Consider the following 113,131-nt stretch of genomic DNA (forward strand, 5'->3'; position numbering starts at 1 on the left):
CCGAAGTCCTTCGCGTCCCAGCCGCCCCGCTCGGCCTCCTGGACCAGTGCCGCGAGGTACGAGGCCGTCGTGTTGAGGTGGGTCACCTGCGGCCGCTTGCCCGGGACGTGCAGCGGGACCGCCAACCGGTCCAGCGCGGCGCGGGGGGCCACGAGACCTACATGGAAGAAGGCCGCCCCGGTCATGGTCGCCGCCCGCTCGATGAGGATCTGGGCGATGGACCGCGAGGTGATGCAATTGGCCCAGACATGCTCGGAGCGGAGTCCACCGGCGAGCATCAGCGCCAAGGCCGACATGCCCGACATCAGGTCGATCTCGTAGCGGGAGAACCAGACCATGGTCGGCACACCGGTCGTGCCCGTGGTCTGGGCGAGTACGGCCGGGCGGGCCCCGTCCGCGACGAACGCGGACGGCAGGTCACGCAGCGCGGCCTTCGTCGTCGGCTCGATCGACGCCAGGGACTCCAGGGTGATGGATCCCGGGTCGATACCGTGCTGCTCGAACCACCGCCGGTAGTAGGGGGTGTCGCGGGCGGTCAACCGTAACGTCCGACGGAGCCGGCGCGTGGCGAGGTCCCGCTGCATCTCAGGGTCGGGCGCGGTCAGCATCTCGCCCGCGCCTTCACCGGGGGAGCCGAACTCCTCCAAGGTCGCGCGGAGGTCTTCGACCAGCGCGGTCACGTCCTTCACCCGGAACCGGCGGCCCGCCAGCATCGACCAGGCGTACCCCATCTGCCGGGCGGCTGTCCCGAACATCCTGTCCCATCCTTTGCGCGGTGGTCATGGAACACGACGGTCCCTGGGAGCCGGCACGCTCCCAGGAGCCGTCAGGTGGGACCGAGCCTCAGCCGTTGAGGCTGAACACGGCAGTGGAGAGGGCGCTGACGACGTAGCGCGCGTAGAACCTGACCGTCTTGACCATGACTTCTCCCTTCGTTCCTGCCCCGGGTAGGGGCCAGGAACGACTGTCGTCGCGGGGCCTACACGATCGCTACACGGCCGCTATCAGCGCAGGTCAGCGCTCTCCATCGCGCGCTGGACCGCGTCGAGGAGGGTGGCGGCTCTGCGGTCAGGTGTTCCTTCCTGAATGTGGTTCATGACGTAGCCGAACGCGAGGCCGCTCGCCGGGTCGGCGAAGCCGAGCGATCCGCCCATACCGGGAAACCCGAAGGCGGTCGGGGTGTACCAGAAGGCGTCGGGTGTCGGCAGGCCGAAACCGGTGCCGATCCGGACGGGTACCCGAAGAATGCGATCGACACCACTGACCTGCTCCGCGGTCGCCGCCGCCAAGGTCTCGGGGGAGAGGATGCGCCGCCCGTCGACCTCGCCGATCAGCGCGGCGTAGAAGCGGGCCAGCGCGCGGGCCGTGCAGATGCCGTTGGTCGCGGGCATCTCGGCGGACTGCTCGTCGGGGTCGTTGTGGTCCAGCGTGGGCGTGATGATGGTCAACAGAGACCGCACGGTCAACGACGTCGGATCGGTATAGGCCGCCATCACCTCGCGCATGGGTTCGGGAAGGGCGTCCAGGTCGATCCGGGCCAGCGCGTCCAGGTCGATCGGGGCGGCGATGATCCGGCTGACCCGATGCCGCTCGGTTTTCGGCAGCCCGATCCACAGGTCCAGGCCGAGCGGTCCGGCGATCTCCTCAGCGAGGAACGTGCCGAGGCTGCGGCCGCTCACCCGGCGGACGACCTCGCCGACCAGCCAGCCGTAGGTGTGGCCGTGGTAGCCATGGTCGGTGCCCGGCTCCCAGGATGGGCGCTGGGCCGCCAGCGCGGTCACCATCGGGTCCCAGGCGATGGCTTCCGCCGGGGTGATCGGGTGGTCGATCGTGGGCAGTCCGGCCTGGTGGGTGAGCAGCCAGCGGACGGGGACGCGGTCTTTGCCGTTCGCCGCGAACTCCGGCCAGTAGTCGGCGACGGGTGCGTCGAGGTCCAGCTCGCCGCGCTGGGCCAGCAGGTGCGCGCAGGCTGCGGTGATGCCCTTGGTGGTGGAATAGACGACCTGCAGGGTGTCGCGCTCCCAAGGGCGGCCGGTCTCGGGATCGGCGATTCCGCCCCACAGGTCGACGACCTTACGGCCGTGCAGGTAGACGGCCACCGCGGCGCCCACCTCCTGGCCGCCGGCCAGATTGGCGGCGAATGCCGTACGCACTCCTTCGAATCCTGGTGCGGTGCTGCCGCCGATTTCGGGCATGGGTCATCGCCTTCCGGTCTTGTGGTGTCGCCGGGAAGTGCTAGCCGCGCCACTTCTCGATGAGCCAGGCGCAGACTTCCGGCTCGGTCATCTCGGGAAACTCTTCGGTGAACGCGAGGAGGGCGCGCAGCGCCTCGCCCCGCTCCAGGCCGCGCGCCGCCGCGTGCCTGAGGTACTCCTGACGTGCGGCGGAAGGACGACCCCCGCCCGCGCCGCGGCCGGGCAGGCCGTTGCGCCACTGCGTTATTTCCGCCAGCCGATCAGCCCGCCAGCCGGGAACCCCGTCGATCTCGACGTCGGGCTCGGGAAACGGATGGGTCGAATCGCTCGGATAGCGGGAGCGCCATTTGTGCACCGCGTGCCGGCTCACCCCCAGCGCTTCGGCGATGCCGATACCGCCGAGGTAGTGCTCGGTCATGATGCACCAACTTCTCTGTCCGGCCTCCTTCGTGGATCTCATGACTACCACGCCTGAGGTGCTGTCCCGGGCGCGGGTGAAACCTTGTCTCTGCCAGAGACGACGATAGGCCAGTGCGGGGAACATCGTCAACGGCGGAGACGAAGTTTCCGCTGGCGCGGAAATTCGGGATGGAAGTCTTCGGCCGCATATGAGTGAGGCACCGCGCGTACCCTGGAAGGGAAGGTGAGGGACCGTGATGACCACACAACACCGGGACGCCGCGCTTTCCCCCTCAGAGCAGGCGACCATACGACAACTGCTCGACGCCGACCGTCAAAGGACCGAAACCCGCATCGCCGTGCTGGGCCATGACCGGGACGAGATGATCCAGTCGGCGGCGCAGTCGGCCTCCGACGACGAGCACGACCCTGAGGGGACTTCCACCGCCTTCGAGCGGGCCCACATCGAGGCCCTGCTCGACCAGGCCCAGACGCACCTCGTCGACCTGGACCTGGCCGTCGAGCGGCTGCACGACGGCACGTACGGGATCTGCGCGAAATGCGGGCAGCGCATCGCCATCGAGCGCCTGATGATCCTGCCGGCCGCCAAGATGTGCGTCGGCTGCGCCGCCCACCACCGCCACTGACCGGCGCCTGGTGGCTCAGGTCTTGCGTCTCCAGAGTTTGCCCGTCGCCAGGTCGAAGTAGTAGACGCGTTCGCTGAGGTCGCTGCGGACCAAGAAGGGGCCCTCTTTCGACCACCCGAGGGCGGTGCCAAGGTAGTCGCCGCCGGGGAACCTGAGAGGGACGCTGGACAGACGCTTGCCGGTCTCTGGGGCGAAGGTGTCGACCCGCGCCCCCTGGTCGGCGATGACCACGAAGCGGCTGCCGTCCGCCCGGAGGTAGTAGCTGTCCTGGGGTTTCAGGGGAAGGCTCATCCTCGTCCGTCCCAGGTGATCGAGAACGAGCACCTGGGATTGCGTCGTCACCACGATCCCGTTCTCGTTGAGGTCGTGGACCTGCCGGGCGCCGGGGAGTGACACCGTGGTCCAGGTCTTGCTGTCGGTGACCTGGGCGCCGTCCTTGGCCAGGGCGATGTACCTGCTCTGGCCGGCCCACGTCGCCGTGGGCACCGCCGTGTCCGGGAGAGCGGCGGTGAGGTAGTGAACGCCCTTGGCGTCCTGATAGACCATGCGTCGATCTTTTCTGTCCAGGTAGACGACGGCCTTCTTGTCGGAACTGCGCACGAACGGTGCCACCTGGGGCGCGCCGCCTTTCCTGATGATGTACGGCGCGGCCTGCGGGAATGGCTGCTTGTTCACCAGCCACGTGCGGCAGGGGTCGTCCATTTGGTCGGTCCACGGACAGGTGGGTCTCTTGTATTCGCTCACCGTCATGAACTCGGCCCGATAATCTGGGAACGACAAGGGTGGCGTGTATTCGGGCAGTTCACGCTGTAGCGGGTGACCAGGAGTGAGTAGCGTGGCCGAAAGCACGATCGCCGTTCCCGCCAGATAGAGGCTCCGCGTCGACCATTCGCGGATGGTCCGGTCCGTCTCGTCCGGTGCTTCGGGCCGGGCGCTCAGTTTTCCAGCGGCACGGGGTACGGCCGCCGCCACGATAATCACGATGACGGCATGGGTCAGCCGCGCCGGAGTGATGTCCTGGCTCGCCAGCAGATAGCCGCCCGCCACCACGGCGCCACCCAGGCCGAGCAGCCATGCCGTCCGATAGATGTTCGCGTCGTCCTGGGCAGGGAGCGTTGGGGCGGCCGGGAGTCGTACCTCGCGAAAGACGGAAACAGCGCACCAGCCCAGCACCAGATAGAGCGGGTCATTGGTGAAACAGGCCAAGGGAACGGCCGGGACGAGAGCGATCAGCCGCCATCGGCGCAGGCCGGCGAAATGGTCGATGACCTGGCGGGCATTGGCTGTTGTGACGGAAAGGCCCGTCAGCGTGGCGAACCTGGTGAGCCGCTCCGATGTGACCGGAATGGCCGCCATCAGCACGGTGACCATGGCGACTACCCAGGAGATCATCGGAGGTACCGTCACGAAGTGCCACCATATATGGTGCTATATCGTGAGTTCGGATGATATATGGCGGCAATTTGGCATCGCTACGTGGCGTGCTCAGCGTTCGCGATTATCGGCTATGGCGTCCGGCGGCCTGACGCTGGTGATTGTCGCGGCGGCCCTGTGGGGATCAGGGTCGATAACCCCGGCCCTTCACTGGAGCCTCCAGGATTTCTTCCTCCACGCGGAGGTGGACCAGAATGGCGTCCTGTCGACCACCATGTACATCGAAGTGGAAAACGAGGGGCTGGCCTCGTTCGTTCTCACCGGTATCTCGGCGGAAATTCCTGGCCTCCGCCTGTTACCTGCTGACCAGGCGAAAGAGGAGACCTCTGTGGTCACCGTGGAGAGCGGTGACATGCCAACCATGAAAAGGCGCATCGTCATCACCGACTGCGCGGCGGTGCCCTACGAGCCCCAGCCGATCCGCTTCACCTATCGAACCTGGCTGGGTCCGGGGTCAGTGGAGGTGACAGGCGACTCATGGGGGCTGCCAGGATCCACAGGGCGTGTTCCGGTCGCCTGGCAGAAGGCTATGGCGGGCAAGGTCTGCAATGAGGCGGTGAGTCCAGATTGGCCCTGACAGGCAACTCGTCCGTGAATTACGGCCAGCCGGGCTGGTCGGGCGGCATGCCGCCTGCCGCAAAGATCGCCACCGGTTTCGTCTTCGTGTTCGGTGCCCTCCGTTTCAACGGGTTCGACCTGCTGTTCGACCCCGTCGGATGGGTATTGTGCGCGTCCGGGCTGTTGCAGCTACAGCGATCCGTCAACGACCCCTTCAGCCGGGCCAGGTCCTTGGCTGCCGCCATGGCCTGCGTCTCGTTCATCGCCCTGATCGCGTCCGGTGAGCCCTCGAGTCGTAGCCAGGCGGATTCCCCCATCCCGATCACGCAACTGATCGAAATCGCCAACACGCTCGGTGCCCTGCTCGCGGTCTGGCTGATCGCCGAGGCCATCATCAGACGGATCCTTCCCTGCGGGGACACCTCCGGGGCCGCCCTCCTCGACGTGCTGCGCTGGGCCGTGGCCGTTCTGGGAGTGCTTGGCACGCTGGCCGGGTACGGCTACGCCGACCTGGGCCCGATCACGGCCATCGCCTGGTTCGCGACCGTCGTGGCCCTGGTCGTCGTGCTCTACCGCTCGGCGCATTCGCCGTACCTCTCCCCGACATGGGAGGGCCCTGTCCGTGAGAGCGCGGGGACCGCCGATGAGGGACGGCCCCCGGGCGCTGACTAGCGCGACGGGACCTCAGGCCGCCGCGCCCGTTTCCGACCTGGCCGCGCGCACTCCGCGCAACGCCTCGGCCCAGGCGGTCACCTGGTCGAGCATGCCGCAGACCGAGGCGTCGAGACCCTCGCCGGGGACGAAAGCGCCGGTCGAGAATGTGGGGTGCGTGGGGATGGCGGGTTGCGCGCGGACCGTGGCCACCTGGAGCTCGGCGAGCACGAGCCTGAGGGCCTCGGCGGCTCGGACCCCGGCGGCCCATCCGCCGTAACTGACGATGCCGGCGGCCTTGTCGTTCCACTCCCGGTACACGTAGTCCAGCGCGTTCTTGAGCGCGCCGGGGAAGGAGTGGTTGTACTCCGGGACAAGGAACACGAAGCCATCGAAACCGCTGATCAGTGCGGACCATTCGCGGGTGTGCGCGTGCTCGTACTGCTGGAAGTTCGGATTGCCGCCCTCATCGAGGTTGCCGAGGTTGTGGTGCGCGAGATCGATCAGCTCGTAGTCGGCGCCACCGTGAGCGCGCGCCGTGTCGAGCACCCAGGAGGCGATCTGCTCGCCTCGGCGTCCGGGTCGGGTGCTGCCGAGGATGATGCCAATGCGGAGTGCCATGACGCCCTTTCGAGAGAGTTGACGCGTCAACTCTAGGACCGGCCGAGTTGACGCGTCAACTCTGCTGGTCGGTATGATTCCGCCATGGCGGAGACCCGTACGCTGGAACCCGAGGAGTGGGAGCTCTGGCACACCTGGATGCTCGCGCAACGCCTGCTTGCCCGGGAGTTCGAGCGTGGTCTGCAGCGCGACTGTGGCATCTCGAAGGCCGAGTTCAGCGTGCTGGTGACGCTGTGGAAGGCGCCCGGCCGCGAGATGCGCGTCGGCGAGCTCTCCGAGTCGCTCGCCTGGGAGAAGAGCCGGGTTTCGCACCAGCTGACCCGCATGGAGAACCGCGGCCTCGTGGAGCCGACCCAGAGCGGGGCCGGCGGCCGCCGCACCGGGATCGGGCTGACCGCCAAGGGCCGTGAGCTCGCGGAGAGCGCCATCCTCGGGCATGCCGGCAACATCCGCCGCTACTTCCTCGACTCGCTCACGCCCGAGCAGGCCGCGGTCATGCGGGCCTGGAGCGAGGAGGTAGTCGACCGCATCGAGCCGCGCCGCCGCGAGGCCACCAGCGACCACGTCTTCTAGAGCAGGCCGGACGCTGCCCCTCGGAGGGGGTTTCTCCGAGGGTCCCAGCCACCACAGACCGGCCTCTTCCCCGCCCCCGTAGGGGGTATCCATCCAGGGGTCCCCAGCCACTACGGGCCGTCATCCTCCGCTCCTCCGGAGGGGTAACCCTCCAAGGCCGCCCCCAGCCGCCACGGACCGGTTTCTTCCGCTCCTCCGGAGGAGGTTTCCCTCCAAGGCCCCCAGCCATCACGGACCGGTTTCTTCCTCACCCCCGGAGGGGGTTTCCCTCCAAGGGACCCTAGCCGCCACGGACCGTCACAGGGATCGAGACGGTCCGTGGGACGAAGCGCCTGGAGTCACCGCCCTAGCGGGTAGTGCAGACGGTTCCGTTGAGGGTGAAAACGCCCGGCAGGACATTCGGCCCGCTGTAGTTGCCGACGAAGCCGATCGTGGTCGATCCCCCGGTCGGTAGCGAGCCGTTTCCGGGTTCGTTGACGGCCTTGACGTCCGGCCCGTTCTGCGTCCAGGTGGCGTTCCAGCCGCTGCCCAGGCTCTGCCATGTCCTGGGCCAGGTGAAAGCCAGGGTCCAGCCGTTCATCGGCGCGCCGTTGTTGGTGACGTCGATGGCGCCGACATAGCCGCTGGCCCAGTCGGTCTGGACGGCCAGCCGTACTGTGCAGGAGCTCGAAGCGGGTGTGCCGGTGGTGAAGGTCAGCGGCGGGGAGGCCCACGAGACGCCGCCGCCAGTGTCGCGGGCGATCACGTTGAGCGTGTAGCGGGTGCCCGGCGTGAGGTTGCTCACCGTGAGCGAGGTGCCGGTGCTCTCGCCGAGTTGCTCGCTGATGGCTCCGTTCTGGCGGTGAAGCTCGTACTTGGCGATCGGGCGGGCGCCGGGGGAGGCGGCGGGCCAGGAGATCGTGGCGGTCCGGTCCGTTACGTCGGCGGCGGTCGGCTGTCCCGGCGTGCCTGGGCGGCCGGCCTGGGGCGTGGCGGGGTGCAGGACGACGGTGGTCATCGAGAGTGGCGGCAGCGTCTGGCTGGTCGCGCTGCCCGAGGTCAAACCGGTGATGCTCGTGGCGCCGTTGGTGTGGGTCAATACGGTCGGCGCCCCCGACGCCGGGCTGAAGCCGGAGTAGCCGATGGTGACGGGGTAGGACGTGTCGGACGACGTATTGATCAACAGGACGGCCAGGTCGCCGTCGGGGCGGCGGGCGGCGTGCGCGGTGACCTTCGCCTGGCCGGTCGCGGCCCGGATGAACTGGTCGCCTGGGCGGGCGAACTTGCTCATCATTTGCAGGGCGTAGTAGGGCGCGAAGGGAGTGTTCAGCTGCGGCTCGCAGACGCTTCCGTCGGAGGTGCACGTACCGCTCGACAACAGGCCGAAGTCACCGTAATCGGTCTGTCCTTCGACCTGAGTGATGTTGCCGATGCCGTTGTGGACGTTCCACCAGTCGACCGTGAACACCCCGTTCGCCAGGAGCGTCGCGTAGTCGTCGGCGGCGGCCAGCGCGCCGGGCTGGGTGGTGACGCCGCCGCTGCTGGACCCCGTGTTGAACTCGGTCATCGCCATGCCGATCCGCTCAGAACCGGGCCCGGCGTACTTCGCGATCTGCTGGCGGGTGAGCTGGATCATGTCGGGGACGTGGGCGGCCTTGTCGAGGGCGCCGGGGTACCAGTGCAGGATCACGAAGTCGATCTTTGGTCCGGCGATCGAGAGGACGGTCTTGTTCCAGGTGCCGTCGTCGCCGTCGGCGACTATGGCGTCGGGCCAGTTGGCGGCCGTGGTCAGCACCGCGCCGATCTTGATGGTGGGGTCGACCGCCTTCATGGCGTCCGCGTACGTCACGACATGGCGGGCGTACTCGGCCGGGCTCTTGTCGGCATGATCGTCTGCCTCCCAGGCGGAGCCGTAGTGCCCGTTGCCGTAGTTCTCGTTGCCGATCTCCCAGTATTTGACGCCGTAGCCCTTGGTGATATTGGCCTGACGTACCCAGGCCGCGGCCTCGTCGGCGGTGCCGGTGCCGTAGTTGGCGGTCACCATCGCCTGCGCCCCGGTGCGGCGCACGCCACTCATGAAGGTGTCGAAGTCGGTGTTGGGCGCCACATAGCCGCCAGGAGCGGTGTGAGTGGCCCAGTGGTAGATGTCCGAATAGGAGCCGCCGGGATAGCGCAGCAGCTTCACCCCGGCATCCTTGAGCAGGTCGGCGGTCGCGTTGGTGCCCAGGTTGGTGTCCCAGATGGCATGGTTGGTGCCGATGCCGGTCTCCGGGACGGTGGCAAGCGCGGCGCGGGCGTTGACGGTCACCGCGACAGGGGTGACCTCGTCGGCGTGCGCGGCGGGGACGTTCAGGGCGGTCAGCGTCAGCAGGACGGCGGACGCGGCTCGTAATGCGAATCTCGGCATCGGTGCACCTCGCCATGGGTAGCGGCATTCACTCGACGCCCCCTCCTGCCAGGCGGCAACATGATCATGAGGGGTGGCGTCATGCCCGTCAACCAACGGTGAAACTTTCACGCCGACGGGCTGACGACCCGCGGATCCGCCCCACACCATCGTCCGGCCTCCGCATGCTGACCGCCCCGACCCAGGGGCGGCGAGGTCAGGAGGACGGCTTGCGGTCGGTCCAGCCGGCTTCCAGTACGGCCTGCGAGCTCCACACGGTGCCGGGTTCGAAGGCGCTCTGGACACCCTCGGGCTTCACCAAGACGCTCTCGTTCGCCAGGCCCCGCCCGGTCGCCTGGTTGAAGATCAGCCGAGTCTCCACGACGCCGGAGTACTTGGTGTGCTCCTTGACCGCCACGGCGGTGCCCTGGCGGCCCTCCGCGTCCGTGACGTTCTCGATGACGTCGACGGTGTCCAGGTCGGCGAGCATCCGGAAGGCGGCCCCGCGTACCTGGGGCGTGACCGGCATGTCGATGATCAACCCCACGCTCACGTTGAAGAGCCAGGGGTCGGCCGGCATCGGGTCGCTGTTGGACCCGGGGCTGTGCCCCTCGTACGAGCTGAGCAGCCACGCCTTGAGCTTGGCCGGGTCGGTGGGCAGGCCGCGCAGGTCCTTCATGGTGACGTTCCGGCCGAGCCAGAACACCTCCCCGTCGACCAGCGGGCTATGGCCGGTGTACGCCTTCCGGGGAAAGGTCTTGAGGGTCATCGGGAGTGGCTTGCCCGGCACCTTGACCGGGATCTTGGCCGGGGAACCGGCCTGCTTCCACGCCTCCTCGTCCGCGGCGGTGGCCGGTCGCGCGCCGAGCGGCTTGATGCTGCCCCACTGGTCCCCACGGGTGGCGTTGGGCGTCCAACCCTCCTCCCGCTGCCGGTCCATGACCCGATAGTCGGCGCCCTCGACCGCGAACAGGGTCCGCTGCACGGACACGGTGTGCCAGTAGGCGCCGGTCCCGGCGGGCTGGCGGGCCGCCTTCGCGGCGGCGGTCAGCAGGATCTCCCGAGCCGACAGCTTCACCTTGGGCGTGGGCGAGGTGATCGTCGCCGGGGTCTCCGGCACCGTCGTGCCGCCGGTGCCGGAGACCATGACGGCCACGGCGGTCGCGGCGGCGGCGCCGACGAGGCTGAGACTCCACACCGGTCGTACGATCCTGCGCTTACGCCGCACCGGACGGGGCCGGGACATGGCGTACGAGAGCTCCGCGGCCCTGGTGCTTTCGTCGACCGGTGTGTCGCCGAGGTGAGCGGGCCGGGCGGCCCGTAGTTCGTCGATGGGGTTCATGACCACTCCTCGCTGAGGTTCCGCACCCGGGGCCGGGACTGTCCCGCTGGTTCCATCGCCTGCTTGAGCCGCTTGCGCGCACGGTGCAGCCGTACGCGGAAGGCGGCGGACGAGCAGCCGATGACCCGGGCAGCGTCCTTGGGGGACAGGCCCTGCCAGGCGATCAGGAGGAGGACCTCCCGGTCGTCCTCCGGCAGTTCGGCCAGCGCCCGCAGTACGCCGAGCCGCTCGGTCACCTGGTCGGCCACGTCGCCCTCGGTCCAGGCCCGCAGCTCCGCGTTCAGCGCCTCCCGCCGGGTCTCCGCGCGGATGTTGTCGCGCAGGACGTTGCGCGCGACTCCGAGCAGCCAGGGCAGGGCCGGCTCCGGTACGTCGTCCAGCCGCCGCCAGGCGACCGCGAACGTCTCGCTCACCACCTCGTCCGCCGCCTGCCGGCCCGCGCGACTGACCACGTACGCCCACACGCGTTGTCGGCATTCGTCGTACATGCTGGTGAACCGGTGCGAATCATCCGTCACCGCCTCGGCCCCTTAATCCCGGACATGGTTCTTCTGACACCAGGAAGTGGTCTGAGCATCTTCGTTGTTACGTCAATCCCGAAATATCCTGATGACCTGCCGCTCAGCCAAAGAGGCAATTCTGGATGGACCCGGACTGATCACTCACAGATGGCCTAGGCTCAGCCGCCATGGGCGATGAAGCGGGGATGAAGTACGACCGCGTCGGCACGATCGCCGATGGCGTGCTCAAGGCGGTCGACGACGTGGCGGAGGGAAGCAAGAAGCTGGGCGAGGCGCTCTCGCCGGTCACCTACGTCCCGGTTCCTTCCGTGCCGGGGTTCAACGCCTTCGGCAACACCTCCAAGGCCGTCAGCTGTGGCTCCGACTACGCCGACACCCTGACCGCCGCCGCCGACGCCTCCGAGTTGCTCGGCGCCCTGCTCGACAGGGACGAGAAGCGCCTGCGCAAGGTGATCCAGATCTTCAGGACCACGGATCACGAAGAGGCCGACCGTATCTGCGCCAACTCGGCCAAGTCGCTGGACGTCTACAGCGCCCACGTCCACAGCCACGGTCTGCACGGGAACGACGAGACCGTACGCGCCATGCAGATCGACAAGCTGCACGACTCGATCGACGGCCCCTCCGTGATCGGAGCCGACCTCAACGCGATCACCGAGGACGGCCAGACCGATTGGAAGATGGCGGGGCCGCAGTCCATCGCGAGCTTTGCTCAGGAGGGCTACACCGTCTATTCGGGCGCGAGCACCCCCGACGGCGCCATCGCCGGCACGTCGCCGACGGGCACGCGCATCGACCACGTGATCGGCTCACCGAGCGTCGAGTTCGGCGGCCGGCCGCAGCTGGTCGACGGGGGCAGCTCCGACCACGACGGGCAGAAGGTGGACCTGATCATCCCCGACTGGTGACGCGACCTTGTCCCCGACCCGACCGGTGACACGACCCGACCGGTGACACGACCCGACCCAACCCGCGACGTGGCGTGACGCTACCGGGGCTTGAATCTGATCTCCGTCTTGGCCGCCGACCGCCCCTCGCCGTCCTCGATCTCGACGTTGCCCATGCCGGGCGCGTTCCCCGGCAGTGTGATCTTGCTGCCGGGGGCGTCGAGCTTGATGTTCTCGCCGCCGCCCACGCTCTCGATGGAGTCGCCCTGCCGTACGAGGACCGCGTTGCCGAACGGCTGGTGCCAGTTGTCGCCCAGGATCGGGATGGAGTCGCTCGCCTGGTACTTCCTGCTCGCCTCCTCGAACCGGACCTCCCACTTGACGCCGGTCTCCCGCTCGAGGCTGTGCTTGAGGTCGACGGCGCTGTTCGCCTTGAAGCCCGCGTCGATGTCCTTCTTGAAGACCTCCTGGAGGGTCACGACGTCGGCGCCCGAGCCGGCGATCAGCTTGGCCATGCCGGGGATGTCTCCGGGGTCCGTGCCGTTCTTGTCGCGCCAGGCGTTGCCCGCGCCCTGGCCCACGTTGAGGTTGAGCATGGTCAGCGTGCGCGGCTTCCACTGCTTGGCGTGCGCCTCGAACTGCTCCTTGTAGTAGGCGAGTTCCTGACGCTTGGCGTCGAGCAGGTCGTCGAGCCGTGTGCGCATCTCGGTGGCGGTGCTGATCGCCGTACTGACCAGGGTGGCCTGGTCGGCGTTCTTCGGGCGGAAGGTCAGGCCGTTCAGATCCTCGGTCACGGGTACGTGCTTGAGCTTGTCCCACTCGTCGTCGAGCAGGCTCTGGTACGTCTGGAGGACGGAGGCCATGCTGTCGAGCACGTCGCCGACGTTCCCGGCCTGGGCGCTGAACAGCTCCATGTCGCTGGTCAGCCTCTTGCGGTACTTGTTGAAGGCGTCGGCGGAGTCGCCGACCCATTCGTCCTTGTTGAAGACGGCCTGTGCCGCGTCATGGACCTTGCCCTCCGCCGAGGACGCCTTGGTCCCCAGCGCCCGCCAGGAGTCGGCGATCGTCTCCAAGGTGGACGGCGACGCTTCCAGTCGCCACAGGTGAGAGCTCCGCACCGAAGCCGTCGAGCTCCCCTGACCGTCGGGTTCCTGTCCCATGGACGACCTTTCCTCAAACGTACGAGCAGCCCACCCCTACACAACCTCGACAATTCGCGCAACTCAGGGTGCGGTCTCCAGTGACCGCCCCCGTGCGCGGCCGGCGGTCACGTGAGCCGCGCCCGCCAGCCGTACGGTCACCGCCAGGCCGCCTTCCTGACGGCCCACGGCCGTCACCGTGCCGCCGTGCGCGTCGACGATGGCCCGGACGATCGACAGTCCCAGCCCCGCGCCGCGCGCCGACCGCACCCGATCACCCTGCAACCGGCGGAACGGCTCGAACAGGTCGTCCACCTCGTACGGCGAGACCTGCGGCCCGGTGTTCTCCACCACCACGACCGCCTCGTCACCCTCCTGCCGCAGCCGCAACCACACCTCACCCCCGCGCACGTTGTACTTGATCGCGTTCTCCAGCAGGTTGAACACACAACGCTCCAGGAACAGCGGATCGCCCACGGCCACGGCCTGCCGCACATCCTGATGCACGGTGATGTGCCGCTTCGTGGCGGCGAGCTCAACCTGCTCCAGCACGGTTCGTACGATCCGCGGCAGCTCCACGGGCTTGCGAACGGCGAGCTCCTGCTCCGACTGGGCCAGCAGCAGCAACCCCTCGATCAACCGCTCATAACGGGCATTGGTCCCCAGCAACGCACGAGCCAGCGCCTTCAGATCGGGTGAGGCCGCCGGCTCCTCCAGCGACACCTCCAAAATCGTGCGATTGATCGCCAACGGCGTACGCAACTCATGCGAAGCATTACCGATAAAACGCCGCTGCGCCTCGAACACCCGATACAACCGATCCAACATCGCATCGAACGTATCGGCCAACCGCTTGACCTCATCCTGCGGACCCCGCAACCCGATCCGCTCATGCAACGTACTCTCCGACAACCGCCGCGCCGTCTCCGTCACCCGATCCAACGGCCGCAACGCCCGATCAGCCACCAAATAGCCGAGCACGAACGCGATCACCCCGATCACGATCATGATCACCACCGAGGACCGCAGCATGTCACTCAGCACGGTGGCCGCGCCCTGCTCCACATCGACCCGTACCTGCCGGACGGGCGAGCCGGCGTCGGGCGGCACCTCCTCCGTACCGGCGATCAGCGGGCCGCCGAACTTCGTGACGAACTGCGTGTTCATCGCCCGAGCCGTCAGCAGGTACGTGACCCAGAGCAGCATCGACCCGGCGACGAAGAACAGCCCGCCGTACAGCAGGGCCAGCCGCACGCGCAGCCCGAGCCGGTCCCACGGCCAAAGCCGCGTCACAGCCGGTAGCCTTTGCCGGGGACGTTCTGGACCGCGAGCGGCGCGCCCAGTTTCCTGCGCAGCGACGTGATCGTGACGCGCAGCACGCCGGTGCCCGTGTCGGCGTGCTCGTCCCAGACGCGCCGGCGCAGCTCGGCGGAGGTGACGAGGTCGCCGCCGGCCAGCAGCAGCTGCTCCAGGACGTCGAACTCCTTGCGGTTCAGCGCGACCGCCCGCTCGTCCCTGGTCACGGTACGGCGGCCGGGATCGAGCCGGATCCCGGCCCGTTCCAGCGGCGTCGGCGCGGCCCGGGACGACCGGCGGGCCAGTGTCCGGATCCTGGCCACCAGCTCGGCGAACGCGAACGGCTTGACCAGGTAGTCGTCGGCCCCCAGAGACAGCCCGTCGACCCGGTCGCGGACCTGCCCCGCGGCGGTGAGCATGAGGATCCGGCTGGAGTTCGCCAGCTCGCCGCAGACGTCGTCGCCGTGCACCTCGGGCAGGTCGCGGTCGAGGACGACGACGTCGTAGTCGACGTACGAGGCCAGGTTCAGCGCCTCCTGCCCGTCGTAGGCCACGTCGACGGCGATCGCGTGCAGCCGCAGGCCGCGCGCGACCGCGTCGGCCAGTTCTTCCTCGTCCTCCACGACAAGCACTCGCATGGGGTCGAGCGTGGCGGGTCGGGTGTTAGCCGCGAATAAGCGCCTTTGTCCGGCACACCGGCCGCCCCGACGCGCGCCTCCGAGCGCTTCGTCACATGTTGATCATGTGTCCCGAGAGACCGTGGATCGCTTCCTTGACCGCCTCGCCGAGCGTCGGGTGGGCGTGGACGTTACGCGCGACCTCGTGCACGGTGAGGTCCCACTGCTGGGCCAGCGTCAGCTCGGGCAGCAGCTCCGTCACCTCCGGGCCGATCAGGTGCGCGCCGAGCAGCTCGCCGTACTTCTCATCACTGATGATCTTGACGAAGCCGTTCGCGTCGCCCAGGCCGTGTGCCTTGCCGTTCGCGGTGAACGGGAACTTGACCACCTTCACCTCATAGCCCAGGTCACGGGCCTGCGCCTCGGTGTAGCCGAAGCTGGCCACCTGCGGCTGGCAGTAGGTGGCGCGCGGGATCATCACGTAGTCGAGCTCCATGGTCTCCGCCTCGCCGATCGTCTCGGCGGCGATGATGCCCATGGACTCGGCGGCGTGCGCCAGCATCAGCTTGGCGGTCACGTCGCCGATGGCGAAGATGTGCGGCACGTTCGTCCGGCACCGGCCGTCGATCGCGATCGCGCCCCTGTCGGTGAGGGCCACGCCGGTCTTCTCCAGGCCGTAGCCGTCGACGCGCGGCGCGAAGCCGATGGCCTGCAGCACCTTGTCGGCCTCCAGCACCTGCTGCTGCCCGTCGCGGGTGACGGTCACCTTGACCGTGGCGCCGGTGTCCTCGATGCCGTCGACGCGGGTGGAGGTGAGCACCTCGATGCCGAGCCGCTTGTAACGCTTGGCCAGCTCGGCCGAGACCTCCGCGTCCTCCAGCGGGACCATCCGGTCGAGGAACTCCACGATCGTCACCTTGACGCCGTAGTTGTGCAGGACGTACGCGAACTCCACGCCGATCGCGCCGGCGCCCGCGATGATGATGCTGCCGGGGAGCTGATCGGTCATGATCTGCTCCTCGTACGTCACCACCCGCTCCGACAGCGACGTGCCCGGGATCAGCCTGGTGCTGGCCCCGGTGGCGATGATGCAGTTGGCGAAGGTGATCGTCTCGCCGTTCACCTGGATCGTGTTGGCGTCGAGGAAGGTGCCGCGGCCGTCGTACTCCGTGATGGCGTTCTTCTTCATCAGGTAGTGGACGCCCTTGACCCGGCCGTCGGCCACCTTGCGGCTGCGCTGGAAGGCGGCGCCGTAGTCGAAGGTGACCTCGCCGCTGATGCCGAAGGTCTTGGCCTCGTTGTGGAAAATGTGCGCGAGCTCGGCGTTGCGCAGCAGTGCCTTGGACGGGATGCAGCCCACGTTCAGGCAGACGCCACCCCAGTACTTCTCCTCGATGACCGCTGCGCGCAGCCCGAGCTGGGCGGCGCGGACCGCGGCCGTGTACCCTCCGGGACCCGCGCCGAGAACGACGACGTCATAGTGAGTGCTCATGAGTCGGACCATACCGCCCGCCCAACTCCACTCCTGAACCTCGCCCCTCTGTCAAGGCCCTGGCCGAGCCGCTCGGCCGAACCTAGACCTCCACCTTGTACGGCAGGGCCAGCTCGTCCGCCGGAACCCCGCGAATGCCCCAGTTGACCTTGGGCATCTCGATGATGGTGATTTCCACGTCCTCAGCGTCGAGCTGAGATCTTTCATAGATCGTCCGGATCAGCGCCCGCTTGGCTTCGTCGCTGCGGCCGGTGAAGCAGACCACCTCGATGATCAGGTAGTTCGGGCCGCGCTGCGGGCACACGAAGTCCTCGGCGTCCAACAGCAGGAACCGGTGGAACCGCTTGTCCTCCGGCAGGCCCCACGCGCTCACCACGCAGGAGTGCAGGAGGTCCGAGAGCTCCCGCTGCCGCCCGGCCCACGCGTCACGACGCCCGTAGATCTTGAGCTGTGCCATGCCAGTCAATATAGGGAGTCACCGCGATTGGTACCCTGACCCCTGATGTATCGCCTCGTGTTCACGCAGGTCTTGCGACGTTTCGACGCCGAGGCCGTGCACCATCTGACTGTCAGGGCCCTCGCGCTGCTCTCGGCGCTACCCCTGCTCAAGCGGCTGCTCCACCGAGCTCTCGCGCCGCACGACCCGGTTCTGCGCGTCAGCGCGTTCGGCGTGCACTTCCCCGGACCGCTCGGCCTGGCCGCCGGGTTCGACAAGGACGCCGCCTGCGCCGAGGGCGTCGCCGCCCTGGGCTTCAGCCATGTCGAGGTCGGCACCATCACCGCGCACGCCCAGCCCGGCAACCCCCGGCCCCGGCTGTTCAGGCTGGTGCCGGGACGGGCCGTCATCAACCGGATGGGGTTCAACAACGCCGGGGCGGCCGCCGCGGCGCGCCGCCTGCGCCGCACCCGTGGGGTCCCGGTCGTGGTCGGGGTCAACATCGGCAAGACCAAGGTGGTGCCCGAGTCCGAGGCCGTCGCCGACTACGTGGCCAGCGCCAAGGAGCTGGCGGCGCTGGCCGACTACCTCGTGGTCAACGTGAGCTCGCCCAACACGCCTGGGCTGCGCGACCTGCAGGCCGTGTCGCTGCTGCGCCCGCTGCTCGCCTCGGTGAAGCTGGTCGCGGACGGCACGCCGCGCCGCACACCGTTGCTGGTGAAGATCGCGCCCGACCTCGCGGACGAGGACGTCGACGCCGTCGCCGACCTGGCGCTGGAGCTGGGACTCGACGGGATCATCGCGACCAACACCACGATCCGGCACAGCGGCGAGACCGGCGGGCTGTCGGGCCGCCCGCTCAAGGCCCGCTCCCTGGAGGTGCTGCGCCGGTTGCGGGCCCGCGTCGGCGACCGGCTCACGCTGGTCTCGGTGGGCGGCGTGGAGGACGTCGACGACGTGTGGGAACGCCTGCTCGCCGGGGCCACCCTGGTCCAGGGCTACACCGGGTGGATCTACGGCGGGCCGTTCTGGGCCGCGCGCATCCACCGGCAGCTGGCCCGCCGCGTCCGCCGCCACGGCCTCACCTCGATCTCCGAAGCCATCGGCCGTACGGCCTGAGGCGCGCGACGCGAGAACGTACGGTGTTAAGCGCGTGACCTGGAAAATGCGATCCCGGAAACGGGACCGCGTGCGTTTCCCGGCGTTGCTAGGGTTCCCGGATGCTCGATGATCTGCCTGACATACCCTCGCGTCTTTGCCGGGACTACCTCGCACTGGCCGATCGCCACGCGCCCGGTCTGGTCGAGGGGCTGTACCTGCAGGGGTCGATCGCGCTGGACGACTACCGGCCGCGGGTGAGCGACGTCGACTTCGTCGCCGTGACCAGCCGGTCGCCCGATCCAGCGGTCCTTCGTACGATCCACGCCGAGCTGAAGCCCAGCGGGGCCAAGCCGCACTTCGACGGCCTCTACGTGACCTGGGACGACCTGCGCAAGGACCCGGCACAGGCCCCCGACGGCCCGTCGGTGCGCGAATGGCGGCTGACCGAGTCGGGACGGGCCGAGCGACACCTGGTCACCTGGCACGTACTCGCCCAGGGTGGGGTCGCGGTGCGAGGACCGGCGGCGGCCCAGCTCGGCATCCACACCGACTGGGACACCCTCGCCCGGAAGACCAGGGAGAACCTGGCGACGTACTGGACCAGGTGGGTCCAGCGCAGTGCCCGGCGGATCTCCTGGCCGGGCGTGGCCGCGCTGAGCGACTACCAGACCACGTGGGGAGTGCTCGGCATCGCCCGCCTGCGCCAGACGCTCGCGGTGGGTGAGGTGACGTCGAAGTCGGCCGCCGGCGAATACGCGCTGGAGGCCTTCCACGAGCGCTGGCACCGGATCGTGCGCGAGGCGCTGCGGATCAGGCAGGGCGGCCCCGCGCTCTATCGCAATCCGTTCCGTCGCCGGGCCGACCTGCTGGCCTTCATGACCATGATCCTGGAGATGTGACCCCGGCCCTCACACGCTGGGCCTGGTCGACTCCGCGTCGTGGGTCATCGAGTCCAGCCGCGTCATGACGTCGGCCACGCGTACGGCGGCGGGCCGGTGCGGCCTGCGCCGCTGCCACGGCTTGGGCCCGTCCAGCGGCCGGTACTCCACCCCGATCGCGTCGAGCCGGCCGAGATGTTCGGTCAGACGGGCCGGGAAGTCGCTCCCCGCCGAGCCGGACCACGCCACCTCCGCCAGGGCGCACGCCCGCGGCCACGCCCGGTAGTCGAGCGTACGGGCGTCAGGGATGCGCTCGCTCCAGAGCTGGGCCTGCGCCCCGACCACCCGCGACCGCTCCTCCTCGGACCAGTCGTCCGGGGCGGGGGAGAAGGCCGCGACGTCGGCGACCGTGATCGCGTCGCCGATCGCCACGGGCTCGTCGGCCGACGCGGACTCCGCGTAGTCGAAGTACAGCGGGAACACCGGCGTCGCGATCACCTCGTGGCCCGCCGCGGCGGCCCGGCGGCCCACGCTCATCCCGCGCCACGGCATCACCAGCGTGTCGTGCCGCAACTCGCCGCTGACGAACGCCTCGTCCCACACGACCGCCCGCGCGCCGCGATCGGCGAGCGCGTCGGCGAGCCGGCGCAGGAACCACGCCTGCAACTCGCCCATGGACGACAGGCCCAGTGAGTCGCGGTAGGCGGTGATCTCGGGGGAGGCGGCCCAGTGGTCGAGGACCACCTCGTCGCCGCCGATGTGCACGTATGGGGTCTCGCCGATGGCGCCGATCAACTCGTCGAAGATCGTGGTCAGGAACTCCACCGTGGGCGGCATGGGGGACAGGATGGCCGGAGTGATGCCCCACCGCTCCAGCACCTGGTAGTCCTCATCGGAGGAGCCGAACTCCGGATAGGCGGCCAGGATCGCCTGGGCGTGTCCCGGCACGTCGATCTCCGGTACGACGGTGACGGCGCGGGCCCGCGCGTAGGCGGCGATCTCCGCCAGGTCGTCGAGCGAGTAGTGGCCGCCGTGCGGGATCTCGTCGTAGGTCTCGGGCTCGCGGTAGTGGTTGGTCGCGGTACGCGAGCGGTGCGACGACACCTCGTGCAGCCTCGGATAGGCCCTGCTCTCCACCCGCCAGCCCTGGTCGTCGACCAGGTGCAGGTGGAGCCGGTTGAGCTTGTGCGTCGCCATCAGGTCGACCAGGCGCAGCACCTCCCGCTTGGGGAAGAAGTGCCTGGCCACGTCGAGGTGCAACCCACGCCACGAGAAGCGGGGAGCGTCCTCGATCCGTACCCCGGGAACGATCCACGCCGCCTTGGCCGACAACGCCGAGCGGTAGGACGCGTGCGGCAGCAACTGGTGCAGCGACTGTCCCGCGTAGAAGGCGCCCGCCCGGTCACCCGCCGTGATCTCCACTCCGCGCGACCCCACGACCAGCCGGTACGCCTCCGGCCCGAGCGCGGGGTCGTGCCGCAGGTCGACGGCTCCCGCGTCGCCCGGCCGCAGGTCGAGCACCGGGAGCGCCAGTCGTACGGCCTCGACCAGGTCATCGGGCCCCGAGACGGCCGCACCCGGGGTCAGCTCGTAGGAGGCGGAGAGATCACTCAGCAGATTGGGGCGAGGAATCATGCTTTGAGATAGTGCTGCAATCCGTCGGCGAGCGCCACCGCGATCCGCTGCCTGAACGCGGGATCCTTGAACTTGGCCGCGTCACCCGCGTTGCGCATGTTGCCGCACTCGATGAAGATCTTCGGCACGGTCGACAGGTTGAGGCCGCCGAGGTCGTTGCGGTAGTCGAGGGCCTTGCGGCCGATGTAGTTGGAGTAGGGCAGGCCGGTGCCCTTCGTGAACGCGTCACGCACCGCGATGCCCAGCCTGCTCGAGTCGGCCACGACGGGGTCGACCGGGCCGTTGATCTTCTTCGGCATGATGACGTGGAAGCCGTGGTCGGTGGCCGGGGCGCCGTCGCCGTGCACGGAGATCGCGGCGTCGGCCTTGGCCTTGTTGCCGATGGCGGCCCGCTGGGTGATGCACGGCCCGACGCTGTTGTTGTCGGTCCTGGTCAGCTTCACCTTGGCGCCGCGGGCCTCCAAGATCTTGACCATGCGGTTGGAGACGTCCCAGCTGAAGGCGGCTTCGGTGTAGTGGCTATTCGTCTCGGTGCCGGTCGTGTCACACGGCTTCCATTTGGTCAGCACGTTGACCTTACGGTTGATGGCCGTGGGATTGCGGTAGTTGCCGCCGTTGTGCCCAGGGTCGATGACGATGGTCTTGCCCTCCAGCGGGCCGGCCACCGCCTGAGGCTTGGCATGGGCCTGAGACCTCGCCTGGGTCGGCGCCGACGCCGGGGCCGAGGCTGGGGTCGTCGCCGCTGCTCGGGCGGCCTGACCTGCCGCGGCGCCACCGCTGTCGGTGCCGCCGCACGCGGTGGCGATCAGGCCGCAGGCGGCGAGGAGTGACGCTGGAAGAGCACGCATACGCTCCAACTTACGTCAAGCGGCGTCCTCACCTGACGCTTATGTCAAGAGCGGCTCCTGTGGGGAGCGCGGCTCCTCACCTACGTCAAGAGCGGCTCCTGCGGGGAGCACGGCTGCTCACCAGACGTGTTCGCCCACCTCCTGCCGCTCCAGCAGCGCGGCGAGCTCCCGGGCGTCCTCGGCGTCGAGGCCGAGGACGACACGGGGGCGGCCCCACGGGTGGTCGAGGGAATGGGCGACGTAGCTGGCCACGGACTCCGCACCGACGTCGATACCCCTGCCCCTGTCCCGGCCCGCGCGCCACTGCGCCCAGGCACGTTCGAGCTCGGTCGCCGCGCGCTGGGCGCAGGACACCAGTTCCGGATCACGCATGGCTGTCCCCCCGGATCAGATCGTGTCGCATGACCCTGACGAGTAAACCGCCGTGCGGCGCCGCCGCCGCACGGGTTGACCCAGCTTTGGCTCTCTCTAAACGGGACCCGTGCTCCGCCGGACGATGAGTTCGGGGGTCACCTGGCGCAGGCGGGCTACTTTCGCGGGGTCTCCGATCCGGTCGCTGAGCAGTGCCGCCGCGGACCGGCCCATGGTACGGCGCGGCTGGTCGACGGAGGTGAGAGAGATGTGGTGCGAGGCGGCCAGGTGGGTGTTGTCGTAACCGACCACCGACAGGTCGTCCGGCACCTTCAGGCCCAGTTCCGCGGCGGCCGAGAGGACGCCGAGCGCAACTACGTCATTGGCGGCGAAGATCGCCGTGGGCCTGGGTTCGCGGCTGAGCAGGGCGAGGGCGGCGTGCCGGCCGCTCTCCTCGGTCGACTCCGCGGCCTCGACCATGATGTAGGGCGCCAGCGAGTGCCTGCGCATCGCCACGAGGTAGCCCTCGCAGCGTGAGGAGCGCGGACCCTCGATGTGCGCGATCCGTTTGTGGCCGTGATCGACCAGGTGGTCGATGGCCAGCCGGGCGCCGAGCTGGTCGTCGTCGACCACGATGTCGACGCCGTCGAGCTCGATGTCACGTTCCCCTACGACGACCGTCGGCGTGTAGGAGGTCGCCTCGATCAGCGTCTCGCTGGTCGGCGCGATGCCGAGTAACACCAGCCCGTCGACCCTGAGCTCCAGGAAGGCCTCCACGGCCTCGTCCTCGAAGGCGGGGTCCCATTGGCTGTTGCCGATCAGCATGCGCAGTCCGTCGCCGTGCAGGCTCTCCTGCAGTCCGTCGAGGAACTCGGCGTAGAACGGGTTGTGCAGGTCGGCGACGAGCGCGCCGACGAGGTGGGTACGGCCTTCCACGAGGCTCCGCGCGACCGCGTTGGGCCGGTAGCCGAGCTCGCGGGCCGCCTGCAGCACGGCTTGCCGCCGGTGCTCGCTCACGTGCGGGGATCCGCGTAGTACGAGCGAGACCAGCGATTTCGAGACGCCGGCTCGCTCGGCGACGTTGCGGATGGTCGGTCGTGGCCGAGGTACCGCGTCTACCTCCCGGAGGTCGGTAATAGTTGAAGAGTTGACGGGTGGTCCTGACATGTGTCTCCCCCGCGATGCGAAGTTGGGCACCTGTCTGACCAAACGATCGAGTTCGCCGCAGGGTACGGCCTCATGTTAGGGAAGGCTGATATTGACCACTTGGCTACATGTCCGCTATTAGGCACGGCGTCGGATACTGTGCTGTTGTGACACCCGGGAAGTCAGCCGAAGCGGCCCGACCGGCTCGGCGCAGGCTCAGCGTGGATCGCCGTCGCGAGGAGCTGATGGCCGCGGCCCTCGAACTCTTCAGCACACGCGACGCGGAAGACGTCTCGATCGATGACGTGGCCTCGGCCGCCGGCGCTTCGCGGGCATTGGTCTACCACTACTTCGGCGGCAAGCAGGAGCTCTACGTGGCGGCGCTGAAGAGCGCGGCCGACCAGCTGGAGTCGCGGCTGCGCCCGCAGGGCGGCGGCAGACCTCTCGATGAGCTGGCCTCGGGGCTCGGGCGCTACTTCGACTTCGTCGAGGAGCACGCGGCCGGCTTCGCGGCGCTGCTCCGCGGCGGCCCCGCCAACCGGGCGGGGGAGGTCGGGGAGATCGTCGACGGTGTGCGGCAGCGTCTCTTCCGGCTCATCCAGCGGCAGATGCGGGTGGAGCGGCCGAGCCCGGTGCTGCGCACGACGCTGAGATCGTGGATCGCGTCGGTGGAGACCGCCGGCCTCGACTGGCTGGAACACCGCGACATCGAGCGTCCGACGCTGGAGAAGATGCTCGTGGACCACATGGTCTCACTACTCGGAGTAGCCGCCGGCTATGACCCGGAGGTCAACCGGCTGCTGGATCTGCTGACCAAGGAACAACTGGCCTAGGTCCCCTTCGGGAAGGATGGCGCCGGGCGGGCGGCGCCAGCTCCCCATTTACGACATGACGTCGTCACCTGGGTGGACCGGGCTGTCCAGCACGGCCCACCATTCAACCCCCCTGAGGTTCGTGACGACCTCGGCACTACTCCGAGCGCTGCTGCGGAATCCCCGCCAGCAGTGCGCGAACCTCGGTCTCCCGGTAACGCCGGTGACCGCCGAGGGTACGAATCGACGTCAACTTGCCTGCCTTCGCCCACCGGGTAACGGTCTTGGGGTCGACCCTGAACATGGTCGCGACCTCAGCGGGCGTGAGCAGCGGCTCGGCCTCGGGTGTACGAGCTGACATTTGTGCGGCCTCTCCTCCGTGTGGACCGGCTCAGCGATCCTGTGACTCCCTTTGCGCGTGTCACGGATGTCCCCCTATAGCCCAGAGCGTGCGGCTTTTCTGAGCCATATGCGGCATCACCCGAAGTGACCATACCGCCACGCAGAGCGATTTGCGAGCCCTTCTTTGACCCAACTGCCCGCTCACATGGCGATGTCACGCTCGGTGATTCTAGCGACACGTTTCGTGGTATCGCAGTGAAAACGGCAAACTACTCAGTTCGCAGAAGAGAGCAGCCGCGAGTCATGACCTACTTATGCAGGTCAGACGGTTGTATTGGGGTTCAGTTGGCAGATTCCAGAAGTTGCATTGACTTCCAGCGCAGGATCACCCTCTGATACATGGCGTAGGCAAGCTCTTCTTGACCCGTGTCCAGCCCCGTGAGGGCCGCTGAGAGCTCCGCGACGGACTGATCCGCTTGCAGCGCGTCATCATTCATGAGGCGCACGAGGCCGCCGTAGTCGAGCTCGACCAGCGAGTGCGGGTGGAACTCCTCCAGCCACCTGGCCACGTCCTCCACGTCCAGGTTGGCCGCCACGTCGCCCAGGTGCCTGCGCAGCACCTGCAGCGCCCGCGCGGAGCGCCTCCTGGCCTGGGCCATGGAAGTGACGTAGATGAGGTTGCGGCCCGTCGTGGTGGTCACGTCCTGTCCGGGCGTCGCGGAGCCGAGCACCAGCCAGCGCTCGTTGCCGTCGAAGGGCACGAACCACGCCGGTGGCACGTGCCACGCCGTCGTGCGGATGTGGGTGCGGAGCGCGGCGGAGTCACCGGTGCGCTTGTACCGGTCGAAGTCGTCGGCGGTCTGCTCGGCGATCGCCTTGGGCACGAACCGGTCCATGAGCTTCGCAGGAGTGCTGCCACGCAGCCTTGAGAAGGCCAGCCACGAGCGAAGCCGGGTCTGCCACGGACACACATAGAGACGGTCCTCAACGCGCCGCAGATAGGCGTTGGGGCTCTCCTGCGCGGGTGCCGGGTGGGGCGGCATGCCGAGCAGGCGCCTGACGGCCTCGGCGTGCTCGGCGTTGAGCGCGGTGGCCCGGCGGGGTCGATCACGCGATTCGGCGTACTCGGCCCAGACCTTGCGCTCGGACTCGGCGAACGCGGTCAGCGGCTCGTAGACCCGGAGGTAAGCGGCATAGGGCAGCACGGAGGCATCGTGTCATGAAGACAACCGGCTCGCATCGTCGCGCTACTACGCTGATAGACGAGATCCGTCGCAACGGGGCGGCGGACACGGGACAGGGAGTCACTACCGTGACCGATGTCTTCGGTTCGTCCCACAAGGACGTCCATGAGCAGGTCGTGTTCTGCGCCGACGAGCAGAGCGGCCTGCGGGCCATCATCGCCATCCACAACACCGCACTCGGACCGGCCCTGGGAGGCACCAGGTTCTATCCGTACGCGGGCGAGCAGGCGGCTCTGGCCGACGTGCTCAACCTGGCCAAGGGCATGGCCTACAAGAACGCGCTGGCCGGTCTCGACCATGGTGGCGGCAAGGCCGTCATCATCGGCGACCCGCGCCGGGACAAGAGCGAGGCGCTGCTGCGCGCGTACGGCCGCTTCGTCGAGTCGCTCGGCGGGCGTTACATCACCGCCTGTGACGTGGGCACCTACAGCGAGGACATGGACGTCATCGCCCGGGAGTCACGCTACGTGATCGGCCGCACGCTGGCGCACGGCGGCGCGGGCGACTCCTCGATCCTCACCGCCTTCGGCGTCTACCAGGGCATGCGCGCCTCGGCCGAGCGCGTCTACGGCTCGCCGTCACTGCGCGGCAGGCGGGTCGGCGTCGAGGGCGTCGGCAAGGTCGGCCATCGGCTGGTCGATCTGCTGCGCGAGGACGGCGCCGACGTCGTCCTGTGTGACGTCGATCCCAAGGCGGTCGAACGCGTACGACAGCGCCACCCCGAGGTCGACGTCGTGGGTGACGCGGTGACGCTCATCGCGGCCGACATCGACGTGTTCGCGCCCTGCGCGCTGGGCGGGGCCCTCGACGACCACTCGGTGGCCAGCCTCCGCGCCAAGATCGTATGCGGGGCGGCCAACAACCAGCTCGCCCATCCGGGCGTGGAGAAGCAACTCGCGGAGCGCGGCATCCTCTACGCGCCCGACTACGTGGTCAACTCGGGCGGCGTGATCCAGGTCGCCGACGAGCTCGAAGGCTTCAACATGGAGCGTGCCAGAGCCAAGGCGACCCAGATCTACGACACGACTCTGAAGATCTTCGCGATCGCGGCCGACGAGGGCGTCCCTCCGGCGGTCGCAGCAGATAGGCTGGCCGAGCGCAGAATGTCGGAAGTCGGGCGTATTAGGGGCATTTGGCTGGGCCGCTGACGCCCCGCGCCCATACGACGTACCGAGCTGGGCACAAAACAGGTACGGTAATAGGCGAACGATAGGCTGACGCCCAAAGTCAGGCGGCGTCAGTGTGTGGTGCGTTAGCGACGAGGGGTCGGGGACGACCCCACACGAGGGGGTCGAGCCAATGGGGCGCGGCCGAGCAAAGGCCAAGCAGGTCAAGGTTGCTCGCCAGCTGAAGTACAACAGCGGTGGCACGGATCTTGATCGTCTTCGCGATGAACTCGGGGTCGGAGACTCCAGCGACAATGACGACGCCGCCGACGACCTCAGCGATGAGCTGGCGGATCGCTATGCAGATTACGCCGACGACTACGGCAAGAACGACGACGACCGGTAACTGTTGTTCCGGTTGAGTACGCCGCCCCACGGCAACCATCCGTGGGGCGCTTTCTTGCCGCCTGGCGTTTCTACTTCTTAGGGTTACGGCTGGCCGCCACCCCCTTTTGATCCTTTGGGGTTACGGCAAGCACAGCTGGCCCCACCCGCCGTACAGGGCTGAGGGCCTCCAGGAATACGGCCGCTGAGCCCGCACAGGGCTGGGCGCCGTTACAAGACGGTGCGACCGTCTGGGTGCTGACGGCTGGCAGGTGTCGTCAGTGACTCCTGCCAGCCGCTGCGTCTACGTGACGCTGCCAGCCCGTGCCTCTACGTGGTCTCCCACCCTGTGTGTCAGCGGTAGGTGGCTTGGCCGGTGCCTGCTGTGATTTCGCCCATGATCCAGGCCGGTTGGTTGCGTTCGGTCAGTAGGCGGATGGACTCGTCCGCTGCCTCCTGGGCGACGATGGCGGCCATGCCGACGCCCAGGTTGAAGGTCTTGTCCATGTCCTGCTGTGCGATGCCGCCGTAGCCCGCCAGGACCGAGAAGATCGGTGGCGGGGTCCACGAGGAGCGGTCGAGGACCGCGTCGAGGTGGCCGGGCAGTGAGCGGGACAGGTTGCTCTCGATGCCGCCGCCGGTGATGTGGGCGTAGGCGTGGACGTCGACCCTCCGGGCCAGCTCCAGGCAGTCGAGCGAGTAGATCCTGGTGGGCTCCAGCAGCTCGGCGCCCAGCGGCCTGGCCAGCTCGGGCAGGTCGGCGTCGAGCGACAGCGACGACTCGCGCAGCACGTGGCGTACCAGCGAATAGCCGTTGGAGTGCACCCCCGACGACGCCAGGCCGAGGACCACGTCGCCGGCCCGGACGCGGTCGGCGCCGAGCATCGCCGACGCCTCCACGACGCCGGTGCCCGCGCCCGCCAGGTCGTATTCGTCGGGGCCCATGGCTCCCGGGTGCTCGGCGGTCTCGCCGCCGAGCAGGGCCGCCCCGGCCAGCCGGCAGCCCTCGGCGACGCCGCCCACGATCTCGGCGATGCGCTCGGGCACCACCTTGCCGCAGGCGATGTAGTCGGTCATGAACAGCGGCTCCGCGCCGCACACCACCAGGTCGTCGAGGACCATGGCGACGAGGTCGACGCCGATCGTGTCGTGCTTGCCGTACTGCTGGGCGAGCATGACCTTGGTGCCCACGCCGTCGGTCGAGGTGGCCAGCAGCGGGCGCTGGTAGCGCAGCAGAGCCGAGGCGTCGAACAGGCCGGCGAACCCGCTGGCGTCGTCTACCACCTCGGGCCTGCGTGAGCGGGCCACCTTGGCCTTCATCAGGGAGACGGCGCGCTCGCCCGCCTCGATGTCGACCCCGGCGGCCTCGTACGTCGTCACGCCTTGCTCTCCAACACGAACTTGCCCACGTTGTCCTGGTCGATGGGGATGGGATAGGAGCCGTCGAAGCAGGCCCGGCACAGCCGCTCGGCGGGGATCGTGGTGGCCTTGGTCAGGCCCTCCAGCGAGATGTAGCCCAGCGAGTCGGCGCCGAGCGAGGCCCGGATCTCCTCGACGCTGAGCGAGCCGGCGATGAGCTCGGCCCTGGTGGCGAAGTCGATGCCGTAGAAGCACGGCCAGGCCACGGGCGGCGAGGAGATGCGTACGTGCACCTCACGAGCGCCGGCCTCGCGCAGCATCCTGACGATCGCGCGCTGGGTGTTGCCGCGCACGATCGAGTCGTCGACGACGACCAGCCGCTTGCCCTCGACGACCTCGCGCAGCGGGTTGAGCTTGAGCCTGATGCCGAGCTGCCGGATGGTCTGCGAGGGCTCGATGAAGGTGCGGCCGACGTAGGAGTTCTTCACCAGGCCCTGGCCGTAGGGGATGCCGCTCTCCTGGGCGTAGCCGACGGCGGCGGGTGTGCCGGACTCGGGCGTCGGGATGACCAGGTCGGCCTCGACGGGGTGCTCGCGAGCCAGCGCGCGGCCGACCTCGACCCGGGTGACCTGGATGCCGCGCCCGGCGATGGTGGTGTCGGGGCGGGCCAGGTAGACGTACTCGAACAGGCAGCCCTTCGGCTCGGCCAGCGCGAACCGGCGCGACCTGACGCCGCGCTCGTCGATGGTGAGCATCTCGCCGGGCTCGATCTCACGGGTGAAGGTGGCGCCCACGATGTCGAGCGCGGCCGTCTCGGAGGCCACCACCCAGCCCCGCTCCAGGCGGCCCAGGACCAGCGGGCGGATGCCCTGCGGGTCGCGGGCCGCGTAGAGCGTCTTCTCGTCCATGAACACCAGTGAGTAGGCGCCCTTGACCTGCGGCAGCAGCTCGGCCGCCGCGTCCTCGATGGACCGGTCGTCCTGGGCGAGCAGCGTGGTGAGCACTTCGGTGTCGGTGGTCGCCCTGGTCGCCCCGGGGGCCAGCCGCTGGGCCAGCTCCGGGGTGTTGATCAGGTTGCCGTTGTGGGCGAGCGCGAGGCCGCCCTCGTCGGTGGAGCTCAGCGTGGGCTGCGCGTTCTCCCACACACTGGAGCCGGTCGTGGAGTAGCGGCAGTGGCCGATGGCCAGGTGCCCCCTGAGGGTGCCGAGCACCGACTCGTCGAAGACCTGGGAGACCAGGCCCATGTCCTTGTAGACGAGGATGCGGCTGCCCTCGCTGACCGCGATGCCCGCGGACTCCTGTCCGCGGTGCTGCAACGCGTACAGCCCGTAGTAGGTGAGTTTGGAGACTTCCTCGCCTGGCGCCCAGACACCGAAGACGCCGCAGGCGTCTTTAGGAGCATGGTCTTGGGGGTCCAGGTCATGGCCGAGCCGGCCGTCGCCTTTCAGCACGTGCTTCAGTCTAGGTCGGCCGCTCCCCTGCTCGCACCCGGGGGCCAGATCAGAGGGCGTGCGCCGAGCGGCCGGCGTTGGATCCGTCGCGGATGATCTCTCCGGTGAGGTTGCGGTTCGCCGCGGAGCCGAGGAAGACGATCAGCGCCGCCAGGTCGTCCGCCGTCGAGAGCCGCCGGGTGGGCGTGCGGGCGGCGAGCGCGTCCGCGACCTCCTGCGGGACGGGCCGCTCGCGCTCGGTGAGGGTGAATCCGGCGGCGGCGACGTTCACCAGGATGCCGTCCTTGCCGGCCTCCCAGGCCAGTGCGCGGGCCATGCCGTGCAGGGCCATCTTGGCCGTGCCGTACGCGCCGGGCCCCGGCAGTCCCTCCTCCGCCGCGCCCGACGAGACGAACACGATCCGCCCGAAACCGTTCCGCCGCATATTGGGTAGTACGGCCCCCGCGAGGATCGCGTTGCCGACCACGTTGGCGTGCAGGGCGGCCGTCCATTCCGCCGCGGGTACGTCCTCGAAGGCCACGCTGTTGGGCATGATCGTGCCCCAGCGCACGGCGTTGGCGACCAGGGCGTCCACGGGGCCCGCCTCCCACACGGCGGTGGTGATGCTCGCGTGGTCCTCCAGATCGAGGTGGACGGCCGTGGCCTTGCCCCCGGCCTGCTCCACCCGCTTGACCACCTCGGCCGCCCGTTCCTCGCCCGAGTGATAGGTGATGGTGACGCGGGCTCCCGTGGCTCCGTAGGCGACGGCCGTGGCCGCGCCGATGCCGGACGAACCGCCGGTGACGAGCACGTGCATGATGGACTCCTTAGTAGTTAGCCGACTAATTAGCCAGCTAACTCCAAGGTGAGGCCTGCCCGCAAGCCGGTTTCGCTGGGAGTGAAAGGGTCGTTAGGGCATGGCACGCAGCAGGCGGCCGAACATGTCCCGCTCGTCCGGGTCGAACGCGCTCAGCAGCTCTTCGTCCATCCTGGTCCAGATCTGTTCCACGGGCTCGCGGACGGCCTTGCCCGCGTCGGTCAGCCAGACCCGGCTCGTCCGTGGCCGGTCGGGGTCGGGCGAGCGGTGCAGGAAGCCGGCCCGCTCCAGGCGCTGGACGGTCTTGGTCACAGTCGGCGGCTCGACGCCCAGCCGCCGGATGAGCTCGCTCTGGGTGAGGCCGTCTTCCCGCCACAGCTGGTTGAGCAGCAGCTCCTGGCCGCTGTGCAGGCCGAGCGGGACCAGGGCCGCGGCCATCTGGTTGCGCTTCGTCTTCATGACCATGATCAACGCGTAGGTCAGGGTCTCTTCCAGCATGTCCTCATCTTGCCCGTCGCCTGCCATTTTGGCGCATGGTGACCCAAGGATGAGCGGGCTCTTACCGTGTCGCGCGGTTTTGGCGATGTCAGCCGCGAAAAGGTGAAGTATCCGGCATACAGACCCGTCGGGAGACGCAGACGTGACCACACCTGGGGATCCGAACCAGCCTCGCCCGAACGACGGCGACCAGCCTCCGGAGGAGGAGCCGCGGCCCCGCCGCGAGCCGGGCAAGCCGTTCCACCCCGACCTGCCCACCGCGCCCGAGACCCCTGGTCCGGCCGAGGTGGAGGAGGGTGGCGAGGCGGAGGAGACCCAGGTGTTTCCGACGCCGGGCGCGCGGCCGTCCTACCCGGGGTGGGACGACGAAGGAGCGGAGCCCCGGAACGGCGCACCGGGACCCACGCCGCCGTCGCGCTACGAGCCGCCGACCACGCCCGAGGGCGAGGTCCCGCCGTCGCCGGGCGGGCCGCCGCGCTATGAGCCGCCGACCCCGCCCCCGGCCTCGCCGCAGGGTGAGCCGCCGTCACCGCAGGAGGAGCGGCCGTCGTTCATGCCGCAGCCCCCGTCGTACGGGGAGGCCGGGCCGCAGCCCCCGTCGTACGGGGAGGCCGGGCCGCAGCCCCCGTCGTACGGGGAAACCGGGCCGCAGCCCCCGTCCTATGGGGAAGGTCAGCCGCCGGGCCCGCCCCCTCGAACCGAGCCCATCCCGGCCGTGCCCGGCACCTCGCCCTCCAGCCCGTACGGCGGCCCGCCCGGTGGCGGTGGCCCCGGCTACGGCCCGCCGCCAGGGGGCGCCTACCCGCCAGGGGGTCAGTACCAGCAAGGGGGTCCGTACCAGCCGTATCAGGCCGGCCCTCCCGCCCCGCCCGGCAGCGGCCTGGCCACGGCCTCGCTGGTGCTGGGCGTCGCCAGCCCGTTCCTCGTCTTCGTCTGCTTCACCGGCCTGCTCACCGCGATCCTGTCGATCGTCTTCGGCTGCGTCGCCCTCAGCAAGGGCGTGGGCAGGGGCCGCGCCATCGCGGGCATCGCGGTCAGCGTCTTCGCCCTGATCATCTTCACCGTCGTGGCCATCTGGTTCTGGAGCGTGGTCCAGGAGTGCGGCCACCTTCCCGGCCAGCTCGCCGACCAGTGCTTCGAGAGCAAGTTCCCCTGGATGAGGCGGACCCGCTAGGAGAGCGGGAGATGGCCGGACAGGTCGGCACGGGCGCCGCTCGCTGAGACGGCGCCCTTCGCCATGGCCTCGGCCCAGGTGAGGCGGCCCAGCGCGAGCTCGATCCAGGTGCGGCCGTCCGTCTCCACGACGTTCGGGGGAGTGCCGCGCGTGTGCCGCGGCCCGGCGATGGCCTGTACGGCCGCGTACGGCGGCACCCGCACCTCCACCGTCCGGCCGGGCGCGGCGGTCGCCAGCCGGTCCAGCAGGTGGCGTACGGCCTGCCGGGCGGCGTCGCGCTCGGGCCGGAGATCCCGTTCGTAGGCGGCGAGCACGGCGGAGACCAGCGCGTCGGCCAGCGCCGAGGACGGTCCGTCGAAGGGCGGTTCGTCCAACGCCACGAGTTGGGCGTCCAGTGCGGCCCGCATTTTTTCCGGGTCCAATTTCCGCGAAGGCACTTGACCATTGTGTCGTGGAAAGCGTTCATCGTGTCGGAGGTCCTCGTTCACCTGCGGTTTCGATGGCGGTCGTAGCGTCCCCGCCGTAAGACAGCTCATTTTGGAGGAACTGTGGCGAACCGGTTGCTACCGCTGCTTCCCGCGCATACATCTGGACGATCGGCGATGACCTGCCGGTTCCGCTGCGGCAACGCTTGTGCGCACGATGTGGCCAACACCAGTGACAACACCTACTTCGGCGATGTGGTCGCCGAGGCGATGTCCCGCCGGGGCATGCTCCGCGCCGGCGCCCTGGGCGCCCTGGCCGCCGGGGTCGTCGGGGTCGGCGTCGCCGGGGCCGTACCGGCTCTGGCCGACCCCACGGAACCGCCGGAGGCCGAGCTCATGGGCCACTCCTCGGGCGGCATCCGCTTCACCCCCGTGCCGCCGAACAAGGAGGACGCGCTGACCGTCGCCGAGGGCTACACCTCGGGCGTCGTCGCGCGCTGGGGCGACCCCGTGACGGCCGACGCGCCCGCGTTCGACTTCGACAAGCAGAGCCCCGAGGCGCAGGCCAAGCAGTTCGGCTACAACTGCGACTTCGTCACGCTCTTCCCGATGGGCGCCAACCGCGGGCTGCTCTGGGTGAACCACGAGTACACCAACGAGAACCTGATGTTCCGCGGCTACACCACCGGTGCCGCCGCCACCGAGGAGCAGATCAAGATCGCGCTGGCCGCCCACGGCGGCTCGGTCGTCGAGATCGAGCGCGTCCGCGGCACCGGCCAGTGGAAGCTGGTCACCACCGGCCGCAGGCGCTACAACCGGCGAGTCACCGCCCAGACGCCGATGCGCTTCAGCGGCCCGGCCGCGGGCAGTGACCTGCTCAAGACCGCCGCCGACCCGAAGGGCCGTACCCCCGTCGGCATGCTGAACAACTGCTCCGGCGGCTCCACGCCGTGGGGCACCGTGCTGACGGCCGAGGAGAACATCGACCAGTACTTCGTCAACGGCGACAAGGTCCCGGCGGCGCAGCTGCCGTACATCTCCCGCTACACGATCACCACCGGCACCCCGTCGAGCAGCCGCCGCTTCGACCGCGTCGAGGAGCGCTTCGACCTGGCCAAGCACCCGAACGAGGCCAACAGGTTCGGCTGGGTCGTGGAGATCGACCCGTTCGACCCCGACTCGACGCCCGTCAAGCGGACCGCGCTGGGCCGTCTGAAGCACGAGGCCGCCAACACCACGCTGGCCCGCGACGGGCGCGTGGTCGTGTACATGGGCGATGACTCCCGCTTCGAGTACATCTACAAGTTCGTGTCGAAGAACCGTTTCATCCCCGGTAACGACCGGCACAACAGGGACCTGCTCGACGAGGGCACGCTCTATGTCGCCAAGTTCACCGGCGACAGCCCCGCCGCCGAGATCGACGGGTCGGGCAAGCTGCCCTCCGACGGCGCCTTCGACGGCTCCGGCCAGTGGATCCCGCTGGTCTCGGGCGACAGGTCGTACGTGGACGGCATGACCGCCACGGAGGTGCTGGTCTACACCCGCGTCGCCGCCGACAAGGTGGGGGCGACCAAGATGGACCGCCCCGAGGACATGGAGCGCAACCCCGTCACCGGCGGTGTCTACGTGGCGCTGACCAACAACACCAACCGCACCGCGGCGCAGGTCGACGAGGCCAACCCGCGCCCGTCCAACAAGCACGGCCACGTGCTGGAGATCGTCGAGCGGCGCGACGACGCGGGGGAGAAGACGTTCGCCTGGTCGATCCCGCTGGTCTGCGGCGACCCGAACGACGCGGCGACCTACTTCGCCGGCTACGACAAGACGAAGGTCTCGCCGATCTCCTGCCCGGACAACGTGGCCTTCGACCGGGACGGCAACCTCTGGATCGCCACCGACGGCAACCAGCTGGGCAGCAACGACGGTATGTTCGTGATGCCCGTGCGGGGCAAGGAGCGCGGGCACCTGCGGCAGTTCCTCACGGTCCCGCTCGGCGCGGAGACCTGCGGCCCGATGGTCACCGAGGACCAGCGCAGCGTGTTCGTCGCGGTGCAGCATCCGGGCGAGCTGGACGGCGCCACCCCCGACAAGCCGGCCAGCCACTGGCCTGACGGAGACCAGCCGCGTCCGTCGGTCGCGGTCGTCTGGCACGCCAAGGGCCAGAAGATCGGCGCCTGACCGGAAAACAGCTTGACCTGAAGTTAAGTTGAGCTTCTAGGCTGCCATGCATGAGCATGGAAATGACCGCATGGCATCAGCTGTATTCGATGAACAACCAGACGGAGCGTCGCCCACTGTCCAGGGCGACGCTCCGTCGCGTCGGCGCCTTCGCCCGGCCGCATCGGCGGCGGGTGACGTACTTCCTGGTGCTGAGCGTGGTGATGGCGGCCCTGGCGGTGGTCTCGCCCGTCCTCGCGGGCCGGGTCGTCGACGCGATCGTCAAGGGTGAGACGTTCGGCATCGTGGCCGGGCTGGCGGGGTTGATCGCGGTTCTCGCCCTGGCGGAGGCCGGGCTGGGCCTGGTGACCAGATGGCTGTCGGCGGGGCTCGGCGAAGGACTGATCCTCGACCTGCGTACGGCGGTCTTCGACCACGTCCAGCGGATGCCGATCGCCTTCTTCACCAGGACCCGCACGGGCGCGCTGGTCAGCCGGTTGAACAACGACGTGATCGGCGCGCAGCGCGCCTTCACCGACACCCTGTCCAGCGTGGCGGGCAACATCGTGACGCTCGTGCTGACCCTCATCGTGATGATCGGGATCTCCTGGCAGATCACGCTGCTCGCGCTGTTGCTGCTGCCGGTGTTCGTCCTGCCCGCGCGCCGGATGGGCACCAGGATCGCCCGGCTGCGGCGTGAGGCGGCCGACCACAACGCGGCCATGGGCACGCAGATGACCGAGCGCTTCTCCGCGCCCGGCGCGACGCTGGTCAAGCTGTTCGGCCGGCCCGCCCGCGAGTCGGCGGAGTTCGCCGCGCGGGCCAGGCGGGTGCGTGACATCGGCGTGCGCACGGCCATGACCCAGTCGGTCTTCGTCACCGCGCTCACCCTGGTGTCCGCGCTGGCCCTGGCCCTCGTGTACGGCCTCGGCGGCTTCTACGCCCTGCGCGACCAGCTCGACCCCGGCTCGGTCGTGGCACTGGCCCTGCTGCTCACCCGCCTGTACACGCCGCTGACCGCCCTGGCCAGCGCCAGAGTGGACGTGATGAGCGCGCTGGTCAGCTTCGAGCGGGTCTTCGAGGTGCTCGATCTCGAACCGCTGATCAAGGAACGGCCGGGCGCGGTCGGCGTCCCCGACGGGCCGGTCTCCGTGGAGTTCGACGACGTGCATTTCGCCTACCCCGCCGCCGACAAGGTCTCGCTCGCCTCGCTGGAGGAGGTCGCCGTCCTCGACTCGCGCGGCGGGGTCGAGGTGCTGCACGGCGTCTCCTTCACGGCCGAGCCGGGCCAGATGGTCGCCCTCGTCGGCTCCTCGGGCGCGGGCAAGTCGACGATCGCCCAGCTCCTGCCGAGGCTGTACGACGCCGACTCGGGGTCGGTGAAGATCGGCGGCGTGGACGTACGCGACCTGACCGCCGACTCGATCCGCGACACGCTCGGCATGGTGACCCAGGACGGGCACCTGTTCCACGAGACGATCAGGGCCAACCTGCTGCTCGCCCGGCCCGAGGCCGACGAGGCGGAGCTCTGGGAGGTGCTCGGCCGGGCCAGGCTGGCCACGCTCATCGAGTCCCTGCCCGACGGTCTCGACACCGTGGTCGGGGAGCGCGGCTACCGGCTGTCGGGCGGCGAGCGCCAGCGGCTGACGATCGCCCGGCTGCTGCTGGCCAGGCCCAGGGTGGTGATCCTGGACGAGGCCACCGCGGCGCTCGACTCCACCTCGGAGGCGGCCGTGCAGGAGGCGCTGGGCGAGGCTCTGCAGGGCAGGACCGCCGTGGTGATCGCGCACCGCCTGTCCACGATCCGCGCCGCCGACGTCATCCTGGTGATCGAGGACGGGCGGGTGGTCGAGCGGGGTACGCACACTGAGCTGCTCGCCGCCGGGGGTCGCTATGAGGAGCTGTACCGCACCCAGTTCGACGAGCCCGCCACCGTCGGGGCCGCGTGAATGGGTGCGGCTCGGTCGCGTGAGCGGGTGCGGCTCGGTCGCTCAGGCGGCGGTCGTCTGCTCCCGCCGCTCGGCTCGCGGCTGGTTCACCTGGCTGTCACTCGTACGGCGGGCGCGCAGGGCGTACAGGCTGACCGGGACCGCCGCCAGGACGAGCACGGCCGCCAGCACCAGCGTGAACTGGTAGGCGTCGAGGAAGGCGGCCAGCGGCGGCCGGTCGCTGGCGCTCTGCCGGGAGTTCAGGATGGCGCCCAGGACGGTGATGCCGAGCAGCCCGAACACCTGGCGTGACACGTTCAGGACCCCGGAGGCCACGCCGGACCTGCCCGTGGGCATGCCGGTGAGGATCGCCGAGGTCAGAGGCACCAGCAGGCCGCCGCCCAGGCCGTACAGCAGGAACCAGGGCAGCACGTCGCCGTACCCGCCCTCGGCGCCGATCCCGGCGAGCATGAGGATGCCGGTGCCCATCAGCGCCATCCCGAGTGCGACGGTCGGGCCGATGCCCAGCCGCGCGCTGATCCGCTGCGACAGGATCGAGGTGACCGCCATGAGCAGGGCCATCGGCACGTACGCGGCGCCGGCCTCGGTGGGGGAGAAGGCCAGCACGTTCTGCAGCCAGAGGGCGCTGAAGAAGTAGATGCCGAACACGCCGAACGACCAGATGCCCATGGTGAGCAGGCCGCCGCTGAACACCCTGGCCCGGAACAGCGACAGGTCGATCATCGGCTCCGCGGCCCGCGCCTCGACGAGCAGGAACGCCAGCGCCGCCGCGAGGGAGAGGCCGAAGGCGGCCAGGATCTCCGGTGAGGTCCATCCGGCGGCGTCGCCCTCGATCAGCGCGTAGGTCAGGGCGAACAGCGCGAGCGCGGAGGTGGCCAGTCCCGGCAGGTCGAGGCTGTGCCGTACCCGGGTGAAGGCGGGACGGACGGCCCAGAGCGCGAGACCCAGCGTGACGATCCCGATCGGCACGTTGATCAGGTAGATCCAGCCCCAGTGCAGGTGCTCGCTGATGAAGCCGCCGGCCACCGGGCCGAGCGCCATCGACAGCGCGCCGGAGGCGCTCCAGATGCCCACGGCCCGGCCGCGCTCGCCCGGGTCGGGGAAGATCTGGGTCAGCAGCGCGAGCGCCGTCGGTGTGAGCAGCGCCGCGCCGACCCCCTGCACGGCGCGGGCGGCGATCAGCGTGGTGCCGTCACCGGCCAGCCCGGCGGCGAACGACGACAGCGTGAAGATCACCAAGCCCGTAGTGAAGACCCGCCGGGCGCCGAACACGTCGGACAGCCGACCGCCGACCAGCATGAGCCCGGCGAACACCAGGATGTAGCCGCTCACGATCCACTCCAGCCCCGAGATCGTCAGCTGGAGCTCTCGCTGGATCGTCGGCAGCGCGACATTCGCCAGGTTGTTGTCGAGGTAGGTCATGAAGGTCCCGAGCGTCACCGCGGTGAGCGCCCACCAGCGCCGGTCCATATCCGTCTCCTATACGCCGTACTTGTACGTCGTATAGTGAACTTGTACGTCGTATAGTTGTCAACCGTGATGGGAAAACTGACCGCGGAGGCCATCGTCGAGCGGGCCTTGGAGATCGGCGACGCCGAAGGGCTCGACACCGTGACGATCAGGCGCCTGGCGGCCGACCTGGGCGTGACACCGATGGCCCTCTACTGGCACTTCAAGAACAAGGACCAGCTGCTCATCGGCATGGCCGACCACCTGATCCTGGACTTCGTGGTCAAGGGCGACGACGACCGCCCGTGGCGCGACCGGCTACGGGAGCTGGTCGAGGGCCTGGTCAGGGTCCTGCGCACCCACTCCTGCGCGAGGAACGTGCTGGAACAGGTGGACAAGGTCGCGGTGCCCAGCTTCCTCGCGGTCTGGAACGAGGCCCTCGGCCTGGCACGGACGGCGGGGTTCACCATGGAGGAGTGCTGCCTGATCTCCAATTATCTGCTGCAGAGCGCCATCTCCATCGCCGACGCCCCGGTCCGCCGCCGCCGCGGCCGCACCCCCGAGGAGATCACCGAGATGGCCCGGGTGAAGCGCCTGAGCCTGCAGTCGCTGCCGGCCGAAAAGTACCCGAACCTGGTGGAGATGGCGGGCCCCATGGCCGAGGGGATGACCGTCGAGTTCTACGACTCGTTCGGCGTGGACCTGGTGGTCAGCGGCGTGGAGGCGCTGGCGGCCAGACGTTAAAATGGCGATCATGGCATTCGAGCTGGTCTGCGAGATCGAACCCCCCACGAAGCCCGACCTGAAGCACGTCCGGCACCAGATCGGCACGATGAGCAAGGTCGCGCACTCGTTCCTCATCCCCGACAACCACATCGGCCGGGCGACCGTGTCCAGCGTGGCCGTCGCGCACGAGGTCGAGGCGATGGGCGGGCGGAGCATCGCCTGCCTCAACTCCCGCGACCGCAACCTGCTCGGCTTCCAGCGCGACCTGCTGACGGCCGCGGCCTACGGGGTCGACCAGTTCCTGTTCGTCTACGGTGACAAGCCGGCGAGCGGCAATCGGACCAGCGACCTGACCGTCCGCTCGATGATCGAGGAGGCCAAGGGCTTCGACGGGAGGTTCCGCGTCGGCGCGGCGGCCGGGCTGCGTCCCCTGCCCGCCTGGAAGCGCGCGGCCGACTTCCTGTTCCTCCAGGTCGGCTTCTCCCTGGAGGCCCTGCTGCGCTGGCGCGAGGCCAACCAGGTCGACGTGCCGGTCTACGCGGGGGTGATGGTGCTGGCCAGCGAGCGCCACGCCCGCACCCTGGCGGCGGCGATCCCCGACATCGCCATCCCCGACCGGCTGATCCACGCGGTGGCGGCCGACCGCATGGCGGGCGTGGACGCGGCCTGCGAGCAGGTGCTGGCCATCCGCGACTCGGGCGCCTTCGACGGCGTCCACCTGATCCCGGTCAGCCGCTACCGCGACGTGGAGTCGAGGCTGGCGGCGGCTTTCAGATGAGGCCCCCGCTCGCGGTCACCTCGGCGGCGCTACACGTCCGGTGCGACGCCCATGAAGCGCTGGATCGCGAGCATCTCGGCTTGATCGTCGGGATCGTCCCGCAGCCGGGCGGCGTCGGCCACAGCCTGCTCCAGAAGCATCTCCCTGGGGGAACGCACCGCCTCTGAGTGGTGCCGCCGATCGCCCGCCGATGCGCGGTGTGCGCCCTCCCCAGCTTCATCGGGGCGAATGTTGTGCATGGTGTCAGGTGTAACACATTCTGTGATCGTCACGACGGTCGCGGCCGGGCCAGTGCGGCGAATAAGGCGCCCGTCAGCGCGACGGCGAACAGCATCGCGTACGTCCGCTCGAACCCGTGCATCACCTGCCCCACCGCCACCGGCGACAGCTTTGCCAGCGTCCCCGCGTACACCTGGGCCCGTTCGGCCGGCCCCACCGAGCCGGCCAGGACGCTCAGTGACACGCCCACGCTGATCACGATCCCCATGTTCATGACCATCACCCGGAACCCGTTGACCACCCCCAGGCTGCCGCGAGGCAGCGCCCGCATGACCTGCGTGGTGTTGCCGGTCAGGAACGTGCCACTCCCGCACCCGGCCACGAAGAGGCCGACCCCGATGATCCAGTACGGCGTGGCGGGGTCCGCCGTAAGCATCAGCGTGCCGAGCCCCGCGGCGCTCATCAGCGCGCCGCCGATCGACACGGCGTACGGGGAGATCTTCAGCGAGCCCGCCAGCGGCGAGGCCACCGCCATGCCGACCGGCACCGGCAGCACGCTCAGCCCGGCCGTGAAGGCGTCCACGCCCCTGGCCGCCTGGAAGTACAGCGCCACGACCAGGATCAGCGCCGAGCGGGCCAGTGCGTTGCAGAACGAGGCCACGTTGGCGAAGGCCAGCAGCCGCTCCCCGAACAGCCGCAGGTCGAGCACCGGATGCGCGGCCCGCCGCTCCACCAGCGCGATCACCGGCACCAGCACCGCGAACACCGTCGCCCCCGTCAGCACGACAGGGCTCGACAGCCCGGCGGAGCCCGCCTCCGACAGGGCGATGAGGATGGCCGAGAGCGCGGCGAACACCAGGGCGTTGCCCAGCGCGTCCACCGGTTCGCGGGGGCCCCGGGGCATCTTGCGCAGGATCACCGCGCCCCAGCCGAAGGCGATCAGGCCGGCCGGTACGTTCACCCAGAAGATCCACTGCCAGCCGGCCGTGTCCGCGATGAGCCCGCCCAGCGTCGGCCCGGCGAGCTGGGCCACGGAGAGGGTGCCGATGTAGACGCCCATGCCCTGGCTGAGCTTGTCGGGCGGGAACGCGTCGGTGATGATGACCGTGCCGTTGGCCAGGATCATCGCCGAGCCGACCGCCTGCAGCACGCGCATCGCGACCAGGAACCACACGCCCGGCGACAGCCCGGCCAGCAGCGAGGCGACGGTGAACAGCGCGAACCCGGCCAGATAGATCTCGCGCCGCCCCAGCAGGTCCGCCACCCGGCCGAAGAACACCAGGCTCGCGGTGTTGACCAGCAGGAACGCCAGCAGGATCCAGCCGGACTCGAAAGGGCTCGCGTGGAAGTGCCGGACCACGGCGGGCAGCGCGACGTTCAGGGTGCTGCCCGCGATGCCGATGAGGACGAGGCCGAGGCTGGTGACCGAGCACACGCGCCAGGCGTAACGGAGGCGGTCGTCGTACGCGAGGGGCATGCGGTCCACTATGACGTACGACGTACGTCCGATTTGTCGGGGGGCTATCTGGCCCGCTTGCGCAACCCGTCAAGATCGTGGATCACCACGCGCCGCCGCCCGGTCTCGATCAGCCCGCGGTCCCGTAGCAGCCGCAGCGCCTTGCTGACGGCCTCGCGCGAGGCCCCGGTCCACCCGGCCAGCTCGTCCTGGGAGAGCGGCAGCGCCACGCGTACGCCGCTGTTGGTCTTCTCGCCGTAGCGCTCGGCCAGCTCGATCAGCCGGGTCGCCACCCGGCCCGTCGTGTCGAACGCCCCGTACTCGATCCGCTTCCGGTCCGCGTCGCGCAGCCGGCCCGTGACCAGCTGCATGAGCAGTACGGCGATGCGCCCATGGGCCTGCAGGAACGCGGGGAAGTCGCGGACCACGATGCCCGCGATCGGCTCCAGCGCGGTGACCGTGGCCGACCGCGGTGAGCCGTCGATGGCCGACATCTCCCCGAGCAGCCCGCCCGGCCCGCGTACGGCCAGCACCACCTCGGTGCCGCTGCTCGTGTGCGACGAGACCTTCACCCGGCCCTCGGTCAGGACGAGCACCCAGTCGGAGGTGTCGCCCTCGCTCATCACGGTCGTGCCGCGTTCCCACCTGCGCGGGCGTCCCGCGGCGCGCATTTCCTCGACCTCGTCGGCTGTGAGCATGGAGAGGAACTCGCCGGGATCTGCGTTCATGCGCCGATTATGTCGGTACGGTCAGCGCCCTTCTAGGTCATTGCGGTCAGAACGTAGGCACCCACGAGTTCTTCCTTGCCCTTGAGGCTCAGCTTTCCGAGGGGGTTCACCGTGACGCCGGCTCCCAGTTGCCTGCGCGTCGTCTCGCCGATCACCACCGTGCCCGGCTCGGCGAGGGACTGCAGCCTGGCGGCCACGTTCACGCAGTCGCCCATCGCGTTGAAGCCGCGCAGCTCCGGGCTGCCGATGTTGCCGACCAGGGCGGGGCCGGTGTTGACGCCGACCCGGAACGTCGGCCAGGCTTCGGCGTCCTCCCGCTTCCAGGCGATCTCCTCGGCCACCTCGGAGGCGGCCTCCTGCATGGCCAGCGCGGCCCGGCAGGCCGCCCTGGCGTGACCGTTCTGCGTGGCCGGGGCGTTGAACAGGGCCAGCAACGCGTCGCCGACGAACTGCACGATCGTGCCGCCGTTGGCCAGGATGCAGGGCACCGCGGCCGTGTGATAGCGGTTGAGCATCTCGACGATCTCGCCGGGCGTGACCCGCTCCGAGAACGTGGTGAAGCCTTTGAGGTCGGCGAAGAGCGCGGTCAGCTCCTTCATCTGGCCACCGAGCGCCGCCTGGCCGGGGTCGGCGAGCAGGGCGTTGGCCACGTCAGGCGACATGTACTGGCGGAAGAGTGTGTCGAGCTCCTGGTAGAGGCGGGCGTTCTCCAGGGAGATCGAGATCTGCCCGGCCAGGGTGGCGGCCAGCGCCTCGTCCTGCGCCGTGCGGCCGATCGGCACCTCCAGCACGCCCGCCAGGTTGCCCTTGACCGTCAGCGGGAAGGCGAACAGGTTGTCGCGTCTGATGGGGGCGTCGCCGGCGAACTCGTACTCGCGGGAGCCGATCTGCGTCTTGCCGTCGGCGACGAGGCCGATCCGCACGTCGCCGTACGCCTGGCGGACGCGTTCGAGCGCGGTGGCCAGGAGGTCGCTCTCGGACTGGCGTACGCGGGTCTGGGCGCTCACCGCCACCAGGGCGCTCAGGCGCTCCGAGAGCTCACGCTCGCGGGCCAGCGCCTCGCCGGCCCGGTCGAGGACCGCGGCCTGCCCCTCGTTGAGCCGGAACTTGTCCGATAACCGGGTGGCCGCCAGCGGCTCGCCGCGCCGTACGTGCTCGACCAGCTCTTCCAGGACCTCGTCGTAGTCCCGCTGGATGCGGGCCACGGTCGCCGACAGCGCGACCGAGTCGAACAGGCCGCCGCTCGACCCCTCACGCTTGAACTGTATGTAGGCGCTGTAGGCGACGAAGACGAAGGCCAGCGTCAGCAGGATGTGCCACTCCCACCAGGACAGGTGCCAGTTGAGCTGCGACATTCCGGCGATCATGGCCTCGGCGAGCAGTGCGTAGGCGGTGATCAGGCTGACCAGCATGGCCGACGGCCGCTGCCGGTGCAGCTGGAACATCATCACGCTGGCCGCGCCGTACAGGCCGAGGCCCGGCAGCGACAGCCACACGAGCCAGTTGACCGGCTCCCTGAGCGGTGGCTCGCTGAGCGGCGTCAGCCCGGGGATCAGCGAGGCGAGCCCCCAGAGGATCATGAATCCGAGGAGCACGCCCCGTATGAGGTGCTGGGATCTCATGACGGTCCGCGCCGCCCGCTCGCCCAGCGGGAACGCCGAGGCGAACGCGAACCCCGAGGCGATCGTCAGCCCGACCTGCTGCCCGAGGTCGAACCCCATCGATCCGGTGGGCAGGATGATCTGCGGAGTGGCCAGGCCGTGCAGGAAGAAGAAGCCGGCGCTGGCCAGGAACACCATCGAGACCAGGAAGAGCCGGGCGTCCTGCCGTTTCCGCGACGCCTCGCTGATCAGCGCGCCGAGCGCCACGTTGAGGCCGGCCACCGAGATGATCATCCAGAAGTGGCTGGAGTGGTGCTCCCACATGATGTTGAGGTGGCCCTGGGCCAGCAGCAGCCAGAGGCCGAGCAGTGGCAGGACCAGATGGATGGCCCAGACGATCCCTCGCACCGGCTGCGTGGCAGGAGGGAGGTAGGGACTGGCGGTCGACAAGGTCATCCTCCGTGGAATGCGTGCGCCCCCGAACGGTCCCGATTATCCATGGTAGGCAGGCCCGGCCAATGCGTCCTTTTACCCACAGCCGACTTTCATGACTCGTCAAGTAGCGTTATCGCCTTCTGTCTGATTTGTCCCGTAATGAACCCGTTATACGGTTCCTGTCATCCGTTGGAACGGTTGAAACGTGAACCTCATGCTCAACCTGAGCAACACCCGTTCCTCGGAAGGAAAGCCGTGGCTATCAAGATTCGCGGTGCGCGCACGATCACCCTCGCCACTGTTGGAGCGCTCGCCGCCTCGCTCCTCGCCGTTGGCGGAGTCGCCACCGCGTCGTCGGCTTCAGAGGTGTACGCGTGCGTGCACAAGAAGACCCGGTACGCCCGCATCGTCAACGCCACGACCCCGTGCCGGAAGACGGAGATCCGGATGGTCATCGGCGGCGGCGGCCAGTCGACGACCACGATCACGGAGGGCACCAAGGGCGACACCGGCCCGCAGGGGCCGAAGGGCGACACCGGCCTCCAGGGCCGTCAGGGCCTCCCCGGCAAGAACGGCAAGGACGGCCTGCCCGGTAAGGACGGCCTGCCTGGTAAGAACGGCACCGACGGCAAGGACGGTCTCCCGGGCAAGAACGGCACCGACGGGGTCGATGGCAAGGACGGCAAGGACGGCCTTCCGGGCAAGCCCGGCGCCGACGGCACCGACGGCAAGAACGGGCTCCCGGGCAAGGACGGCGCCGACGGCAAGAACGGTCTTCCCGGTAAGGACGGCAAGGACGGCCTGCCGGGCAAGGACGGTAAGGACGGCCGGGATGGCAAGGACGGTGAAGACGGCAAGGGCATCACCTACACGACCTACACCCGCTCGAACACCTTCAGCTCGGGCAGCGGCTCCGCCTCCTGCAACAGCGGCGACGTGGCGACCGGCGGCGGCTTCACCATCAGCGGCAACGGCAACGTCACCAGCAGCGCCCCCAGCGGCGCGTCGAGCTGGTCGGTCACCGCGGCCAAGAACGACACCAACAACAACCTGACCGGCGGCGGCCACGGCGGTGTGAGCGGCACCGTCTACGTGGTCTGCCTCAAGAAGTCCTGACCCTCAAGAGGTCCTGACTCACAAGACTCTCTGACAAGCGAAGGCCGGTACGAACAGCACCCCGTACCGGCCTTCGCGCTGAAACCTCAGCCGAACAGCGCGGGCAGCGTGCCGGAGTGCGTCTCGCGCAGCTCCTCGACCGGCACCTCCAGCACCCCCTCCACCACCAGCGACGTGCCACCGGTGATGCCGAGGCCGTAGCAGGGCACCTCGTGGTCGGCGCAGAGCGCGGCGAACCGGTCGAACGCGTCCGGCCGGACCGTCACCAGCGCGCGGGCCGACGACTCGCTGAACAGGCCGGTGAACGCCTCGCCGCTCAGCGCCACCGTCGCCCCGATGCCCCTCGCCAGGCAGGACTCCGCGAGCGCGATGGCCAGGCCGCCGTCGGACAGGTCGTGGGAGCCCTCAAGGAGCCCCTGGGCGGCGGCCTCCACCAGCACGGTGGCCATGGCCTGCTCGGCCGCCAGGTCGGCCGCCGGCGGCAGGCCGCCGAGGTGGCCGTGGGCGACGTGCGCCCACTCCGACCCGCCGAACTCCTCCTTCGTCTCACCGAGCAGCGCGATGCGCAGGCCCTCGGCGACGAATCCGGTAGGGACCCGCTTGGCCACGTCGTCGATCACGCCGAGCACGCCCACGACCGGTGTCGGGTGGATCGGGGTCGAGCCGGTCTGGTTGTAGAAGGAGACGTTGCCGCCGGTCACCGGCACGCCGAGGGTCCGGCAGGCGTCGGCGAGCCCGCGTACGGCCTCGGCGAACTGCCACATGACCTCGGGGTCCTCCGGCGAGCCGAAGTTGAGGCAGTTGGTGACGGCCAGCGGGCGGGCCCCGGTGACGGCGACGTTGCGGTAGGCCTCGGCCAGCGCGAGCTGGGCGCCCGCGTAGGGGTCGAGCCGCGCGTAGCGGCCGTTGCCGTCGGTGGCCAGGGCGATGCCCCGGGTCGTCGGCTCGGCGCCGGCCATGACCTCGGAAATGCGCAGCATCCCGGCGTCGGCGGGTTGGGCGAGCACGGTGTTGGAGCGGACGTAACGGTCGTACTGCGACGTCACCCACTCCTTCGACGCCAGGTTCGGCGAGCCGAGCAGCTCCAGCAGCGTGGCGCGCAGGTCGGCGGGCCGGTCGAGGCGGTCGGGAGTGTCGGCGTTGAGCGCGACCTGCCCGGCGGGCTCGTGGAAGGGCCGCTCGTAGACCGGGCCGTCGTCGGCCGCGGTGCCGGGCGGGATGTCGACGATCGTCTCGCCGTCCCAGGTCATCACCAGCCGGCCGGTGTCGGTGACCTCGCCGATCACGGTGGCCGGGACGTCCCACTTCTCGCAGATCGCCATGAACGCCGCGATGTCCGACGGCCGGACCACGGCCATCATCCGCTCCTGCGACTCGCTCATCAGGATCTCCTCGGGCCTGAGCGAGGGATCGCGGAGCGGGACCAGGTTGAGGTCGACGTGCATGCCGCCGGTGCCCTTGGCGGCCAGTTCGGTGGTCGCGCACGAGACGCCGGCCGCGCCGAGGTCCTGGATGCCCACGACCACGTCGGCCGCGTAGAGCTCCAGGCAGCACTCGATGAGCAGCTTCTCCATGAACGGGTCGCCGACCTGTACGGCGGGCCGCTTGGCGTGCGACTCGTCCTCGAAGGTCGCCGAGGCGAGCACCGACGCGCCGCCGATGCCGTCGGGCCCGGTCGAGGCGCCGAACAGCACCACCTTGTTGCCCGGCCCCGGGGCGGTGGCCAGCTTGATCTGATCCTTGCGCAGCAGGCCCACGCAGAGCGCGTTGACCAGCGGGTTGCCGATGTAGCAGGGATCGAAGACGACCTCGCCGCCGATGTTGGGCAGGCCCAGGCAGTTGCCGTAGCTGCTGATGCCCTCCACCACACCGGGCAGCACGCGCCGGGTGTCGTTCTGGTCGGCGCCACCGAAACGCAGCGCGTCCATGACCGCGATCGGGCGGGCGCCCATCGACATGATGTCGCGGACGATCCCGCCCACGCCGGTGGCGGCGCCCTGGTGCGGCTCGACGTAGGACGGGTGGTTGTGCGACTCGATCTTGAAGGTGGCGGCCCAGCCGTCGCCGATGTCGACGACGCCGGCGTTCTCTCCCATGCCGACGAGCAGCGCGTCGGACTTGGGGGCCTTCGTGGCGAACTGCCGCAGATGCACCTTGGACGACTTGTACGAGCAGTGCTCGGACCACATGACGCTGTAGATGGCCAGCTCGGAGCCGGTGGGACGACGACCGAGGATCTCCTTGACCCGGTCGTACTCCTCCTGCTTCATCCCCAGCTCGGCGAACGGCATCGGCTCGGCGGGCGTCTCGACGGCCCGCTTGACGCTGTCGGTGCTCACGCGTTCACCAGCTTCTTGAGGATGGAGGTGAAGAAGCCGAGCCCGTCCGTGCTCGGCGCGCCGACGAGGTCTTCGACGGCGTGTTCGGGGTGCGGCATGATGCCGACCACGTTGCCGGCCTCGTTGCGGATGCCGGCGATGTCGTTGACGGAGCCGTTGGGGTTGCCGAGGTAGCGCACGACCACGCGGCCGTCGGCCTCCAGCGCGGCGATCGTCTCGGGGTCGGCGACGTAGCGGCCCTCGCCGTGCTTGATCGGCAGCACGATCTCCTGGCCGGCCGCGAACGAGCTCGTCCAGGGCGTGCCGGTCGCCTCGACCCGGAGCCGCTGGTCGCGGCAGACGTAGTGCAGCGAGGCGTTGCGCGTCAGCGCGCCCGGCAGCAGGTGCGCCTCGCACAGGATCTGGAACCCGTTGCAGGTGCCGAGCACCGGCAACCCCTCACGGGCGGCCGGGACGAGCTCCCGCATCAGCGGCGCGAACCGCGAGATGGCGCCGCACCGCAGGTAGTCGCCGTAGGAGAAGCCGCCGGGCAGGAAGACGGCGTCCACACCCTTGAGGTCGTGGTCGGCGTGCCACAGCGGAACCGCTTCCGCGCCGGACAGTCTGATCGCTCTGGCGGCGTCCTGATCGTCGAGAGTTCCTGGAAAGGTGACTACCCCCACGCGGGCGCTCATGTCTTGCGTTCCTCCAGCGTTCGTGGTGTGCACCGCCAAGGTTATCTGGTGCTCGCCGATGCCTCCCAACAGCGTCTCCGATGCCTCCCAACAGCGTGTACGGCATGCCAGGGGGCGGGCCGCCATAACGGCCCGCGAAGGGGTCAGATGGAGCGGACGGCTAGACCGCGGCCAGCTCGCGGGAGCGGCGGTTCGCCGTCTCCTCCCAGGCGAGGGTCTTGCGGAGGTGAACCGTGGTGCCGCGGCCAGGAGTGATGCCAAAGGAGATCTCGTCCACGACCGAGCGCATGATCAGCAGGCCGCGGCCGTTCTCGGTGTCGGGGGGCGGAAAGTGCAGGGGCATCGAGGGCAGGCCGACCCCGTTGTCGACGACGCGTACGTCGCAGCGGCCGTAGCCGATCGAGGCCGTGACCTCATAGCGGTTGGCCGGGCCACCATGGCGCACCGCGTTAGAGCACGCCTCGGAGACCGCGAGCAGCATGTCGGAGATGCATGTCTCGCTCACGTTGAGCGAACGCATCGCATCCCCTAGCACTCGTCTGACCATCGGTATGCCGATCGCATCCCGAGGCAGCGCCAACGAGAACTCAATATCCACCGGACTCCTCCGGGCTCCGGAATGTCACCTGGAGTAGGTTTCCCCGTGAAATCGGGGCTAACCGCAAAATCACGTTGTTGTTATTTACTGTTGGCAAGCCCGTGGCATTGTGGCATGCCGGAACCCGACTTTAGCCGCTCGCGGGTATTTCGATGCGTCAAATGTGCTGTTCTACTCTTCAACCCGCACGACGTAGTCCTCGATGACGGTGTTGGCCAGCAGGGTCTCGGCCATCTTTCGGACGTCCGCAAGTGCCGCCTCGTCGGCCGGACCGTCCAGCTCGACCTCGAAGCGCTTGCCCTGCCGGACGGCCGCGACGCCGGAGAACCCCAGCCTGGGCAGCGCGCGGGCGATGGCCTGGCCCTGCGGGTCGAGAATCTCGGGCTTCAGCATGACGTCTACGATGACGCGCGCCACTGCGTTCCTCCTGGGTGCGGCGGGAGTTGGGAAAGCCAGCCTACCGGCGCGTGTGGCAGGCAACACAACGGGAACGGGGAGGGCATGGGGCTTGCGCGGAGGGCTGTGACGTCTGCCACGATGTCCCCAAACGCGTACGAACCACCACCACATGGTCCGACGCTCGAAAGGCTGGCCTAAGGTGGCAACCCCATCGACTCCGGCCCTGACCGCACAGGAGTGGCACGTGACACTCGACGCCTCTCGTGGTGCACAAGCACCCCCGGAGCTCGTCCAGCTCCTCACCCCCGAGGGTGAGCGGGTCGAGCACCCCGACTACGACATCGACCTCAAACCCGAAGAGGTCCGGTCCCTCTACCGCGACCTCGTGCTCGTCCGGCGCATCGACCTGGAGGCGGTCGCCCTGCAGCGGCAGGGCGAGCTGGGCATCTGGGCCTCGCTGCTCGGCCAGGAGGCCGCGCAGATCGGCTCGGGCCGCGCGCTGACCGACGCCGACATGGCCTTCCCCACCTATCGGGAGCACGGCGTGGCGTGGTGCCGCGACGTCGACCCGGTGAAGCTGCTCGGGCTGTTCCGCGGGGTGAACCATGGCGGGTGGGACCCCAAGGAGCACAACTTCCACCTCTACACGATCGTGATCGGCAGCCAGACCCTGCACGCCGTCGGCTACGCGATGGGCGTCCAGCGCGACGACGCGAACGCGGCCGTCATCGCCTACTTCGGCGACGGCGCCAGCTCCCAGGGCGACGTGAACGAGTCGTTCGTCTGGGCCAGCGTGTTCAACGCGCCGATCGTGTTCTTCTGCCAGAACAACCAGTGGGCCATCTCCGAGCCTCTGGAGAAGCAGAGCCGCATCCCCCTCTACCGCAGGGCCTCCGGGTTCGGCTTCCCCGGCATCAGGGTCGACGGCAACGACGTGTTCGCCTGCCTCGCCGTGACCAGGCAGGCGCTCAAGAACGCCCGCGAAGGCCAGGGCCCGGTGCTCGTCGAGGCGTTCACGTACCGGATGGGCGCCCACACCACCACGGACGACCCGACGCGCTACCGCGTGGCCAGCGAGCTGGAGGCGTGGAAGCTCAAAGACCCGATCGAGCGCGTCAAGGCGTACCTGTTCAAGAACGAGTTCGCCGACCAGGCCTTCTTCGACTCGGTCGAGGGCGAGGCCGACCAGCTCGGCGCCGACCTGCGCAGGCGCTGCCTGGCGATGCCCGACCCCGAGCCGCTCGCGATGTTCGAGCACGTCTACGCCGAGCCACACGCCTTGATCGACGAGGAGCGCGCCCAATACGCCGCTTACCTGGAGGGCTTCAGTGAGTGAGCGAACCCATGAGCACACGTCGCGGGCGAAGGAGACGTCATGACCGTGCTCAGCCTGTCCAAGGCGCTCAATGAGGGCATGCGCAAGGCCATGGAGGACGACCCCAAGGTCCTCATCATGGGCGAGGACGTCGGCAAGCTCGGCGGCGTGTTCCGGGTCACCGACGGTCTGCAGAAGGACTTCGGCGAGGACCGGGTCATCGACACCCCGCTGGCCGAGTCGGGCATCATCGGCACCGCTATCGGCCTGGCGCTGCGCGGCTACCGGCCGGTGTGCGAGATCCAGTTCGACGGTTTCGTCTTCCCCGCGGCCGACCAGATCATCACCCAGCTGGCCAAGATGCCGATGCGCTCGCTCGGCGCGATCAGGCTGCCTGTCGTCGTACGCATCCCCTGCGGTGGCGGCATCGGCGCGGTCGAGCACCACAGCGAGTCGCCGGAGGCCTACTTCACGCACACCGCCGGGCTGCGCGTGGTCTCCTGCTCCAACCCGGCCGACGCGTACACGATGATCCAGCAGGCCATCCGCTGCGACGACCCGGTCATCTTCTTCGAGCCCAAGCGCCGCTACTGGGAGAAGGCCGAGATCGACACCGTCGGCACCGACTGGTGGCTGCCTCTCGACCGCGGCCGGCAGGTGCGCCAGGGCACGGACGTCACGCTGATCGCCTACGGCCCGATGGTGAAGACCTGCCTGGAGGCCGCCACGGCCGCCGAGGCCGACGGGCGCTCGGTCGAGGTCATCGACCTGCGCTCGCTCAACCCGCTCGACGCGCCGCTGGTGATGGAGTCGGTACGCCGTACCGGACGGGCCGTGGTGGTGCACGAGGCGCCGGTCAACAGCGGATTCGGCGCCGAGCTGGCGGCGAGGATCACCGAGCAGTGCTTCTACCAGCTGGAGTCACCGGTGCTGCGCGTCGGCGGCTTCTCCACGCCCTACCCGCCGTCGAAGTTGGAGGAGCACTATCTGCCCGACCTCGACCGGGTGCTCGACGCCGTCGACCGCGCCTTCGGCTACTGAGGAGGGAGACTCATGCGACGTGAATTCAAGCTCCCCGACGTGGGCGAGGGTCTGACCGAGGCGGAGATCGTCCGCTGGCACGCCAAGCCCGGTGACACGGTCAAGGTCAACCAGATCGTGGTGGAGATCGAGACGGCCAAGTCCATCGTCGAGCTACCGATCCCCTGGGACGGCGTGGTCTCCGGCCTGATGGCCGACGAGGGGCAGACGATCGACGTTGGCCGGCCCATCATCGCCGTCGACACGGACGAGCCGGACGACGCCTCCGGCAACGGCGGCCGCCGGGCCGGGGCGGCTGACGCCGGCGGGGTCAAGGCGGACGCCGACCGGATCGAGGCGCTGGCGGACGACATGGTCCCGCGTCCCCCGGCAGAGGGCGCCGTCGAACCCGGCGCCCACGGCAGCCCCGCCCCCAAGGAGGAACGCCAGGCGGTCCTGGTCGGCTACGGCGTCAAGACCGGCACCACCAAACGCCGCCCCCGGAAATCCCGCCCTGACGGGCCCGCCCAGCCACCCGTGGTCCCGGCCGCTCCCGAGCCGTCCGTGATCCCGGCCACCCCGGTCGCGAACCCGTCCCGCGTCGAGGTCACCGCGCCATCCGGCCCGGCGGCGCTGCGGCGGGTCGCCGTCCTGGCCAAGCCACCGGTACGCAAGCTGGCCAAGGACCTGGGCGTGGACCTGACCGCTCTGGTCGGCTCGGGCCCGAACGGCTCGATCACCAGGGACGACGTCCACGCAGCCGCGGAACAGCCCGCCCAAGAGCGGGCGATCACCCAGCAGGGCGAGGAGGAGCGCATCCCGGTCAAGGGCGTCCGCAAGATGACCGCCCAAGCCATGGTGACCAGCGCCTTCACCGCCCCGCACGTCACCGAGTTCCTCCAGCTCGACGTCACCGAGACCATGGAGGCGGTCCGGCGCCTGCGCACGATCCCGGACTTCGCCGAGGTCAAGGTCTCGCCGCTGCTCCTGGTCGCCAAGGCCGTACTCACGGCCGCCCGGCGCCATCCGATGATCAATTCGTCATGGGACGAGGCCGCTCAGGAGATCGTGGTCAAGCACTACGTCAACCTGGGCATCGCCGCCGCCACCCCGCGCGGCCTCGTCGTCCCCAACATCAAGTCCGCCCACGGGCTGTCCCTCCCCGAGCTGGCCGCCGAGCTGGGCCGGCTCACGGAGACCGCCAGAGCGGGCCGCACCCAACCGGCCGAGATGGCGGGCGGCACGATCACGATCACGAACGTGGGCGTGTTCGGTGTCGACACCGGTACCCCGATCCTCAACCCGGGTGAGGCCGCCATCCTCGCCTTCGGTCAGATACGGGACATGCCGTGGGTGGTGGACGGCGAGCTCGCGGTGCGCAAGGTGACGACGCTGGCGCTCTCCTTCGACCACCGGATCGTGGACGGTGAGCTGGGGTCGCTGTTCCTGCGCGACGTCGGCGCCATGCTGGAGGACCCACTTCGCATGCTCGCCTGGAGCTGACCGAGGACGCGTGCGCGCTCGTCCGACGGCCGGGCGGGCGCGGGTGTCTGAGGGTGAGCGGGCGCGGGGACTCGCAGGAGTTATCCGAGGGCGGGCGCGGGGACCTGCCCGAGCTACCCGAGGGCGGGCGTGAGGACGCGCTTGTCGGCCGAGGTCGGGCCGTGTGACCCGACCCAGACGGGTGCGCCCAGAGCGTCCGCCACGGCCGCGGGCCAGTCGGTGACGGCGTCGCCGTACACCGGCTTGGCCCGCAGCAGCCGAGCGGTGCGCGTGGCGGGGTCGCCGAGCCGGAAGTCAGCCCCCTCGTACGCGTGGCACAGCCGCGAAACCGGCGCGTCCAGGTGCGTCAGCGCCAGCGCGTCGACCCCGCCCGCCACCTCCACCGCGTACCGATGCGCCACGGCGTCGAAGTGCCCCACCCGGAACGGCCCCTGCCACGGCCCGGTGCCGTTGTGCGGTTCCGGCAGCTCCAGCGTGGGGTCCTCCGTGACCAGCGGCCCCGGCCCGTGCCGGGGAGTGTAGGTGCGCAGCACGCCCAGCCGGAGCACCCCGGCCCCACCGAGCAGCTCCAGCGCGTTCGCGAAGGTCGTCGTGCTCCAGGTCGTGTACGGGTCGAACCCGTGGTTCTCGTCCAGCAGCACCCCCTGAGCCCCCTCGAACACCACCGGCCCCCGCCTGAGCAGGTCATCGGTGGAGTCCACCAGCCGCACCCGCGACGCGAACGCCCGGTAGGCCGCCACGCAGTCCGCCACCGGTGGCCCGTCCACCCCCAGCGCCTCCCGCAGCAGGCCCAGCTTGCGGGTCAGCGTCGCGGGGGAGTCGCCCGCGCGCGGGGCGAGCGCGCCGTGCGACAGCGAGTACGCCATCGCCTCACCGACGCCCATCCCGCACGACCCGTGCCGCTCCGCCCCGCGCGCCAGCTCGCGCCGCCGGCCCGCCTCGACGTGGTACGGCGTGGCCAGCAGGCAGTCCCGATGAACCGTGATCAGCCCGTACGGATCGGGCACGCCGAGCAGTTCCAGATGGGCGGCCTCGGCGGAGAGCGCCAGGGGATCGACCACCACGAACCTCGACAGATGCGTCGGCACCCCCCGCAACGTCCCTGAGCCGAACTGCGCGAACGTGTGGTGCCGCCCGTCCGGCAGCACCACGTTGTGCGCCGCCTGGGCGCCGCCGTTGAAGCGGACGACCGCGTGGACCGGCCGGGTGGCGCACAGCCAGTCCACGACGGTGCCCTTGCCCGCGTCGCCGTACCCGAGGTCGACGACGATGACATGTTCGGTCACGAGTCGAGCCCGTCGAGCGGCTCCGACACCACGAGCGTGCCCCGGTCCAGCTTGGCCAGCGCCTTCGACACCGACTCACCGGCGCGCGAGCCGAGCCCGGCCAGGTCGTCGAGGCCCTCGTCGAGACCGATGGCGTCCTCGCCGAGCCCGATCGTGAGCGCGATCGTCTCGCAGACCGCGTCGAGGTCGTCGAGTTCCAGCACGTTCTGGCCGAGCAGGTCGCGCCAGACTTTCAGCACCCGCGCGTCGCCGGCGTAGCTGGAGCCGGCGGGCAGGATGTAGTAGACGTCGTACTTCTCGGTCAGCTCGGCGACGATCGCGGCCACGTCGATGTCGCGCGGGCGCGGGTCGCCGATCAGCTTGGCGACGGCCTTCCCGCTGACCCGCGGATAGGGCAGCTCGTCGCCGATGATGAACAGGTATCCCCGCTTGCCGCGCTTGTCGTAGCAGTCGATCGAGGTGTGCCTGGCCATGAAGTACATGGCCAGCTCGTACGACTCCGACATCTGCCCGCCGCCCCCGCCCTCCAGCAGGATCTGGCCGAGCTGGTCGTCCATGCGGTTGTCGGACTCGAACTGCCCCACCTGGAGCGGCGCCCGGTCGCAGGTCGCGTCGCCGATGGCGCCGAACATGATCTGCGGGTCGGCGGCGTACCCCTTGCGCAGCAGCAGCCCGAGCAGGTCGGGCAGCTTGGCCTGCAGCGTACGCGGGACGTGGCCCATCGAGCCGGTCACGTCGAAGAGCACGGCGACGGCCAGCGAGTTCGGGTGCTCGTCGGAGTCGCGGCTCTCCCGCGTGACGCCGAACGGGTCGAGGTCGGGGTGGGTGGTGGAGGCGCCGCCGTCGCTGTAGGCGAAGGCGCTGGCGCCGGTGGCGGCCCGGTAGCGGGCCGCCGAGCTGTAGACGTCGGTGGACCAGATTCCGCTGCCCATGATGTTCTCCCTAGAGGTGAAGGGGCCGGTAGGTACGCGGTCCGTAAAGGTCTTCGAGGAGCTCGTCGAGCTCGCCGAGCAGTGCCCACGCGTCGGCGGGCGGGCGCAGCAGGCAGCCGCGTATGAAGGCGCGCATCGTGCGGGGGTGCTCGCCGAGCAGCCCGGTGACACATTGGGTGACGCCCAGCACGTCGTCGGACGCGTCGGAGAGCTGTGACCGGCACCAGTCGACGAGGACGAGCCCGTGGTCGAGGGGGTGGACGAGTACGTGGCGGGGGAGCACGGCGCCGTGCGTGACGCCGGCCCGGTGCGCCAGGCCGGTGGCCACCAGCAGCCGCCGCCAGATCCAGGCCACGTCCCGGGGGTCGAGGCCGGTGCCGATCCGGGTCAGGGGGACGAAGCCGCCGGGTGCCCGGCTGAGGACGTTCGCCTGCCGCACGGCCCGCCCAGCTTTATGCCGAAATTTCGAGACAAGGCGGGGGATGTACGGCAGGAAGCGGGGGTCCGCGTCCGAGGCGAGCCGGGTGAGCGCGGCGGCCTCCCGCACCAGCAAGTGGTTGTCGGCCGGATCGCGCGGCAGCTTGAGCAGTGCGTCCCCGTCCGCCGGATAGAGGATGGCGGTGCCGCCCCGATGCAGCGGCGGCCCGATTCGATAAGGCCCGACCTGCTGGCCCCGGTTGAAGTCGGCCCACAACTCGGCCAGCCTGGCGAACGCCTCGGCGGTCCCCGGCGACAGGTCCGGGTGGAGTAACCGGGCATAACGCCGGTAGACCCGCGCGGGGGAGTCGCCCGTGAAGAGGTCGGCGGCCGAACGCGCCCCTGTGACGATCGACGCGGCCTCCTGGGCGTTCACCGGATCTCCTCCTCCCGTGAGGGCCGCAGCAGTGCGGGGTGGAGCAGCCGGGCGTCGCCCGCACGGTACAACTTGGCCCGTGGCCCGCCCCTGGGCCCGCCGGTCTGCGTGGTCTCCCCGGTGCCCTCCACGAACCCGGGCACCGACAGCACCTTCCGGTGGAAGTTGCCCGCGTGCAGCGGCGTGCCCCAGACGCTCTCGTAGATCAGCCGCAGCTCGGAGATCGTGAAGGTGTCGCCCGCGAACGCCGTGGCCAGCGGGGTGTACTCCAGCTTCGACCGGGCCCGCTCCACGCCGTCGGCCAGGATGCGCTGATGGTCGAAGGCCAGCCGCGGCACGTCGTCGACCGGATGCCACACGGCCGCCGCCGCGTCGGTGCCCGCCCGGGGATCGGGCAGGTCGGGGGCGAAGGCCAGGTACGAGATCGACACCACCCGCATCCGCGGGTCCCGGCCGGGGCCGCCGTAGCTGGCCAGCTGCTCGATGTGCGCGGGCGCGGTGTCCAGCCCGGTCTCCTCGGCCAGCTCGCGCACCGCCGCCCCCGCCAGGTCCTCGTCGGGCTTGATGAAGCCGCCGGGCAGCGCCCAGGCGCCCTCGTACGGCTCGACGCCGCGCTCCACGATCAGCACGTGCAGCCGCCGGTCGCGGATGGTCAGCGCCACCACGTCGACCGTCACCGCGACCGGCGGGTAGCGCCGCGGGTCGTAGCCGGCCAGGAACTCTTCCATCGACAAGTCCTTCTCAATCTGAGTAAGTCTCGACTTGAGAATAACCAGCCATCATCACGATGTCCAGAAATTTGGGCATTTACGAGATCGCGTTTAGTTGTTAAGAAGGTTTATTAACAAACTCCATCGGCCTTGCGAGGACCCATGGCGCGCTCCCGGCTCATCCTCATCCTGCTCTGGACCTGCACTTTGCTGGTCAGCGCTGGAGGTGTCGCCCTGGCCGCCCCGGCCGCGACCGCCTCCTCGACAGCTCTCTCCGGCTACAAGATCCAGTCATCCGCCAAGGTGTCGGACTCCGGCGCCGCGATCTCCACTCCCGGCTACGCGGCCTCCGGCTGGTATCCGGTCGGCCCGCGCTCGACCGTCCTGGCCGGGCTGCTGGAGAACAACGTCTACTCCGACCCGTTCTTCTCCACGAACATGCAGTCGATCCCGACCGCCGACTTCGACGTGCCCTGGTGGTACCGCTCGGACTTCACGCTCGGCTCGGAGACCGGGTTACGCACGTTCATCGACATCAGCGGGGTGATGTCGAGCGCCGACGTGTGGGTCAACGGCAGCCAGGTGGCCACGGCCGCCCAGGTCGCCGGCGCCTACACCCGCAACGAACGCGACATCACCGCGCTGGTCCACTCAGGCACCAACTCGGTGGCCTTCCGCGTCAACGCCAACAACCCCAACAACAACCTGACGATCGGCTGGATCGACTGGGTGCAGGTCCCGCGCGACGACAACACGGGCATCTTCCGCGACGTGCTGATCAGGCGCAGCGCCGACGTCTCCCTGCGCGACGCGCACGTGATCACCAACCTGGCCGTCCCGGCGCTCGACCGCGCCGACCTGACGATCAAGGCCGATGTACGCAACGGCACGGGCAGCGCGGTGACCACCACGGTCAGCGGCACGATCGGCTCGCTCACCTTCTCCCAGAACGTCTCGTTAGCCGCGAACGAGACTAAACGGATCACGTTCAGTCAGACGTTGACCAACCCGCAGGTCTGGTGGCCGTACCAGATGGGCGCCCAACCCCTCTACGACCTCAACCTCACCGCGACCGTCGGCGGCGCGGTGAGCGACTCGCTGACCCAGCGCTTCGGCGTCCGCAAGGTGGAGTCGGGCAAGAACGCCAGCGGCCGCCGCTTCTACAAGATCAACGGCCGGTCGATCCTGATCAGGGGCGGCGGCTGGTCGCCGGACATCTTCCTGCGCAAGGACCTGCGCTACCTGGAAGACAAGATCCGCTATGTCAAGGACCTCGGCCTGAACACCATCCGCGTCGAAGGCCACCTGGACACCGACGAGCTCTACGACCTGGCCGACAAGTACGGCATCCTGATGCTGCCCGGCTGGGAGTGCTGCAACAAGTGGGAGGGTTCGTTCGCCACGGCCGACTATCCCATCGCCAAGGCGTCGATGCAGGCGGAGGCCACCCGGCTGCGTAACCACCCCAGCGTGATCTCCTTCCTGATCGGCTCCGACAACCCGCCGACGGCCCAGAAGGAGACCAACTACCTCGACGCCCTGACGGCCGCCGAGTGGCCGCTGCCGATCGTCTCCGTGGCCTCGGACAAGTCCAGCCCGCAACTGGGCAACTCCGGCCTGAAGATGCCCGGCCCGTACGAGTGGGTGCCGCCGAACTACTGGTACAACAAGCGCGAAGGCGGCGCGTTCGGCTTCAACTCCGAGACCAGCGCGGGCCCGGACGTGCCGACGCTCGACTCGCTGAAGCGGATGATGACCACCGCGCAGATCAACTCGCTCTGGCAGAGCCCGAGCGCGACGCAGTATCACCGCTCCCCGTCGAGCACGTTCAACAACCTGACGATCTACCACAACGCCCTCAGGGGCCGGTACGGCGTGCCGTCCAGCCTGGCCGACTACGTGAAGAAGGCGCAGCTCGCCCAGTATGAGGCGGTCCGCGCGCAGTTCGAGGCGTACGGCCGCAACTTCACCGACTCCAGCAACCCCTCGACCGGCGTCATCTACTGGATGCTCAACAGCGGCTGGTCATCGCTGCACTGGCAGCTGTTCGACTACTACCTCGACCAGGGCGGCTCCTACTGGGGCGCGCGTGAGGCGAACAAGCCGCTGCACGTGCAGTACTCCTACGACAACAAGTCCGTCGTCGTGGTCAACTCGGGCACCTCGGCCGCCTCGGGCCTGACGGTCAAGACCGACGTGTTCAACATGGACGGCACCTCGAAGTACACCAACACGGCCGCCGTCACCGCCCCCGCCGACGGCGGCAAGGCCACCGCGGTCACCATCCCGTCGATCAGCGGCCTGTCCACGACCTACCTCGTACGGCTGAGCCTGCTGCGCGGCGGCGAGGAGATCGACCGCAACGTGTACGCGCTGTCCACCGCGAGCGACGTCATCGACTGGGACAACAACGACTGGTACTACGTGCCGACCACCAGCTACGCCAACCTGACCGGGCTCAACGGCCTGGCCCAGGCCCCGATCACCGCCACCGCCACCTCGCCGTCCCCCGGGAACGTGAGCGTGACGATCAAGAACACCGGCACGGGCGCGATCCCCGCGTTCATGCTCGACGCGCACGTCGTGGACGCGGCCGGCAAGCCGGTGCTGCCGATCCAGTGGTCGGACAACGCCATCAGCCTCTGGCCGGGCGAGTCCAAGACGCTGACCGCCACGTTCCGCGTCTCGGACCTGAGCGGCGCGGCGAGCGTCAGGGTCTCCGGCTGGAACACCGCGACGCTCACCGTCCCGGCCGGTCCGACCGGCCCGCCCGACACCGAGAAGCCCAGCGTGCCGGGCAATCTGCACACCACCGCCAAGACGTCCAGCAGCGTCTCGCTGGCCTGGGACGCCTCGACCGACAACACCGGGGTGACCGGCTACGACGTCTACAACGGCACGACCCTGGCCACCACCGTCACCGGCACGACGGCGACGGTCTCGGGCCTGACGGCCGCCACGGCGTACACGTTCACGGTCAAGGCCCGTGACGCGGCCGGCAACACCTCGGACGCCTCGAACGCGGTCACCGAGACCACCGGCAGCGGCCCGGTCATCTACCAGGCCGAGGACGCGACGATCTCCCAGGGCGTGGTGGAGTCGAACCACGACGGCTACACGGGCACCGGGTTCGTGAACTACGACAACCTGACCGGCAGCTACGTCGAGTGGACGGTCAACGCCCCCGTGGCGGGACCGGTCACTCTTGAGCTGCGCTACGCCAACGGCACCACGGTGAACCGGCCGATGACCATCACGGTCAACGGCGGTGCCGCCGTGACCCGCGACTTCAACGCCACCGGCGACTGGGACACCTGGCAGACCTCCACCCTCACCGTGAACCTCACCCAAGGAGCCAACAAGATCAGAGCCACCGCCACCACGGCCAACGGCGGGCCGAACGCCGATCGGATCTCGATAAGCTGACCTCATGATTCGCCACGTCGTGCTGTTCACCTGGACCGAGGACGCCACCGAGGAGCAGAAGGCCACGGTGGCCACCGAGTTGCGCAAACTGCCGGGGATCATCCCGGAGATCCGCGCTTACACGGCGACCGCCGACGCGGGCATCAACCAGGGCAACCACGAGTTCGGGGTGGTCGCCGACTTCGACAACGTCGACGACTACCTGGTGTACCGCGATCACCCTCAACACCAGAAGGTGATCGCGGAGCACATCAAGCCCATCATCGCGAGCCGAGCCGCCGTTCAGCTTTCGCTGTAGGCTGCTCGTCGGTCCACCCCAGCCGCTCGACCAGCAACGACTCGAACGTCTGGCCGATCGGGAACGTGGCCTGCTTGCCGTCCGACCGGAGCATCTCGCTCTGCACGGCCAGCAGGTCACCGCTGTCCCGGTCGATGATGATCTGCTGCTGCAGGGGGTCGCCGAGAAGCAGCGCGACCCCCGCGCGTCCCTCGTCGTCCTCGACTCCGTCGGTCACCTTCACGTGCGGCAGCCCGGCGAGCATCCGATAGACCGCCGCCCGCGTGCCCGGAGTGCTCGGTTTGTCGAGGAGCAGCCACCTGCTTGCCGCCCAGAGCCAGGCCTCCTGGGTGTCGGGGCCGTCCGCGGGATAATGCTTCAGCAGCTCGGCCTTGAGCGCTTTGGCGTCGGTCGGCAGTTGCTCCACAGGCTTCAGCTTTTTCGGGTCAAAGGGGGTGAAGAACACCCGGCCGAGCGTGCAACCGCTCTTGGAATTGCAGAGCCGCGGCGAGCCGGCCTCCTTCCAGGCCCGATTGTCGGCTGGCGTCAACGGCACGGTGGTCACGGCCTTCCACTCGTTCCGCGTCTCCCCTTTCCGATTCACCCACAGGACCTCGCCGGTCCGCTGCTCGACGACGTAAGCGGGCTTCCCCTTGCCGACCTGCCGCGACACCTGCCGCACCTCCCGCCGCCACCAGGCGCCCGTGCCCGGAGACTGCGCGGCCAGCCGGTCCGCCGCCGCGGCGAGCACCGGGGGCACGTTCGAGGTGGCGGCCGTCTGGACCTCGCCTCCGCCCAGCCTGGGCACCACCACGAACCCGCCGACCAGCACCAGGGTCACGGCCGCCGCCGCGAGCGTCACCCGGGACCAACCGGGCAGGCGGCGGCGCGGGGCGCGGTCCATGAGCTGCGCCCGGATCCGCATCGTGCCGGCCGGATCGGCGGGCGGCACGTCCGGCATCACATCGTCGATGAGCTGGAACTCCTTCATCACACCTCAACTCCCAGCGCGTTACGCAGCTTGGTCCTGGCCCGGCTCAGCCGGGAGGCGACGGTGCCGTTGGCGATGCCGAGCGCCGCGGCCACGTCGTCGTAGGTCAGCTCGCCGTAGGCGACGAGCAGCAGCACATCGCGCTCACCGCGCGAGAGCCCGGCCAGCGCGGCCGAGAGCTTTTGTACGGTCACTCCGGCGGTGACCCGATCGGCGACCCGCTGGTCATGGCCGCCCTCGTCCGGAGGCGGGCCGGATCTCGCCAGCGCCCGGTAGTGCCGCATCTCGGCCCGCCGGTGCTTGCCGATGAGGTTGGTGGCGATGCCGTACAGCCATGGCCTGATGCCGCCCTTGGCGGCGTCGAAGCTGTGGCGATGGCGGAACGCGGCGAGAAAGGTCTCGGCGGCGAGGTCCTCGGCGATGTCGAGGTCGAGGCGGCGGCCGATGTAGCGCCGGATCTCCTCGTAGTGCGCGTCGAAGACCGTGGCGAACCGCTCGGGGTCGGCCACCGCTCCGTCAGGGAATGTGATCATGCAAGGGTCTCCCTTGCCGGGGAACAGGGACACTGGTGATTACCCGCTCCCGGGAGACCCTTCCGGTTAGATTTCCGGCGGGTTGTTCTCGCGGTGCATCAGCTGGTGGTCAGAGGTGCGGCCCCGCTTCGGGGCCAGCACGATGCTCAGGACCACGCCCACCCCGCCGACGATCATGAAGATGACGCCGATCGTGTCCATGTGCACGCTCTGACCGAACACGTCCGGTTCGATGGCGAATCGCAGGATGGCGCCGAGCGTGAGGAAGAAGATGCTGACCCCGACACCCATGACGACCTCCAGAACGGCAAAGAACGCGTACGCCCTCGGTCATACCCGGGTATGCGTGATCACACGCTCAGGCGAGACAGGAGAGTGGCTTTCCGCCATTGAACGTGATCATGTCGCCGATGGCGGCGACAAGGTCGACCTCGCCGCCCCGGGGCAGTCCGTCCAGCTCGGCGTAGGCGCGGTGTAGATTGCCCACGATGCGCTCGGCGTCGAGTAGCTCGCCCCACTCGCCCAGGTCGGTCTCGCGGGCCGCCTCCAGCGGGGTCAGCCCCGCCGCCCGCCCGCGCTCGGCGGTCGCCAGCACGAACTCCAGATAGCCCCGCACCCGGTCGAAGACCTCGGGCCCGCACACGTCGCCGTGCCCCGGCACGACCGTCTCCGCGCCCAGCTCCTTGAGCTGGTCGAGCGCCTCGATCCCGCCCGTCACCGAGCCCATCAGCACGAACGGCGTGCCGCCGTTGAAGGCCAGGTCACCCGCGAACAGCAGCCGCCGCTCCGGGATCCAGACATAGGAGTCGTTGGTCGTGTGCGCGGCGAAGCCGACGTGCCGCACCTCGCAGCGCAGATCGTCGGAGTAGACCGTGACCCGGTCGCTGTAGGTGAGGAACGGCGCCGCCGCCTCCAGATGGCCCCACTCCACGTCCGGTGACCAGGCGAGCGTCCGATACTCGGGGATGCCCTCGGCCACGATCAGCTCGCGGGTCCGCTCGTGGGCGACGATGGTGGCCTCTGGGAAGAGGTAGTTGCCGAACGTGTGGTCGCCGTGGTGATGGGTGTTGATCAGCGTGGTGATCGGGCGGGCGGTGATCTCGGCGATGGCCCGCCGGTACGTCCGCGTGCGCCGCTCGGTCGAGCAGGTGTCGATGGCGATCACCCCGCGCCGCCCGGCCAGGAAGCCCGTGTTGTTGATCCACCAGCTCCCGTCAGGCTGAATGTAGGCGTAAATGCTTGAGGAGACCTCTACCAAACGGGGTGGCGGCAGAGTCCGGTCGTCGTGGTGAGAGGCGCTCATGTCGTGAACGTACCGTGTGGGGGCCGTACGGACTGCGCGTTTCTCAGCAGAACGCCCGCTCCACAGCGGAGCGGGCGTTCAGCGGGAGGCGGCTGGTCTAGAAGGCGTCCTCCGGCAGGTCCATCAGGTCCTGGCCGGTGGCGGTGAGCACCCGGCGCTCGGTGGCCAGGCGGGGCAGCACGGTCGTCGCGAAGAACGAGGCGGCGGCGACCTTGCCCTGGTAGAAGGCGTCCTCGCCGTCGGCGAGCCGGGTCAGCGCGATCTCGGCCTGGCGCAGCAGCAGCCAGCCGATCACCAGGTCGCCCAGGGCGAGCAGCAGCCTGGTCGTGTTGAGCCCGACCTTGTAGACCTCGCTCGGCGTCTCCAGCGCGCCCAGCGCCCATCCGGCCATCGTGTCGCCCATGACCTTGATGTCGGCGGCGGCCTCGGCGAGCAGCTTGCGCTCCTCCTTGAGGCGGCCGTTGCCGGCGTCGGAGGAGGCGAAGGCGTTGATCTCGGCCAGCAGCGAGCCGATCGCGGCGCCCTGGTTGCGCAGGATCTTGCGGAAGAACAGGTCCAGGCCCTGGATCGCGGTGGTGCCCTCGTACAGGGAGTCGATCTTGGCGTCGCGGATGTACTGCTCGATCGGGTAGTCCTGCAGGTAGCCCGAGCCGCCGAGCGTCTGCAGGGACCGGGCGAGCAGCTCGTACGACCGCTCGGACCCGACACCCTTGACCAGGGGCAGTAGCAGGTCGTTCATGTCGCGCGCGTGCCGGTCGCCGGGGTCCATCTGGATGGCGTCCTGGAAGGTGGCCGTGTAGAGCACCAGCGCGCGCATGCCCTCGACGTACGACTTCTGCAGCATCAGCTCGCGGCGTACGTCCGGGTGATGCGTGATCGGCACCCGGGGCGCGGACTTGTCGGCCATCCTGGTCAGATCGGCGCCCTGGGCGCGGCTCTTGGCGTACTCCAGGGCGTTCAGGTAGCCGGTGGACAGCGTGGCGATGGCCTTGGTGCCGACCATCATGCGGGCGTGCTCGATCACCATGAACATCTGCCTGATGCCCTCGTGCACGTCGCCGACCAGCCAGCCGATGGCCGGGTGCTTGTCGCCGAAGGTGAGCTCGCAGGTCGTGGAGACCTTCAGGCCCATCTTCTTCTCCACGTTGGTGACGTAGGCGCCGTTGCGCTCGCCCAGCTCACCCGTCTCCAGGTCCACGTGGAACTTGGGCACCAGGAACATCGACAGGCCCTTGGTGCCGGGTCCGTGTCCCTCGGGGCGGGCCAGCACCAGGTGGAAGATGTTCTCGGCCATGTCGTGCTCGGCGCTGGTGATGAAGCGCTTGACGCCCTCGATGTGCCAGGTCCCGTCGGGCTGCCGGATCGCCTTGGCCCGGCCCGCGCCGACGTCGGAGCCCGCGTCGGGCTCGGTCAGCACCATGGTGGCGCCCCAGTCGCGCTCGATGGCCAGCTCGGCGAAGCGCTTCTGGTCGGCGGTGCCTACCTCCCACAGCGTGTAGGCGAAGTTGGGGCCGGCGGCGTACATGTAGAGGGCCGGGTTCGCGCCCAGGACCATCTCGGCGGTGGCCCAGGCCAGGCTCCGGGGGATGCCGGGGCCGCCCAGCTCGCGCGGCAGGTCGAGATGCGCCCAACCGCCGTCGACCACCGCCTTGAACGACTTCTTGACACCCTCCGGCATGGTGACCGAGCTCGTGGCGGCGTCGAAGACCGGCGGGTGGCGGTCGCCCTCCTCGAACGAGTCCGCGAGCACGCCGGTGGCCAGTCTGTTGACCTCTTCCAGGATGCCGCGGGCGACCTCTTCGTCGACGTCGGCATACGGCCCGGTGCCGAGGATCTCGCGTCGCCCGAACACCTCGAAGAGGTTGAACTCCAGGTCACGGACGTTGCTCTTGTAGTGGCCCATGAGTGTCGATCTCCTTGAACCGGGGGCGTTATGTACTGGCCAGTAACCTTACTCGAAATGCTACCCGCGAGTAACCGTGAATATGCGTGGCATGCTCATCTCCATGGACGCCGAAGAACTCGCCACCCGCTGGCGAGAGCGACTGGACTCCTGGGCCATCCCCGCCGAGATCATGGCCAAGGCGCCGGTCGATCCGTGGGGCCATCACCCGGCGCGCTTCGCCACGCGTACCGACAGGGCGCTCGCCGAGCCCGACGACGGGCCGACCGCGACGCGCCTCATCGAGGCGCTGGACGAGGGCGCCACACTGCTCGACGTCGGCGCGGGCACCGGCGCCGCGTCGCTGCCGATGCACGACCGGTTCTCCATGCTGTACGCGGTCGACACCTCCGCCGCGATGCTCGACGAGCTCGCCCTCAGGGCGGACAAGCTCGGCGTCCCGCTCACCACGATCGAAGGCCGCTGGCCCGACGTCGCGGAGCAGGTGCCGGTGGCCGACGTGGTGGTCTGCGCCCACGTCATCTACAACGTGCCCGACCTGGCCGACTTCCTCCGCGCGCTGAACGACCACGCCAGGCGCCGCGTCGTCATCGAACTCCCGCACCGCCACCCCATGAGCTGGATGGCCCCGCTGTGGCAGCACTTCCACAACGTGGACCGCCCGGTCCGGCCGGTCGCCGAGGACTGCGTGGCACTGGCCGCCGCGCTCGGCTTCCCCGTACGGGTCGAGGAGCGGGAGGCGCCGCTGGACCGGTTCAACTCTCTGGAGGACCTGGCCGACAGCGTCTGCCAGCGCGCCTGCCTCGACCCCGCGCGCTCGGCGGAGGTCGGCGCGACGGCCCTGGAGCTGGGCATGTGGCCGCTGCCACGGGAGCGCTGGACCACGATCTGGTGGGACTGACCAGCAGAGCGCTGAGTCGCTATCTGGTGGGACTGGCCAGCTTGTCAGAATGATGTTCTATCGGGGACGCTGTCCGGATGAAGGCAGTCGTCTGCACCGCGTTCGGCAAGCCGGTCGAGCTCATCGAGCGGCCTGATCCCATCGCGGGTCCCGGCCAGGTGGTGGTCGAGGTCGAGGCGGCCGGGGTCAACTACGTCGACGGGCTGATGGTCGGCGGCACCTACCAGCTCAAGCCACAGCTGCCCTTCACTCCGGGGTACGAGGTGGCCGGGCGGCTGGCCGACGGCAGCAGGGTCCTCGCCATCACGGGGCTCGGCGGTTACGCCACACATGTCGTCATTTCGGAGGAGCAGGCCGTACCCCTGCCGGAGGGCCTCGATCCGCGGACCGCGGCGGTGTTCGCGCAGAGCTATTGCACGGCCATGTACGCGCTCAGGGAGCGCGCCGGGCTGCGGCACGGTGAGCGGGTGCTGGTGCTCGGCGCGGGCGGCGGGGTGGGGCTGGCGGCCATCCAGGTGGCCAGGGCGCTGGGCGCCGCCGTGCTGGCGGCCGCCTCGACGCCGGACAAGCGCGAGCGCGCGGCGCTGGCCGGGGCCGACGAGGTCATCGGCTACGAAGGGCTGAAGGGCACGGCGAGGCGCTGGGGCGTGGACGTGGTGGTGGACCCGGTAGGGGGCGAACTGTCCGAGGAGGCGCTGCGCTCGCTGCGCGAGGGCGGGCGGCTCCTGGTCGTCGGCTTCGCCGGGGGCGGCATCCCGCGGCTGCCCGCCAACCAGGTGCTGCTGCGTAATCGGGCGGTGGTGGGGGTGGACTGGGGCGCGTGGTCGTTGAGCCACGCGGCCGCCAACCGGCTGATGCTCCAGGAGCTCCTCACGATGCCCGGGATCGACCCGGCACCACCGGAGGCCAGGCCCCTGGAGGAGGCCGGACGGGCCATGGACGACTTGATCAACCGCCGGGTCACTGGGAAGATCGCGCTCGTCCCTGCCTCGTGAGCGTCAGGACGCCGGCGATCACATAGACCAGGGCGCCATGCCAGATCGACTGGACCGCCGAGCCGAACACCCCCTCCCCGTCGAGTACGAGCTGCACCGGGTAGTCCAGGACCGCCGTGATGGCGGCCGGCAGCAGCGCGAACCTCCACGGGTGCTTCAGCGCCCACAGACGCGCCTGGCGGGTGACCCGGTCGCCCTCGTTCGGCTTGGACACCGCGCCGATGGCGGCGACCAGCGCGAACACACTGATCCCCAGGCCGAGCGACCACACCAAGCCGGCGGAGTCGGAAAGCACACCCAGCACGAAGCTGACCGCGGCCGTCGCGCCACCGCTGACGGCGGCGGTCTTCCAAGGGGCGCCACGCAGAGCGGCGCCGGACAGCGAGACCTCATCGCGTCGACTGATTTCGTTCATGTCCCCAGAGTGCCTTTCGCCACCCCTTTATCGCATCGGGGACCTACCCTGAGCCCTCCCTGACTTGTCGGGCATGATTCGGGCATGGACGAAACCTGGATTATCCGGCCGGCCCATGCCGACGACGTGCCCGCCGTCGTGGCGATGCTGGCCGACGACCCGCTCGGCGCCAAGCGCGAGGGAGATCCGGCCGACGAGCGGTATCTGGCGGCCTTCGCCCGGATCGACGCCAACCCCTACGACGAGCTGATCGTCGCGGAGCACGGTGGCAAGATCCTCGGGACCATGCAGCTCACCTACCTGGCCGGGCTCTCGCGGCTCGGGGCCGAACGCTGTCAGATCGAGGCCGTCAGGGTCGACGCCTCGACCCGGGGTCAGGGTCTGGGGCGCGAGATGATGCGGTGGGCGATCGACCGGGCGCGGGCCCGGGGTTGTGCGATCGTCCAGCTCACGTCGGACAAGTCGCGCACCGACGCGCACCGGTTCTACGACTCGCTCGGCTTCGCTGCCTCCCACGAGGGTTACAAGCTGTCGCTGAGCTGAGCAGCCTCTTCGGGGGGCTACTCGGTGTCGCCCAGCTGGTCGATCATCCACCTGCACCACTCGGCGCGGTGCCGCTCGTACCCCAGGCCGCACCGCAGCGTCGCGTAGTTGCCGAAGCGCGGATCGCCGAACGGAGGCGGGCCGCCGAACGCCGCCTCCTCCCGCTCGTACTCGGCCAGCCGCGCCTCGTGCGCGGCCAGCTGGTCGGCGAACATCCGCCTGACCAGCCCCGCCTCGGCCAGCCACGCCGCGTACGTCTTGAGCACCAGCTCGTCCCGCTCCGGCCGCTCCTTCGGCGGCCGGGTCACCCACCCGCGCAGCTCCGCCGAGCCCTCGTCCGTCAGGTGGTAGACCTTCTTGTCCTGCGGCCCCGGCCCGTGCCTGGTCTCGTAGCCGACCAGGCCGGCGGTCCGCAGTTTCTGCAGCTCGGCGTGGATCTGGCTGTGCCCGGCGGTCCAGAAGAAGCCGATGGGCCGCCGCATGGCCGCGGCGATGTCGTATCCGGTGCGGTCGCCGCGAGCCAGCACGGCGAGGATCGCGAATCCCAGCGTTGAGGTCATGGTGCCGCCAAGGGTATTGTCACCAACGACTATGTCACTTCAGACATAGTGTGGTGAAGGGGCGGCGATGCGCGCGATCATCGGCTCGATCGGACTTGTCCTGGTGCTGACCGCCTGCGGTGGCGCGGTCAGCCCCACGACCGCGCCCCCTACCCCGCTTCAGGCCACGCCCACACCGGCGCCCAAGGTCACGGGCCCCAACGTCTCCGGCTGCTTCACCAGCGCGGACGGAAAGATCTTCACCTACGGCGACGACCTGCCCGGCGTCATCACCGGCAAGGGCGCGGTCGGCGTGGTGATCACGTACGAGCGCAACGGCAACGTCTGCACCTGGCGCCCGCTCTCCGACCGCCTGGTCGCGGCCGGCTACCGCGTCCTGCTGTACGCCAGGCCCGGCACCGAATACCCCGACGAGGTGACGGTCGCCATGGCCAAGCGCCTGTCCAAGGAGAAGGGCGTGCGTCGCCTGTTCCTGGTCGGCGGCTCCATAGGCGCGACCGCCTCCGTCCCGGCGGCGGAACGGCTGGGCTCCAAAGTGGCCGGGGTCGTCGCCCTGTCCGGCGCGGTCGCCGAGGGCGAGGCGGCCAAGCTGACGGCCCCGCTGCTCCAGATCGGCAGCGAGAACGACGCGTACGGCGGCGCCAAGGACCTCCAGCGCACCCACGACGCCGCCACCAAGGCCCCCGACAACGAGCTCCACGTCATCAAGGGCGAGAGCCTGCACGCCTCAGCGCTGTTCGGCAGCCCTCACGGCCCCGAGGTGCTCGACCGGATCATCGCCTTCATGGATCGGTACAAGGGCTGACCTCGACCAGGTTGTCATGGTAGGCCGGACCCCGGCCCATGTCGGCGTCGCGTTCGGCCACGACCGCGTTGGCGTTCGCGCCGCCGGGGCTGTGCTTGGGCCAGCGGCCCTTGGGCGAGGCCACCACGCCGCGCGCCACCCGGTCGCTCACCTCGACGTGGGCCAGGAACTCGCCGCTCGCGTTGTGCACCCGCGCCCGCTGCCCGCTCACCAGCCCGCGCGCCTCGGCGTCGGCCGGGTTGACCAGCACCACGGGCTCCTTGGCCCGGCGCCTGAGCTCCGGGTTGTTGCCGAAGATCGTGTTGAGGAAGGTGTGCGCCGCTGGCGTCACCAGGGTCAGCGGGTACGGCGAGCCGTCGGCCGTACGCAGGGAATGAGGCGGAACGTACGCCTTGCCGCGCGGCGGGAAGCGGAGCCGGCCCGAGGCGGTGGGGAAGCCGTCGGCGAAGGGGGTGAACGGCTGGGGATAGTTCATCCGCACCCATCCCTCCTTGCGCAGCCGGTCCAGCGTGACGCCCTCCAGCGACGGGTGGCCGCTGCTCAGCAACTGCTCGGCCAGCTCCAGATCGGAGTGGTACAGCGACGGCTCCGTCATCCCCATGTGGGCGGCCAGACGGCGGAACGTCTCCGTGGTGGACAGGCACTCGCCCGGCGGCGCCACGGCGGGCTCGTTCCAGAGCAGGTAGAGGTGGCCGTACCCGGCGTGCAGATCCATGTGCTCGGTCTGCATGGTCGCGGGGAGCACGATGTCGGCGTAGTCGACCGTGTCGGTGGGGAACTGCTCCATGACCACCGTGAACAGGTCCTCGCGCGCCAGCTGGCGCCGGATCCGGTTGGCGTCGGGGGTCGAGCCGACCGGGTTGGCGGCGTACACCCAGAGGCATTTCACCGAGTCCAGCTCGGAGGCCAGCCGGGTCATGGTCAGCGTACGGACCGGCTTGGCCAGCAGGTCGTCACGCATGTCGATATTGAGGTGCATGTGGCCGCTGGTGGAGTAGGCCACGCCGCCGCCCGGATGGCGCCAGTCGCCGGTCACGCCGGGGATCGCGGCGATCGTCCGCAGCGCGGTGCCGCCGCCGGCGTGCCGCTGGATGCCCATCGTGGTCCGGATCGCGGTCGGCCGGGTGCGCGCGAGCCGCGTGCCCAGCTCGCGGATGTCGGCGGCCGCGATGCCGGTGATCTCGGCGGCCCGCTCGACGGGGTAGGCCAGGATCTCCTCACGGAAGGACTCCCAGCCCTGGGTGTGCTCGGCGAGGAACTCCTCGTCCTGGGTGCCCTCGGCGAGCACCACGTTCAGCAGGGCCAGCGCGAGCACGGCGTCGGTGCCCGGCCGGATGGCCAGGTGCCGGTCCGCCTGGTCGGCGGTCCTGGTGCGGATCGGGTCTATGGCCACCACGTACGCGCCGGCCGCGCGGGCGTCCTGGACGAACTTCCACAGGTGGTGCCCGCTGGTCAGCGTGTTCGTGCCCCACAGCAGGATCAGCCTGGACAGCGCGAGATCCTCGGGGTCCATGCCGGCGGGTGTGCCGTTGGTCAGGCTCAGTCCGGCGCCGCCGGCCGTGGCGCAGATGTTCAGCCAGTGCTTGGAGGCGCCCAGCATGTTCCAGAACCGGCGCCCGGCCACGCCCTCGCAGCCCTGGATGTAGCCGAGCGAGCCCGTCCCCACGTACGGCCAGATGGCCTCGCCGCCGTGCTCGTCGATGATGCTCCGCAGCCTGAGGGCGATCTCGTCGAACGCCTCCTCCCAGGTGATGCGCTCGAACTCGCCCGACCCCTTGGGCCCGGTTCGGCGCAGCGGATACAGGATGCGGTCGTCCGCCTGGGTATGCTCCAGATACCGGTTGACCTTCACGCAGAGGGCGCCCCGGGTGTAGGGCTGTTCCGGGTTGCCGCGCATCTTCACGGCCTTGCCGTCTTCGACCGTGACGATCCAAGAGCAGGTATCAGGGCAGTCCAAAGGACATGCCCCCAAAACTCGCAACTCACCCGACATGCGACACAGCTTACGTGTCGCTTCACCAGGCATCAGGGGAGCCACGACATGCCCCGACGCGCGGTAGAAATCAAGGGTGAAGGATTGAAGGGGCCCAAAGATCGTACGGTCGGTCGGGAAGGTGCAGAATCTCTGTCGGTGGCCGAAATCAGGGAACGTGATGACGCGGAGGACCTCGCGGAGGGGGATCCAGCCGTGGCTGAAGCGCGCGCTGAAACGGACGTCTATGTAGTCGAGCCGTTGCTGCCCCAGCGCCTGCGCCGGCCCTCCGACCTGCTGCGTTTCTTCACCACGCTGCTCGTGCTCGCCGCCGTCGTCCTCATCGCCCTGGTCGCCAAGCAGACGCTCAACGGCCTCGAAGCGGACGTCAAAGAAGGCACCACCCTCGTCCCCGATCTGCTCAGCCGCGTGGCGTCGTTCCTGGGCGGCGCGGCCGTGCTCATCGTGCCGGTGGCCTTCGCCGTCGAGCGCGTCTTCCACCGCGACGGCCTGCGGGTGGCCGAGGGCCTGATCGCCGCGATCATCGGCATGGTCGGCTCCTTCCTGCTCGGCCAGTGGCTGATCGGGGGCAGCGTCGAGGACCTGCGCATGCTGCTGACCGGCGGGCGTTCCATCGAGCCGCTCAACACGCTGCTCACCTCGGTGGTCGCCTACACCACCGCCGTACGCATCTCGCGCCGTCCCACCTGGCGCATGCTCATGTGGACGGTGATCGCGCTCGACATCTTCGCGCTCTTCTCCGCCAGGCAGATCACGCTGCCGGGCGCGATCGTGCCCGTCCTGGTCGGCATGGCCGTGGGCTACGGCACCCTGTACGGCGTGGGCAGCCCCAACACCCGGCCGCCCGGCAACGCGGTCATCGCCGCGCTCCGCAAGCTCTCCTTCTCCCCGCAGACGGCCCGCCGCATCGAGGACGACCACCAGGGCAGCCGCCGCTACGCCATCGGACTCAAAGACGGCAGCAGCCTCGACGTCACCGTGCTCGACCGCGACCGGCAGGTCGCCGGTCTGCCGTACCGGCTCTGGCGGCGGATCCGGCTCAACTCGGAGACCAGGCGCCGGGCGATCAGATCGCTCCGCGCCGAGCTGGAGCGCGAGGCGCTCATGGCCTACGCCGCGCAGGCGGCCGGCGCGAGCACGCCACGTCTGCTCGGCACCAGCGAGATCGGCACCGAGGCCGCGCTACTCGCCTACGAGCACCTCGAAAGCCGCCCGCTCGACGACGTGCCCGACGCCGACATCGACGACGCCCTGCTCGCCCAGATCTGGGAGCAGGTCGCGCTGCTGCAGATCCAGCGGCTCGCCCACCGGCGGCTGACCGGCGACAGCATCCACCTCGACCGGGCCGGCCGGGTCGTGCTCACCGACGCCCGCAGCGGCGAGATCGCGGCCGGCGACCTGTTGCTCCGGCTCGACGTCGCGCAGCTGCTCACCTATCTGGCGCTGCGCGTCGGCGCCGAGCGTTCCGTACGGGCCGCCGCCGCCGTCATGGGGTCCGACGCGCTGGCCGCCGCGATGCCGCTGCTCCAGCGCATCGCCCTCACCCGCGAGACCCGCTCGGCGCTGTCGAAGGACAAGGGCATGCTCGGCGAGCTGCGCGAGCACATCGTGGCGCTCAAGCCGCAGGGCAAGGTCGAGGAGATCCGGCTGGAGCGGTTCCGGCCGCGCACGCTGGTCACGATGATCGCCAGCACGCTGGCCGCCTACTTCCTGCTGTCGCAGCTCAGCCAGGTCAACGTCGTGCACGTGGTGACCACCGCCAACTGGGCCTGGTCGGTGCTGGCGCTGGCCGCCTCGTTCGTCAGTTTCGTGGCCGCCGCGCTGATGCTCAGGGGCTTCGTACCCGAGCATCTACCGCTCTGGCGCACGGTCCTCGTCCAGTTCGCGGCCTCGTTCGTCAAGCTCGTCACGCCCGCCGCCGTCGGCGGCGTGGCGATCAACACGCGCTACCTGCAGAAGCGCGGCATCTCGCCCGCGCTCGCGGTGGCCAGCGTGGGCGCCTCGCAGCTCAGCATGATGGTCTTCCACATCGCGCTCCTGCTGCTGTTCGCCTACATCACCGGGTCCAACACCGCCACCGCGTTCAGCCCGTCCCGTGGGCTGGTCGTGGTGATGCTGTCGGTCGCGGTGCTGGTCGTGGTGCTGTTCGGGGTGCCGCCGCTGCGCCGGTTCATCACCGGGCGGATGCACAAGCTGTTCGCCAACGTGCTGCCCAGGCTGCTCGACGTGCTGCAGTCGCCGCGCAAGATGATCGAGGCCTGCGTCGGCACCCTGATGATCACGATCGCCTTCGTCGTCTGCCTCGACGCCTGCGTCGAGGCCTTCGGCGGCGACATCAGCTTCACTGCCGTCGCCGTCGTCTACCTCACGGCCAACGCGATCGGCTCGGCCGCGCCCACACCTGGTGGCCTGGGCGCGGTCGAGGCGTCGCTCACCGTGGGCCTGACCGTGGCCGGGCTGCCCGCCGAGCTGGCCACGTCGGCCGTCCTGCTGCACCGGCTGCTCACGTTCTGGCTGCCGGTGCTGCCCGGCTGGGCGGCCTTCACCTACCTCCAGCGGCACGAAGCTCTATGACCTTGTCGATGGCGTCGAGCTCGTCCTGAGTGAACGCCGGGCCGTCGACGCAGGCCACGTTGTCCTCCAGCTGCTTCACGCTGCTCGCGCCGATCAGCACGCTGGTCACCCGCGAGTCCCTGACCGCCCACGACAACGCCATCTGCGCCAGCGACTGGCCGCGCGTCTTGGCGATCTCGTTGAGGTCGCGCGCCAGGTCGCGGTCGATCCGGTCGGCGCTCAGGAACCGGCTGGTCGCCGCCCGCGAGTCGTCGGGGACGCCGTCGAGATAGCGGTCGGTCAGCAGCCCCTGGGCGAGCGGTGAGTAGACGATGCACCCCATGCCCGCCTCCTCCAGCACGTCGAGCAGCCCGTCCTCGATCCAGCGGTTGATCATCGAGTAGGACGGCTGGTGGATGAGCAGCGGCGTGCCCAGCTCCCTCATGATCCGCGCGGCCTGCGCCGTCTGCTCGGCGGAGTAGTTGGAGATCCCCGCGTACAGCGCCTTGCCCGAGCGCACCGCCCGGTCCAGCGCGCCCATCGTCTCCTCCAGCGGCGTCTCGGGATCGGGCCGGTGGCTGTAGAAGATGTCGACGTAGTCGAGCCCCATCCGCTCCAGCGACTGGTCGAGGCTGGCGAGCACGTATTTGCGCGAACCCCACTCGCCGTACGGCCCCGGCCACATGTCGTAGCCGGCCTTGGTGGAGATGATCAGCTCGTCCCGGTAACGGGTGAAGTCCTCGCGGAAGATCCCGCCGAAGTTGCGCTCCGCCGAGCCGTACGGCACGCCGTAGTTGTTGGCCAGGTCGAAGTGCGTGACGCCCAGGTCGAATGCCCGCCGCAGGATCGCCCGCGAGTTGTCGATCGGCCGGTTGTCACCGAAGTTGTGCCAGAGGCCGAGCGAGACGGCAGGCAGCTTGAGGCCGCTGCGCCCGCTGCGGTTGTACGGCTGGCGCTCGTAACGGTCGTCGTCCGGCTGGTAGGTCATGAGGTGCCTCTCTCGATGATCCAGGAGAGCGCGAAGGCCTCTTCGCGCCAAACGTCATAGCGCCCGCTCCGGCCGCCGTGACCCGCGCCCATCTCCGTCTTGAGCAGGAACGGACCGCCACCGGCCGTGGCTCGGAGCCTAGCGATCCACTTCGCGGGCTCGTGATAGAGCACCCGGGTATCGTTCAGGCTGGTGATCGCGAGAATCGGCGGGTACGGGCGATCGTCGACGTTCTCGTACGGTGTGTAGCTCTTCATGTAGGCGTAGACGTCGGCGTTGTGCAGGGGATCACCCCACTCGTCCCATTCGATCACCGTCAGCGGCAGCGACGGGTCGAGGATGGTGTTGAGCGCGTCGACGAACGGCACCTCGGCCACCACGCCCGCGAACTCCTCCGGCGCCAGGTTCGTCACCGCGCCCATCAGCAGGCCGCCGGCCGAGCCGCCCCTGGCGACGATCCGCTCGCTCCAGCCCGACGCCTTCAGGTGTCTGGCCGCCGCGACGAAGTCGGTGAAGGTGTTCTTCTTCTTGGTGAGCTTGCCCTCCTCGTACCACCGACGGCCCATTTCGCCGCCGCCCCTGATGTGCGCCACGGCGAAGATGAAACCGCGGTCGAGCAGGGACAGCCTGGGGACCGAGAAACCGGGGTCGATGGAGGTCTCGTAGCTGCCGTAGCCGTAGAGAACAGTGGGGGCGGGCCTGGCGGTGTCCTTGCGCTTGACGAGGGAGATCGGGACCCTGGTGCCGTCCTCGGCGACGGCCCACTCACGGAACTGCTCGTAGTCGGCCGGGTCGTAACCGCCCAGGACGGGACGCTGCTTGAGCAGGATCAGCTCGTGAGTGGCCAGGTCGTAGTCGTAGACGCTGGCCGGGGTGATCATGCTGGTGTAGGCGAGCCGGAGCCTGCCGGTGCTGAACTCCGGGTTGCCCGCCGGCCCGACGTCGTAGAGCGGCTCAGGGAACTCGATCTCGTACTCGTCGCCCCCCTTCGGGAGGACGCGGATGCCGGTCAGCCCGTCGCGGCGGAAGTGGACGACGGCGTGCCCGGCGAACGCGTCGATCTCCAGGAGCCGGGTGTCCGCGCTGTGGGCGATCACCGGAGTCCAGGTGCCGGGAGCGTCGAGCGGGGCGGTGGCCAGCTCGAAGTTCTCGGCGTTCTCGTTGTGGAGCACGTAGAAGAAGTCGCCGGCGTGCTCGATGCCGTACTCGACACCGGCCTTCCTGGGACGGACGACCTGGAACTCGCCCGTCGGATCGGTGGCGTCGAGGATGCGCACCTCGCTGGTGATCTTGCTCCCGGCGCCGAGCACGAGGTACTTCTCGCTGCGGGTGAGCCCGATCCCGACCCAGTAGCGCTCGTCCGTCTCCTCGTAGACCAGCACGTCGTCCGGCGAGCCGAGCGTGTGCCGGTAGACCTGGAAGGGGCGCCAGGCGTCGTCGACGCGCGTGTAGAAGAACGCCGACCCGTCGGCCGACCAGGTGCCACCGTAGAAGACGTCCTCGATCTCGTCGTCGAGCAGCTCGCCGGTCTCCAGGCTCCTGAACCTCAGAGTGAAGCGCTCGTCGCCCTTGTAGTCGGTGGAGTAGGCCAGCATCGTCCCGTCGGACGTGATGGCGCTGGTGCCGAGGGAGAAGAACGCGCTGTCGCCCGCCAGCTCGTTGCCGTCGAGGATGACCTGCTCCCGGTCGAGACGCTCGCCAGGGGTGACCGCGGGCGGGGTCTCGCCGTCGGCGGGCACGCGGCAGGAGACGGCGTACTGCTTGCCCTCCTCTGTCCGGCTGAAGTACCACCACTCGCCCTTGCGGCTCGGCACCGACAGGTCGGTCTCCTGGGTGCGGCCCTTGATCTCCTGGAAGACCTGCTCCTGGAGATCGCCGAGATGAGCGGTCTGCTCCTTGAGGAACGCGTTCTCCGCCTCCAGGTAGGCGATCGTGTCGGGATCGTCCTTATTGGTGAGCCAGGCGTACTCGTCGATCACGGTGTCGCCGTGATGGGTGCGCTCAGTCGGTGACTTCTTCGCCAGCGGCGGTGTTTTGCTACTCACGTGGGGAGTCTATGTTCCGGGCCGTGATCGTTCTGTGGCCTCCCATCGGTGTGAAGGCGTCTCGAGTGGTCGGGGGCGCTGCTAATCTTTAGAAGTCGCCAGGTGCGGCGCAACCAACCTCCTCCACTCCGGTGGCTTTGACGTGGGTTGTGTTGTGCTTGGTGGCAGTCGCTTCGATTCGCTACCCGGTCTACGGGATGGTAAATTGAAGAGGCGGTCGAAATTCCAAGCAAGTCCGGTCAATTTGACACAAAAACGGACTGGTGAAAGAATAGAGACACAACGGAAAACGAAATGAACGCCTCTCGCAGGTTGGGGAGTACGCGTCCGTTTCTTGAGAACTCAACAGTGTGTTAAAAGCCAGTGCATGATGCACAACCCCGTCATGTCTGCGCCTTTATGGTGTGGATGTGGTGGATTCCTTTTATATGGTTGGGATTTCTTTCCCTTCAGACATTGTTTGGAGAGTTTGATCCTGGCTCAGGACGAACGCTGGCGGCGTGCTTAACACATGCAAGTCGAGCGGAAAGGCCCTTCGGGGTACTCGAGCGGCGAACGGGTGAGTAACACGTGAGTAACCTGCCCCTGACTCTGGGATAAGCCCGGGAAACTGGGTCTAATACCGGATACGACCGCCTCCGGCATCGGATGGTGGTGGAAAGTTTTTTCGGTTGGGGATGGGCTCGCGGCCTATCAGCTTGTTGGTGGGGTAGTGGCCTACCAAGGCGACGACGGGTAGCCGGCCTGAGAGGGCGACCGGCCACACTGGGACTGAGACACGGCCCAGACTCCTACGGGAGGCAGCAGTGGGGAATATTGCGCAATGGGCGGAAGCCTGACGCAGCGACGCCGCGTGGGGGATGACGGCCTTCGGGTTGTAAACCTCTTTCAGCAGGGACGAAGTTGACGTGTACCTGCAGAAGAAGCGCCGGCTAACTACGTGCCAGCAGCCGCGGTAATACGTAGGGCGCAAGCGTTGTCCGGAATTATTGGGCGTAAAGAGCTCGTAGGTGGCTGGTCGCGTCTGCCGTGAAAGCCCGCAGCTTAACTGCGGGTCTGCGGTGGATACGGGCCGGCTAGAGGTAGGTAGGGGCAAGTGGAATTCCTGGTGTAGCGGTGAAATGCGCAGATATCAGGAGGAACACCGGTGGCGAAGGCGGCTTGCTGGGCCTTACCTGACGCTGAGGAGCGAAAGCGTGGGGAGCGAACAGGATTAGATACCCTGGTAGTCCACGCTGTAAACGTTGGGCGCTAGGTGTGGGGATCTTCCACGATCTCCGTGCCGGAGCTAACGCATTAAGCGCCCCGCCTGGGGAGTACGGCCGCAAGGCTAAAACTCAAAGGAATTGACGGGGGCCCGCACAAGCGGCGGAGCATGTTGCTTAATTCGACGCAACGCGAAGAACCTTACCAAGGTTTGACATCACCCGGAAACGTGCAGAGATGTGCGCCTCTTCGGACTGGGTGACAGGTGGTGCATGGCTGTCGTCAGCTCGTGTCGTGAGATGTTGGGTTAAGTCCCGCAACGAGCGCAACCCTTGTTCCATGTTGCCAGCACGCTCCTTCGGGGGTGGTGGGGACTCATGGGAGACTGCCGGGGTCAACTCGGAGGAAGGTGGGGATGACGTCAAGTCATCATGCCCCTTATGTCTTGGGCTGCAAACATGCTACAATGGCCGGTACAGAGGGCTGCTAAACCGTGAGGTGGAGCGAATCCCTAAAAGCCGGTCTCAGTTCGGATTGGGGTCTGCAACTCGACCCCATGAAGTCGGAGTCGCTAGTAATCGCAGATCAGCAACGCTGCGGTGAATACGTTCCCGGGCCTTGTACACACCGCCCGTCACGTCACGAAAGTCGGCAACACCCGAAGCCCGTGGCCCAACCAGCTTGCTGGGGGGAGCGGTCGAAGGTGGGGCTGGCGATTGGGACGAAGTCGTAACAAGGTAGCCGTACCGGAAGGTGCGGCTGGATCACCTCCTTTCTAAGGAGCACCGATCGGATGACGGAAGTCATCGATCTACGCTGTGCCTGCGAGCGAACGTCTCGCACACGGCAAGCTCATTAGTGGAGCACTGGCTACTCAACCGGTTCCGGTCTTCCGGGCCGTTGGTACCGCCGCTGGAGACAGCGGAGTGGGAAGACGCGTCCTGAGACGATCTGAACTGGTTGGACACACTGTTGGGTCCTGAGGAAACGGACCTGGGACTGCGACCGCATCCCACCACCCACGCCAGTGGTTGCCCGCAAGGGCCTGACCTCCTGGCGCCGGGTCGGCGGGGTGGGACGTCGGCGGAAGTCGGCGCCCTTGAGCGGTGGGCAGTCCCGTGGTTTGTGGATACCTCATGCAGGGCCGCCTTCTGTCACATCGCATCGATCCTTCTCCCTCCAGGGGGAGCGGGGTGGTTGGTCTGGTGGCGGGTGGGGTTGGTTGCTGTTTGTTGTTTGAGATTTGCATAGTGGACGCGAGCATCTTTGTGGCCAAGTTTTTTAGGGCACACGGTGGATGCCTTGGCATCAGGAGCCGATGAAGGACGTGGGAGGCTGCGTTAAGCCTCGGGGAGTCGCCAACCAGACGTTGATCCGGGGATGTCCGAATGGGGAAACCTAGCACCAGTCATGTGGTGTTGCCTCCGCCTGAATGTATAGGGCGGTTGGTGGTAACGCGGGGAAGTGAAACATCTCAGTACCCGTAGGAAGAGAAAACAAGAGTGATTCCGTGAGTAGTGGTGAGCGAAAGCGGATGAGGCTAAACCGGGCGTGTGTGATAGCCGGCAGGCGTTGCATGTCCGGGGTCGTGGGACCCTCTTAAGGGAGCTGCCGCTTTCTTGGACAGTGATAAATCGATGGGTTAGTCGAAGCCTCTGGGAAGGGGCGCCGTAGACCGTGAGAGCCGGGTAGGCGAAAATCTGTCGACTGTTTGAGGGGATCCCAAGTAGCACGGGGCCCGAGAAATCCTGTGTGAATCTGCCAGGACCACCTGGTAAGCCTAAATACTCCCTGGTGACCGATAGTGCACGAGTACCGTGAGGGAAAGGTGAAAAGTGCCCCGGTGAGGGGTCGTGAAATAGTACCTGAAACCGTGTGCCTACAAGCCGTAGGAGCTTACATCAGCTTGCTGGTGTGTGATGTGACTGCGTGCCTTTTGAAGAATGAGCCTGCGAGTTATGGTGTGTGGCGAGGTTAACCCGTGTGGGGGAGCCGTAGCGAAAGCGAGTCTGAAGAGGGCGTTTGAGTCGCATGCTGTAGACCCGAAGCGGAGTGATCTACGCATGGGCAGGTTGAAGCTCAGGTAAGACTGGGTGGAGGACCGAACCCACCAGGGTTGAAAACCTGGGGGATGATCTGTGTGTAGGGGTGAAAGGCCAATCAAACTCCGTGATAGCTGGTTCTCCCCGAAATGCATTTAGGTGCAGCGTCGCGTGTTTCTTGCCGGAGGTAGAGCACTGGATGGCTGATGGGCCCGACAAGGTTACTGACGTCAGCCAAACTCCGAATGCCGGTAAGTGAGAGCGTGGCAGTGAGACTGCGGGCGATAAGGTTCGTAGTCGAGAGGGAAACAGCCCAGATCACCGACTAAGGCCCCTAAGCGTGTGCTAAGTGGGAAAGGATGTGGAGTCGCAGAGACAACCAGGAGGTTGGCTTAGAAGCAGCCACCCTTGAAAGAGTGCGTAATAGCTCACTGGTCAAGTGATTCCGCGCCGACAATGTAGCGGGGCTCAAGTACACCGCCGAAGTCGTGGCATTGATGCAGATTCGTCTGTGTTGATGGGTAGGGGAGCGTCGTGCAGCCGGTGAAGCAGCGGAGTGATCCAGTTGTGGAGGCTGTGCGAGTGAGAATGCAGGCATGAGTAGCGAATCGAGGGTGAGAAACCCTCGCGCCGGATGACCAAGGGTTCCTGGGGCAGGCTAATCCGCCCAGGGTAAGTCGGGACCTAAGGCGAGGCCGACAGGCGTAGTCGATGGACAACGGGTTGATATTCCCGTACCCGCTTCAATGCGCCCATATCGAACCTCGTGATGCTAAGAGTCCTTAAGTCCTCTGATGTCCTTCGGGACTAGGGGTGAGGCTGAACGCTCGATCCGATCGGGTAGTAGGTAAGCGATGGGGTGACGCAGGAAGGTAGTCCAGCCCAGGCGATGGTTGTCCTGGGGTAAGCATGTAGGGAGTGAGGTAGGCAAATCCGCCTCGCATGAATCCTGAGATGTGATGCCGAGCCGATTGTGGTGAAGTGGATGATCCTATGCTGCCGAGAAAAGCCTCTAGTGAGTGTTGTGGCGGCCCGTACCCTAAACCGACTCAGGTGGTCAGGTAGAGAATACTAAGGCGATCGGGTGAACTGCGGTTAAGGAACTCGGCAAATTGCCCCCGTAACTTCGGGAGAAGGGGGACCTCTGCTGGTGATCAGGCTAGCTCTGTGAGCTGGTGGGGGTCGCAGTGGCCAGGGGGAAGCGACTGTTTACTAAAAACACAGGTCCGTGCGAAGTCGTAAGACGATGTATACGGACTGACGCCTGCCCGGTGCCGGAACGTTAAGGGGACTGCTTAGCCGACGTAAGTTGGCGAAGGTGAGAACTTAAGCGCCGGTAAACGGCGGTGGTAACTATAACCATCCTAAGGTAGCGAAATTCCTTGTCGGGTAAGTTCCGACCTGCACGAATGGCGTAACGACTTCCCCGCTGTCTCAACCGCAGACCCGGCGAAATTGCACTACGAGTAAAGATGCTCGTTACGCGCAGCAGGACGGAAAGACCCCGGGACCTTCACTACAGCTTGACATTGGCGTTTGGAGCGTCTTGTGTAGGATAGGTGGGAGACTGGGAAGCTCGGACGCTAGTTCGGGTGGAGTCATTGGTGAAATACCACTCTGGTCGTTTTGAACGTCTAACTCTGGTCCGTGATCCGGATCGGGGACAGTGTCTGGTGGGTAGTTTAACTGGGGCGGTTGCCTCCTAAAGGGTAACGGAGGCGCCCAAAGGTTCCCTCAGCCTGGTTGGCAATCAGGTGTTGAGTGTAAGTGCACAAGGGAGCTTGACTGTGAGACTGACGGGTCGAGCAGGAGCGAAAGCTGGGACTAGTGATCCGGCATCGGCGTGTGGAAGCGGTGTCGCTCAACGGCTAAAAGGTACCCCGGGGATAACAGGCTGATCTTCCCCAAGAGTCCATATCGACGGGATGGTTTGGCACCTCGATGTCGGCTCGTCGCATCCTGGGGCTGGAGTAGGTCCCAAGGGTTGGGCTGTTCGCCCATTAAAGCGGTACGCGAGCTGGGTTTAGAACGTCGCGAGACAGTTCGGTCCCTATCCGCTGCGCGCGCAGGAGACTTGAAAGGGGCTGTCCCTAGTACGAGAGGACCGGGACGGACGAACCTCTGGTGTGCCAGTTGTACCGCCAGGTGCACGGCTGGTTGGCTACGTTCGGAAGGGATAACCGCTGAAAGCATCTAAGCGGGAAGCTCGCCTTGAGATGAGGTCTCCCACCATGAGAGTGGGTAAGGCTCCCGGTAGACGACCGGGTTGATAGGCCGGAGGTGGAAGCACGGTAACGTGTGGAGCTGACCGGTACTAATAGGCCGAGGACTTGACCACAAAGCATCTTGCTCGCGTCCACTATGTGATTCTGAAACAGCAAACGCGTGTGTGTTTGACAGTTTCATAGGGTTACGGCGGTTATGGCGGGAAGGAAACACCCGGTTACATTCCGAACCCGGAAGTTAAGCTTCCCAGCGCCGATGGTACTGCACTCGGGAGGGTGTGGGAGAGTAGGTCACCGCCGGACAATCTTTGGTTACGGGAAAGGGCTCCACGCTTGTGGGGCCCTTTTTCGCGTTATGGGGTCAGGCTCCGTTCTCGGGCTTCGCGCCGTTCTCGGGCCTGGAGAGTTCGGCTCGCACGAGGCGGCCTGGAGACGGCCTGCTGGAAGGACAGTGAAGGCGTGAGGAGGGCGGCCGACGACAACGCGGCTTCCCGCTCAGGCGTTGGCGCTCCTCGGCCGTAACGTGGTGACGCATCCGGACGCCACCGCATCCGGCAACTGGGCTAGCGCGGCGTGACGAGGCCGGCTTCGTAGGCGGCGATGACGAGTTGGGCGCGGTCTCGGGCCTGCAGTTTGGCCAGCAGGCGACTGATATGCGTCCTCACGGTCCCAGGACTCACTTGGAGCTGGGCACTCAGCTCGGCGTTGGACAGTCCGTGGGCGATGAGGGTGAGCACCTCGCGCTCCCGATCTGTCAACTTGTCGAGCCCGCGGAAGACCGGCTGGGCCGGCCGCCGGACGAACTCCGCGATCAATCGCGTGGTAACGCTCGGCGCGAGCAGTGTCTCGCCCGACGCGACCACCCGAATCGCCTTCAGAAGATCGTCGGGAGGTGCGTCCTTGAGCAGGAATCCGCTGGCGCCCGCTCGCAGCGCCGAATAGACGTACTCATCGAGGTCGAACGTGGTCAAGATGAGCACCCGGGTATCGCCGACGATCTGCTTGGTCGCGGTGATGCCATCCATCTCCGGCATCCGGACGTCCATGAGCACCACATCGGGTGACTCCGTCCGCACAAGAGCCACCGCCTGCTGTCCGTCGGCCGCTTCCCCGACCACAGTGAGATCGTCCTCCGAGTCGATCAGCAAACGGAAGCTGCCGCGCAGCAGTGCCTGATCGTCGGCGACGAGCACTCGAATCAAGAGATCTCCCACAACGCGCCCACCGTCAGCGGGCTCGGCCTGATCCGCTGGACACTGTCCCAGTCGACTGCGCCTTCTGTCTTTATGCCACCCAACACCACGGATACCGACGTACGCTTCAACACCACGGTACCGACGTACGCTCACGATCTAATGTTGCGCACACCATGACGAACCAACCCCTGACGCTCGCGCACAGATCGGGATGGTCCGGCAAACGGTGGGAGCGCGGTCGAAGGCAGGTGGCGGGCACTGCGGTTACCAGCTGATACGGTCCTTCCACTGCCGACTTGCCGCCCCTCGCCGGGACACTCCCCACAGATCCGCCGCCGTCGCGGGACATCGCCATCTTCGAGCAGCGTTGCACGGGAGTGGCGAAACTTTCCAGAGCCCAAGCACGCTGAGGGGGCGGCGCCGCCCGGGCATGGCGCCGTCCACGATATGTCCCGAAGACCCGACGCGAGGCGGAGCCGTACCACGATATGTCCCGAAGACCCGACGCGAGGCGGAGCCGTACGTCGGGATATCTGGTGACCGGCGTGAGCCGGGGAGATGACGTCCCGCAGAGCGGTGTAGTTTCCCATCCGTTCAGCCCTGTTCGCCCACGTAGGGAAACACACAACGAGATCGTTGATCCACCACTGAATGGGACACCACCGAGCCGCAGGGCGGTCAGCGGAGCTGTGCGCTGGAATTTCTGGTGATCGGTGTGAGCCGGGGCGGTCAGTGGAGCTGTGCGTCGGGATCTCTGACGACCGGCGTGAGCTGGGGCAGTCAAGCGATCTCCCATGATGCGTACACGCCGAACCCGCTCCCTGGCAGAGGTCCGGCCTCGAACGTGCCGCCGTGGAGCATGGCTCGTTCACGCATCCCCGTGAGACCGTGTCCGCCCGCCACGCCTGGCAGGCGTCGCTGCCCCGGCCCGTCGTCGACGACGGAGATGCTCAACGTTCCATCCACCACCGACACGCTGGCCTGGCAATGGGCGGGAGCGGCGTGCCTGACGACGTTGGTGATCGCCTCTTGCACGATGCGGTAGACGGATAATTCCATGCTGTCGGGCACGGCCCCGCTCATCGAGAGGTCGACGCGCACGCCGGCCTCGGCTGCCCGGTGTGCCAGCGACGGAAGGTCGGCGAGGCCGGGCAACGGCGCGTTGTCGGGTGTGCTGCTGGGTGCGCGCAGTGCGCCGAGGAACTGGCGCATCTCCACGAGCGAGCTGCGCCCGATCTCCTCGATGGCCCGTAACGCCTCGCGTCCTTCCTCCGGGTGCTTGTCCATGACCTTGGCCGCCACCCCCGCCTTGACTGTGATCATGCTCATCGAATGGGCGACTACGTCGTGCAGCTCGCGCACGATCCGCAGGCGCTCATCGAGCACAGCCCTCTCGGCCTGCCTCCCGGCCTCCCGGGCGGCGAACTCACGGCGGGTGCGCGCTGTCGTGCCGAGACTCCAGCTCGCCGTCAGGACGAGCCAGGCCATTCCGACGATGAAGACGGGGTCCGGCCATCGGTCCATCCGTGGTGCTGCGCTCATGGCCGAGGCCAGCATGGCGCCTCCCATGACGAGCAGGCCCGACACGAGGGCGATCGCCGAACGCCGTATGGGCCGGGTGCACGCCACAATGTAGACGGTCAGGGCCGCCACCATGACCGGCATCAGCCGGTTCACCTGCAGCGAGAGCACCAGGAGGCCGGCTAGGAGCGCACCGTAGTATGCGAACTCCGGCCAGATCCGCCGCACCGCCACAGGTATCACAAGTAGCCAGCAGCTCAACGCTGACGCGGTGCTCACTTCCAGGCTGGGATCCATCATGGACGCCAGCGCGAGCAGCACCGCGACAATGGTGTCGGCCAGAATGAGCAGCCGGTGCGAAGGCCGGCGGGCGAGCAGGTTCACGGCCCGACGTTATCGATGAACGAGCGCGGGCGAATCGGAGCACGGGCCGTCAGACCGTAGTCGTACTCCGCTCTCGCAGGCCTGCACCGTATGACCCTGGTCGGACAGGCAAGATCGGATCAGGCTCCGATGTGCGCACCCGCCGCCGTGCAGCATCGTGGCCCGCATGAATCGACGCGGACTCATCGCCTTGTGTCTCGCCGCCTGCCTCGCCGTGTCATTCGGCGGCATCGCGCTGGCCTCGGCGCGGGCGTATCGCCTTGTTTGGAAGGAGTGCGGGGACGGCTTGCGCTGCGCCGAGCTGGTCGTTCCCGTGGACTGGGCCGATCCGGGCGGGCCCAAGACCTCGGTACACGTGGCCAAACTGCCCGCGACAGGCACGAGCATGGGGCCACTGATCGTCAACTTCGGGGGTCCGGGCACCAGCACATCAATGCTCAGGCGGAAAGCCGGCCCCGACGCCCCACCGGAACTACCGGCACTGCTCAACGAGCTGCAGAGCCGGTTCGACGTCATCGCCATCGATCCGCGCGGGCTGTCCGAGCCCCAGAGCGGCAAGAGAGCGAGCTGCGCGGAGCCAGATGCGCCCATCTTCGGCCTGATCCTTGCGCGGACGAAGCAGGACTGGGACGCCCATGCAGCCAAGAACGCCGCCCATCAGGCAAGCTGCCGCAAAATGGCCAAGTCGGCGTGGTACGGCATGACGGCTTGGAATGTGGCACATGACATCGACGAGCTGCGCGCCGCACTCGGCCAGGACAAACTCATCTACGCGGGCAACTCGTACGGAACCGTCTACGCCCAGGCCTACCTGGAGCTGTTCCCGCAGCGCGTCGGTCGGATGTACTTCGACGGAACCGCCGATCACACCCAGCAGGAGTTCGAGTCCTGGATCCGCAACTACGCGCTCACGCAGGAGCGCCATCTCACCCGCTTCCGCGACTGGTGCGCCCGCCGCGCCGACTGCGCCCTGCGTGGCAGGGACGCCGGCAAGGCGTGGGACGAGCTCGTTGCCAGGGCGCGCCGCGCGCCACTGCCGGCGTCGGCCGACCGGACCGTGCATGAGGGGCAGCTGTACGCCGGCGCGGTCAAAGGCATGAATCCGGCGTACTGGCCCCAGCTCGCCACCGCCATCCGTAAGGCGCTCGACGGCGATGCCGGAGACTTCCTGACAAAGCTGGCGCCGGATCAGGGCGGCTCGTCCGTGAGCCAAGACTCCCTGTGCAACGACTTCATGCCGAAGTTGCCGACGTATGAGGAGTTCCAGGGCATCGAGGCCAGACTCCGTGAAATCGCACCGAGGTTCGGCTGGCTGGAGGGCCGCTTCGAGCTCGGGCGGTGCTGGGGGCGTAGCGGCGGCGCGTCCTGGGCGCCGCACCCGTTGCGCGTCAAGGACGTCCCACCGATCCTCTTCGCGATCGGGGAGCTCGACAACAACACCAACTATCTCGGGCAGCAGCACGTCGCCGAGCAGATTCCTTCCGCGCAGGTCCTGTGGCACGGCGACGGCCACGCGTCATGGGCGGCCAACATCTGCCTGCGGCGGCACGTCTTCACCTATCTGACAACGGGCGCGCTGCCCGCCCCGGGCACACGCTGCCCCGCCGAACGCATCCAACAGGTGGGAAAATGATCGAAGTCGCAGATCTGACGAAGGTGTACGGTTCCATGCGGGCGGTCTCGGGACTGACGTTCGACGTCAAGCCCGGACAGGTCACGGGCTTTCTCGGGCACAACGGGGCCGGCAAGTCCACCACTATGCGAGTGATCCTCGGCCTTCACACGCCCACGACGGGCAAGGCGTTGATCAACGGCGTCCGCAAGCGCGACCTTCAGGACCCCATGCGTCAGGTGGGTGCCATGCTCGACGCCGCCGAGGTGCAGGGCGGGCGGAGCGCGTTCGATCACCTCCAAGCGCTGGCGTATGCCGGCGGAATCGCGCGCGGCAGGGTCGTACAAGTTCTCGAGGAGGTCGGCCTGGCCGGAGCGGCGCGCAAGCGAATCGCCGGGTTCTCCCAGGGGATGCGGCAGCGCCTCGGCATCGCGGCGGCCTTGCTCGGTGACCCGGGCGTGCTCATTCTCGACGAGCCGGTCAACGGTCTCGACCCCGACGGCATCCGTTGGCTCAGGACGCTGCTGAGATCGCTGGCGGCCGAAGGGCGCACCGTCCTGCTGTCGAGCCATCTGATGACCGAGATGTCCCTCACCGCCGACCGGCTCATCATCATCGGCCACGGTCAGCTGATCGAGGACACCACGACAGCGGAGCTCCTGGCGCGCTTTCAAGGGGGCGTGCTGGTCCGATCGCCTCATGCGGACCGCTTGGCGCGGGTGCTCGAAGCTGCGGGGGCAACCGTGCGCCCCATGCAGGAGACGGGCGGGGGCTTCGCGCAGGAGACGGGCGTCCGCCGCATGCAGGAGACGGGCGGGGGCTTCGCGCAGGAGACGGGCGTCCGCCGCATGCAGGAGACAGGCATGGGCCTCGCGCAGGAGACGGGTGTGCCCGCCGCGAGCGAAACCGCCCCGTCTCCGGCCATCCCCTCGCAGATCGGGCTGCTGGTGTCCGGCTTGCCCGCGGCCACCATAGGTGACATCGCTCTGGCGAACGGCTGCGCTGTTCACGAGCTGGTACCGCGCCGGGCGTCGCTGGAAGAAGCCTTCATGGAGATAACCCAATGATCAACGTCGTCGCATCGGAATGGCTCAAGCTGCGCTCGCTCCGATCCACCTACTACGTCTTGGCGGCCACGCTCTCAGCCCTGGCGCTCAGTGGCTTCTCCGCCTTCGCGATCTCGCACTACTTCGACACCAACGGTTTCGGTGGGGAGCCCGTCGGCACCGGGATCAGCTTCAGCGCCGACATCACCCCCATACTCTTCGGCATGCTGGGCGTTCTCGCCATCTCCGGGGAGTACGGCACCGGCATGATCAGGCTGACGCTGACCACGATCCGGCGCCCGTGGATGCTCCTCCTGGCCAAGGCTGTCGTCTTGGCCGCCGTGGCCGCGGTGGCGGGACAGGTGCTGGCATTCGCCACATATTTCACCGCGCAGGCACTGGTAGGTGGACGCCCGATCGGCGCCTCGTTCTCCGAACCGGCCGCCCTGGCCGAGGTGCTGGCGACAAGCGCCGGGTCCGCTGTTGCCGCGGTGATGGGGTTGGGCCTGGCCACGATTCTGCGGTCGACACCGGGAGCGCTCATCGGGCTGGTCGCCCTCATGCTGGCCCCGACCGGGCTGGAGCGGTTCCTCCCCGCTCCTTGGAACGACTGGATGAGCTCACTGACGGTCCCATCGCTGACGAGGCAACTGGCCGGCGTTCCCGACTCCGGCGGCTTCGGCCCCGCCTCGGCCACCGCCATCCTCACGGGTTATGCCGTGATCTCCCTTCTGGCGGCGACCCTGGCGATCACCCGCCGCGACGCCTGACCGCAGCTGACCGTACTGATCGCCTTGTCGGAAGGAACCAACACGATCGAGACCGCATGGATCTTCCGTCCGGATCCTGCGGATCGACTGTCCGGACCGATCCTGCGCACCGACCGTCCGGATCCTGCGGACCGACCGTCCGGTCAAGCGGAGCGACAAGGTCCACGTCGACTTCAACTTCGTCTTCGACCGCAGCGGCGGCCGTTATCTGGAGTAGTCAAGCAAACTGGCTGGTCAGCGGCTTGAGGGCCGTTCAGGTGCGTAAGGCGAGTAGGTCGCTCGCGTTCGGTGCGCAGATGGATGGTCGAGAGGTCTATCAGCCGCGTGAAAAAGATCAATAACGTGGCGGAGTCGCGCAGCGGCCGAGCGGGAGGATCGCCTGCTCGGCCCGCCGTCATGATCGCTCATGTACGAGGCCATCATCACGTACATGAGCGTGGTACCTCGATCAGTGTCCGGCCGTCTCAGCTCTGCCGAGTTCGGGCGCGCAGGGCCAGCGGCGCCAGGAGGAAAGCCGCGCCGGCGGTGAGGAATGCACCGGCGCCGGCGGTCCCCACCAGCGCGGCGGCCAGGGCTGCGAGCGGGGGGACGAGAGGCTGGGCCACGCCCCAGGAGGAGCCGTGGAAGGCGAACCAGCGGGGCCGTTCCGCCTCGGGGGCGGCATCGGCGATCATCGACTGCCAGCGGCCCAGCAGCACGCTGTTGACAGCAGCGCTGGCGAGGTAGGCGGAGACGGTGACCAGCGAGCTGCTGGTCACCGCCATGACGAGAGCCAGGACGCCGAGAGCGGCGGCCCCAAGGGCGAGGATCGCCGTGTGGGAACGGCCGGTCAGCAGGCCGCCCGCCGCCCACAGCGCCAGGGGAGCGAGCAGCGCGGCACCGGTCAGCGCGAGGCCGGGCAGCCAGGCGGGGGCGCCGCGTTCCAGCAGGGCCAGCGGCAGGTACATCATCACGGCGAGGTAGCCGATAGCGAAGGCCGTGCCCGCCATGGTCAACCGCCACAGCCTCGCGGGCGGTTTCCACCGAGCCTTCTGCTTGGTGTCGGTGGCGGGTGGGCGCCGGGTGCCACGCGGCAGGAAGGCCACGGCGATGACGGCGGCGGCCAGGCAGGTGAACGCGTCGGCGACCACGAGCCATCGCACACCGAGTGGGAGCAGGAACGCGGCGAGCAGACCGGCGAGCGCGCCGGCGGCCGACAGAGCGACGCCCATGACCGCGAAGGTGTGATGACGTTGCTCGCCTTCAGCGGCGCGGGCGAGCAGCTCTTGGCCGGCGGGCTCGTAGACCTCGAAGGCCAGGCCGACCAGCGCGATCGCGGCGATCATCTGGACGGGCCCGCGGGCGAGGGTCAGCACGAGCAAGGCGGCGCCGGTGGCGGCCAGCCCTGCGGCCAGGACGGTCCGAGGAGCGAAGCGGTCCAGCAGAAACGCCCCCGCCCAGCGCGAGGCCAGCGCGCACACGCCGAAGGTGATCAATGCGGCAGCGGCCAGATCCGGCCCGGCCAGCACAGCCAGGAAGGACAGCGCAAAGGCGCCGAGCTGGTTGAGGATGCGCACCCACACCAGCGTCCGCGCCGCCGGGGGCAGGGATATGCGCATTCTCCTCCTCGATCGGAAACCAGGTCCGGACATCATCAGACGTCATCAGGACCATAAGCGGTAGCCATCTTCGCAAGCGCCTGTGACAGTTCCCGCGGTCACATTGCGTGCGCTCCGCACTTCAGCGGAGACCACATCTAACCGCGCCAGGCCATTCTCGCTGGCAGACCCGTTAAGACTGATCAGTAGCTCTGATCAGATTCGCCCTTGCGACCATGGATTCGATCATCAGCGTCCGGACACCGCACGTGATCTTCCCAAGGTCGCTTTGTTGCCCACCGAACGTCGAAACCCTCGATCAGCTCAATGAGCCGATCGAGGGCAGAGGTCAACGATCAAGCTGAGAGCTGTGCCTGGGCTCGGGTGGGCCGCCCGCTACGCGCCCGAACCGCCGCCCCGGCCCAACGGGGTCAGGCGGGTGCGTTGAGAATGTTGTCGGTGAAGTGGCGGCCCCAGTGCGGGCGGCTGCCGTCGAGATCGTCCACGTCGTACTCCTCGGCGAGGTCCCAGGAGGTCAACACCTGTCCGTTCCTGTGCTTGACCTCTGGATCGGCGGCGAGGACGGCGATGACGCGGCCGATGAAGCGAGGCGTCTCCGAGGCCAGGAAATGCGGGTCGCGTTGACCGCCGTCGCGCCAGGTGGCCTCGGTGACGCCGAACCCGTCGAGCATGGCTTCCGAGCGAAGGAATCCGGGGCTGACGGCCAAGGCGGTGATCCCGTGCGGGCGAAGCTCTTCGGCCTGGGCCAGAGCCAGGCGGTTGATGGCGGTTTTGATCAGGTCGTAGGCCAGGTTGCCGCGGTAGTGGGCGCCGTCGCCGTCGGTCACCTCGATGATGAGGCCGCCTGGGTGTTCCCGCATGAGAGGTACCGCGTGCTGGCTCGTGATCAGGTGTGTGAGGACGGCACGCTCCCACAGGAGACCGAGTTTGTCCAGGTCGAGCTCCCAGAACGGCGTTCCCCACTCGGTCAGCGGGTCGCCGCCCCAGACGTCGTTGACCAGCAGGTTCAGCCGGCCGTGATCGGCGCGTACCCGTTCGATGACGGCGGCGACCTCGGCGGGGCGGGTGTGGTCACAGCGGATGGCGATGCCGTTTCCGCCGGCCTCGGTGACCAGTTCGGCGGTCTCCTCGATCGTCTCTGGGCGGTTGAGGTCGGATCGCGCGGCGCGGGTGGAGCGGCCGGTGACGTAGACGGTGGCGCCGGCGGCACCGAGTTCTACGGCGATTCCGCGCCCAGCGCCGCGGGTGGCACCGGTGACGAGGGCGACCTTTCCGGCAAGAGGTGGCGTCATGAGAGGTGTCTCCATGGTGGATCGGGTGTCAGTAGCCGAGCGGCTCGTCGACGAGGACCACGCGAACGCGTCCTTCCTCGATGTCGCCGTGCAGGGTCAAGACCTTGTGGACGGTGCTGCCCATGCCGTAGGCCGAGCGGGCGCGGGCGTCCTCCAGCGGCAAGCTGTACTCGTGGACCCGGCGCATGGCGGTCTCCAGGTCGGGGACGATCTTCTGGACTCCGATGATGAGCAGTACGTTCTGGGCGCCGTACGCCATCGAGGCCAGCTGGCTGCCGCTTGCGGAGGCGATGACGAGGTCTCCGCCGCAGGTGAGTGCGTGGACGCTGCCGACCACCCACTGCGGGGCGGCACCGAGGCGGCGCATCTCGCTCATCTGGGTGGCGGGGTCCATCGCCATCATCTGTGGCCGGGTCGCGGTGTAGCGGCCGGATTTGTCGATCTCCTGGGTCAGGCCGATCGCCTCAGTAGTCACCGATGAGGCGGAGAACACCTCGGCGCCCTCGGGCAGTAGTTCCAGCGCCGCCAGCCGTGCCGCGGCCGCGTCGGGGACGTGGCGTACGTGGTAGCCGCGGGCTTGCAACGCCGTTGCCGCGGTCGCGATGGCGGCGGGGTCGGCCGGGATCGCATAGGCGGCGTTGGGGGTCATCATGGTCATGGTCATCTCCTCGGTCGCGAGCTGGAGCAACATAGTAAACGAATATTCGTTTACTATGTTGCCATGACGATGGGGCGGCCAAGAACGGTCAGTGACGAACAGATCCTCGGCGGAGCCGCACGCGTGATCGCACGGGTGGGTCCGGCGCGCTTGACGCTGGCGGAGGTGGGCCGTGAGGTCGGTTTGTCCGCGGCCACGCTGGTGCAGCGCTTCGGTTCCAAACGCGGAGTCCTGCTGGCGGTGGCTGCTCACGGGGCTGAGACCTTGCCGAGCCGGGTGGCCGCGGCTCAGACCGCGAGCGCTCCCGTTGAGGCTCTGATCGACGTCCTCGCCGGCATGGCGGGTAGCATCCGCAGTACGGAGGAGTTCGCCAACCACCTGGCGTTCTTGTTGCTGGATCTGGCTGATCCGCAGTTCCAGCGGATCAGCCGCGACTACGCAGCCGCCGTGGAACGCGCGATCGCAGAGGTTCTGGCCGTCGGCCAAGCCGTCGGCGAGCTCGTCCAAGGTGATGTCAGCCGGTTCCCGCGAGCGATTCACGCCGCCTACAACGGAGCGCTCATCGCCTGGGGGCTGGCCGGCGAAGGCGATCCGGCCGAAAACGTACGCGAGCAGCTGGCCCTACTTCTCGGCCCCTACCTCGACTCCACGAGCCGGTCGCGTACTTCGCCAGGACGGCCACCGCTCCCGGCGGTGCCCCGCCGCCCGATCGGGCCGCAGTGAGGCTGTGGGACTGGAGGGCCGCGACGCCTCTGGGGTACCTCACCGTCTCCTGCTGAGGTCTCAGCCATCAGGGCTGATACGGCCGCATTCACCGTGAGATGGTCGGGCAGCGATCCGGCCACGCGGACGAAACCGTGCTCGGGTCGCGTTCAGGAGGCATGTTCGCGCTCACCACCCGCGTCGGCCCCCACCGCCAGATCTCCCTGACCGCCCGCGCCGCTTGGCCTTCGCGCTGAGATCCGTGTCGCCTTGGCCTGGGGTGCTGAGACTCGCGTCGTCCTGGCTTGGCGCGCTGACACTGATGCGCTGGGAGGCGTCACATCCCGACGCCCTAGCATGGAACTCGAAGATCGGAACTCCGGGAGAGGCACTGTGGCGACCGAAACCGACCTGCGGCACCTGCGGCGATGTGTGGAGTTGGCGACGGAGGCGCTGGAGGTGGGAGATGAGCCGTTCGGGTCCGTGCTCGTGTCCGCTGACGGGATCGTGCTCGCCGAGGATCACAATCGCGTGGCCGCCGGCGACAATACCCGGCATCCGGAGTTCGAGTTGGCTCGGTGGGCCGCAGCGCATATGACGGTTGAGGAAAGGGCGGCCGCGACCGTCTACACCTCTGGGGAGCACTGCCCGATGTGTGCGGCCGCGCACGGGTGGGTCGGGCTGGGGCGCATCGTGTACGCGAGTTCGTCGGAGCAGCTTGCCGGGTGGCTCGCCGAGTTGGGCGTTCCCGCGCCGCCGGTCCGGACACTGCCGATCCAGCAGGTCGTTCCGAGCGTCCTGGTGGAGGGGCCGGTGCCCGAGCTTGCGGCCCAGGTACGGGAGCTGCACCGACGTCGTCACGGCGCCTCTGGCTGAGGTCCGCCCGGTACGGACCCCGGGGAACTGCACCGCTGTCGTCACGGCCCCGCCGGCTGAGGTCCGCCCAGTACGGACGTCGTCACGGCGGTCCCCCGATGTTCGCGATACGGGCTCGGCAAGTCTGCCCCGTCGAATTGCAGGTCCGGTCAAGCGTGCGGGTCCCTGCCAACAGCCCACTCATCCCGTCAGACGTGCGGCTCCCCCCGTCAGCACCCGTGACCGCTCGCCCGGCCAGGTGTCCGCGAGCGCGTCGTACACCCGCGTACGGATTGCGCCGGGGCCGAGCTCTGCCTGCCGCGCGAGGCCGCGTTCGCACCACTCGTTCACTGCGTTCGTTCACCGCGTGACACCGTGGTAGGAGGTGAAGGCGAGGATGCGGTGCCAGGCGTCGGTGCAGGCGTCCTGCCACTGCTCGTAGGAGTCGTCGAAGAACGAGTGCGGGGCGCCGTCGTACACGTGCTTCTCGTACGGCTTGCCAGCCCGGTCGAACTCGCCGGTCAGCGTCGCGTACTCCTCCGGACTGGTGGCCACGTCGTCTCCCGCGAGCAGCATGAGCAGGGGTGCGGACGGCTGGCCCGTGCGGTCGCCGACGAAACGTGGCGGCCCGTAGAAGCCGACGGCTCCGGCCAGGCCGAGCCCGGCCGAGGCCAGCCGCCAGGAATAGCCGCCGCCGAGGCAGAAACCGACACTGAACAACGGGCCGGGGTGCCAGCCGCGGATCGTCTCGGCGGCGGTGGAGGCGTCGAGTTCGACGTGTCGCGGTTCGAGCAGGGCCATGTGGGCGTATCCGTCGAACGCCTCGGCCCGGGGAGCGGTGCCGGCGCTGCGGCCGTAGTAGTCCATCACCAGGGTGTGGAAGCCGGCCTCGGCGAATCGCTGGGCCAGGTGCGCGTAGAACGGGTGGAAACCCCGCACATCGGGCATCAGCAGCACGTTGTTGCCGTTGGGGACTTCCGGGGCCGCCCGGTAGGCCAGGAAGCGGTTGCCGTCGGCGACGGCGAGTTCCAGCGGCCCGTGCTCGGCCACCCGTCCGGTGACGGCGGGAGCGGCCGGGGGCTTACTGTCGAGGTCGTGGCACATTGTGGGGCTCTCCTTCTCCAGGTCTGACGGGGTGGAAGCCTGCCAGGGGCTTCGGCGGGTGTCCCAGGCTCCGTGGTTCCGGGTACTGGCAGGGCCACCCTTCGCGGTGGAGGAAGCCGACATACTGGGTTCCGTGGGAGAACGACAGGAGCTGGCGGGTTTCCTGCGGTCACGTAGGGAGCGGGTCACGCCGGAGAGCGTCGGGATCAGAGGGTTGGGGCGCCGCCGGGTGGCGGGGCTGCGCCGCGAGGAGGTCGCGCAGCTCGCCGGGATCAGCGTCGAGTACTACCAGCGGCTGGAGCAGGGGCGAGCCGCGCATCCGTCACCCGAGGTTCTCGACGCCATCGGCGCCGCCCTGCGCCTCGACGACGTGGAGCGCGCGCACCTGCGTACCCTGGCCGGTCCCTTACGGGAGCGGCGGCGCGCGTCGCCCGCCGCCGACGTCGCCCGGCCGGAACTGGTCGGCATGCTGGATCTGATCCGCACGCCCGCCATGGTGATCAACGACCGGTTCGATGTCCTTGTTGCCAACGCTGTGGCCGCGCGCCTGTTCAGGTTCGACGGGGGTCGTCCCAATCTGGCTCGGCGGCTGTTCCTGGAGCCAGACAGCAAGTACCTGTACGTGGACTGGGACCAGGTCGCTGCCGAGACCGCCGGGCAGTTGCGGGTCACATTCGGGAGGTATCCGGAGGACATCGAGCTGGCCGGTCTGATCCGCGAGCTGCGTGAGAAGAGTGCGATGTTTCGCGCGCTATGGGGTGGCGGTGACGTCAGCATGCGCACACATGGGGTGAAAAGCTTCCGGCACCCCGCCCTGGGCACCGTGACGTTCACCTATGAGCACTTCGTCCCCGCCGGGGACTCCCGGCAGCGGCTGATCGTGCTCGTGCCGGTCGCGGGCAGCGCCACAGAGGCGGCGGTGCAACTGCTCGCGAGCTGGGCGCTCGCGCCGGTGCACGACTGATTGGCGCTTCCGGACGTAGGCGGCGGCCTCAAGCCGGCGGTCATCCCATCGCACCGCACGTGCGGTCCGGCCAAAGTACAGTCCCCCGTCCAGCATCCAGGGTTCACTCGTTCCGTCAGACGTGCAAGTCCCCCGACAGTACCGTGACCGCTCGCCCGGCCAGGTGTACGCGGTCCCCGTCCAACCGCACGTGCACCAGCCCGCCCCTGGCCGACAGTTGCGCGCCCACCATGGTGTCCCGTCCCAGCCGCTGCCCCCAATAAGGGGCCAGTGCGCAGTGTGCCGAGCCTGTCACCGGGTCTTCCGGCACCCCCACGTTCGGGGCGAAGAAGCGGGAGACGAAGTCGGTCGACGAGCCCTGCGCCGTGACGATCACGCCACGGGCCTCGATGGTGGCCAGTGCCGCGATGTCGGGTGCGAGTGAACGTATCGTCGCCTCCGATTCCAGCTCCACCACCAGGTCGAGATTGCTCCTGCCGACCTGCACCGGTGCAGCTCCGAGTGCATTTTCCAACCCGTCGGGAACGTCTGTCGGCGACACTTCCTTCGCCGGGAAATCCATCGTGATCATGCCGTTGGCCATGCGATTCACGGTGAGAGTTCCGCTCGCCGTACTGAATTCGAGCTGACCGCCGGCCGCACCTGTGGAATAGAGCACATGTGCGGTGGCCAGCGTGGCGTGGCCGCAGAGGGAGACCTCGACCGCGGGGGTGAACCAGCGTAGCGAATCGCCGAGCAGGAAGGCGGTCTCCGACAGGTTCATCTCCGTGGCGACCGCCTGCATCCATGGCTCGGGAGAGGGCGAGTCCAGCAGGCACACCGCAGCCGGATTGCCCCGGAAAGAAGTGTCGGTGAAGGCATCTACAGTGAACACGCGCATGTATGGAGGCTATCGGGGGAGAGATATCCAGGTGATACCTGGCCGCTAGCCGTACAAAATGGAATTAGTTGTGGGCGTGTCGCACGGCGAACTTCTCGCCGTCGGTTAACGTCCAATGGTGGGACGTGCCGATTGAGGTGAGTTCCTGAGGAAAGGACAAGCCGATGGGGGCAGTGCGCAAGGTGGTGAGCTACCTTGGCCTGGGCGGGATCGACCACTACGACGACGGCTACGACGACGAGCAGTACGAAGAGGAGTACATGCCGGCGACGGAGCGGGCGGCGAGGCGCTGGCGTTCGACCGCCGACTCGTCACGAATCGTGATGGTTCAGCCGCTCAAGTACAACGACGCGCCGATGATCGGGCAGCACTTCCGTGATGGCCAGACGGTGATCATGGACGTGACGGGCATGCCGATGCCGGAGGCGACCAGGATGGTCGACTTCGCGGCCGGCCTCGCCTATGGCTGTGAGGGTCGGATCGAGCGCATCGCCGACCGTGTGTTCCTGCTCGCGCCGGCCCACGTGGAGATCGAGAGCTCCTAGGCCGCGCGCGGGCCGCGACGGATCAGCCGGGTGAGCTCGGCCGAGTCGTCCGCGGCCTGTTCCGCTCGCGTGTCAGCCTCACGCGCGTATCCATGCAGCGCCCACACCGCGCCGTCGGCCAGCTCCTTGAGCTCGGCGATCTGCGCGGCCACGTAGCGGGCGTCTGATTCAACGGCCTTGCGGCGCCGCCAGAGTTGCCAGCCCGCCAGGCCCAGCAGTGCCACCCCCGGTGCGGCGAGCACGGGCACCCCCAGCCCGTCGGCCAGCAGAGCTCCGAGGAGCAGACCGACCCCCGCCACGATCAGCGCGACGGCCGCCCATGGCGGCCGTCGCCGCATCATGCCCTGGTCCACGATCTCGCGTTCGGCCGCCGCGAGCGAGGCATCGTCCGGCCCCTCGGGGTGCAGCTCGATGTCGTGGCCGAGAAGTGACACGGTCACCGTGGCGGGCGTTGTGAGCCGGCTGTTGGACTCCAGCTCCTCTGCCACGCCGCGCAGGATCGGGCCCGCCACGTGCAGGGCGAGTGCCGCCAGATGCGGATCGGAGCCCGGGCGCAGGTCGTCGAGGAGGTGCGAGCTCAGCGCGGCCATCGGCCCCGCGGGGCCGCCGAGCCCGATGAGTGAACGGAGTACGGCCAGCGGCTCGTCCTCCTCCCACGCGGCGGCGGGGCTGCCGGAGCTGTTGGTGAGCGGGGTGGAGGAGTCGTGCTCGGCCTGCTTCGCCGAGGTGATCTCCGCGCATCGGGCACGCAACCGGGCGAGCCGCGCGGCGGCCTGGACGGGCGTGGCGAGTTCGGGGATCTCCGCCATCTCCGGGAAGTCGAGCAGCGAAGGGGGCACGACCACCGACGGCTCACCAGGGAGGAGCGCCTGCGTCCACTGCGCCGCGTCCGCGTGCTCGGGTACGGCCACCGCGTCGAGCTTGCGGAGCACGAAGATCTTCCCGGCCGGACCGTAGGCGCCCCTGGCCGCGGCCAGCCAGAGCGCGCGCTGACCGTGGGTGACCGGCTGGTCGAGCGACAGGTCGCCGAAGGCGGTGCCGAGCCAGGAGGCGTGGATGCGGCTGCCGTGGCCCGCGACGGCCAGGGCGAGCGCCAGGAAGAGCGCGGTCTGCTGCTGGTCGCGCCCGGCCGCCTTGCTCAGCGGCGCCAGCGGATCGTCACCGGCGAGGATCGCCACCAGCGCTTCGACGGCGGGTGGCAGCCAGTAACCAGGTTTGTCGGGAAAGTCGGGCGGGGCCGGGGGCGCGGCGCCGTTGGCGGCCAGGTGAGACAGCAGCGCCTCGGCATATCGGTGCAGCTCGGTTGCTGCTTGGGGGTCGGCAGTCAGGTCCGTGCTCAAGGCAGAGAACTCCCCCATAGTGGCCTCAGTTCATGACCGCGTAAAGCCTAGCCGGGGGGCGCGCCGTCCAGGTGGAGGCGCGCCCGCACGTGCTACATGCGCTCGGGCACCGGGACGCCGAGCAGATCGAGCCCTGTCTCCAGGACCCGCAGGGTCAGCGCGCAGAGAGCGAGCCGGTGCGCCTTCGTCTCGGCGTCGACCCCATCCTTGATCACCGGGCACTCCTCGTAGAACGTGCTGTAGAGGCTGGCGGTCTCGAACAGGAAGGCGCAGAGCCGGTGCGGCTCCGACAGTGCCACGACCTGCTCCACCAGTGCGCCGAAGCCCAACAGGTGGAGGGCCAGGGCGCGCTCGGCGGGCTGGCCGAGGACGATGTCGCCGGTCGCGTCGGCCGGTGCCACTCCCGCCTTGCGGAAGATGGAGCGGATCCGGGCCGTCGCGTACTGCATGTAGGGGCCGGTGTTGCCGTTGAACCCGAGCATGCGGTCGTAGTCGAAGACGTATTCGCTGTCATGGCTGACCGACAGGTCGGCGTATTTCACCGCGCCCATGCCCACTGCGTGCGCGATCTCGGCCCGCGCGGTCTCGTCGTAGCCGCGGTCGGCGATGATTGCCGCAGCCCGGTCGACGGCCTCCTGTAGCAGGTCCATCAGCTTGATCGACTCGCCGGACCGGGTCTTGAACCGGCGCCCGTCCTTGCCCAGCATCATGCCGATCTGGACGTGCTCGGCCGAGGCCGTCTCGGGCAGCCAGCCGGCCAGCTTGGCCGCCGCGAACACCATGCGGAAGTGCAGCGCCTGGTCGGCGCCCACCACGTAGAGCATGCGGTCGGACTTGAGGTCGTGGACCCGGTAGCGGATCGCCGCCATGTCGGTGGAGGCGTAGCCGTAGCCGCCGTCGCTCTTCCTGACGATCAGTGGCAGCGGCTTGTCGTCGGAGCCGGTGAAGCCGGGCGGGAAGACGCAGAGCGCGCCCTCGCTCAGCACGGCGACCCCGGCGGCCTCCAGGTCGTCGCAGGTCTTCTCGAGCATCGGGTTGTACATGCTCTCGCCCGCGATGTCGGCGTCGGTGAGTGTGACGCCGAGCATGCCGTAGACCTTGTTGAAGTAGCGGATCGTGGCGTCCATGAAGACGTGCCAGAGCCGCAGGGTCTCCGGGTCGCCCGACTGGAGCATGGTCACCCGCTTGCGCGAGCGGACCTTGAACTCCTCGCCGCCGTCGAACTGGCTCCTGGCCGCCTGGTAATACTCGGTGCCCATGCCGGCTTCGAGCTGCGCGACCGCGGCCTCCTCGCCGATGTCGAGCAGATGCTCGATGAGCATGCCGAACGGCGTGCCCCAGTCGCCGAGGTGGTTCTGCCTGATGACGGTGTTGCCCAGGTGCTCGTGCATGCGGGCCAGCGAGTCGCCCACGATCGTGGTGCGCAGGTGGCCGACGTGCATCTCCTTGGCCGCGTTGGGCGCGGAGTAGTCGACCACCACGGTCTGCGGCGGCGTGGCGAAGCCGACGCCCGCGCGCGGGTCGTCGAGCATCGTGGTCGCCTCGGACTCGATCCAGGAGTCGTCGAGCGCGATGTTGAGAAAGCCGGGACCACTGACCTCGACCGTGCCGGGGAAGTCGGACAGCTCCGCCGCGATGGCCTCGGCGACCTCCCGCGGCGCGCGTCGCAGTCGCTTGGCCAGGCTCATCGCGACGTTCGCCTGGAAGTCGGCGAACTGGGAGGGCCTGATCAGCGGATCTGCGTCGGCGTACTCGGAGCCGAACGCGTGCGCCAGCGCCTGCTGGACGCGCTCGGTGAGCACTGTCTGCGGGTCGGTCATGGTCTAAGGGTACCGGCGACCTTGACCGCCACGCTGATGCCCGCGGCAGCCACCACGGAGATGCCGACGGCGGTCAGATCGTTGCTCAGATCGCCGGGTTCGAGGGCGAAGAAATGGCGGATGAAGGGGATCGCGAGGGCCAGCGCGAACAGCCCGGCCATGCCGCCGATCATGGCGATCCGCCCCAGGGTGAGCGGCTTGGTGATCAGGATGAGCACCCACCAGGTGGTGAGGAAGAGCGCGATCGTCGCCGACGTACGGTCCTCGATCAGGGTGGAGGTGCCGCTGTGCGCGGCCCAGAACGCCAGGAACACCGCGCCCGCGCAGAGCAGCCCGGCGGGTACGGCGAAGCGCAGCACCCGGGGCACGAACCCGGGCTTGGCGCGTTCGAGTGTCGGCGCGAGCGCCAGGACGAACGCCGGGATGCCGATGGTCAGCGCGTTCACCAGCGTGGAATGGCGTGGCGCGAACGGGAACATCAGCCCGAGCACCCCGGTGAGCAGCGACAGGGCGATGGCGTAGAACGTCTTGGTGAGGAACAGGTTCGAGACCCGCTCGATGTTGGCCAGCACCCGGCGGCCCTCGCCCACCACGTGCGGCAGCGAGGAGAACTTGTCGTCCAGCAGCACCACCTGGGCGACGGCCTTGGTGGCCGGACTGCCCGCGCCCATCGCGATGCCCAGGTCGGCGTCCTTCAGCGCGAGCACGTCGTTGACGCCGTCGCCGGTCATCGCCACGGTGTGGCCGCGCGACTGGAGCGCGCCGACGAAGGCCCGCTTCTGCTGCGGGGTGACGCGGCCGAACACGGTGTGGGTGTCCAGCAGCTCGGCCAGCTTGGCCGGGTCGTCCGCCGGCAGGGTACGCGCGTCGATCGCGCGGTGGCCGTCCGGAATCTCCAGGCCGGTGGCGATCGCGGCGACGGCGTCAGGATTGTCGCCGGAGATCACTTTGATGGTGACGCCCTGCTTGGCGAAGTACCGCAGGGTCTCATGCGCGTCGGGCCTGATGCGCTGCTTGAGCGTGACGAGCGCGACGGCCTCCGCCCTTCCGACGGCCTCCGCTCCGTCGGAGGCGGAGGCCAGGCTGTCCGTACGGCACAGCGCCAGTACGCGGGTGCCGGTCGAGGCCAGCTCGGCGGCCCGCTCGTAGCCGTCGGCCGTGGCGTCGAGCAGGACGTCGGGGGCGCCGAGCAGCCACACCCCGTGGGGGCCGAAGTCGGCGCCGCTCCACTTGCGCGCCGAGGAGAACGGCACGACGTCGACGGCCGTCCACCCGTCGGCCGCCGCGGGGTAGCGGGACTGGATGGCCTTGGCCGTGGCATTGGGCCGGTGGTCCACGTTGGCCAGGGCGGCGAGCGCCTCGTGGATCGGCCGGCCCTCGCCCAGGGGGAGTACCTCGCCGAGGTCCATGCCGCCTACGGTGAGCGTGCCGGTCTTGTCGAGGCAGAGCACGTCGACCCGGGCCAGGCCCTCGATCGCGGGCAGCTCCTGGACCAGGCAGTCGCGGCGGCCGAGCCGTACGACGCCGACCGCGAAGGCGATCGAGGTCATCAGCACCAGGCCCTCGGGGATCATGGTGACGATGCCGGCGACCGCGCCGGTGATGGCGGTGCCGAAGTCGGCTGAATTGCGCAGCTGGCTGTAGATCAGCAGCGTGCCGATCGGGATGACGAGCCAGGTGATGTACTTGATGAAGTTCGCGACGCCGTCACGCAGCTCCGAGCGCGCGAGGTGAAACCGGCTCGCCTCCTCGGCCAGCTGTACGGCGTAGGCGTCGGTGCCGACCTTGGTCGCGACGAACGAGCCCGAGCCCGCGACGGCGAAACTGCCCGACAGCACCTCGTCGCCCGGCAGCTTGTGCACCGGATCGGCCTCGCCGGTCAGGAGCGATTCGTCGATCTCCAGTCCGTCGGACTCGACGACCTCGCCGTCCACCAGCAGGCGGTCGCCGGGCCCGAGCAGGATCAGGTCGCCGAGCACCACCTGGCGAGGCGGGATCTCCTGGTCGCGGCCGTCCCTGCGGACCGTGACCGGCGCCTCGTTGATCACCGCGAGCTTGTCGAGCGTGCGCTTGGCCCGGAGCTCCTGCACGATGCCGATCAGCGCGTTGGCCACGATGACCAGCCCGAACAGCCCGTCCTGCCACGCGCCGAAGATCAGGACCAGCGCCCAGAGCACGCCGATGACCAGGTTGAACAGGGTGAAGACATTCGCCCTGATGATCGCGCCGAGCGACCTGCTCGACCGGCGCGGCACATGGTTGGTCTTCGCCCCTGAGACCTGTGCCGAAGTTAAGCCGTCCACACAACCCCCAGATTTGTGGATCCGCCACAGACTATGGGGTTCCCAGGCGATGCGGGCGGTGTGTGGTCGCGATCTATGGGGTTCTCAGGCGATGCGGGCGGTGTGCGGCCGCGATCCTGTCGCCGATGCGCGCCACGACGCCCTGCGCCGACAGGTCGGCGGCGAGCCGGCAGGCGGCACTGATGCCGGCCGCTCTGGACGAGCCGTGCGCGATCACCACGGTCCCGTTCAGCCCGAGGAGTACGGCACCGCCATAGGCCTCGGCGTCCAGGCGGCTGCGCAGCTCGCGCAGGCGTGACCGCTGCAGGAACGCCCCCAGCCTGGCCGTCCTGCTGTCGTCGATGGTCCGCCGGAGCTCGCCGAACGCGTAGCGGACCGCGCCCTCCATGGTCTTCAGCGCGACGTTGCCGGTGAAGCCGTCGGTGGTGATCACGTCGGCGATGCCGGTCAGCAGGTCGTGGCCCTCGATGTTGCCGATGAAGTTGAGGCCGGGGGAGCCTTGCAGCAGCTCGTGGGCCCGCCTGACGATCTTGTTGCCCTTCTCGGCCTCACTGCCGATCGTGAGCAGGCCGACCTTGGGCATGGAGATCTCGTACGCCAGTTCGGCGTAGACGGACCCCAGATGCCCGAACTGCACAAGCATCTCCGGCTTGACCTCGGCGTTCGCGCCCGCGTCGAGGAGCAGTGTGGGTTTCGGCAGTGTGGGCAGCGCGACGGCGATGGCCGGCCGGAGCACGCCCTGCTGGGCCTTGAGCCTGAGCCGGCCCGTGGTCACGATCCCGGCGGTCGAGCCCGCGGACACCACGGCCGACGCGTCGCCCCGCCGTACGAGATGGCAGGCGATCGCGATGCTGGAGCGGGGGCGGCGCAGGCTGGCCAGCGCGCCCTCGTCCATCGCCAGGGCCTCCTCGGCCCGCACGATGGGGATCTCCTTGGTCGCGTCATGGTCGGCGAGCGCCTCGTAGAGCACCTTGGGCGAGCCGACGAGCACCACTGCCAGCCCGCGCTCGCGCACGGCGTGCACGGCCCCCGCCACGATCTCGTGCGGTGCGTGGTCGCCGCCCATGGCGTCGAGCGCGATCGGCCTGGTGATGTCGGACAAAAGGTCACCTCGTACGGCTCGCGGAGCGTTCCTGTGGCGTGGCCGGAACGCGGTCGCGCCGCGGTCCGCCCCCGTTTCGCCCCCGTCCGCATCGTAGGCAGGGTGTCCGCCGGGCCGATCAGCGGGTGGCCGGGTCAGCCGACGCTGTTCAGGTTCCAGTCGGAGACCTCGCGCGAGACGATGACCTTGGAGAACACGGACTGGCCCGTGACCCGGATGAGCGGTCCGTCGCTGCGCGTGCCGCCGCTCACATGGCGCTTGCCGAACATGGAGACGCCCTCGTCGATCACCTGGGCGTTGTCGGGCACGAGCACGATCAGCTTGCCGAAGCGGGCGTCGGCCTCGATGGTGATCTCCCGGCCGGGCAGCACGGCGTCCGTCAGGTCGATGATCAGCGCGCCGAACCTCGCCGACAACCTGGTGTGGCGGGAGGCGACCCAGCGGCCCTTCCTGATCACCTTGCTGAACGTCGAGTCGATCGTCTGCTGCTCGATTCCGAGAGCCACGATGTTTGGCGCCGACACGTCGGGCAGGTCAGAGGTGATGGGGACCAGTTCACCGACGGTCTTGGCCGTATAGGCAGCATCGAGGCGGTCCGCGTGTTCGAGGCTGGTGAGCCTTCCGGTGGCGAGGGCCTCACCGAGCACAGCGGCCACGCGGTCGCGGTCGGCATCGGAGGCGCGCAAAACGGGATCAGGGGTCACAATTTGCCAGTCTATTCCCTCTCGCGATATGTCGCGAGTGGTCAAACCTCAGCGAAAACTTGGAGACCAATGGAACCAGGGACGCCGTGCATAGCGTCCGGGTATAAGAACCGTAGACGCATGACAGGCGCCAGAGGTTTACAGCGGATCGAACAAAAAAGATGGGAAAGGCTTAGTGATCTTGAACCAGGCGGGCACGCGCCGCTTCAGGGCGTACACGTCCAAGCACCTAGACGAGCTCCTGCGACGTGCGGGGCTCGACGATGAGCAGCGGCTGAAGGTACGCGCCGTCGCCACCGTGCTGCCCTTCCGGACGAACGCCTACGTTGTGGACGAGCTCATCGATTGGTCGGCAGCGCCCGACGATCCCATATACCGTCTCGTCTTTCCCCAGGAGGACATGCTTCCGGCCGCGGACGTCGCGAGGCTGGCCGACCTGCTCAAGGCCGAGGCGCCCAACGTCGAGATCCAAGCCGAGGCCAACCGGGTGCGTGCGCAGCTCAACCCGCACCCCGCCGGGCAGAAAGAGCTCAACGTCCCCCGGATCGGCGCGGAGCCGGTGCCGGGGCTGCAGCACAAGTACCCCGAGACCGTGCTCATCTTCCCCAAGCAGGGGCAGACCTGTCATGCCTACTGCACCTACTGCTTCCGATGGGCGCAGTTCGTCGGCGACGCGGACCTGAAGTTCGCCTCCGACGACATCGACCAGATGGTCTCCTACATCCGCCAGAACCCGCAGGTCACCAGCGTGCTGATCACCGGCGGCGACGCCATGATCATGGGCGAGCCGGTGATCAGGCGATACATCGAGCCGCTGATCGGCCTGGAGCAGCTGGAGTCGATCCGGATCGGCACCAAGGCGCTGGCCTACTGGCCGCAGCGGTTCGTGTCCGACCCCGACGCCGACGCCACGCTCGAACTGTTCGAGCAGGTCGTGGCCGGGGGCAAGAACCTGGCGTTCATGGCCCACTTCACGCACCCGCGCGAGCTGGAGTCGCCGCTGGTCGAGTCCGCGGTCAAGCGGATCCTCGGCAGCGGGGCGACGATCAGGACCCAGGCGCCGCTGATCCGGTCGATCAACGACGATCCCGCCATATGGTCGGGCATGTGGCGGCGGCAGCACAGCATGGGAATGATCCCCTACTACATGTTCGTCGAGCGTGACACCGGCCCGCAGGACTACTTCGCGGTTCCGCTCGCCCGCGCGTACGAGGTCTTCAGGGAGGCCTACTCCAAGGTCTCAGGGCTCTGCCGGACCGTCCGGGGGCCTTCCATGTCGGCCACCCCTGGAAAGGTGTGCGTCGACGGCGTGACCGAGATCGCCGGTCGGCGGGTGTTCGTGCTCCATCTCATCCAGGCCCGTGACCCCTCTCTGGTGGGCCGGCCGTTCTTCGCCGAGTACGACCCGTCAGCGGTGTGGCTGACGGACCTGCGTCCGGCCTTCGCCGATCGCTTCCCGTTCGAGGCCTCCATGGAAGACATGCTCGTGCCGGCCTGAGCGGTCAAGCGCGTGCCCCGCAAGCGGAAAGATTGAGCCCCCGGCCCGTGGCAATTGTTTTCCCGACCGTTGTCGACGGGCCGTCGGGGCGCCTCTTCTGAATGCGGGTGACGTCAACGGAATATCGGACATACACCCCGGCTATTTCCCGATTTGTCTCCCGACTCGACACCCCTTCCATGATTGCCCCTGGGCTGTTGAAGGCCGTTTGACGTGGACTTTCCGTGGCCTGCGCCCGGCCGGGCGCGGTGATACAACTGCGTCAGTAGCTCAGCCGGGACGGCGCGCTTCGTGTGGTGCCCATAGCGTGTACGCCACGGCATTCGGGGGTTATCGAGCCGCATCTCAGCTTTATTCGAGAGCGCTCGATCACGAGCCGGGAAGGCAAATCATGAAACGTATTATCAAGACGGCGGTCGCCGTCGCGGGATTGGCGCTGGCCGCGGCGTCGTTCGCGCCGGCCGCCCAAGCTGAGGCCCGTTACTCCGCGGTCGGGAGCCTGCCGGGGGGCGGTGATCCGGTCCAGCCCCTGGGCGGTGTGAAGGGCCTGAACGGCTTGTCAGCCGGGGCCAAGCTCGGTGGGGTTCTCGACACTGAGGTGTCCGGTCCGCGAGCCGCCTCCGAGCGGACTGAGGGGGTCGCTCTTCGGGCCGTTCCCCAGCGGGGCGTCGCCGCCAAGGAGGTTTCGCCGTACTTCGGCGGGCGCCTGATGAGTCCGCCGCCGAGCAGGCGCACGGGGCGGCACGCGGACGGGCCCAGGGGCGGCCGCATGGACGGTCCCCGGGGCGGGCCCATGGATGGGCGCATGAACGGCCCTCTGGACGGCCCCAGGAGCGGGCCTATGAACGGGCCCATGAACGGTCCCAAGGGCGGGCCCATGAACGGGCCCAAGAGCGGGCCTATGAACGGGCCCATGAACGGTCCCAAGGGCGGGCCCATGAACGGGCCCATTAACGGCCCGAAGAGCGGGCCCATGAACGGACCCAAGGGCGGGCCCATGGATGGGCGCGCGGATGAGCCCAGGGGCGGGCGCATGGACGGGCGCGCGGACGAACCCATGGATGGGCGCACGGACGGGCGAAGGGACGGGCGTTGGGGCTGGGGCCCGGACTCGCGTACGCATGGTCGTAGGGGCTGGGGCTCGGAGGCGCATGCGCATGCGAGCACTCGCACAGGCGCCCACGCGGACGCCCAGGCAGGCGATCACCCGGACGGGCGTGCGGACGCACGTGCGGGTAGGCGCAGGGACCGGTTCGAGAACCGGTTCGAGGACCGGCTGAAGCACCAGCTCGAGAACCAGTTCGAGAACCCGCGCACGGACCCGCGCACGAACTCGCGCATGGATCGGCGTACGGGTGAGCAGGCGGGCGTGGGCGAGGTGCCCGGTGCCGCGCGCCTGGCGGAGCCGGTCGCGTCCGTCGACGAGATCGCCCCGCTCGTCGAGGACGCGTCCCACGCGGTCTCGACCTACGGGAAGAAGGCCGCCGGGAGCCTCAGCGGCACGGTGACCCCGCTCGCGGGGACCACTGAGGCGACGGCGGACGCTGTCTCGGGCTTCTCCCGCACGGCCGATCGCGGCGTGATGGCGATCTGACTCAGGCTGGTGGCGGTGTGGTGGCGATCTGGCCCAGGCAGGTGGGGGTGTGGTGGCGATCTGGCCAAGGCGCTGATCGCGATCTCACCCAGCCTGATCGCGGCGTGATCGGGGCCCAGCCCAGGCCGATCGCAATCTGGCCGAGGCCGATCGTGGTGTGATGGCGACCGGGCCGAGGCGCTGATCGCGGTCTCACCCAGGCCGATCGCGATGTGATCGCGATCTGGCCGAGGCGCCTTCCGGATGTCGGCCGTTCGGGCCGTGGTGGCGGTTCGCGAGTGTCATAGGTGCATGCGCTCGGGAACAGGCCTCGACGGCCACGAGACGGCGCGTCCGGCGGGAAACATGATCGAGGGTCGGTACGTCCCCGGAAACGTGGGACGCACTGCCACAGAACCGGCGTGGCCGGTCGGCGAGCCCCAACGGTGCCGGGGTGTTCGACACGGCCGTCGCGCATATGTCACGAACCGCCCGCGAGAGCGGGTGGTCTTCTGGCCGGCCCGGGCGGACGCGCCCGGGCATGGGCCGCGCCCGCGCACCGCCACACTGCAGGGCTGTGGCGTCGCGTGAGTCGTGGCCCGCCGCCGGTCCCGGATCCCGGGGCCGGCGGCATCGTCATTTCCGCGACTATGGCAGGCGGACGCCGGTGCGGCGGGCTATCTGGGCCTGCAGCCTGGCCATCTGCCAGTGGAGGTCGATGAGTTGCTCGGTCAGTTGGGCCCGGGGAACGTCTGCCACGTCCTCGACGGCCAGATGGTCGATCGCGGCCGCTAGCTCTCCCATCGCGCGCTCCCACTCCATCGGCGTCCTCGTATCGAAACAACGTTCGAATGATATCGGAACACCGGCCACGGTGTCAGTTATTTGCCCCGCGAGTCGCGCGGGCATGGCCGCGGGCATGACGAAACCGCGGACGCTTGACGGCGGCGTCCGCGGGGATCAGCCCTGGTTGAGGGGCGGGGAGCAGCCCAAGGGGGTCGGCCCTAAGGGGTCAGTCCTGAGGGGTCAGCCCTTGTTGTAGGCGGCGAGTACTTCCTTGGGGTCGCCGTCCATCTTGATCTTGCCCTTGTGCAGCCAGATGACCCGGTTGCAGGTCTCCTCGATGACCCTGAGGTCGTGGGCCACGAGGAAGACCGTGCCCGCCGACTCGCGGATCTGCTTGATGCGTTCCTCGCTCTTCTTGCGGAACTCGCGGTCGCCGGTGGCCAGGGCCTCGTCGATCAGCAGCACGTCGTGCGTCTTGGCCGAGGAGATGGCGAAGCGCAGCCGGGCGCCCATGCCGGAGGAGTAGGTGGACATCGGCAGCTGGACGAACTCATCGATGCCGGAGAAGTCGACGATCTCCTGGTATTTCTCCTTGACCTCGCTCGGCGTCATGCCCATGGCGTAGCAGCCGAGCACGATGTTGCGCTCGCCCGTGAGCTCGCGCATGAGCGCCGCGTTGACGCCTAGCAACGACGGCTGGCCGTCGGTGTAGACGGCGCCCGAGTGTGGCGGCAGGAGGCCGGCGATGGCGCGCAGCAGCGTGGACTTGCCCGAGCCGTTGCGGCCGACGACGCCGATCGCGTCACCGTGGTAGGAGACGAAGGACACGCCCTTGACGGCGTGCACCTCCTTCATCTGCGGACGGCCCTGGCGCTTGACCAGCCGCGTGAGGGCGTTGACCGCGTTGCCCTTCTCGTTGTCGCTGGCCGCGCCGTAGACCCGGTAGACGATGTGGAGATCGTCGACGATGACCGTGGGCGTGCCCGTGGGGACGTCCAGAGGCCGTTTGCCGGCGGGGGCCGGGTTGGGGTGCACCCTGACGTCCTTCTTGGGGGCGTCCGCCTTGGGGACGACCTCGCCGGGGACGGCGGGCTCCTGGCCCATCACCTGTGACAGCTCCTTGGTCAGTTCAGCCACGCCCGTACCTCTCCTCAGCTCGCCAGAAGTACCAAAAGCCGAAGCCGAGTGCGAACACTGCCCAGAATACGCAAGACAGCACCACCATCATCGGGGGGTTGTGCCCATTCTCCGGATGGTAGGTCTCGATGAGGATGTCGCGCATCCACTCGATGTAGGAGGCTGCGGGATTGAGATACATCACGTCGGCCACCCACTGAGGCAGCTTCGCGGAGCCGACGACCTTGTCCTGGATGGAGAAGAAGACGCCCGAGGCGTAGAGCCAGGTGCGGGTGATGAACGGCAGCAGCTGGTTGAGGTCGCGCATGGAGGAGCCGAGCCGGGCGATCACCAGGCCGGCGCCGATGTTGAACAGCGTCTGCAGCAGCAGCACGACCGGGATCATCAACCAGAACCACGTGGGCCATTCGCCGGTGACCACCACGAGCACCAGGAGCACACCCATGGAGATGGCGAGTTGCTGGAGCTCTTGGATCGTGTAGGCCAGCGGCAGGGAAGCTCTGGGGAAGTGGAGCGCCCGGATCAGCGAGAGGTTGCCCGAGATCGACTTGGCCCCGGCGGTCACCGTGCGCTGCGTGTAGGTGAAGACGAACATCCCGGTCAACAGGAAGGCCGGGTAGTTGTCGATGTTCTTGCTGCCGCCGAGGATCAGGCCGAACATCAGGAAGTAGATGGCGGCGTTCAGCAACGGGGTCAGGACCTGCCACAGCTGGCCCAGAGCCGAGTTGGAGTACTTCGAGACGTTGCGCGAGGTCGCGTACGTCAGGATGAAGTGTCGCCGCTCCCACAACTGGCGCACGTAGACAGGGAACCTCGGCCGCGCGATGGCACGGCGAAGCCCGTATCTCTGGGCGAGCTTGGCCAGCGGCTCCCCGCTTCGGCCGCCCGCCTGGGCGTCCGCTACAGCGGATTCCGGCTGGCTCATGGCAAGGACTCTATTGGATCCGGCTCGTTGAGGTGTCTGCCGCGACGGTTCGCGACAGACTGTTGGACGGTGTCCCGCGTTGACCGGTTCCAAGGCTGGTACCAGGGCATGCCAAGACTCGCTCAACCGTAGCTCAGCGACACGCGGGATGGCGGCTAGGGCGCGACCAGTGGCGCCAAGAGGGTATTTTTCATCAGCTGTTCACGTCCCGTAGTGTCCGCTTTAGAGGTTCTTCTGTGGCTTTGGTGCTCTATGCGAGAAATGACTGTGACGTTGGATAAGCGCACGTGTGACCGAACTGCAACGCGCCAGAGACTCCCTGGTGGCAAGTAGTAAGGGATAGTCGCGATCGACTGGCAGGGCGTCGGCTGGTTTGACCAGGTCAGCCAAACCCGGGGGACGACAAGGAACCCCCGTCAGGCTGCTCACGATCATCGCAGCTCAGCGCTTACGCCCACCTGTTTGAGGGAGGAATCTTTTTACCATGCGTGTTACTAAGGGCGCACAGATCGTCGCCGGTACCGCGCTGCTAGCCCTCGCGGTCGCCGCGTGTGGCGGCGGCGGATCCACGACCGGCAACACCGCGTCGAGCGGAGGCGGCGACACGCCGGTCCGCATGGAACTGGGTGAGCCGCAGAACCTGCTGGTCCCGTCGAACACCACGGAGTCCGAGGGCGCTGAAGTCCTCGCCGCGGTGTTCGAGCCGCTCGTCAACTATGACGAGAACAAGCAGGTCGTCCTGGCGGCGGCCGAGTCGATCGAGAGCACCGACAACAAGGTGTGGACGATCAAGCTCAAGCCGTACACGTGGCAGGACGGTACGCCGGTATCCGCGCAGAACTACGTCGACGCGTGGAACTACGCGGCCAACCAGGACAACGCTCAGGGCGCCGGCTACTTCTTCGGCCGCGTCGAGGGTTACGCCGACCTCAACCCTGGCGAGGGCAAGCAGGTCACCACCAAGGAGATGAAGGGCCTCAAGGCGGTCGACGACTCGACGCTGCAGGTCACGCTCACCGCGCCGTTCTCCCAGTTCAAGACCATGCTGGGCTACACCGCGTTCTACCCGCTGCCCAAGGCCGCCTTCGGCGCCGACGGCAAGGTGACGGCGGAGTACGGCGAGAAGCCGATCGGCCAGGGCCTGTTCAAGCTCGACAAGCCCTACAAGAAGGGCACCGACCAGTCCATCGACCTGTCGGTGTACGACAAGTACCCGGCCAAGAAGCCGACTGGCTGGACCAAGCTGCAGTTCAAGCTCTACAACAGCTCTGAGACGGCCTACAACGACCTCCAGGCCGACAACGTCGACATCCACGACTCGCTGCCCGCCTCGGCGATCTCCAGCGCCAAGACGGCGCTCGGCGACCGCTACCAGGACCAGCCTGACGCCGGCGTCGGGTACATCGGCTTCCCGCTGAAGTACAACGACGAGTACAAGGACGTCAAGATGCGCGAGGCCATCTCGATGGCCATCGACAGGAAGACCATCGCCGAGACGGTCTTCTCCGGCACCCGTTCGCCGGCTGACGACTTCATCAACCCGGCCATCGACGGCTACCGCCAGGGCGCCTGCCAGGCCTGCCAGTACAACCCCACCAAGGCCAAGGAGCAGTACGCCGCGGCCAAGGGCCCGGCGAAGCTGGAGCTCGGCTACAACGCCGACGGTGGCCACAAGGAGTGGATCGAGGCCGCGGCCAACAACCTCCGCGCCAACCTCGGTGTCGAGGTGACCGTCAAGCCGTTCGAGAAGTTCGCGAGCATCCTTGACGCCCTCGACAAGAAGGAATACAAGGGCATGTTCCGGATGGGCTGGGCGATTGACTACCCGTCCGCCGAGAACTACCTGACGCCGATCTTCTCGACCGGCGCCATCAAGACCGGTTCGAACTACGCGGGCTACTCCAACAAGTCGTTCGACGAGACGGTCGCCAAGGGCGACCAGGCGGCGACTCCCGAAGAGGGCTTGAAGTTCTACCAGCAGGCGGACGACATCCTCATCAAGGACCTTCCGTACATCCCTGTGTACTTCTACCGTAACAACTCGGGATACTCGACCAAGGTCAAGAACGTCAAGATCAACCTGCTCAACCAGGTTGAGTGGGCCGACGTCGAGAAGGCCTGACGCTGTTCGCGGGGGCGGGTGCCT

General features: G+C 68.5%; 97 protein-coding genes and 3 rRNA genes (1 of these 100 running past the window's edge). 39 read left to right on the forward strand and 61 right to left on the reverse strand.

Going from position 1 to position 113,131, the window contains the following annotated elements:
- From ACQP2T_RS04345 to ACQP2T_RS04355, 3 genes are all read right to left on the reverse strand, one after another.
- Positions 1-755, reverse strand: the 5' portion of a protein-coding gene (locus ACQP2T_RS04345) for a phenylacetate--CoA ligase family protein (protein WP_433514902.1). Its footprint begins 739 nt before the window's first position; the window shows 755 of its 1,494 coding nt (coding positions 1-755); it begins with the start codon at positions 753-755; its stop codon lies off the left edge, out of view.
- 249 nt (positions 756-1,004) lie between these two features.
- On the reverse strand, positions 1,005-2,195 hold the full coding sequence (locus ACQP2T_RS04350) for a serine hydrolase domain-containing protein (RefSeq protein WP_433514903.1): 1,191 nt from the start codon (positions 2,193-2,195) through the stop codon (positions 1,005-1,007).
- Positions 2,196-2,235: 40 nt separating this feature from the next.
- Positions 2,236-2,613 (reverse strand): hypothetical protein, encoded by a 378-nt coding sequence (locus ACQP2T_RS04355; protein WP_433514904.1) that lies wholly within the window; start codon positions 2,611-2,613, stop codon positions 2,236-2,238.
- Positions 2,614-2,851: 238 nt separating this feature from the next.
- Here ACQP2T_RS04355 and ACQP2T_RS04360 point away from each other — a divergent pair, with 238 nt between their 5' ends.
- Positions 2,852-3,241: a TraR/DksA family transcriptional regulator gene (locus tag ACQP2T_RS04360; RefSeq protein ID WP_433514905.1), complete on the forward strand. Its 390-nt coding sequence runs from the start codon at positions 2,852-2,854 to the stop codon at positions 3,239-3,241.
- A gap of 15 nt (positions 3,242-3,256) precedes the next feature.
- Here the strand turns inward: ACQP2T_RS04360 and ACQP2T_RS04365 are convergent, their stop codons facing one another.
- Positions 3,257-4,633: a hypothetical protein gene (locus ACQP2T_RS04365; protein WP_433514906.1), complete on the reverse strand. Its 1,377-nt coding sequence runs from the start codon at positions 4,631-4,633 to the stop codon at positions 3,257-3,259.
- 43 nt (positions 4,634-4,676) lie between these two features.
- On the opposite strand from ACQP2T_RS04365, the gene ACQP2T_RS04370 reads away from it, so the two are divergent.
- Both ACQP2T_RS04370 and ACQP2T_RS04375 read left to right on the forward strand, forming a co-directional pair.
- Complete coding sequence (locus ACQP2T_RS04370) at positions 4,677-5,252, forward strand: hypothetical protein (protein ID WP_433514907.1); 576 nt, start codon at positions 4,677-4,679, stop codon at positions 5,250-5,252.
- Between the two features lie 14 nt (positions 5,253-5,266).
- Positions 5,267-5,905, forward strand: a complete 639-nt coding sequence (locus ACQP2T_RS04375) for a hypothetical protein (RefSeq protein ID WP_433514908.1) — start codon at positions 5,267-5,269, stop codon at positions 5,903-5,905.
- Positions 5,906-5,917: 12 nt separating this feature from the next.
- Here ACQP2T_RS04375 and ACQP2T_RS04380 read toward each other — a convergent pair whose 3' ends face one another.
- The gene (locus ACQP2T_RS04380; RefSeq protein ID WP_433514909.1) at positions 5,918-6,505 is read right to left on the reverse strand and encodes an NADPH-dependent FMN reductase; all 588 of its coding nucleotides are present in this window, start codon (positions 6,503-6,505) and stop codon (positions 5,918-5,920) included.
- 84 nt (positions 6,506-6,589) lie between these two features.
- On the opposite strand from ACQP2T_RS04380, the gene ACQP2T_RS04385 reads away from it, so the two are divergent.
- Positions 6,590-7,078, forward strand: coding sequence for a MarR family winged helix-turn-helix transcriptional regulator (locus ACQP2T_RS04385; protein ID WP_433514910.1), 489 nt, complete (start codon positions 6,590-6,592; stop codon positions 7,076-7,078).
- 346 nt (positions 7,079-7,424) lie between these two features.
- Here ACQP2T_RS04385 and ACQP2T_RS04390 read toward each other — a convergent pair whose 3' ends face one another.
- The 3 genes from ACQP2T_RS04390 to ACQP2T_RS04400 form a co-directional block, all read right to left on the reverse strand.
- The gene (locus ACQP2T_RS04390; RefSeq protein ID WP_433514911.1) at positions 7,425-9,464 is read right to left on the reverse strand and encodes a cellulose binding domain-containing protein; all 2,040 of its coding nucleotides are present in this window, start codon (positions 9,462-9,464) and stop codon (positions 7,425-7,427) included.
- 196 nt (positions 9,465-9,660) lie between these two features.
- On the reverse strand, positions 9,661-10,785 hold the full coding sequence (locus ACQP2T_RS04395) for a CU044_5270 family protein (RefSeq protein ID WP_433514912.1): 1,125 nt from the start codon (positions 10,783-10,785) through the stop codon (positions 9,661-9,663).
- Complete coding sequence (locus ACQP2T_RS04400; protein ID WP_433514913.1) at positions 10,782-11,303, reverse strand: RNA polymerase sigma factor; 522 nt, start codon at positions 11,301-11,303, stop codon at positions 10,782-10,784. Before ACQP2T_RS04400 ends, ACQP2T_RS04395 begins: the two co-directional genes overlap by 4 nt.
- 170 nt (positions 11,304-11,473) lie before the next feature.
- Here ACQP2T_RS04400 and ACQP2T_RS04405 point away from each other — a divergent pair, with 170 nt between their 5' ends.
- Positions 11,474-12,214, forward strand: a complete 741-nt coding sequence (locus tag ACQP2T_RS04405; RefSeq protein ID WP_433514914.1) for an endonuclease/exonuclease/phosphatase family protein — start codon at positions 11,474-11,476, stop codon at positions 12,212-12,214.
- 80 nt (positions 12,215-12,294) lie between these two features.
- Here the strand turns inward: ACQP2T_RS04405 and ACQP2T_RS04410 are convergent, their stop codons facing one another.
- From ACQP2T_RS04410 to ACQP2T_RS04430, 5 genes are all read right to left on the reverse strand, one after another.
- Entirely contained in the window at positions 12,295-13,311 is a 1,017-nt protein-coding gene (locus ACQP2T_RS04410) for a hypothetical protein (protein ID WP_433514915.1), read from the reverse strand.
- A gap of 105 nt (positions 13,312-13,416) precedes the next feature.
- Positions 13,417-14,625: a sensor histidine kinase gene (locus ACQP2T_RS04415; RefSeq protein ID WP_433514916.1), complete on the reverse strand. Its 1,209-nt coding sequence runs from the start codon at positions 14,623-14,625 to the stop codon at positions 13,417-13,419.
- On the reverse strand, positions 14,622-15,266 hold the full coding sequence (locus ACQP2T_RS04420) for a response regulator transcription factor (protein WP_433514917.1): 645 nt from the start codon (positions 15,264-15,266) through the stop codon (positions 14,622-14,624). The genes ACQP2T_RS04415 and ACQP2T_RS04420 overlap by 4 nt, the downstream gene beginning before the upstream one ends.
- A gap of 91 nt (positions 15,267-15,357) precedes the next feature.
- A complete protein-coding gene (lpdA, locus tag ACQP2T_RS04425) occupies positions 15,358-16,737 on the reverse strand; it encodes a dihydrolipoyl dehydrogenase (RefSeq protein WP_433514918.1) in 1,380 nt (459 codons plus the stop codon).
- An 82-nt stretch (positions 16,738-16,819) separates the two neighbouring features.
- A complete protein-coding gene (locus tag ACQP2T_RS04430) occupies positions 16,820-17,194 on the reverse strand; it encodes a tautomerase family protein (protein ID WP_433514919.1) in 375 nt (124 codons plus the stop codon).
- A 45-nt stretch (positions 17,195-17,239) separates the two neighbouring features.
- On the opposite strand from ACQP2T_RS04430, the gene ACQP2T_RS04435 reads away from it, so the two are divergent.
- Together ACQP2T_RS04435 and ACQP2T_RS04440 are read left to right on the forward strand one after the other, a co-directional pair.
- Positions 17,240-18,292 carry a quinone-dependent dihydroorotate dehydrogenase gene (locus tag ACQP2T_RS04435; RefSeq protein ID WP_433514920.1) on the forward strand — a complete coding sequence of 351 codons (1,053 nt, stop codon included), beginning with the start codon at positions 17,240-17,242 and terminating at the stop codon, positions 18,290-18,292.
- 101 nt (positions 18,293-18,393) lie between these two features.
- Positions 18,394-19,173: an aminoglycoside adenylyltransferase domain-containing protein gene (locus ACQP2T_RS04440; RefSeq protein WP_433514921.1), complete on the forward strand. Its 780-nt coding sequence runs from the start codon at positions 18,394-18,396 to the stop codon at positions 19,171-19,173.
- Between the two features lie 9 nt (positions 19,174-19,182).
- On the opposite strand, the gene ACQP2T_RS04445 is transcribed toward ACQP2T_RS04440, so the two are convergent.
- The 4 genes from ACQP2T_RS04445 to ACQP2T_RS04460 form a co-directional block, all read right to left on the reverse strand.
- Positions 19,183-20,787, reverse strand: a complete 1,605-nt coding sequence (locus tag ACQP2T_RS04445) for a beta-N-acetylhexosaminidase (RefSeq protein WP_433514922.1) — start codon at positions 20,785-20,787, stop codon at positions 19,183-19,185.
- Positions 20,784-21,635: an N-acetylmuramoyl-L-alanine amidase gene (locus ACQP2T_RS04450; protein ID WP_433514923.1), complete on the reverse strand. Its 852-nt coding sequence runs from the start codon at positions 21,633-21,635 to the stop codon at positions 20,784-20,786. Before ACQP2T_RS04450 ends, ACQP2T_RS04445 begins: the two co-directional genes overlap by 4 nt.
- A gap of 117 nt (positions 21,636-21,752) precedes the next feature.
- Positions 21,753-22,007: a hypothetical protein gene (locus ACQP2T_RS04455; RefSeq protein WP_225301664.1), complete on the reverse strand. Its 255-nt coding sequence runs from the start codon at positions 22,005-22,007 to the stop codon at positions 21,753-21,755.
- Between the two features lie 96 nt (positions 22,008-22,103).
- Positions 22,104-23,153, reverse strand: coding sequence for a LacI family DNA-binding transcriptional regulator (locus tag ACQP2T_RS04460; protein ID WP_433514924.1), 1,050 nt, complete (start codon positions 23,151-23,153; stop codon positions 22,104-22,106).
- A 200-nt stretch (positions 23,154-23,353) separates the two neighbouring features.
- Between ACQP2T_RS04460 and ACQP2T_RS04465 the strand changes: the two genes are divergently transcribed.
- Positions 23,354-23,965, forward strand: a complete 612-nt coding sequence (locus ACQP2T_RS04465) for a TetR/AcrR family transcriptional regulator (protein WP_433514925.1) — start codon at positions 23,354-23,356, stop codon at positions 23,963-23,965.
- A 136-nt stretch (positions 23,966-24,101) separates the two neighbouring features.
- Here the strand turns inward: ACQP2T_RS04465 and bldC are convergent, their stop codons facing one another.
- Positions 24,102-24,305: a developmental transcriptional regulator BldC gene (gene bldC, locus ACQP2T_RS04470; protein WP_013133571.1), complete on the reverse strand. Its 204-nt coding sequence runs from the start codon at positions 24,303-24,305 to the stop codon at positions 24,102-24,104.
- Positions 24,306-24,627: 322 nt separating this feature from the next.
- A complete protein-coding gene (locus tag ACQP2T_RS04475) occupies positions 24,628-25,491 on the reverse strand; it encodes a hypothetical protein (protein ID WP_357939630.1) in 864 nt (287 codons plus the stop codon).
- Between the two features lie 107 nt (positions 25,492-25,598).
- Between ACQP2T_RS04475 and ACQP2T_RS04480 the strand changes: the two genes are divergently transcribed.
- On the forward strand, positions 25,599-26,678 hold the full coding sequence (locus ACQP2T_RS04480) for a Glu/Leu/Phe/Val family dehydrogenase (protein WP_433514926.1): 1,080 nt from the start codon (positions 25,599-25,601) through the stop codon (positions 26,676-26,678).
- Positions 26,679-26,829: 151 nt separating this feature from the next.
- Positions 26,830-27,042: a DUF3073 domain-containing protein gene (locus ACQP2T_RS04485; RefSeq protein ID WP_433514927.1), complete on the forward strand. Its 213-nt coding sequence runs from the start codon at positions 26,830-26,832 to the stop codon at positions 27,040-27,042.
- A 332-nt stretch (positions 27,043-27,374) separates the two neighbouring features.
- Here ACQP2T_RS04485 and purM read toward each other — a convergent pair whose 3' ends face one another.
- The 4 genes from purM to ACQP2T_RS04505 all read right to left on the reverse strand — a co-directional run bounded on the left by purM (position 27,375) and on the right by ACQP2T_RS04505 (position 31,124).
- Positions 27,375-28,340, reverse strand: a complete 966-nt coding sequence (gene purM / locus ACQP2T_RS04490; protein ID WP_433519708.1) for a phosphoribosylformylglycinamidine cyclo-ligase — start codon at positions 28,338-28,340, stop codon at positions 27,375-27,377.
- Positions 28,341-28,396: 56 nt separating this feature from the next.
- Positions 28,397-29,830: an amidophosphoribosyltransferase gene (purF, locus tag ACQP2T_RS04495; protein ID WP_433514928.1), complete on the reverse strand. Its 1,434-nt coding sequence runs from the start codon at positions 29,828-29,830 to the stop codon at positions 28,397-28,399.
- Between the two features lie 49 nt (positions 29,831-29,879).
- A complete protein-coding gene (locus tag ACQP2T_RS04500) occupies positions 29,880-30,626 on the reverse strand; it encodes an SDR family NAD(P)-dependent oxidoreductase (RefSeq protein WP_433514929.1) in 747 nt (248 codons plus the stop codon).
- A gap of 93 nt (positions 30,627-30,719) precedes the next feature.
- A complete protein-coding gene (locus ACQP2T_RS04505; protein ID WP_433514930.1) occupies positions 30,720-31,124 on the reverse strand; it encodes a MarR family winged helix-turn-helix transcriptional regulator in 405 nt (134 codons plus the stop codon).
- A gap of 142 nt (positions 31,125-31,266) precedes the next feature.
- On the opposite strand from ACQP2T_RS04505, the gene ACQP2T_RS04510 reads away from it, so the two are divergent.
- The gene (locus ACQP2T_RS04510) at positions 31,267-32,298 is read left to right on the forward strand and encodes a hypothetical protein (RefSeq protein ID WP_433514931.1); all 1,032 of its coding nucleotides are present in this window, start codon (positions 31,267-31,269) and stop codon (positions 32,296-32,298) included.
- Here the strand turns inward: ACQP2T_RS04510 and ACQP2T_RS04515 are convergent.
- On the reverse strand, positions 32,295-32,735 hold the full coding sequence (locus ACQP2T_RS04515; RefSeq protein ID WP_397304181.1) for a sterol carrier family protein: 441 nt from the start codon (positions 32,733-32,735) through the stop codon (positions 32,295-32,297). The genes ACQP2T_RS04510 and ACQP2T_RS04515 overlap by 4 nt on opposite strands.
- Before the next feature lie 165 nt (positions 32,736-32,900).
- Between ACQP2T_RS04515 and ACQP2T_RS04520 the strand changes: the two genes are divergently transcribed.
- A complete protein-coding gene (locus ACQP2T_RS04520; RefSeq protein WP_433514932.1) occupies positions 32,901-34,901 on the forward strand; it encodes a PhoX family protein in 2,001 nt (666 codons plus the stop codon).
- Positions 34,902-34,951: 50 nt separating this feature from the next.
- A complete protein-coding gene (locus ACQP2T_RS04525) occupies positions 34,952-36,829 on the forward strand; it encodes an ABC transporter ATP-binding protein (protein WP_433514933.1) in 1,878 nt (625 codons plus the stop codon).
- Between the two features lie 42 nt (positions 36,830-36,871).
- Here ACQP2T_RS04525 and ACQP2T_RS04530 read toward each other — a convergent pair whose 3' ends face one another.
- Positions 36,872-38,299, reverse strand: a complete 1,428-nt coding sequence (locus ACQP2T_RS04530; RefSeq protein ID WP_433514934.1) for an MFS transporter — start codon at positions 38,297-38,299, stop codon at positions 36,872-36,874.
- A gap of 69 nt (positions 38,300-38,368) precedes the next feature.
- Between ACQP2T_RS04530 and ACQP2T_RS04535 the strand changes: the two genes are divergently transcribed.
- Together ACQP2T_RS04535 and ACQP2T_RS04540 are read left to right on the forward strand one after the other, a co-directional pair.
- Positions 38,369-39,022 carry a TetR/AcrR family transcriptional regulator gene (locus ACQP2T_RS04535; RefSeq protein ID WP_433519709.1) on the forward strand — a complete coding sequence of 218 codons (654 nt, stop codon included), beginning with the start codon at positions 38,369-38,371 and terminating at the stop codon, positions 39,020-39,022.
- A 10-nt stretch (positions 39,023-39,032) separates the two neighbouring features.
- Positions 39,033-39,782 (forward strand): methylenetetrahydrofolate reductase, encoded by a 750-nt coding sequence (locus tag ACQP2T_RS04540; RefSeq protein ID WP_433514935.1) that lies wholly within the window; start codon positions 39,033-39,035, stop codon positions 39,780-39,782.
- 268 nt (positions 39,783-40,050) lie between these two features.
- On the opposite strand, the gene ACQP2T_RS04545 is transcribed toward ACQP2T_RS04540, so the two are convergent.
- The 3 genes from ACQP2T_RS04545 to ACQP2T_RS04555 are packed head-to-tail and all read right to left on the reverse strand — an operon-like array spanning position 40,051 to position 44,236.
- Complete coding sequence (locus ACQP2T_RS04545; protein ID WP_433514936.1) at positions 40,051-41,478, reverse strand: MFS transporter; 1,428 nt, start codon at positions 41,476-41,478, stop codon at positions 40,051-40,053.
- 44 nt (positions 41,479-41,522) lie between these two features.
- Complete coding sequence (locus tag ACQP2T_RS04550; RefSeq protein WP_225301649.1) at positions 41,523-42,185, reverse strand: Crp/Fnr family transcriptional regulator; 663 nt, start codon at positions 42,183-42,185, stop codon at positions 41,523-41,525.
- Positions 42,186-42,217: 32 nt separating this feature from the next.
- Positions 42,218-44,236 (reverse strand): adenylate/guanylate cyclase domain-containing protein, encoded by a 2,019-nt coding sequence (locus ACQP2T_RS04555; protein WP_433514937.1) that lies wholly within the window; start codon positions 44,234-44,236, stop codon positions 42,218-42,220.
- Between the two features lie 240 nt (positions 44,237-44,476).
- On the opposite strand from ACQP2T_RS04555, the gene ACQP2T_RS04560 reads away from it, so the two are divergent.
- The gene (locus ACQP2T_RS04560) at positions 44,477-45,337 is read left to right on the forward strand and encodes a hypothetical protein (protein WP_433514938.1); all 861 of its coding nucleotides are present in this window, start codon (positions 44,477-44,479) and stop codon (positions 45,335-45,337) included.
- A gap of 86 nt (positions 45,338-45,423) precedes the next feature.
- On the opposite strand, the gene purL is transcribed toward ACQP2T_RS04560, so the two are convergent.
- The 4 genes from purL to purS all read right to left on the reverse strand — a co-directional run bounded on the left by purL (position 45,424) and on the right by purS (position 49,365).
- Entirely contained in the window at positions 45,424-47,628 is a 2,205-nt protein-coding gene (purL, locus tag ACQP2T_RS04565) for a phosphoribosylformylglycinamidine synthase subunit PurL (RefSeq protein WP_433519710.1), read from the reverse strand.
- Between the two features lie 44 nt (positions 47,629-47,672).
- Positions 47,673-48,350: a phosphoribosylformylglycinamidine synthase subunit PurQ gene (gene purQ, locus ACQP2T_RS04570; RefSeq protein ID WP_433514939.1), complete on the reverse strand. Its 678-nt coding sequence runs from the start codon at positions 48,348-48,350 to the stop codon at positions 47,673-47,675.
- Between the two features lie 160 nt (positions 48,351-48,510).
- Positions 48,511-48,870, reverse strand: coding sequence for an ATP-binding protein (locus tag ACQP2T_RS04575; protein WP_433514940.1), 360 nt, complete (start codon positions 48,868-48,870; stop codon positions 48,511-48,513).
- A gap of 249 nt (positions 48,871-49,119) precedes the next feature.
- Positions 49,120-49,365, reverse strand: coding sequence for a phosphoribosylformylglycinamidine synthase subunit PurS (purS, locus tag ACQP2T_RS04580; protein ID WP_225301645.1), 246 nt, complete (start codon positions 49,363-49,365; stop codon positions 49,120-49,122).
- Between the two features lie 226 nt (positions 49,366-49,591).
- Here purS and pdhA point away from each other — a divergent pair, with 226 nt between their 5' ends.
- Genes pdhA through ACQP2T_RS04595 form a run of 3 tightly spaced genes read left to right on the forward strand, consistent with a single transcriptional unit; the run spans position 49,592 to position 53,185 of the window.
- A complete protein-coding gene (gene pdhA, locus ACQP2T_RS04585; RefSeq protein WP_433514941.1) occupies positions 49,592-50,683 on the forward strand; it encodes a pyruvate dehydrogenase (acetyl-transferring) E1 component subunit alpha in 1,092 nt (363 codons plus the stop codon).
- A 39-nt stretch (positions 50,684-50,722) separates the two neighbouring features.
- On the forward strand, positions 50,723-51,703 hold the full coding sequence (locus tag ACQP2T_RS04590; protein WP_433514942.1) for an alpha-ketoacid dehydrogenase subunit beta: 981 nt from the start codon (positions 50,723-50,725) through the stop codon (positions 51,701-51,703).
- 12 nt (positions 51,704-51,715) lie between these two features.
- Positions 51,716-53,185 (forward strand): dihydrolipoamide acetyltransferase family protein, encoded by a 1,470-nt coding sequence (locus tag ACQP2T_RS04595; RefSeq protein ID WP_433514943.1) that lies wholly within the window; start codon positions 51,716-51,718, stop codon positions 53,183-53,185.
- 113 nt (positions 53,186-53,298) lie between these two features.
- On the opposite strand, the gene ACQP2T_RS04600 is transcribed toward ACQP2T_RS04595, so the two are convergent.
- From ACQP2T_RS04600 to ACQP2T_RS04615, 4 genes are read right to left on the reverse strand one after another with little or no spacing between them, the layout of a single operon-like run.
- Complete coding sequence (locus tag ACQP2T_RS04600) at positions 53,299-54,471, reverse strand: adenylosuccinate synthetase (protein WP_433514944.1); 1,173 nt, start codon at positions 54,469-54,471, stop codon at positions 53,299-53,301.
- Positions 54,468-55,403: a hypothetical protein gene (locus ACQP2T_RS04605; RefSeq protein WP_433514945.1), complete on the reverse strand. Its 936-nt coding sequence runs from the start codon at positions 55,401-55,403 to the stop codon at positions 54,468-54,470. Before ACQP2T_RS04605 ends, ACQP2T_RS04600 begins: the two co-directional genes overlap by 4 nt.
- Positions 55,404-55,413: 10 nt before the next feature.
- On the reverse strand, positions 55,414-56,256 hold the full coding sequence (locus ACQP2T_RS04610) for a molecular chaperone DnaJ (protein WP_433514946.1): 843 nt from the start codon (positions 56,254-56,256) through the stop codon (positions 55,414-55,416).
- Positions 56,253-56,984 carry an NUDIX domain-containing protein gene (locus ACQP2T_RS04615; RefSeq protein ID WP_433514947.1) on the reverse strand — a complete coding sequence of 244 codons (732 nt, stop codon included), beginning with the start codon at positions 56,982-56,984 and terminating at the stop codon, positions 56,253-56,255. The genes ACQP2T_RS04610 and ACQP2T_RS04615 overlap by 4 nt, the downstream gene beginning before the upstream one ends.
- A gap of 144 nt (positions 56,985-57,128) precedes the next feature.
- Between ACQP2T_RS04615 and ACQP2T_RS04620 the strand changes: the two genes are divergently transcribed.
- Positions 57,129-60,392: a glycosyl hydrolase 2 galactose-binding domain-containing protein gene (locus ACQP2T_RS04620; protein ID WP_433514948.1), complete on the forward strand. Its 3,264-nt coding sequence runs from the start codon at positions 57,129-57,131 to the stop codon at positions 60,390-60,392.
- A 4-nt stretch (positions 60,393-60,396) separates the two neighbouring features.
- Complete coding sequence (locus ACQP2T_RS04625) at positions 60,397-60,690, forward strand: Dabb family protein (RefSeq protein WP_357652147.1); 294 nt, start codon at positions 60,397-60,399, stop codon at positions 60,688-60,690.
- Here ACQP2T_RS04625 and ACQP2T_RS04630 read toward each other — a convergent pair.
- The 5 genes from ACQP2T_RS04630 to ACQP2T_RS04650 form a co-directional block, all read right to left on the reverse strand.
- Positions 60,653-61,660, reverse strand: a complete 1,008-nt coding sequence (locus ACQP2T_RS04630) for a CU044_5270 family protein (protein ID WP_433514949.1) — start codon at positions 61,658-61,660, stop codon at positions 60,653-60,655. The genes ACQP2T_RS04625 and ACQP2T_RS04630 overlap by 38 nt on opposite strands.
- On the reverse strand, positions 61,660-62,193 hold the full coding sequence (locus tag ACQP2T_RS04635; RefSeq protein ID WP_433514950.1) for an RNA polymerase sigma factor: 534 nt from the start codon (positions 62,191-62,193) through the stop codon (positions 61,660-61,662). The genes ACQP2T_RS04630 and ACQP2T_RS04635 overlap by 1 nt, the downstream gene beginning before the upstream one ends.
- 66 nt (positions 62,194-62,259) lie before the next feature.
- Positions 62,260-62,484 carry a hypothetical protein gene (locus tag ACQP2T_RS04640; RefSeq protein WP_225301634.1) on the reverse strand — a complete coding sequence of 75 codons (225 nt, stop codon included), beginning with the start codon at positions 62,482-62,484 and terminating at the stop codon, positions 62,260-62,262.
- 67 nt (positions 62,485-62,551) lie between these two features.
- On the reverse strand, positions 62,552-63,496 hold the full coding sequence (locus tag ACQP2T_RS04645; protein ID WP_433514951.1) for an MBL fold metallo-hydrolase: 945 nt from the start codon (positions 63,494-63,496) through the stop codon (positions 62,552-62,554).
- Between the two features lie 97 nt (positions 63,497-63,593).
- Complete coding sequence (locus ACQP2T_RS04650; protein ID WP_433514952.1) at positions 63,594-65,399, reverse strand: acyl-CoA dehydrogenase; 1,806 nt, start codon at positions 65,397-65,399, stop codon at positions 63,594-63,596.
- 91 nt (positions 65,400-65,490) lie between these two features.
- Here ACQP2T_RS04650 and ACQP2T_RS04655 point away from each other — a divergent pair, with 91 nt between their 5' ends.
- Entirely contained in the window at positions 65,491-66,300 is an 810-nt protein-coding gene (locus ACQP2T_RS04655; protein ID WP_433514953.1) for a class I SAM-dependent methyltransferase, read from the forward strand.
- Between the two features lie 77 nt (positions 66,301-66,377).
- A complete protein-coding gene (locus tag ACQP2T_RS04660) occupies positions 66,378-67,295 on the forward strand; it encodes a zinc-binding dehydrogenase (protein WP_433514954.1) in 918 nt (305 codons plus the stop codon).
- Here ACQP2T_RS04660 and ACQP2T_RS04665 read toward each other — a convergent pair.
- Positions 67,261-67,710, reverse strand: coding sequence for a hypothetical protein (locus ACQP2T_RS04665; protein ID WP_433514955.1), 450 nt, complete (start codon positions 67,708-67,710; stop codon positions 67,261-67,263). The two genes, ACQP2T_RS04660 and ACQP2T_RS04665, sit on opposite strands and share 35 nt — an antisense overlap.
- 84 nt (positions 67,711-67,794) lie before the next feature.
- On the opposite strand from ACQP2T_RS04665, the gene ACQP2T_RS04670 reads away from it, so the two are divergent.
- Positions 67,795-68,253, forward strand: a complete 459-nt coding sequence (locus ACQP2T_RS04670; RefSeq protein WP_433514956.1) for an N-acetyltransferase family protein — start codon at positions 67,795-67,797, stop codon at positions 68,251-68,253.
- Between the two features lie 17 nt (positions 68,254-68,270).
- Here ACQP2T_RS04670 and ACQP2T_RS04675 read toward each other — a convergent pair whose 3' ends face one another.
- Positions 68,271-68,813: a PadR family transcriptional regulator gene (locus ACQP2T_RS04675; protein WP_433514957.1), complete on the reverse strand. Its 543-nt coding sequence runs from the start codon at positions 68,811-68,813 to the stop codon at positions 68,271-68,273.
- 67 nt (positions 68,814-68,880) lie between these two features.
- Here ACQP2T_RS04675 and ACQP2T_RS04680 point away from each other — a divergent pair, with 67 nt between their 5' ends.
- The gene (locus ACQP2T_RS04680) at positions 68,881-69,618 is read left to right on the forward strand and encodes an alpha/beta hydrolase (RefSeq protein WP_433514958.1); all 738 of its coding nucleotides are present in this window, start codon (positions 68,881-68,883) and stop codon (positions 69,616-69,618) included.
- Here the strand turns inward: ACQP2T_RS04680 and ACQP2T_RS04685 are convergent.
- Positions 69,596-71,575 (reverse strand): molybdopterin-containing oxidoreductase family protein, encoded by a 1,980-nt coding sequence (locus ACQP2T_RS04685; protein WP_433514959.1) that lies wholly within the window; start codon positions 71,573-71,575, stop codon positions 69,596-69,598. The genes ACQP2T_RS04680 and ACQP2T_RS04685 overlap by 23 nt on opposite strands.
- A 231-nt stretch (positions 71,576-71,806) precedes the next feature.
- Between ACQP2T_RS04685 and ACQP2T_RS04690 the strand changes: the two genes are divergently transcribed.
- The gene (locus ACQP2T_RS04690; protein ID WP_433514960.1) at positions 71,807-74,185 is read left to right on the forward strand and encodes a lysylphosphatidylglycerol synthase transmembrane domain-containing protein; all 2,379 of its coding nucleotides are present in this window, start codon (positions 71,807-71,809) and stop codon (positions 74,183-74,185) included.
- On the opposite strand, the gene mgrA is transcribed toward ACQP2T_RS04690, so the two are convergent.
- Entirely contained in the window at positions 74,154-75,152 is a 999-nt protein-coding gene (gene mgrA / locus ACQP2T_RS04695; RefSeq protein ID WP_433514961.1) for an L-glyceraldehyde 3-phosphate reductase, read from the reverse strand. The two genes, ACQP2T_RS04690 and mgrA, sit on opposite strands and share 32 nt — an antisense overlap.
- Positions 75,149-77,197, reverse strand: a complete 2,049-nt coding sequence (locus ACQP2T_RS04700) for a S9 family peptidase (RefSeq protein ID WP_433514962.1) — start codon at positions 77,195-77,197, stop codon at positions 75,149-75,151. The genes mgrA and ACQP2T_RS04700 overlap by 4 nt, the downstream gene beginning before the upstream one ends.
- 457 nt (positions 77,198-77,654) lie before the next feature.
- Here ACQP2T_RS04700 and ACQP2T_RS04705 point away from each other — a divergent pair.
- From ACQP2T_RS04705 to rrf, 3 genes are all read left to right on the forward strand, one after another.
- A 16S ribosomal RNA gene (locus tag ACQP2T_RS04705) occupies positions 77,655-79,178 on the forward strand.
- 495 nt (positions 79,179-79,673) lie between these two features.
- Positions 79,674-82,783: ribosomal RNA gene (locus tag ACQP2T_RS04710) — 23S ribosomal RNA — on the forward strand.
- Between the two features lie 73 nt (positions 82,784-82,856).
- Positions 82,857-82,973: ribosomal RNA gene (gene rrf, locus ACQP2T_RS04715) — 5S ribosomal RNA — on the forward strand.
- Together the 16S, 23S and 5S rRNA genes form the textbook arrangement of a ribosomal RNA operon.
- Positions 82,974-83,233: 260 nt before the next feature.
- On the opposite strand, the gene ACQP2T_RS04720 is transcribed toward rrf, so the two are convergent.
- Positions 83,234-83,872: a response regulator gene (locus ACQP2T_RS04720; RefSeq protein ID WP_433514963.1), complete on the reverse strand. Its 639-nt coding sequence runs from the start codon at positions 83,870-83,872 to the stop codon at positions 83,234-83,236.
- A 774-nt stretch (positions 83,873-84,646) separates the two neighbouring features.
- On the reverse strand, positions 84,647-85,771 hold the full coding sequence (locus ACQP2T_RS04725) for a sensor histidine kinase (RefSeq protein WP_433514964.1): 1,125 nt from the start codon (positions 85,769-85,771) through the stop codon (positions 84,647-84,649).
- Positions 85,772-85,937: 166 nt separating this feature from the next.
- On the opposite strand from ACQP2T_RS04725, the gene ACQP2T_RS04730 reads away from it, so the two are divergent.
- From ACQP2T_RS04730 to ACQP2T_RS04740, 3 genes are read left to right on the forward strand one after another with little or no spacing between them, the layout of a single operon-like run.
- Complete coding sequence (locus ACQP2T_RS04730; RefSeq protein ID WP_433514965.1) at positions 85,938-87,404, forward strand: alpha/beta fold hydrolase; 1,467 nt, start codon at positions 85,938-85,940, stop codon at positions 87,402-87,404.
- The gene (locus tag ACQP2T_RS04735; RefSeq protein ID WP_433514966.1) at positions 87,401-88,450 is read left to right on the forward strand and encodes an ABC transporter ATP-binding protein; all 1,050 of its coding nucleotides are present in this window, start codon (positions 87,401-87,403) and stop codon (positions 88,448-88,450) included. Before ACQP2T_RS04730 ends, ACQP2T_RS04735 begins: the two co-directional genes overlap by 4 nt.
- Positions 88,447-89,199 carry a hypothetical protein gene (locus ACQP2T_RS04740; protein ID WP_433514967.1) on the forward strand — a complete coding sequence of 251 codons (753 nt, stop codon included), beginning with the start codon at positions 88,447-88,449 and terminating at the stop codon, positions 89,197-89,199. The genes ACQP2T_RS04735 and ACQP2T_RS04740 overlap by 4 nt, the downstream gene beginning before the upstream one ends.
- 464 nt (positions 89,200-89,663) lie before the next feature.
- Here ACQP2T_RS04740 and ACQP2T_RS04745 read toward each other — a convergent pair whose 3' ends face one another.
- The 3 genes from ACQP2T_RS04745 to ACQP2T_RS04755 all read right to left on the reverse strand — a co-directional run bounded on the left by ACQP2T_RS04745 (position 89,664) and on the right by ACQP2T_RS04755 (position 92,747).
- Positions 89,664-90,797 carry an MFS transporter gene (locus ACQP2T_RS04745; RefSeq protein ID WP_433514968.1) on the reverse strand — a complete coding sequence of 378 codons (1,134 nt, stop codon included), beginning with the start codon at positions 90,795-90,797 and terminating at the stop codon, positions 89,664-89,666.
- Between the two features lie 410 nt (positions 90,798-91,207).
- The gene (locus ACQP2T_RS04750) at positions 91,208-92,089 is read right to left on the reverse strand and encodes an SDR family oxidoreductase (protein WP_433514969.1); all 882 of its coding nucleotides are present in this window, start codon (positions 92,087-92,089) and stop codon (positions 91,208-91,210) included.
- 28 nt (positions 92,090-92,117) lie between these two features.
- On the reverse strand, positions 92,118-92,747 hold the full coding sequence (locus ACQP2T_RS04755) for an LUD domain-containing protein (RefSeq protein ID WP_433514970.1): 630 nt from the start codon (positions 92,745-92,747) through the stop codon (positions 92,118-92,120).
- Between the two features lie 63 nt (positions 92,748-92,810).
- Between ACQP2T_RS04755 and ACQP2T_RS04760 the strand changes: the two genes are divergently transcribed.
- Positions 92,811-93,470: a TetR/AcrR family transcriptional regulator gene (locus ACQP2T_RS04760; protein WP_433514971.1), complete on the forward strand. Its 660-nt coding sequence runs from the start codon at positions 92,811-92,813 to the stop codon at positions 93,468-93,470.
- A gap of 372 nt (positions 93,471-93,842) precedes the next feature.
- Positions 93,843-94,325, forward strand: a complete 483-nt coding sequence (locus ACQP2T_RS04765; protein WP_433514972.1) for a nucleoside deaminase — start codon at positions 93,843-93,845, stop codon at positions 94,323-94,325.
- 339 nt (positions 94,326-94,664) lie between these two features.
- On the opposite strand, the gene ACQP2T_RS04770 is transcribed toward ACQP2T_RS04765, so the two are convergent.
- A complete protein-coding gene (locus ACQP2T_RS04770; RefSeq protein WP_433514973.1) occupies positions 94,665-95,408 on the reverse strand; it encodes a dienelactone hydrolase family protein in 744 nt (247 codons plus the stop codon).
- A 133-nt stretch (positions 95,409-95,541) separates the two neighbouring features.
- On the opposite strand from ACQP2T_RS04770, the gene ACQP2T_RS04775 reads away from it, so the two are divergent.
- Positions 95,542-96,372, forward strand: coding sequence for a helix-turn-helix transcriptional regulator (locus ACQP2T_RS04775; RefSeq protein ID WP_433514974.1), 831 nt, complete (start codon positions 95,542-95,544; stop codon positions 96,370-96,372).
- A 115-nt stretch (positions 96,373-96,487) separates the two neighbouring features.
- On the opposite strand, the gene ACQP2T_RS04780 is transcribed toward ACQP2T_RS04775, so the two are convergent.
- Positions 96,488-97,252: a PhzF family phenazine biosynthesis protein gene (locus tag ACQP2T_RS04780; protein ID WP_433514975.1), complete on the reverse strand. Its 765-nt coding sequence runs from the start codon at positions 97,250-97,252 to the stop codon at positions 96,488-96,490.
- 164 nt (positions 97,253-97,416) lie between these two features.
- On the opposite strand from ACQP2T_RS04780, the gene ACQP2T_RS04785 reads away from it, so the two are divergent.
- Positions 97,417-97,797: a cell division protein SepF gene (locus tag ACQP2T_RS04785; RefSeq protein WP_225302506.1), complete on the forward strand. Its 381-nt coding sequence runs from the start codon at positions 97,417-97,419 to the stop codon at positions 97,795-97,797.
- Here ACQP2T_RS04785 and ACQP2T_RS04790 read toward each other — a convergent pair.
- From ACQP2T_RS04790 to ACQP2T_RS04810, 5 genes are all read right to left on the reverse strand, one after another.
- Complete coding sequence (locus ACQP2T_RS04790) at positions 97,794-99,137, reverse strand: hypothetical protein (RefSeq protein ID WP_433514976.1); 1,344 nt, start codon at positions 99,135-99,137, stop codon at positions 97,794-97,796. The genes ACQP2T_RS04785 and ACQP2T_RS04790 overlap by 4 nt on opposite strands.
- A gap of 92 nt (positions 99,138-99,229) precedes the next feature.
- Entirely contained in the window at positions 99,230-100,957 is a 1,728-nt protein-coding gene (argS, locus tag ACQP2T_RS04795; RefSeq protein ID WP_433514977.1) for an arginine--tRNA ligase, read from the reverse strand.
- A complete protein-coding gene (locus ACQP2T_RS04800; protein ID WP_433514978.1) occupies positions 100,954-103,260 on the reverse strand; it encodes an HAD-IC family P-type ATPase in 2,307 nt (768 codons plus the stop codon). The genes argS and ACQP2T_RS04800 overlap by 4 nt, the downstream gene beginning before the upstream one ends.
- A gap of 73 nt (positions 103,261-103,333) precedes the next feature.
- Positions 103,334-104,326: a phosphate acyltransferase PlsX gene (gene plsX / locus ACQP2T_RS04805; protein ID WP_433519711.1), complete on the reverse strand. Its 993-nt coding sequence runs from the start codon at positions 104,324-104,326 to the stop codon at positions 103,334-103,336.
- Positions 104,327-104,496: 170 nt separating this feature from the next.
- Positions 104,497-105,066 carry a DUF1707 domain-containing protein gene (locus ACQP2T_RS04810; protein WP_433514979.1) on the reverse strand — a complete coding sequence of 190 codons (570 nt, stop codon included), beginning with the start codon at positions 105,064-105,066 and terminating at the stop codon, positions 104,497-104,499.
- Positions 105,067-105,241: 175 nt separating this feature from the next.
- On the opposite strand from ACQP2T_RS04810, the gene ACQP2T_RS04815 reads away from it, so the two are divergent.
- Together ACQP2T_RS04815 and ACQP2T_RS04820 are read left to right on the forward strand one after the other, a co-directional pair.
- Positions 105,242-106,564, forward strand: coding sequence for a KamA family radical SAM protein (locus ACQP2T_RS04815; protein WP_433514980.1), 1,323 nt, complete (start codon positions 105,242-105,244; stop codon positions 106,562-106,564).
- Positions 106,565-106,955: 391 nt separating this feature from the next.
- Positions 106,956-108,158, forward strand: coding sequence for a hypothetical protein (locus tag ACQP2T_RS04820; protein WP_433514981.1), 1,203 nt, complete (start codon positions 106,956-106,958; stop codon positions 108,156-108,158).
- 627 nt (positions 108,159-108,785) lie between these two features.
- On the opposite strand, the gene ACQP2T_RS04825 is transcribed toward ACQP2T_RS04820, so the two are convergent.
- The 3 genes from ACQP2T_RS04825 to ACQP2T_RS04835 form a co-directional block, all read right to left on the reverse strand.
- Positions 108,786-108,941 carry a hypothetical protein gene (locus tag ACQP2T_RS04825; protein WP_433514982.1) on the reverse strand — a complete coding sequence of 52 codons (156 nt, stop codon included), beginning with the start codon at positions 108,939-108,941 and terminating at the stop codon, positions 108,786-108,788.
- A 222-nt stretch (positions 108,942-109,163) separates the two neighbouring features.
- Positions 109,164-110,060: an ABC transporter ATP-binding protein gene (locus ACQP2T_RS04830; protein ID WP_433514983.1), complete on the reverse strand. Its 897-nt coding sequence runs from the start codon at positions 110,058-110,060 to the stop codon at positions 109,164-109,166.
- Complete coding sequence (locus ACQP2T_RS04835) at positions 110,053-110,985, reverse strand: ABC transporter permease (RefSeq protein WP_433514984.1); 933 nt, start codon at positions 110,983-110,985, stop codon at positions 110,053-110,055. The genes ACQP2T_RS04830 and ACQP2T_RS04835 overlap by 8 nt, the downstream gene beginning before the upstream one ends.
- Positions 110,986-111,469: 484 nt before the next feature.
- Between ACQP2T_RS04835 and ACQP2T_RS04840 the strand changes: the two genes are divergently transcribed.
- Positions 111,470-113,107 (forward strand): peptide ABC transporter substrate-binding protein, encoded by a 1,638-nt coding sequence (locus ACQP2T_RS04840; protein WP_433514985.1) that lies wholly within the window; start codon positions 111,470-111,472, stop codon positions 113,105-113,107.
- Positions 113,108-113,131 lie beyond the last annotated feature (24 nt).

Source organism: Nonomuraea sp. CA-143628, assembly GCF_050942315.1.
Classification (GTDB): domain Bacteria; phylum Actinomycetota; class Actinomycetes; order Streptosporangiales; family Streptosporangiaceae; genus Nonomuraea.

What these genes read in the sequence shown, in the direction of transcription:
- ACQP2T_RS04595 (WP_433514943.1), top strand. Translation starts at nt 51,716, where the DNA reads ATGCGACGTGAATTCAAGCTCCCCGACGTGGGCGAGGGTCTGACCGAG.
- ACQP2T_RS04520 (WP_433514932.1), top strand. Translation starts at nt 32,901, where the DNA reads ATGACCTGCCGGTTCCGCTGCGGCAACGCTTGTGCGCACGATGTGGCC.
- ACQP2T_RS04365 (WP_433514906.1), bottom strand. Translation starts at nt 4,633, where the DNA reads ATGATCTCCTGGGTAGTCGCCATGGTCACCGTGCTGATGGCGGCCATT.
- ACQP2T_RS04755 (WP_433514970.1), bottom strand. Translation starts at nt 92,747, where the DNA reads ATGACCATGATGACCCCCAACGCCGCCTATGCGATCCCGGCCGACCCC.
- ACQP2T_RS04750 (WP_433514969.1), bottom strand. Translation starts at nt 92,089, where the DNA reads ATGACGCCACCTCTTGCCGGAAAGGTCGCCCTCGTCACCGGTGCCACC.
- ACQP2T_RS04530 (WP_433514934.1), bottom strand. Translation starts at nt 38,299, where the DNA reads ATGGACCGGCGCTGGTGGGCGCTCACCGCGGTGACGCTCGGGACCTTC.
- ACQP2T_RS04625 (WP_357652147.1), top strand. Translation starts at nt 60,397, where the DNA reads ATGATTCGCCACGTCGTGCTGTTCACCTGGACCGAGGACGCCACCGAG.
- mgrA (WP_433514961.1), bottom strand. Translation starts at nt 75,152, where the DNA reads ATGACCTACCAGCCGGACGACGACCGTTACGAGCGCCAGCCGTACAAC.
- ACQP2T_RS04460 (WP_433514924.1), bottom strand. Translation starts at nt 23,153, where the DNA reads ATGTCAGGACCACCCGTCAACTCTTCAACTATTACCGACCTCCGGGAG.
- ACQP2T_RS04635 (WP_433514950.1), bottom strand. Translation starts at nt 62,193, where the DNA reads ATGATCACATTCCCTGACGGAGCGGTGGCCGACCCCGAGCGGTTCGCC.
- ACQP2T_RS04535 (WP_433519709.1), top strand. Translation starts at nt 38,369, where the DNA reads ATGGGAAAACTGACCGCGGAGGCCATCGTCGAGCGGGCCTTGGAGATC.
- ACQP2T_RS04835 (WP_433514984.1), bottom strand. Translation starts at nt 110,985, where the DNA reads ATGAGCCAGCCGGAATCCGCTGTAGCGGACGCCCAGGCGGGCGGCCGA.
- ACQP2T_RS04445 (WP_433514922.1), bottom strand. Translation starts at nt 20,787, where the DNA reads ATGATTCCTCGCCCCAATCTGCTGAGTGATCTCTCCGCCTCCTACGAG.
- ACQP2T_RS04680 (WP_433514958.1), top strand. Translation starts at nt 68,881, where the DNA reads ATGCGCGCGATCATCGGCTCGATCGGACTTGTCCTGGTGCTGACCGCC.
- ACQP2T_RS04500 (WP_433514929.1), bottom strand. Translation starts at nt 30,626, where the DNA reads ATGCACGTGCTCGTCACCGGCGGTTCGTCCGGCATCGGCGCGGCCACG.
- ACQP2T_RS04440 (WP_433514921.1), top strand. Translation starts at nt 18,394, where the DNA reads ATGCTCGATGATCTGCCTGACATACCCTCGCGTCTTTGCCGGGACTAC.
- ACQP2T_RS04590 (WP_433514942.1), top strand. Translation starts at nt 50,723, where the DNA reads ATGACCGTGCTCAGCCTGTCCAAGGCGCTCAATGAGGGCATGCGCAAG.
- ACQP2T_RS04505 (WP_433514930.1), bottom strand. Translation starts at nt 31,124, where the DNA reads ATGCTGGAAGAGACCCTGACCTACGCGTTGATCATGGTCATGAAGACG.
- ACQP2T_RS04735 (WP_433514966.1), top strand. Translation starts at nt 87,401, where the DNA reads ATGATCGAAGTCGCAGATCTGACGAAGGTGTACGGTTCCATGCGGGCG.
- ACQP2T_RS04660 (WP_433514954.1), top strand. Translation starts at nt 66,378, where the DNA reads ATGAAGGCAGTCGTCTGCACCGCGTTCGGCAAGCCGGTCGAGCTCATC.
- ACQP2T_RS04540 (WP_433514935.1), top strand. Translation starts at nt 39,033, where the DNA reads ATGGCATTCGAGCTGGTCTGCGAGATCGAACCCCCCACGAAGCCCGAC.
- argS (WP_433514977.1), bottom strand. Translation starts at nt 100,957, where the DNA reads ATGACCGACCCGCAGACAGTGCTCACCGAGCGCGTCCAGCAGGCGCTG.
- ACQP2T_RS04670 (WP_433514956.1), top strand. Translation starts at nt 67,795, where the DNA reads ATGGACGAAACCTGGATTATCCGGCCGGCCCATGCCGACGACGTGCCC.
- ACQP2T_RS04740 (WP_433514967.1), top strand. Translation starts at nt 88,447, where the DNA reads ATGATCAACGTCGTCGCATCGGAATGGCTCAAGCTGCGCTCGCTCCGA.
- ACQP2T_RS04675 (WP_433514957.1), bottom strand. Translation starts at nt 68,813, where the DNA reads ATGACCTCAACGCTGGGATTCGCGATCCTCGCCGTGCTGGCTCGCGGC.
- ACQP2T_RS04615 (WP_433514947.1), bottom strand. Translation starts at nt 56,984, where the DNA reads ATGGAAGAGTTCCTGGCCGGCTACGACCCGCGGCGCTACCCGCCGGTC.
- lpdA (WP_433514918.1), bottom strand. Translation starts at nt 16,737, where the DNA reads ATGAGCACTCACTATGACGTCGTCGTTCTCGGCGCGGGTCCCGGAGGG.
- ACQP2T_RS04485 (WP_433514927.1), top strand. Translation starts at nt 26,830, where the DNA reads ATGGGGCGCGGCCGAGCAAAGGCCAAGCAGGTCAAGGTTGCTCGCCAG.
- ACQP2T_RS04745 (WP_433514968.1), bottom strand. Translation starts at nt 90,797, where the DNA reads ATGCGCATATCCCTGCCCCCGGCGGCGCGGACGCTGGTGTGGGTGCGC.
- ACQP2T_RS04665 (WP_433514955.1), bottom strand. Translation starts at nt 67,710, where the DNA reads ATGAACGAAATCAGTCGACGCGATGAGGTCTCGCTGTCCGGCGCCGCT.
- plsX (WP_433519711.1), bottom strand. Translation starts at nt 104,326, where the DNA reads ATGGGCGGCGACCACGCACCGCACGAGATCGTGGCGGGGGCCGTGCAC.
- ACQP2T_RS04380 (WP_433514909.1), bottom strand. Translation starts at nt 6,505, where the DNA reads ATGGCACTCCGCATTGGCATCATCCTCGGCAGCACCCGACCCGGACGC.
- ACQP2T_RS04840 (WP_433514985.1), top strand. Translation starts at nt 111,470, where the DNA reads ATGCGTGTTACTAAGGGCGCACAGATCGTCGCCGGTACCGCGCTGCTA.
- ACQP2T_RS04395 (WP_433514912.1), bottom strand. Translation starts at nt 10,785, where the DNA reads ATGAACCCCATCGACGAACTACGGGCCGCCCGGCCCGCTCACCTCGGC.
- bldC (WP_013133571.1), bottom strand. Translation starts at nt 24,305, where the DNA reads ATGTCAGCTCGTACACCCGAGGCCGAGCCGCTGCTCACGCCCGCTGAG.
- ACQP2T_RS04655 (WP_433514953.1), top strand. Translation starts at nt 65,491, where the DNA reads ATGCTCATCTCCATGGACGCCGAAGAACTCGCCACCCGCTGGCGAGAG.
- ACQP2T_RS04785 (WP_225302506.1), top strand. Translation starts at nt 97,417, where the DNA reads ATGGGGGCAGTGCGCAAGGTGGTGAGCTACCTTGGCCTGGGCGGGATC.
- ACQP2T_RS04605 (WP_433514945.1), bottom strand. Translation starts at nt 55,403, where the DNA reads ATGGGCAGCGGAATCTGGTCCACCGACGTCTACAGCTCGGCGGCCCGC.
- ACQP2T_RS04575 (WP_433514940.1), bottom strand. Translation starts at nt 48,870, where the DNA reads ATGCGTTCGCTCAACGTGAGCGAGACATGCATCTCCGACATGCTGCTC.
- ACQP2T_RS04780 (WP_433514975.1), bottom strand. Translation starts at nt 97,252, where the DNA reads ATGCGCGTGTTCACTGTAGATGCCTTCACCGACACTTCTTTCCGGGGC.
- ACQP2T_RS04390 (WP_433514911.1), bottom strand. Translation starts at nt 9,464, where the DNA reads ATGCCGAGATTCGCATTACGAGCCGCGTCCGCCGTCCTGCTGACGCTG.
- ACQP2T_RS04645 (WP_433514951.1), bottom strand. Translation starts at nt 63,496, where the DNA reads ATGAGCGCCTCTCACCACGACGACCGGACTCTGCCGCCACCCCGTTTG.
- ACQP2T_RS04355 (WP_433514904.1), bottom strand. Translation starts at nt 2,613, where the DNA reads ATGACCGAGCACTACCTCGGCGGTATCGGCATCGCCGAAGCGCTGGGG.
- purM (WP_433519708.1), bottom strand. Translation starts at nt 28,340, where the DNA reads ATGAAGGCCAAGGTGGCCCGCTCACGCAGGCCCGAGGTGGTAGACGAC.
- ACQP2T_RS04640 (WP_225301634.1), bottom strand. Translation starts at nt 62,484, where the DNA reads ATGGGTGTCGGGGTCAGCATCTTCTTCCTCACGCTCGGCGCCATCCTG.
- ACQP2T_RS04730 (WP_433514965.1), top strand. Translation starts at nt 85,938, where the DNA reads ATGAATCGACGCGGACTCATCGCCTTGTGTCTCGCCGCCTGCCTCGCC.
- ACQP2T_RS04760 (WP_433514971.1), top strand. Translation starts at nt 92,811, where the DNA reads ATGACGATGGGGCGGCCAAGAACGGTCAGTGACGAACAGATCCTCGGC.
- ACQP2T_RS04545 (WP_433514936.1), bottom strand. Translation starts at nt 41,478, where the DNA reads ATGCCCCTCGCGTACGACGACCGCCTCCGTTACGCCTGGCGCGTGTGC.
- ACQP2T_RS04430 (WP_433514919.1), bottom strand. Translation starts at nt 17,194, where the DNA reads ATGGCACAGCTCAAGATCTACGGGCGTCGTGACGCGTGGGCCGGGCGG.
- purL (WP_433519710.1), bottom strand. Translation starts at nt 47,628, where the DNA reads ATGCCGTTCGCCGAGCTGGGGATGAAGCAGGAGGAGTACGACCGGGTC.
- ACQP2T_RS04825 (WP_433514982.1), bottom strand. Translation starts at nt 108,941, where the DNA reads ATGGGAGAGCTAGCGGCCGCGATCGACCATCTGGCCGTCGAGGACGTG.
- ACQP2T_RS04420 (WP_433514917.1), bottom strand. Translation starts at nt 15,266, where the DNA reads ATGCGAGTGCTTGTCGTGGAGGACGAGGAAGAACTGGCCGACGCGGTC.
- ACQP2T_RS04435 (WP_433514920.1), top strand. Translation starts at nt 17,240, where the DNA reads ATGTATCGCCTCGTGTTCACGCAGGTCTTGCGACGTTTCGACGCCGAG.
- ACQP2T_RS04630 (WP_433514949.1), bottom strand. Translation starts at nt 61,660, where the DNA reads ATGAAGGAGTTCCAGCTCATCGACGATGTGATGCCGGACGTGCCGCCC.
- ACQP2T_RS04450 (WP_433514923.1), bottom strand. Translation starts at nt 21,635, where the DNA reads ATGCGTGCTCTTCCAGCGTCACTCCTCGCCGCCTGCGGCCTGATCGCC.
- ACQP2T_RS04820 (WP_433514981.1), top strand. Translation starts at nt 106,956, where the DNA reads ATGAAACGTATTATCAAGACGGCGGTCGCCGTCGCGGGATTGGCGCTG.
- ACQP2T_RS04620 (WP_433514948.1), top strand. Translation starts at nt 57,129, where the DNA reads ATGGCGCGCTCCCGGCTCATCCTCATCCTGCTCTGGACCTGCACTTTG.
- ACQP2T_RS04650 (WP_433514952.1), bottom strand. Translation starts at nt 65,399, where the DNA reads ATGGGCCACTACAAGAGCAACGTCCGTGACCTGGAGTTCAACCTCTTC.
- ACQP2T_RS04525 (WP_433514933.1), top strand. Translation starts at nt 34,952, where the DNA reads ATGAGCATGGAAATGACCGCATGGCATCAGCTGTATTCGATGAACAAC.
- ACQP2T_RS04770 (WP_433514973.1), bottom strand. Translation starts at nt 95,408, where the DNA reads ATGTGCCACGACCTCGACAGTAAGCCCCCGGCCGCTCCCGCCGTCACC.
- ACQP2T_RS04455 (WP_225301664.1), bottom strand. Translation starts at nt 22,007, where the DNA reads ATGCGTGATCCGGAACTGGTGTCCTGCGCCCAGCGCGCGGCGACCGAG.
- ACQP2T_RS04385 (WP_433514910.1), top strand. Translation starts at nt 6,590, where the DNA reads ATGGCGGAGACCCGTACGCTGGAACCCGAGGAGTGGGAGCTCTGGCAC.
- purQ (WP_433514939.1), bottom strand. Translation starts at nt 48,350, where the DNA reads ATGAGCGCCCGCGTGGGGGTAGTCACCTTTCCAGGAACTCTCGACGAT.
- ACQP2T_RS04550 (WP_225301649.1), bottom strand. Translation starts at nt 42,185, where the DNA reads ATGAACGCAGATCCCGGCGAGTTCCTCTCCATGCTCACAGCCGACGAG.
- ACQP2T_RS04360 (WP_433514905.1), top strand. Translation starts at nt 2,852, where the DNA reads ATGACCACACAACACCGGGACGCCGCGCTTTCCCCCTCAGAGCAGGCG.
- ACQP2T_RS04405 (WP_433514914.1), top strand. Translation starts at nt 11,474, where the DNA reads ATGGGCGATGAAGCGGGGATGAAGTACGACCGCGTCGGCACGATCGCC.
- ACQP2T_RS04350 (WP_433514903.1), bottom strand. Translation starts at nt 2,195, where the DNA reads ATGCCCGAAATCGGCGGCAGCACCGCACCAGGATTCGAAGGAGTGCGT.